The organism is Kaistia soli DSM 19436, assembly GCF_900129325.1.
GTDB lineage: Bacteria > Pseudomonadota > Alphaproteobacteria > Rhizobiales > Kaistiaceae > Kaistia > Kaistia soli.
The window spans coordinates 7,501-113,491 of the sequence record NZ_FQUP01000008.1; the positions used below are offsets into that span (position 1 = coordinate 7,501).

General features: G+C 64.6%; 95 protein-coding genes, 1 tRNA gene and 1 pseudogene (1 of these 97 cut by a window edge). 43 read left to right on the forward strand and 54 right to left on the reverse strand.

Features of this window, described 5'->3' with window-relative positions; all coding sequences use genetic code 11:
* Positions 1-1,481: the 3' portion of a M23 family metallopeptidase gene (locus BUB39_RS22710; RefSeq protein WP_139251595.1), read on the forward strand. The gene continues 643 nt to the left of window position 1, outside the view; the window shows 1,481 of its 2,124 coding nt (coding positions 644-2,124); the start codon falls outside the window, past its left edge; its stop codon occupies positions 1,479-1,481.
* Between the two features lie 13 nt (positions 1,482-1,494).
* On the opposite strand, the gene BUB39_RS22715 is transcribed toward BUB39_RS22710, so the two are convergent.
* The 8 genes from BUB39_RS22715 to BUB39_RS22750 all read right to left on the reverse strand — a co-directional run bounded on the left by BUB39_RS22715 (position 1,495) and on the right by BUB39_RS22750 (position 12,906).
* Complete coding sequence (locus BUB39_RS22715) at positions 1,495-1,944, reverse strand: hypothetical protein (protein WP_073058287.1); 450 nt, start codon at positions 1,942-1,944, stop codon at positions 1,495-1,497.
* A gap of 164 nt (positions 1,945-2,108) precedes the next feature.
* On the reverse strand, positions 2,109-4,709 hold the full coding sequence (gene clpB, locus BUB39_RS22720; RefSeq protein ID WP_073058289.1) for an ATP-dependent chaperone ClpB: 2,601 nt from the start codon (positions 4,707-4,709) through the stop codon (positions 2,109-2,111).
* Between the two features lie 275 nt (positions 4,710-4,984).
* Positions 4,985-6,088 carry a DUF4167 domain-containing protein gene (locus BUB39_RS22725; RefSeq protein WP_073058291.1) on the reverse strand — a complete coding sequence of 368 codons (1,104 nt, stop codon included), beginning with the start codon at positions 6,086-6,088 and terminating at the stop codon, positions 4,985-4,987.
* Between the two features lie 432 nt (positions 6,089-6,520).
* On the reverse strand, positions 6,521-7,414 hold the full coding sequence (gene prmC / locus BUB39_RS22730) for a peptide chain release factor N(5)-glutamine methyltransferase (protein ID WP_073058293.1): 894 nt from the start codon (positions 7,412-7,414) through the stop codon (positions 6,521-6,523).
* On the reverse strand, positions 7,411-8,481 hold the full coding sequence (gene prfA / locus BUB39_RS22735; RefSeq protein ID WP_073058295.1) for a peptide chain release factor 1: 1,071 nt from the start codon (positions 8,479-8,481) through the stop codon (positions 7,411-7,413). The genes prmC and prfA overlap by 4 nt, the downstream gene beginning before the upstream one ends.
* A gap of 5 nt (positions 8,482-8,486) precedes the next feature.
* Positions 8,487-10,754 (reverse strand): phosphoenolpyruvate--protein phosphotransferase, encoded by a 2,268-nt coding sequence (gene ptsP, locus BUB39_RS22740; protein WP_073058297.1) that lies wholly within the window; start codon positions 10,752-10,754, stop codon positions 8,487-8,489.
* 153 nt (positions 10,755-10,907) lie between these two features.
* Positions 10,908-12,161 carry an aspartate kinase gene (locus tag BUB39_RS22745; RefSeq protein WP_073058441.1) on the reverse strand — a complete coding sequence of 418 codons (1,254 nt, stop codon included), beginning with the start codon at positions 12,159-12,161 and terminating at the stop codon, positions 10,908-10,910.
* A gap of 133 nt (positions 12,162-12,294) precedes the next feature.
* Entirely contained in the window at positions 12,295-12,906 is a 612-nt protein-coding gene (locus BUB39_RS22750; protein WP_073058299.1) for a TetR/AcrR family transcriptional regulator, read from the reverse strand.
* A gap of 111 nt (positions 12,907-13,017) precedes the next feature.
* On the opposite strand from BUB39_RS22750, the gene BUB39_RS22755 reads away from it, so the two are divergent.
* Together BUB39_RS22755 and ubiG are read left to right on the forward strand one after the other, a co-directional pair.
* Positions 13,018-13,482 carry a cupin domain-containing protein gene (locus BUB39_RS22755; RefSeq protein ID WP_073058300.1) on the forward strand — a complete coding sequence of 155 codons (465 nt, stop codon included), beginning with the start codon at positions 13,018-13,020 and terminating at the stop codon, positions 13,480-13,482.
* Positions 13,483-13,549: 67 nt separating this feature from the next.
* Positions 13,550-14,302, forward strand: a complete 753-nt coding sequence (gene ubiG, locus BUB39_RS22760) for a bifunctional 2-polyprenyl-6-hydroxyphenol methylase/3-demethylubiquinol 3-O-methyltransferase UbiG (RefSeq protein WP_073058301.1) — start codon at positions 13,550-13,552, stop codon at positions 14,300-14,302.
* A gap of 9 nt (positions 14,303-14,311) precedes the next feature.
* Here ubiG and BUB39_RS22765 read toward each other — a convergent pair whose 3' ends face one another.
* The 4 genes from BUB39_RS22765 to BUB39_RS22780 are packed head-to-tail and all read right to left on the reverse strand — an operon-like array spanning position 14,312 to position 16,761.
* Entirely contained in the window at positions 14,312-14,761 is a 450-nt protein-coding gene (locus BUB39_RS22765) for a DUF1178 family protein (protein ID WP_073058303.1), read from the reverse strand.
* Positions 14,762-14,777: 16 nt separating this feature from the next.
* Positions 14,778-15,632 (reverse strand): carbon-nitrogen hydrolase family protein, encoded by an 855-nt coding sequence (locus tag BUB39_RS22770; protein ID WP_073058305.1) that lies wholly within the window; start codon positions 15,630-15,632, stop codon positions 14,778-14,780.
* Between the two features lie 40 nt (positions 15,633-15,672).
* Entirely contained in the window at positions 15,673-15,930 is a 258-nt protein-coding gene (grxC, locus tag BUB39_RS22775; RefSeq protein WP_073058307.1) for a glutaredoxin 3, read from the reverse strand.
* 42 nt (positions 15,931-15,972) lie between these two features.
* Complete coding sequence (locus BUB39_RS22780) at positions 15,973-16,761, reverse strand: ComF family protein (protein ID WP_073058308.1); 789 nt, start codon at positions 16,759-16,761, stop codon at positions 15,973-15,975.
* Positions 16,762-16,863: 102 nt separating this feature from the next.
* On the opposite strand from BUB39_RS22780, the gene BUB39_RS22785 reads away from it, so the two are divergent.
* Both BUB39_RS22785 and BUB39_RS22790 read left to right on the forward strand, forming a co-directional pair.
* Positions 16,864-17,751 carry a methyltransferase domain-containing protein gene (locus tag BUB39_RS22785; RefSeq protein WP_073058310.1) on the forward strand — a complete coding sequence of 296 codons (888 nt, stop codon included), beginning with the start codon at positions 16,864-16,866 and terminating at the stop codon, positions 17,749-17,751.
* 88 nt (positions 17,752-17,839) lie between these two features.
* Positions 17,840-18,547 (forward strand): DUF2161 domain-containing phosphodiesterase, encoded by a 708-nt coding sequence (locus BUB39_RS22790; protein ID WP_073058442.1) that lies wholly within the window; start codon positions 17,840-17,842, stop codon positions 18,545-18,547.
* Here the strand turns inward: BUB39_RS22790 and mutT are convergent.
* The 4 genes from mutT to BUB39_RS22810 form a co-directional block, all read right to left on the reverse strand.
* Complete coding sequence (mutT, locus tag BUB39_RS22795) at positions 18,544-18,945, reverse strand: 8-oxo-dGTP diphosphatase MutT (protein ID WP_073058311.1); 402 nt, start codon at positions 18,943-18,945, stop codon at positions 18,544-18,546. The two genes, BUB39_RS22790 and mutT, sit on opposite strands and share 4 nt — an antisense overlap.
* Positions 18,946-18,951: 6 nt before the next feature.
* Positions 18,952-19,722 (reverse strand): GNAT family N-acetyltransferase, encoded by a 771-nt coding sequence (locus BUB39_RS22800; RefSeq protein ID WP_073058313.1) that lies wholly within the window; start codon positions 19,720-19,722, stop codon positions 18,952-18,954.
* Between the two features lies 1 nt (position 19,723).
* Positions 19,724-20,956: a bifunctional glutamate N-acetyltransferase/amino-acid acetyltransferase ArgJ gene (gene argJ, locus BUB39_RS22805; protein WP_073058315.1), complete on the reverse strand. Its 1,233-nt coding sequence runs from the start codon at positions 20,954-20,956 to the stop codon at positions 19,724-19,726.
* Between the two features lie 198 nt (positions 20,957-21,154).
* Complete coding sequence (locus tag BUB39_RS22810) at positions 21,155-22,096, reverse strand: peptidylprolyl isomerase (protein ID WP_073058443.1); 942 nt, start codon at positions 22,094-22,096, stop codon at positions 21,155-21,157.
* Between the two features lie 296 nt (positions 22,097-22,392).
* On the opposite strand from BUB39_RS22810, the gene secA reads away from it, so the two are divergent.
* Positions 22,393-25,116 (forward strand): preprotein translocase subunit SecA, encoded by a 2,724-nt coding sequence (gene secA, locus BUB39_RS22815; RefSeq protein WP_073058321.1) that lies wholly within the window; start codon positions 22,393-22,395, stop codon positions 25,114-25,116.
* Between the two features lie 182 nt (positions 25,117-25,298).
* Here the strand turns inward: secA and BUB39_RS22820 are convergent, their stop codons facing one another.
* The gene (locus tag BUB39_RS22820; RefSeq protein ID WP_073058324.1) at positions 25,299-26,606 is read right to left on the reverse strand and encodes a L,D-transpeptidase family protein; all 1,308 of its coding nucleotides are present in this window, start codon (positions 26,604-26,606) and stop codon (positions 25,299-25,301) included.
* A gap of 126 nt (positions 26,607-26,732) precedes the next feature.
* Positions 26,733-27,686, reverse strand: coding sequence for an acetyl-CoA carboxylase carboxyltransferase subunit alpha (locus tag BUB39_RS22825; protein ID WP_073058325.1), 954 nt, complete (start codon positions 27,684-27,686; stop codon positions 26,733-26,735).
* A 427-nt stretch (positions 27,687-28,113) separates the two neighbouring features.
* On the opposite strand from BUB39_RS22825, the gene BUB39_RS22830 reads away from it, so the two are divergent.
* Positions 28,114-28,521 carry a DUF2794 domain-containing protein gene (locus tag BUB39_RS22830; RefSeq protein WP_073058327.1) on the forward strand — a complete coding sequence of 136 codons (408 nt, stop codon included), beginning with the start codon at positions 28,114-28,116 and terminating at the stop codon, positions 28,519-28,521.
* Positions 28,522-28,523: 2 nt separating this feature from the next.
* Here BUB39_RS22830 and BUB39_RS22835 read toward each other — a convergent pair whose 3' ends face one another.
* The 4 genes from BUB39_RS22835 to BUB39_RS22850 form a co-directional block, all read right to left on the reverse strand.
* Positions 28,524-29,051, reverse strand: a complete 528-nt coding sequence (locus BUB39_RS22835) for a GNAT family N-acetyltransferase (protein WP_425292931.1) — start codon at positions 29,049-29,051, stop codon at positions 28,524-28,526.
* Positions 29,052-29,137: 86 nt separating this feature from the next.
* Complete coding sequence (locus BUB39_RS22840; protein ID WP_073058356.1) at positions 29,138-29,890, reverse strand: Bax inhibitor-1/YccA family protein; 753 nt, start codon at positions 29,888-29,890, stop codon at positions 29,138-29,140.
* A gap of 182 nt (positions 29,891-30,072) precedes the next feature.
* Positions 30,073-32,583: an ABC transporter permease gene (locus BUB39_RS22845; protein WP_073058358.1), complete on the reverse strand. Its 2,511-nt coding sequence runs from the start codon at positions 32,581-32,583 to the stop codon at positions 30,073-30,075.
* Positions 32,580-33,296: an ABC transporter ATP-binding protein gene (locus BUB39_RS22850; RefSeq protein ID WP_425292932.1), complete on the reverse strand. Its 717-nt coding sequence runs from the start codon at positions 33,294-33,296 to the stop codon at positions 32,580-32,582. The genes BUB39_RS22845 and BUB39_RS22850 overlap by 4 nt, the downstream gene beginning before the upstream one ends.
* Before the next feature lie 77 nt (positions 33,297-33,373).
* Between BUB39_RS22850 and BUB39_RS22855 the strand changes: the two genes are divergently transcribed.
* From BUB39_RS22855 to BUB39_RS22870, 4 genes are all read left to right on the forward strand, one after another.
* Positions 33,374-34,009 (forward strand): arylesterase, encoded by a 636-nt coding sequence (locus BUB39_RS22855; RefSeq protein WP_073058360.1) that lies wholly within the window; start codon positions 33,374-33,376, stop codon positions 34,007-34,009.
* Positions 34,010-34,049: 40 nt separating this feature from the next.
* Positions 34,050-35,099: an aldo/keto reductase gene (locus tag BUB39_RS22860; RefSeq protein ID WP_073058362.1), complete on the forward strand. Its 1,050-nt coding sequence runs from the start codon at positions 34,050-34,052 to the stop codon at positions 35,097-35,099.
* Positions 35,100-35,205: 106 nt separating this feature from the next.
* Entirely contained in the window at positions 35,206-35,748 is a 543-nt protein-coding gene (gene thpR, locus BUB39_RS22865; RefSeq protein ID WP_073058364.1) for an RNA 2',3'-cyclic phosphodiesterase, read from the forward strand.
* A complete protein-coding gene (locus BUB39_RS22870) occupies positions 35,748-36,044 on the forward strand; it encodes a 4a-hydroxytetrahydrobiopterin dehydratase (RefSeq protein ID WP_139251596.1) in 297 nt (98 codons plus the stop codon). The genes thpR and BUB39_RS22870 overlap by 1 nt, the downstream gene beginning before the upstream one ends.
* Here the strand turns inward: BUB39_RS22870 and BUB39_RS22875 are convergent.
* The 4 genes from BUB39_RS22875 to BUB39_RS22890 all read right to left on the reverse strand — a co-directional run bounded on the left by BUB39_RS22875 (position 36,036) and on the right by BUB39_RS22890 (position 39,813).
* Complete coding sequence (locus BUB39_RS22875) at positions 36,036-37,709, reverse strand: GGDEF and EAL domain-containing protein (RefSeq protein WP_175561933.1); 1,674 nt, start codon at positions 37,707-37,709, stop codon at positions 36,036-36,038. The genes BUB39_RS22870 and BUB39_RS22875 overlap by 9 nt on opposite strands.
* 162 nt (positions 37,710-37,871) lie before the next feature.
* Positions 37,872-38,057 carry a 50S ribosomal protein L32 gene (gene rpmF, locus BUB39_RS22880; protein ID WP_073058369.1) on the reverse strand — a complete coding sequence of 62 codons (186 nt, stop codon included), beginning with the start codon at positions 38,055-38,057 and terminating at the stop codon, positions 37,872-37,874.
* A 172-nt stretch (positions 38,058-38,229) separates the two neighbouring features.
* Positions 38,230-39,342 (reverse strand): 3-isopropylmalate dehydrogenase, encoded by a 1,113-nt coding sequence (leuB, locus tag BUB39_RS22885; RefSeq protein WP_073058371.1) that lies wholly within the window; start codon positions 39,340-39,342, stop codon positions 38,230-38,232.
* Positions 39,343-39,432: 90 nt separating this feature from the next.
* Complete coding sequence (locus BUB39_RS22890; RefSeq protein WP_073058373.1) at positions 39,433-39,813, reverse strand: RidA family protein; 381 nt, start codon at positions 39,811-39,813, stop codon at positions 39,433-39,435.
* Between the two features lie 207 nt (positions 39,814-40,020).
* Here BUB39_RS22890 and sdhC point away from each other — a divergent pair, with 207 nt between their 5' ends.
* The 15 genes from sdhC (at position 40,021) to lpdA (ending at position 55,778) form a co-directional block, all read left to right on the forward strand.
* Positions 40,021-40,419: a succinate dehydrogenase, cytochrome b556 subunit gene (sdhC, locus tag BUB39_RS22895; RefSeq protein WP_073058375.1), complete on the forward strand. Its 399-nt coding sequence runs from the start codon at positions 40,021-40,023 to the stop codon at positions 40,417-40,419.
* A gap of 17 nt (positions 40,420-40,436) precedes the next feature.
* Positions 40,437-40,808, forward strand: coding sequence for a succinate dehydrogenase, hydrophobic membrane anchor protein (gene sdhD / locus BUB39_RS22900; RefSeq protein ID WP_084527893.1), 372 nt, complete (start codon positions 40,437-40,439; stop codon positions 40,806-40,808).
* Position 40,809: 1 nt separating this feature from the next.
* Positions 40,810-42,633 carry a succinate dehydrogenase flavoprotein subunit gene (gene sdhA / locus BUB39_RS22905; RefSeq protein WP_073058379.1) on the forward strand — a complete coding sequence of 608 codons (1,824 nt, stop codon included), beginning with the start codon at positions 40,810-40,812 and terminating at the stop codon, positions 42,631-42,633.
* A gap of 11 nt (positions 42,634-42,644) precedes the next feature.
* A complete protein-coding gene (locus BUB39_RS22910) occupies positions 42,645-43,088 on the forward strand; it encodes a DUF3052 domain-containing protein (protein ID WP_073058388.1) in 444 nt (147 codons plus the stop codon).
* Positions 43,089-43,113: 25 nt separating this feature from the next.
* The gene (locus BUB39_RS22915; RefSeq protein WP_073058389.1) at positions 43,114-43,893 is read left to right on the forward strand and encodes a succinate dehydrogenase iron-sulfur subunit; all 780 of its coding nucleotides are present in this window, start codon (positions 43,114-43,116) and stop codon (positions 43,891-43,893) included.
* 84 nt (positions 43,894-43,977) lie between these two features.
* Positions 43,978-44,178 carry a hypothetical protein gene (locus tag BUB39_RS22920; protein WP_139251597.1) on the forward strand — a complete coding sequence of 67 codons (201 nt, stop codon included), beginning with the start codon at positions 43,978-43,980 and terminating at the stop codon, positions 44,176-44,178.
* 36 nt (positions 44,179-44,214) lie between these two features.
* Positions 44,215-44,604, forward strand: a complete 390-nt coding sequence (locus BUB39_RS22925) for a VOC family protein (protein WP_073058392.1) — start codon at positions 44,215-44,217, stop codon at positions 44,602-44,604.
* 239 nt (positions 44,605-44,843) lie between these two features.
* Complete coding sequence (locus BUB39_RS22930; protein WP_210187126.1) at positions 44,844-45,428, forward strand: AprI/Inh family metalloprotease inhibitor; 585 nt, start codon at positions 44,844-44,846, stop codon at positions 45,426-45,428.
* Between the two features lie 28 nt (positions 45,429-45,456).
* On the forward strand, positions 45,457-46,623 hold the full coding sequence (gene zapE, locus BUB39_RS22935; protein ID WP_073058393.1) for a cell division protein ZapE: 1,167 nt from the start codon (positions 45,457-45,459) through the stop codon (positions 46,621-46,623).
* A 160-nt stretch (positions 46,624-46,783) separates the two neighbouring features.
* Positions 46,784-47,749: a malate dehydrogenase gene (gene mdh, locus BUB39_RS22940; protein WP_073058394.1), complete on the forward strand. Its 966-nt coding sequence runs from the start codon at positions 46,784-46,786 to the stop codon at positions 47,747-47,749.
* 46 nt (positions 47,750-47,795) lie between these two features.
* Entirely contained in the window at positions 47,796-48,995 is a 1,200-nt protein-coding gene (sucC, locus tag BUB39_RS22945) for an ADP-forming succinate--CoA ligase subunit beta (RefSeq protein WP_073058395.1), read from the forward strand.
* The gene (gene sucD, locus BUB39_RS22950) at positions 48,995-49,879 is read left to right on the forward strand and encodes a succinate--CoA ligase subunit alpha (protein WP_073058396.1); all 885 of its coding nucleotides are present in this window, start codon (positions 48,995-48,997) and stop codon (positions 49,877-49,879) included. The genes sucC and sucD overlap by 1 nt, the downstream gene beginning before the upstream one ends.
* Positions 49,880-49,987: 108 nt before the next feature.
* Positions 49,988-52,969: a 2-oxoglutarate dehydrogenase E1 component gene (locus tag BUB39_RS22955; protein WP_073058397.1), complete on the forward strand. Its 2,982-nt coding sequence runs from the start codon at positions 49,988-49,990 to the stop codon at positions 52,967-52,969.
* 78 nt (positions 52,970-53,047) lie between these two features.
* A complete protein-coding gene (odhB, locus tag BUB39_RS22960; protein ID WP_073058398.1) occupies positions 53,048-54,301 on the forward strand; it encodes a 2-oxoglutarate dehydrogenase complex dihydrolipoyllysine-residue succinyltransferase in 1,254 nt (417 codons plus the stop codon).
* Between the two features lie 34 nt (positions 54,302-54,335).
* Entirely contained in the window at positions 54,336-55,778 is a 1,443-nt protein-coding gene (lpdA, locus tag BUB39_RS22965; protein WP_342169656.1) for a dihydrolipoyl dehydrogenase, read from the forward strand.
* Between the two features lie 18 nt (positions 55,779-55,796).
* Here lpdA and BUB39_RS22970 read toward each other — a convergent pair whose 3' ends face one another.
* The gene (locus tag BUB39_RS22970) at positions 55,797-57,131 is read right to left on the reverse strand and encodes an MFS transporter (protein WP_073058400.1); all 1,335 of its coding nucleotides are present in this window, start codon (positions 57,129-57,131) and stop codon (positions 55,797-55,799) included.
* A gap of 167 nt (positions 57,132-57,298) precedes the next feature.
* On the opposite strand from BUB39_RS22970, the gene BUB39_RS22975 reads away from it, so the two are divergent.
* Positions 57,299-58,549, forward strand: a complete 1,251-nt coding sequence (locus tag BUB39_RS22975) for an Hsp70 family protein (RefSeq protein ID WP_073058401.1) — start codon at positions 57,299-57,301, stop codon at positions 58,547-58,549.
* Here BUB39_RS22975 and BUB39_RS22980 read toward each other — a convergent pair.
* Positions 58,534-59,337, reverse strand: a complete 804-nt coding sequence (locus BUB39_RS22980) for a helix-turn-helix transcriptional regulator (RefSeq protein ID WP_073058402.1) — start codon at positions 59,335-59,337, stop codon at positions 58,534-58,536. The genes BUB39_RS22975 and BUB39_RS22980 overlap by 16 nt on opposite strands.
* A gap of 108 nt (positions 59,338-59,445) precedes the next feature.
* Here BUB39_RS22980 and BUB39_RS22985 point away from each other — a divergent pair, with 108 nt between their 5' ends.
* Positions 59,446-60,234 (forward strand): class I SAM-dependent methyltransferase, encoded by a 789-nt coding sequence (locus tag BUB39_RS22985; RefSeq protein ID WP_342169659.1) that lies wholly within the window; start codon positions 59,446-59,448, stop codon positions 60,232-60,234.
* On the opposite strand, the gene BUB39_RS22990 is transcribed toward BUB39_RS22985, so the two are convergent.
* Positions 60,235-61,197 (reverse strand): tyrosine recombinase XerC, encoded by a 963-nt coding sequence (locus BUB39_RS22990; RefSeq protein ID WP_073058403.1) that lies wholly within the window; start codon positions 61,195-61,197, stop codon positions 60,235-60,237.
* 43 nt (positions 61,198-61,240) lie between these two features.
* Positions 61,241-61,897, reverse strand: coding sequence for a CPBP family glutamic-type intramembrane protease (locus BUB39_RS22995; protein ID WP_073058404.1), 657 nt, complete (start codon positions 61,895-61,897; stop codon positions 61,241-61,243).
* Positions 61,898-61,980: 83 nt separating this feature from the next.
* On the opposite strand from BUB39_RS22995, the gene polA reads away from it, so the two are divergent.
* Positions 61,981-64,983: a DNA polymerase I gene (gene polA / locus BUB39_RS23000; RefSeq protein WP_073058405.1), complete on the forward strand. Its 3,003-nt coding sequence runs from the start codon at positions 61,981-61,983 to the stop codon at positions 64,981-64,983.
* Here the strand turns inward: polA and clcA are convergent.
* Complete coding sequence (clcA, locus tag BUB39_RS23005) at positions 64,980-66,305, reverse strand: H(+)/Cl(-) exchange transporter ClcA (protein ID WP_073058447.1); 1,326 nt, start codon at positions 66,303-66,305, stop codon at positions 64,980-64,982. The genes polA and clcA overlap by 4 nt on opposite strands.
* A gap of 110 nt (positions 66,306-66,415) precedes the next feature.
* Here clcA and BUB39_RS23010 point away from each other — a divergent pair, with 110 nt between their 5' ends.
* A complete protein-coding gene (locus BUB39_RS23010; protein WP_139251598.1) occupies positions 66,416-66,883 on the forward strand; it encodes a hypothetical protein in 468 nt (155 codons plus the stop codon).
* Positions 66,884-66,932: 49 nt separating this feature from the next.
* On the opposite strand, the gene BUB39_RS23015 is transcribed toward BUB39_RS23010, so the two are convergent.
* The 3 genes from BUB39_RS23015 to dps form a co-directional block, all read right to left on the reverse strand.
* Entirely contained in the window at positions 66,933-67,433 is a 501-nt protein-coding gene (locus BUB39_RS23015; protein ID WP_073058407.1) for a DUF992 domain-containing protein, read from the reverse strand.
* A 95-nt stretch (positions 67,434-67,528) separates the two neighbouring features.
* Positions 67,529-67,990, reverse strand: coding sequence for a hypothetical protein (locus tag BUB39_RS23020; protein WP_084527885.1), 462 nt, complete (start codon positions 67,988-67,990; stop codon positions 67,529-67,531).
* The gene (gene dps, locus BUB39_RS23025; protein WP_073058408.1) at positions 67,983-68,471 is read right to left on the reverse strand and encodes a DNA starvation/stationary phase protection protein Dps; all 489 of its coding nucleotides are present in this window, start codon (positions 68,469-68,471) and stop codon (positions 67,983-67,985) included. The genes BUB39_RS23020 and dps overlap by 8 nt, the downstream gene beginning before the upstream one ends.
* A gap of 213 nt (positions 68,472-68,684) precedes the next feature.
* On the opposite strand from dps, the gene BUB39_RS23030 reads away from it, so the two are divergent.
* Positions 68,685-69,266 carry an AAA family ATPase gene (locus BUB39_RS23030; RefSeq protein ID WP_073058409.1) on the forward strand — a complete coding sequence of 194 codons (582 nt, stop codon included), beginning with the start codon at positions 68,685-68,687 and terminating at the stop codon, positions 69,264-69,266.
* Between the two features lie 128 nt (positions 69,267-69,394).
* Complete coding sequence (locus BUB39_RS23035) at positions 69,395-69,895, forward strand: disulfide bond formation protein B (RefSeq protein WP_073058410.1); 501 nt, start codon at positions 69,395-69,397, stop codon at positions 69,893-69,895.
* Between the two features lie 2 nt (positions 69,896-69,897).
* On the opposite strand, the gene BUB39_RS23040 is transcribed toward BUB39_RS23035, so the two are convergent.
* The 4 genes from BUB39_RS23040 to BUB39_RS23055 form a co-directional block, all read right to left on the reverse strand.
* On the reverse strand, positions 69,898-70,704 hold the full coding sequence (locus BUB39_RS23040) for a TrmH family RNA methyltransferase (RefSeq protein WP_073058411.1): 807 nt from the start codon (positions 70,702-70,704) through the stop codon (positions 69,898-69,900).
* A 32-nt stretch (positions 70,705-70,736) separates the two neighbouring features.
* Complete coding sequence (locus BUB39_RS23045) at positions 70,737-71,294, reverse strand: HNH endonuclease (RefSeq protein ID WP_073058412.1); 558 nt, start codon at positions 71,292-71,294, stop codon at positions 70,737-70,739.
* Between the two features lie 111 nt (positions 71,295-71,405).
* Positions 71,406-72,062, reverse strand: a complete 657-nt coding sequence (locus BUB39_RS23050) for an alpha/beta hydrolase (protein WP_073058413.1) — start codon at positions 72,060-72,062, stop codon at positions 71,406-71,408.
* Between the two features lie 96 nt (positions 72,063-72,158).
* Positions 72,159-72,887, reverse strand: a complete 729-nt coding sequence (locus BUB39_RS23055) for a class I SAM-dependent methyltransferase (RefSeq protein ID WP_073058414.1) — start codon at positions 72,885-72,887, stop codon at positions 72,159-72,161.
* Between the two features lie 40 nt (positions 72,888-72,927).
* Here BUB39_RS23055 and gluQRS point away from each other — a divergent pair, with 40 nt between their 5' ends.
* Entirely contained in the window at positions 72,928-73,830 is a 903-nt protein-coding gene (gluQRS, locus tag BUB39_RS23060; protein WP_244540355.1) for a tRNA glutamyl-Q(34) synthetase GluQRS, read from the forward strand.
* Here gluQRS and BUB39_RS23065 read toward each other — a convergent pair.
* The 3 genes from BUB39_RS23065 to BUB39_RS23080 all read right to left on the reverse strand — a co-directional run bounded on the left by BUB39_RS23065 (position 73,809) and on the right by BUB39_RS23080 (position 76,541).
* A complete protein-coding gene (locus BUB39_RS23065; protein ID WP_073058415.1) occupies positions 73,809-74,753 on the reverse strand; it encodes an AEC family transporter in 945 nt (314 codons plus the stop codon). The genes gluQRS and BUB39_RS23065 overlap by 22 nt on opposite strands.
* Positions 74,754-75,387: 634 nt before the next feature.
* Positions 75,388-75,783, reverse strand: coding sequence for a VOC family protein (locus tag BUB39_RS23075; protein WP_073058417.1), 396 nt, complete (start codon positions 75,781-75,783; stop codon positions 75,388-75,390).
* Between the two features lie 14 nt (positions 75,784-75,797).
* Positions 75,798-76,541: an SDR family NAD(P)-dependent oxidoreductase gene (locus BUB39_RS23080; protein WP_073058418.1), complete on the reverse strand. Its 744-nt coding sequence runs from the start codon at positions 76,539-76,541 to the stop codon at positions 75,798-75,800.
* A gap of 132 nt (positions 76,542-76,673) precedes the next feature.
* Here BUB39_RS23080 and BUB39_RS23085 point away from each other — a divergent pair, with 132 nt between their 5' ends.
* The gene (locus tag BUB39_RS23085; RefSeq protein ID WP_073058419.1) at positions 76,674-77,567 is read left to right on the forward strand and encodes an AraC family transcriptional regulator; all 894 of its coding nucleotides are present in this window, start codon (positions 76,674-76,676) and stop codon (positions 77,565-77,567) included.
* Between the two features lie 200 nt (positions 77,568-77,767).
* Here the strand turns inward: BUB39_RS23085 and BUB39_RS23090 are convergent, their stop codons facing one another.
* Entirely contained in the window at positions 77,768-78,670 is a 903-nt protein-coding gene (locus tag BUB39_RS23090) for a LysR family transcriptional regulator (protein WP_073058420.1), read from the reverse strand.
* 132 nt (positions 78,671-78,802) lie between these two features.
* Between BUB39_RS23090 and BUB39_RS23095 the strand changes: the two genes are divergently transcribed.
* The gene (locus tag BUB39_RS23095; protein WP_073058421.1) at positions 78,803-79,861 is read left to right on the forward strand and encodes an aldo/keto reductase; all 1,059 of its coding nucleotides are present in this window, start codon (positions 78,803-78,805) and stop codon (positions 79,859-79,861) included.
* A gap of 346 nt (positions 79,862-80,207) precedes the next feature.
* On the opposite strand, the gene BUB39_RS23100 is transcribed toward BUB39_RS23095, so the two are convergent.
* Together BUB39_RS23100 and BUB39_RS23105 are read right to left on the reverse strand one after the other, a co-directional pair.
* Positions 80,208-80,963, reverse strand: coding sequence for an alpha/beta fold hydrolase (locus BUB39_RS23100; protein ID WP_073058422.1), 756 nt, complete (start codon positions 80,961-80,963; stop codon positions 80,208-80,210).
* Positions 80,960-82,006 (reverse strand): isopenicillin N synthase family dioxygenase, encoded by a 1,047-nt coding sequence (locus tag BUB39_RS23105; RefSeq protein WP_073058423.1) that lies wholly within the window; start codon positions 82,004-82,006, stop codon positions 80,960-80,962. Before BUB39_RS23105 ends, BUB39_RS23100 begins: the two co-directional genes overlap by 4 nt.
* A gap of 518 nt (positions 82,007-82,524) precedes the next feature.
* Here BUB39_RS23105 and BUB39_RS23110 point away from each other — a divergent pair.
* Positions 82,525-82,609: transfer RNA gene (locus BUB39_RS23110), tRNA-Leu, on the forward strand.
* Positions 82,610-83,284: 675 nt separating this feature from the next.
* Positions 83,285-83,758: pseudogene (locus tag BUB39_RS25065) on the forward strand (transposase); the annotation flags it as partial.
* Positions 83,759-83,837: 79 nt separating this feature from the next.
* Here the strand turns inward: BUB39_RS25065 and BUB39_RS23120 are convergent.
* Both BUB39_RS23120 and BUB39_RS23125 read right to left on the reverse strand, forming a co-directional pair.
* Positions 83,838-84,968, reverse strand: a complete 1,131-nt coding sequence (locus BUB39_RS23120; RefSeq protein ID WP_073058425.1) for a type 2 periplasmic-binding domain-containing protein — start codon at positions 84,966-84,968, stop codon at positions 83,838-83,840.
* A 10-nt stretch (positions 84,969-84,978) separates the two neighbouring features.
* Entirely contained in the window at positions 84,979-86,868 is a 1,890-nt protein-coding gene (locus tag BUB39_RS23125; protein ID WP_073058426.1) for a hypothetical protein, read from the reverse strand.
* A gap of 699 nt (positions 86,869-87,567) precedes the next feature.
* Here BUB39_RS23125 and BUB39_RS23130 point away from each other — a divergent pair.
* From BUB39_RS23130 to BUB39_RS23155, 6 genes are read left to right on the forward strand one after another with little or no spacing between them, the layout of a single operon-like run.
* A complete protein-coding gene (locus BUB39_RS23130) occupies positions 87,568-88,992 on the forward strand; it encodes an NADH:flavin oxidoreductase (RefSeq protein ID WP_073058427.1) in 1,425 nt (474 codons plus the stop codon).
* Positions 88,993-89,002: 10 nt separating this feature from the next.
* A complete protein-coding gene (locus BUB39_RS23135) occupies positions 89,003-90,523 on the forward strand; it encodes a c-type cytochrome (protein ID WP_073058428.1) in 1,521 nt (506 codons plus the stop codon).
* A 50-nt stretch (positions 90,524-90,573) separates the two neighbouring features.
* Positions 90,574-90,951: a hypothetical protein gene (locus tag BUB39_RS23140; protein WP_244540356.1), complete on the forward strand. Its 378-nt coding sequence runs from the start codon at positions 90,574-90,576 to the stop codon at positions 90,949-90,951.
* The gene (locus tag BUB39_RS23145) at positions 90,951-92,423 is read left to right on the forward strand and encodes a c-type cytochrome (RefSeq protein ID WP_073058430.1); all 1,473 of its coding nucleotides are present in this window, start codon (positions 90,951-90,953) and stop codon (positions 92,421-92,423) included. Before BUB39_RS23140 ends, BUB39_RS23145 begins: the two co-directional genes overlap by 1 nt.
* 21 nt (positions 92,424-92,444) lie before the next feature.
* Positions 92,445-95,237 (forward strand): c-type cytochrome, encoded by a 2,793-nt coding sequence (locus BUB39_RS23150; RefSeq protein WP_073058431.1) that lies wholly within the window; start codon positions 92,445-92,447, stop codon positions 95,235-95,237.
* 2 nt (positions 95,238-95,239) lie between these two features.
* Positions 95,240-97,060 carry a GMC family oxidoreductase gene (locus BUB39_RS23155; RefSeq protein ID WP_073058432.1) on the forward strand — a complete coding sequence of 607 codons (1,821 nt, stop codon included), beginning with the start codon at positions 95,240-95,242 and terminating at the stop codon, positions 97,058-97,060.
* A gap of 107 nt (positions 97,061-97,167) precedes the next feature.
* Here the strand turns inward: BUB39_RS23155 and BUB39_RS23160 are convergent, their stop codons facing one another.
* The 8 genes from BUB39_RS23160 to BUB39_RS23200 all read right to left on the reverse strand — a co-directional run bounded on the left by BUB39_RS23160 (position 97,168) and on the right by BUB39_RS23200 (position 105,946).
* On the reverse strand, positions 97,168-99,078 hold the full coding sequence (locus BUB39_RS23160) for a gluzincin family metallopeptidase (protein WP_073058433.1): 1,911 nt from the start codon (positions 99,076-99,078) through the stop codon (positions 97,168-97,170).
* Entirely contained in the window at positions 99,075-101,798 is a 2,724-nt protein-coding gene (locus BUB39_RS23165; protein WP_073058434.1) for a caspase family protein, read from the reverse strand. Before BUB39_RS23165 ends, BUB39_RS23160 begins: the two co-directional genes overlap by 4 nt.
* Positions 101,799-101,838: 40 nt before the next feature.
* Positions 101,839-102,999 carry a hypothetical protein gene (locus BUB39_RS23170; protein WP_139251599.1) on the reverse strand — a complete coding sequence of 387 codons (1,161 nt, stop codon included), beginning with the start codon at positions 102,997-102,999 and terminating at the stop codon, positions 101,839-101,841.
* A gap of 46 nt (positions 103,000-103,045) precedes the next feature.
* Positions 103,046-103,357 (reverse strand): transposase, encoded by a 312-nt coding sequence (locus tag BUB39_RS26035; protein ID WP_073058436.1) that lies wholly within the window; start codon positions 103,355-103,357, stop codon positions 103,046-103,048.
* Positions 103,239-103,835, reverse strand: a complete 597-nt coding sequence (locus tag BUB39_RS25910; RefSeq protein WP_073058437.1) for a transposase — start codon at positions 103,833-103,835, stop codon at positions 103,239-103,241. Before BUB39_RS25910 ends, BUB39_RS26035 begins: the two co-directional genes overlap by 119 nt.
* Positions 103,836-104,010: 175 nt before the next feature.
* Positions 104,011-104,448 carry a tyrosine-type recombinase/integrase gene (locus tag BUB39_RS25070; RefSeq protein ID WP_425292933.1) on the reverse strand — a complete coding sequence of 146 codons (438 nt, stop codon included), beginning with the start codon at positions 104,446-104,448 and terminating at the stop codon, positions 104,011-104,013.
* A gap of 39 nt (positions 104,449-104,487) precedes the next feature.
* Positions 104,488-104,856 (reverse strand): response regulator, encoded by a 369-nt coding sequence (locus tag BUB39_RS23195; RefSeq protein WP_073058439.1) that lies wholly within the window; start codon positions 104,854-104,856, stop codon positions 104,488-104,490.
* Positions 104,857-104,893: 37 nt separating this feature from the next.
* Complete coding sequence (locus tag BUB39_RS23200) at positions 104,894-105,946, reverse strand: sensor histidine kinase (protein WP_073058440.1); 1,053 nt, start codon at positions 105,944-105,946, stop codon at positions 104,894-104,896.
* Positions 105,947-105,991: the final 45 nt, after the last annotated feature.

Sequence of the window (105,991 nt, forward strand, 5' to 3'; positions counted from 1 at the left end):
ATGCCGCGCCGCCGCCGGTCGCTGGCCAGGAGCAGATCTACGGCGCCGACGTCGAAGGCGAAGTCTCCGTGAAGGTCAGTCCGTTCCCGCTCGGAGAACCGGCAGCCAAGGACGAAGCCGTCATAACGGTCGCCGAAGCTGAAGAAGCCGCGCGGGCCATCGCGCCGGCAGCCGGCCCTGGTGCCATCGCGGCCATGCCCTATGTCGATCCGGAGCGCTTCAGCTTCGGCGACACCAGCGCCGATCCCTTCGCGGCGCTCGGCGTCAAGATCGTGCCGGAGAATGTCTCCTTCGTGGCGAAATCAGCCCCGGCCAGCGAGACCGAAGAGCAGATTGCCTCGGTCGATAAGAAGGAGCCGCTGCAGGCCGTGCTGGGCGAAAACGGCATCAACGACAGCGACGCGACCGCGATCGTCTCGGCCATGTCGGGCCTTGTCGATCTCAGCGATCTGAAGATCGGCCAGAAACTGCGCCTTCTCGTTGCGCGGGAAGGCGACGCGGTGCGCGCGCTGCGCGTCTCGCTCTATGATCAGGGTGTGCATCAGGCGACCGTCGCCCGCCGCGACGACGACAGCTTCGTACGTGCCGACGAGCCGGAAAGCTCCACCGATGCCGAATTCGATACGGCCGACGCGCCCTCGCCCGACGATGCCGGCCCGATGCCCAATCTCTACGATTCGCTGTATGAGACGGCGCGCGAGCAGCAGATCCCCGAGCCCTTGATCACGGAGCTGGTGCGGATCCTCTCCTATGACGTCGATTTTCAGTCGCGTGTTTCCCCCGGCGACAGCATCGAGGTGTTCCACTCGCTGCCCGAGGATGGCGCGAGCGATGCCGACGACGAAATCCTCTATGTTTCAATCACGCTCGACGGCGTGACCAAGCGCTATTACCGCTACCGCTCGCCCGATGACGGCGTCGTCGACTATTTCGACGAGGACGGACGCAGCGCCAAGAAGTTCCTCGTCCGCAAGCCGATGAATGTCGGCATCGTTCGCTCGCCCTTTGGCTATCGCCGCCATCCGATTCTCGGCTATGTGCGGCTGCATCCAGGCGTCGACTGGGCGGCGCCGCGCGGAACGCCGATCATGGCGGCGGGCAATGGCGTCGTGGAAAAGGCCGGCTGGTCGTCCGGCTATGGCAATTTCACGCTGATCCGGCATACCAACGGCTATGAGACGGCTTACGGCCACCAGTCGTCCATCGCGCGCAACATCCGCCCCGGCGTGAAGGTGCGTCAAGGCCAGATCATCGGCTATGTCGGTTCGACCGGCCTCTCGACCGGACCGCATCTCCACTACGAAGTCCGTATCAACGACAAGCCGGTCGATCCGCTGCGGGTGCGCCTGCCGCGCGGCCGCGTGCTGCAGGGTGAGATGCTGGCCGATTTCAAATCCGAGAAGACGCGTATCGATGCGCTGCTCGGCGCGCCAGCCGGCTCGAAACTCGCCGCCGCCAGTAGCGACGAAACCACCAACTAAGGCGACCGATGGCTCAGGGTGCCGCCGCGCCTTCGCGGATGAAAGCGAAGGCAAGGCGCTGCTTGCCATTGGCACAGCTGCCTTCGTAGCGGCCCGGACCGGCCGGCACGCCGGTACAGATCGTGGCTGGTCCGGGCACGAAGTTCGGCAGCGAGAACTGGTCGGCCTTGATCGACAGCGCGACGTGGTCGTGGCTGATCGTGCCGGAGAGGGTGGAGACGTAGCTCGCCTTTTCACCGCCGATCGTGACGCTCCGCGGTCCTTCTGCATGAAACCGGCCGTCTTCGTCGACCGCGACGCTCCATTGCGCGATGGCAGACTGGAAGCGCCAGTTTCCGGCCAGCGACAACCATGGCCCGCCCGCGCAAGGCTCGCTGCCGCAATCATTCTCCGCCGCGACAGCCGCGCTGCAGCTGGCCGCGAGGAAGACGCCGAAACAAATCGCCGCCGCTCTGCCGATCATCGCCTCTCGCCTTCCGCATTCCCGGAGCGACGATAGCAATCGCGTCGACAGACGGAAATCCCAACCAAAAAGAACTGCGCCGGCGCCCGGATTGTCCGGACGCCGGCGCGGCTTTGAACATACCGGCACGAGGACATGACAAGGCCTCGTCTCGCGGCGGAGGCCTATGCGGCGCGCGCCGTTTCCGCTGTGCGCGGCAGGAACAGCAGCTTGTCGGTCCCGGCGGTGATCTTCACCGTCGAGCTGTCCGGGATTTCGCCGGCCAATATCTTGTCGGCCAGTGGATCCTGGACATAGCGCTGGATGACGCGCTTCAGCGGGCGCGCGCCATAAGCCGGGTCGTAGCCCTTCTCGGCCAGCCAGGCCCGTGCCGTCTCGTCGAGATCGAGCGTCACCTTGCGGTCGGCGAGCAGAGCCTGAAGCCGCTTCAGCTGGATTTCGACGATCCGCCCCATCTCCGACCGCTTCAAGCGGTGGAAGAGGATGATGTCGTCGAGCCGGTTCAGGAATTCCGGCCGGAAGTGGCCACGCACCACCGCCATGACCTGCTCGCGCACCGCATCGACATCCTCGTCATCCCTGAGATTGGCGAGGTATTCGGCGCCGAGATTGGATGTCATGACGATCAGCGTGTTCTTGAAGTCGACCGTCCGCCCCTGCCCGTCCGTCAGCCGCCCGTCGTCGAGCACCTGCAGGAGGACGTTGAACACGTCCGGATGCGCCTTCTCGATCTCGTCGAACAGGACGATCTGATAGGGCCGCCGCCGCACCGCCTCGGTCAGAGCGCCGCCTTCCTCATAGCCGACATAGCCGGGCGGTGCGCCGATCAGCCGGGACACGGAGTGCTTCTCCATGAATTCCGACATGTCGATGCGCACCATCGCGCTCTCGTCGTCGAACAGGAACGAGGCGAGCGCCTTGGTCAGCTCTGTCTTGCCGACGCCGGTCGGTCCGAGGAACATGAACGAGCCGATCGGCCGGTTCGGATCCTGCAGCCCGGCGCGCGCACGGCGGACGGCGGTCGATACGGCATGAACAGCCTCGGCCTGGCCGACGACGCGCTTGGCGAGATCGTCCTCCATGCGGAGCAGCTTGTCGCGCTCACCCTCCAACATCTTGTCGACCGGAACACCGGTCCAGCGGGCGACGATCTGTGCGACATGCTCGGGCGTCACCGCCTCTTCCATCATCGCGCCGGTCTGGGCGTTCTCGGCCGTGACGAGCTGGCGCTCAAGGGCCGGGATGGTGCCATAGGCCAGCTCACCGGCTTTCGCGAGGTCGCCGGTCCGCTGCGCCTTTTCGAGGTCGCTGCGCGCTTGGTCGAGTTGCTCCTTCAGCTTCTGGGCCGAGTTGAGCTTGTCCTTCTCGGTCTGCCAGCGCTGCGTAAAGGCGGCCGATTCCTCTTCAAGGTCGGTAAGCTCCTTCTCGAGCCGCTCAAGCCGATCCTTGGATGCCTGGTCCGTCTCCTTCTTCAGCGCCTCGCGCTCGATCTTCAGCTGGATGATGCGGCGATCGAGCTCGTCAAGCGCCTCCGGCTTCGAATCGACCTGCATACGCAGCCGCGCCGAGGCCTCGTCGACAAGGTCGATCGCCTTATCCGGCAAGAAACGGTCGGTGATGTAGCGATTGGAGAGCGTCGCGGCCGCAACCAGCGCCGAATCGGTGATCCGAACGCCGTGATGCAGCTCATATTTCTCCTTGATGCCGCGCAGGATCGAGATCGTATCCTCGACCGTGGGCTCGCCGACGAAGATCGGCTGGAAGCGCCGGGCGAGCGCCGCATCCTTCTCGACATGCTTGCGATACTCGTCGAGCGTAGTGGCTCCGACGCAGTGCAGCTCGCCGCGGGCCAGCGCCGGCTTCAGGAGGTTCGAGGCGTCCATCGCCCCGTCCGCTTTGCCTGCTCCGACCAGCGTGTGCATCTCGTCGATGAACAGGATGATGCCGCCATTGGCCGCGGTCACCTCCGAAAGCACGGCCTTAAGGCGCTCTTCGAACTCACCCCGATATTTGGCGCCGGCGATCAACGAACCCATGTCGAGCGCCAGAAGGCGCTTGTCACGCAGGCTTTCCGGCACGTCGCCATTGACGATGCGCAGCGCGAGACCCTCTGCGATGGCCGTCTTTCCGACGCCCGGCTCACCGATCAGCACCGGATTGTTCTTCGTGCGGCGCGACAGGACCTGAATGGTGCGGCGAATCTCGTCGTCGCGTCCGATGACCGGGTCAAGCTTGCCGTCGCGCGCCACCTGCGTCAGGTCGCGGGCATATTTCTTCAGCGCGTCATACTGGCCTTCGGCACCCGCCGAATCGGCCGTGCGGCCCTGGCGCAACGCCTCGATCGCGCGATTGAGGCCAACGGGCGTAACGCCGGCATCCTTTAGCACCTGCGCGGTCTTGGCGTCCTTTTCGAGCGCGAGCGCCAGCAACAGCCGCTCAACCGTGACGAAGCTGTCGCCGGCCTTCTTGGCAAGCTGTTCCGCCTGCTCGAACACCTTGGCGAGCGGCGCGGCAAGATAAAGCTGGCCGGCGCCACCGCCGGAAACGCTCGGTATGGCGGCAAGCAGGCGTTCGGTGGCGGCAAGCGCATCGCGCGAGCGTCCACCGGCGCTGTCGATGAGACCGCCGGCAAGGCCCTCCTCGTCGTCGAGCAGAACCTTCAAAAGATGCTCGGGCGCAAACTGCTGGTGTCCACGCGTCAGCGCCAGCGTCTGGGCCGACTGGATGAAGCCTTTGGCGCGCTCGGAATAATTCTCAAAATTCAAAATCGTCCCTCCTGGCCCGTATCGACGCCTTCAAACACGAAGCGCAGCCGATCGTTCTGGAATGAGCCGGCCGATCATGTCGGCCCGGCCCACCGGCGATCATCTGACCCGCCGGCATCACGAATATGGTGTGACACTATAGCAACAGGAAGAGGGGGCCCAGGCTTTTTGTGAAGAGCCGGCGCGGCCATGGCTCGGCGGAGGTCGAAACGAAAATGGCCGGGAAATCCCGGCCATCACCTTCTCATAAAGACCAACCCAGGCCGCGTCTCCGATCAGTCCTCGGCGACGGGCGCGATGTCCAGCGTCGGTTCGGCGTCGTCGGCGCGGCGTGTCCGTGCGCGCGTTGTGCGGCGGCGGCGCGGGCGGAAGCCCTCTTCGTCGGCAGCAGGCGCGGACTCTTCGGCCGGCGTCGCGGCAATCTCAGCGGGCTCGGACGGAGCCGCAGCCGGAGCCGGAACTGGCGTCGGCGCTGGCGGCGCTGAGACAACCGGCTCGGCCGCGACATATTCGGCGACGGGCTGCGGCGCCGATGCCAGGTCGACAGGGCGCGGTGCCTCAGCAGCGACCGGGGCCGGAGCCGGAGCCGGTGCCGGCTGCGCTTCGACAGGCTCGCCCGTCACGAAGCGCGGCAGCATCGAACGGTCCTGCCGATCGCCCCGCTCGCGGCGCTCGCCGCGGCCTTCGCGATTCTGGCGGAACGGACGTTCGCCGCGATTGTCCTGGCGCTCGCCACCGCGATTGTCGGTGCGCTCGCCTTCGGGACGAGCATCCTGGCGCGGCTCCTGACGGTCGCGATTGTCTCCACGGTCGCGGTTGTTGTCACGATCGCGGTTGTCGGAGCGGAAATCCTGCCGCTCGCCACGCTCGCGCTGACCACCACCCTGATTGCCGCTCTGGTTATTCTGGCCGTTCTGGTAATGGCCGCTGCCATTTCCATTGCCATTTCCGTTGACGAAGGGCTGCGGATCATTCTGGCCGAAGGCCTGCTGGCCTTCACCCTCCTGTCCTCGATCATGTTGGCCGAAGCGGTCGCTGAAGCGATCATCCTCTTCGTCCAGACCATCATCGTCCTGGTCGGTCCGGAAGAAGGGCGCATTCTGGCCCGGGGTCTGCGTCTGCGCCTGCGCAGCGGCGATCAGGCGGAAATAGTGCTCGGCGTGCTGCAGATAGCTTTCGGCCATCACGCGGTCGCCCGACGACTGCGCATCACGCGCCAGCGTCACGTATTTTTCGGCAATATGGAGCGCAGTGCCGCGGATCTTTACATCCGGGCCGTTGCTCTCATAGGAACGGGTGAGCGGATTGGGTCCCTTGCGGTTCCTCCCGCGCATCCGTTTGTTATTGTTATTATTATTGTTCTGCTGTCCTGGTCGCATGAGTTTTCTCTTCCGTGACCCTCGAAGGTCAAATCGCGTCAACGAACGGCATCAAAGCCGGTCGGCAAACCCGTCGACTGGGCCGTCACGGTCTAAAGCCGCGACGCCGGAATCGGCGATAGGTGCATCGGCATCCTTCGATCGAGCCTCACAGAAGAACGCCTCGCCCGCATGGCTCGCGAAAAGCTGATGCGGGTGAACGTTCATGAGGCAGGATCAGTGCATCGTGCCGCGCCGAGCAGAGATGACATCCGTGACAACCAGATCTGGGTCGGACCCCGTTCAGACCCGCAGGCCATCTGGCGGCCTCCGCCGCGCAGCTCCCGTATATGGCTGACGCCATTTCGTCGGGAAGCGCATCAAATCCATCTGCGGCGGCTCGGAAGCTAGCTGTTTCGCTCCGGTTTTCCAAGCGGAGATTTCATCGCAGCCCTAGAGCGCCACTGTGCCGCCCTCCAGTAGACCCCGCGAGACTTCGACGACGCGATCATGCCCGGAGAGATCGCGATGCATGGCCGCGTCGAATCCGGCGTCTTCAGCGAGGCGTCGGACAACATCGCCCTGGTCGAAACCGATCTCCAGGAAAGCGGCCCCGCCTGGATCGAGAAGTCGCGTCAGGGTCGGGATGATCGCGCGATAGGCGTCGAGGCCGTCAACACCGCCGTCGAGGGCAAGGCGAGGGTCAAAATCCCGCACCTCGGCTGGCAGCGTCGCGATCACTGCACTCTCTATATAGGGAGGATTGCTCACGACAACATCAGCCTGTCGCGCCGATTCGGCGAAATAACCGCTGACGAAGAGGCTGCGCCGGCCAACCCCGAGCCGGGCGGCATTGGCCCGTGCCGCCCGGGCGGCCCCTACCGACAGATCGATGCCGAGACCGATCGCATTCGGCAATTCGGAAAGAAGCGCGATCAGCAGCGCGCCGCTGCCTGTGCCGATATCGATGAGCCGCAAGGGGCGGTCCCGCCCTCCGGTTCGGTCGACAAAGCCAAGCGCTGCCTCGATCACCGTCTCCGAATCGGGTCGCGGCACCAGCGTCTCGGCTTCAAGGCGGAACGAGAGACCCCAGAACTCGCGCGCACCGATGATCCGCGCAACGGGCTCGCCCGCCGCGCGGCGTTCCAGCAGCGCGTCGATCCGCGTGATCTCCTCCATCGAGACGGCACGGTAGTCGGCAAGCACCAGTTCGTTCGGCGCCATCCCGACGACGGATGCAATCAGGATGCGGGCATCGAGAGCGGGCGTATCGACCGTCTCCGCTTCGGCGAGGCGCTTGGCGGCCAGGCGTCGGAGGGCTCCGAGCGTGACCGCGTCGCCGCTCATCGATCGAGCGCCGCGAGCAGGCTCGCCTGGTGCTCGGTGATCAACGGTCCGATGACCTCGTCGAGCGCTTCGCCGGAGACCACCTGCTCGAGCTTGTAGAGCGTCAGGTTGATGCGATGGTCCGTGACGCGGCCTTGCGGAAAATTATACGTCCGGATGCGCTCGGAGCGATCGCCGGACCCGACCTGGCCGCGACGGTCGGCCGCACGTTCGCTGTCGAGTCGGGCACGCTCGTCCTCGAAAAGGCGGGCACGCAGGATCTGCATCGCCTGCGCCCGATTCTGATGCTGCGAACGGCCGGCGACGACGATCACCGTTCCGGTCGGCACATGGGTGATACGAACGGCGGTGTCGGTCGTGTTGGCGTGCTGGCCGCCAGCCGAGGAGGCGCGCGTCGTGTCGATCCGGATGTCCTCGGCCTTCAGCGCGATATCGACATCCTCCGCTTCCGGCAGAACGGCCACCGTCGCGGCGGAGGTATGGATGCGGCCGCTCGCCTCGGTCGCCGGCACGCGCTGGACGCGATGCACGCCCGACTCGTATTTCAGCCGCGCGAACACCCCGCGGCCGCTGACATTCGCGATGATTTCCTTGAAGCCACCGGCCTCGCCCTCACTCTCCGAGAGCACTTCGACCTTCCAGCCATGCAGCGCCGCATAGCGCTGATACATGCGGAAGAGATCGCCCGCGAACAGGGCGGCCTCGTCGCCGCCGGTGCCGGCGCGGATTTCGAGAATCGCACTCTTCTCGTCGGCCGCATCCTTCGGCAGCAGCAGCAGCCTTACAGTCTGGACCAGCCGCTCGATCTCGGCGTCGAGCTGCGGCCGCTCCTCGTCGGCAAGCGCCGCCATCTCCGGATCGCTGGCCAGTTCGTCGAGCGCCGCGCGCTCCGCGGCCACCGCCTTGAGGCGGCCGACGGTATCGACGATCTCGGAAAGCTCGGCACGCTCCTTCGAGAGGCGCACCAGCTCCTCCCCGTCACTGGTCGAGGCGAGTTTCTGATCGATGATCTCAGCGCGCGTGACGAGCTGGTCGATCTTGTCCCAAGGGAGACCGGTCGGAAGCATTTCGGTTATATCGGTACGCCTTGGTCAGCGGCAAAGCCGCGCAGCGCTTCCGCAATGCCGTCCTCGGCGCCGTTCTGGGCGAGAAGCGGATCGAGAAGCGCGTTGAGTTTGGTGATGTCGAGCGCCAGGAGCATCGCCTTGATCGGGCCGATCGAGGCGGCCGACATCGACAGCGAGCGGAAGCCGATGCCGACCAGCGCCAGGGCGGCGAGCGGACGTCCGGCGATCTCGCCACACAGCGTCACGGGCTTGCCCGCCGCATCGGCAGCGGTGACGATCGCCCGCAGTGCCCGCAGAAAATGACGCGAAATCGGGTCGAATCGGCTCGCAACCAGCGTGTTTCCACGATCGCTCGCCGTCATGTACTGCAACAGGTCATTAGAGCCGACCGACACGAAATCGACGGCCGCCATCAATGCCTCGAGCTGGAACAGCAGCGCCGGAACCTCGACCATCGAGCCGAGCAGGATGCGCGAGGGCAATTCATGCCCGTGCCGACGGGCATGCTCGACCTCGCGGTCGAGCAAAGCGCGCGCCTGCTCGATCTCGGCCACCTCCGTGACCATCGGCAGCATGATCCGCAATTCATGGCCGGCGCCGGCCCGGATGAGGGCGCGGAGCTGCATGCGTAGCAAGGCCGGCCGATCGAGGCCGAGGCGGATCGCGCGCCAGCCGAGCGCCGGATTTTCTTCCGGGTGGCTGCGCATATAAGGCAGCACCTTGTCGCCGCCGATATCCAGCGTGCGAAAGGTAACCGGCCGCTCGCCGCTCGCCGCGAGCACGGAGGCATAGAGCTGCGTCTGCGCGTTCATCCGCGGCATGGTCGAGGCCACCATGAACTGCAGTTCGGTACGGAAGAGGCCGATCCCTTCCGCGCCGGCCTCGGCCAGATGCGGCAGGTCGACCAGCAGGCCGGCATTCATGTTGAGGCCGATGCGCACGCCGTCACGCGTCACGGCCGGCTTGTGTCGCAGCAGCCGATACTGCGCCTGGCGCTTGGCGCGGAAGCGCACCTTCTCGCCATAGGAAGCCTCGACATCGGCCGGGGGTCGGATATGCGCCTCGCCGGTATCGGCGTCGAGGATCATGGCATCGCCGTTCTCGACCAGCGAGACGACATTCGTCGCCCGGCCGATCGTTGCGATGCCGAGCGCCCGCGCCACGATCGTCACATGGCTGGTCGGACCACCCTCTTCCAGCACGAGGCCACGCAGGCGGTTGCGGTCATAGTCGAGCAGCTCGGCTGCGCCCATGTTGCGCGCGACGACGATGCTGTCCTTCGGCATTTCCTTGCGATCGAATGCCGCGCCCTTGCCCATTAGCTCGCGCAGCAGGCGATTGGCGAGGTCGTCGAAATCGTGCAGCCGTTCGCGAAGGTACGGATCGGTCTGGCGCAGCAGCCGTGCCCGCGTATCGCTTTGCACCTTCTCCACGGCCGCCTCGGCGCTGAGGCCGTTCTGGATCGCCTCGTCCATGCGCCGCGCCCAGCCGCGGTCATAGGCGAACATCCTGTAGGCCTCGAGGATCTCGCGATGCTCGCCGGCCAGCGCAATATCATCGCGCGACAGCATATCGTCGACCGAGAGACGAAGATGGGCGATCGCTTCCTCGAGGCGCAGCCGCTCCTTCTCCGCGTCCTCGGCGATGAGCGCCGTAACGACGACGCGCGGCTCATGCAGGACGACATGGCCGAGCGCGATGCCCTCGGACAATGAGCTGCCGCGGATCGACATCGGCCGCTTGACGTCCAGCGAGGTGCCCGGTCGGGCCAAACCTTCCAGTTCGCCGACGGCGATCATCTCGGCGAGGACCATCGCCGTCGTCTGCAGCGCTTCGACTTCCTCGTCGAAATAGGTGCGATGGGCGCGGTTCTGGACCGTCAGCACGCCGAGCGTGCGGCCGGCGCGCAGGATCGGCACGCCGAGAAAGGCATTGTAAATCTCCTCACCCGTCTCGGGCAGATAGGCGAAGGACGGATGGCTCTGCGCGTTCGGCAGGTTGAGCGGACGCGCCTCGGCGGCGATGAGGCCGACAAGGCCCTGACCGACTCGCAGTCCGGCATGGTGCACGGCCTCGCGCTTCAGGCCCTCGGTCGCGTAAAGCTCGAGGACGTCGTCGGCGCGCAGCACATAGACCGAGCAGACCTCGGCGACCATGTTGGACGCGATCTGCGCCACGATCTTGTCGAGCCGGTCTTGCGCGCTGATCGGCTCCGCCATGATCTCGCGCAGGCGGCGGAGCAGGACGCGCGGCCCGGCGAGAGACCCCCGCATCGTCCGCCTTCCTTCAAGAACCAAAGGCCCAGCGCGTCATGAACGCGCCAGTACAGCGACTCACCCGTCGCCCCGGGACCGATTTCAGCCTACTCGTGCCATGACTTGCGGCTGAAATATACACTCTATCGAGAAGTTCGGCGGGCACCCGGCTCAGGCCGCGTCGAGGCCGTAGAGCGAATGCAGGGTCCGAACCGCCAGTTCGGTATAGGCCGAGTCGATCAGGATCGAAATCTTGATCTCAGAGGTCGTGATGGCGCGGATATTGATGCTCTTGCCGGCAAGCGCACGGAAAGCAGAGGCGGCGACGCCGGCATGGCTGCGCATGCCGATGCCGATCACCGACACCTTCACCAGATCGCCCGAACCCTGGAGGCTCGAATAGCCGATCGACGAACGCGCGCCTTCCAGCACCTTCATGGCCCGCTCAAGTTCCGAGGTCGGGACAGTGAAGGTCATGTCGGTGGTTGTGCCGTCCTCGGAGACGTTCTGCACGATCATGTCGACATTGATGTTCGCCTCGGCGAGCGGCACGAAGACGGCGGCGGCGACGCCCGGCTTGTCGGCGACCTCGCGCAGCGAGATCTGGGCCTCGTCCTTGGAATAGGCGATGCCGGTGACAACCTGCTTTTCCACGATCTCGTCCTCGTCGCAAATAAGGGTGCCAGGGGGATTTTCGGCGTCGGCGAGGCGGGGATCCGCCGGGTCGTCGAAGCTTGAACGCACGAATGTCCTGACGCCATGCACCATGGCAAGTTCAACGGAGCGAACCTGCAGCACCTTGGCGCCGAGCGAGGCCATCTCCAGCATCTCTTCATGCGAGACGCGATCGAGGCGGCGCGCCTTCGGCACGATGCGCGGGTCGGTCGTATAGACACCGTCGACGTCGGTATAGATGTCGCAGCGAACCGCGCCGATCGCCGCGGCGATGGCGACGGCGCTGGTATCAGACCCGCCACGGCCGAGCGTTGCGATCCGGTTGTCCGGTGCGAGGCCCTGGAAGCCTGCAATCACCGCGACCTGGCCCTGCGCCATACGTTCGATCAGCCGCGAGCCATCGATCTCCATGATGCGGGCCGCGCCATGGGCGCCATCGGTCAGGATCGGGATCTGCCAGCCCTGCCAGGAGCGCGCGTTAACGCCGATTTCCTGCAGCGCGATCGCGAGGAGGCCGGAGGTGACCTGTTCGCCAGAGGCGACGACGGTGTCATATTCGCGCGCGTCATGCATCGGCGCGGCGGCGCGCGTCCAGGCGACGAGCTCATTGGTCTTGCCGGACATCGCCGAGACGACCACGGCGACCGCGAAGCCGGCATCGACCTCGCGTTTGACGTGACGGGCCACATTGCGGATGCGATCGATATCGGCGACGGAGGTTCCGCCGAATTTCATCACCAGCCGGGCCATCATCAACCTTCGAAGGGCAGTTTCCGCGCGAGCGGCGGAAGGGAAAGGAACACACCCGGCAAAGCAACCGCCCCGGGCGGCGCCTTCATAGCGGGTCGGGCGCGGCTCGGCAACGCCGGCAATGACGCGACCGTCACGACCGCGGCTTCATCGCGCAAGCGAGCACCTGCGCGAGGAGGTCGACGCGCTCCTCCGGTCCCAATCCGACCCGCACCATCGAAAGCCAGACGCCGAAGCTGGTCAGCGCCAGCAAGCGGCGGATCGTCGTCGGTGGCGTTCCATGTGGCTGCTCCGGATCCTTGGCCGCATAGTCGACCCAAAACGCGACACCCGTTTCGACGGCCACCAGAAACTGATCGAGCTCCGGCACATGGTCGCGATCAGCGACCGCGCGTTCGAGGCGCAGGGCACCGCGGGCGTAGAATCGGTCGAGTTCCTCGACCAGTCGTCGCAAGCGCGCATCCCGCCCGGCGATTGCATCGAAAAGGCCTGGCGCCTGATCTGGAAGCGGCGGGCGCATCTCCGCCCAGACGTGCTCGCCGCAGGCTCTCACCAGAGCCCCCAGCGTTTCGAAGTGGCGATAGACGGTTGCCGCGCCGAGCCCGGCGCGCTTGGCGATATCGACAAAGGAGGTCGCGGCGACACCCTGCTCGTCATGCAACTGCATTGTTGCGGCGAGAATCCGCTCCCGCGTCTCGTCGCGCGCCTTCGCTCGTTCCGTCATCCGATATTCGCGGCGGGCCATCGACCATCCATATTGACGAGAACAAGTTTTCGTGGAAAGTTTATTCCGCTAAAATAGCAATGTCGCCACGTGTTGTCTATCGGGACCGGCGACGAACGGGGAGACCGCGTTATGAATGTTCACATCAATTCCGACCATGCCTCCAAAGTCGACGAAGTCAGGTTTCTCGGACTGCCAACCTGGATCAAGGCCGACCGCACCAACACCGGCGGCAGCCTCAGCCTGGTCGAGCAAATCATTCCGTCCGGCTTCGAATCGCCCTGGCATATGCATGATTCTGAAGACGAATCGTTCTATGTGATCGAGGGAACAGTCACTGTCATCGTCGGCGACAGCACCACCACGCTCCGAGCCGGCGACTTTGGCTTTGGCCCGCGCGGAACGCCGCATGGCTTCCGCGTCGAGGGACACGGCCCAGCGCGACTGCTGTTCTTGACGACCGGAGGCGATTTCGCAGACTTCATCGCCGAAACCAGCGTCGCGAAGGATGCAGCGCCCGTTCCGCCTGATATGGCCGGCTTCGTGGCGGCTGCCGAGCGCCACGCGATCATCATTCTTGGTCCCCTGCCCCGATGAGGACGGGCGGCGGGCGAACTTGACTTCGCGCGGCGCGCCACCGACCTTTGCCGCAAAGGAGCCCGCAATGCCCGCAAGCGCGAACGACACGAGAACGACCGTCGATGACGGTGAGATCGCGCATTTTTCGGCTATCGCGAGCGAGTGGTGGGCGCCGGGCGGCAAGTTTGCGCCGCTGCACCGGCTGAACCCGATCCGCATCCAATTCATCAAGGACGAGGCTGCGCGACGCTTTTCCCGCGACGCCAAGGATCCACGTGCGCTTTCGGGCCTCCGCCTCCTCGATATCGGCTGCGGAGGCGGCCTTCTGTCGGAGCCGATGGCAAGGCTCGGTGCGGAGGTCGTCGGCGCTGATGCATCGGCGACCAATGTCGGCGTCGCGGCGCTGCATGCCCGCGATGCCGGGCTCGACATCGACTATCGCGCGACGACGGCGGAAGCACTAGCCGAGGCCGGCGAAAGCTTCGACATCGTGCTGGCGATGGAGATCGTCGAGCATGTGGCCGATCTCGGCCTGTTCGTGCGCGAGACCGCCCGCATGGTGCGGCCCGGTGGGCTGATCGTCTTCTCGACCATCAACCGCACCCCAAAGGCCTTCATGCTCGCCATCATGGGCGCGGAGTATGTGCTGCGCTGGCTGCCGCGCGGCACGCATAGCTATGAGAAGCTCGTCAAGCCGCGGGAGCTGGAAGCGGCGCTCGGCGAAGCCGGACTCTCATTGTCGGCGGAAGCTGGAGTTGTTTACGACCCGCTTCGCGATGTCTGGAAAGTGTCGCGTGACATGGATGTCAACTACATGCTGGCCGCCACGCGCGACTGAGCCCCGCCTTCAGTTGCCCTCTTCAGGCAGGCGCGGCAGCGGGTGGACCTCGATGCCCTCCTCGGCGAGGGCATGGGCCTCGGCAGGCGACGCCTCGCCATAGATGCCATGCGCTTCGGTCTCGCCGTAGTGCATCTTGCGCGCCTCCTCCGCGAAGCGGTCGCCGACATAGTCCGCAGTCGCTTCGACATGGGCGCGGACCTGGCGCAACATCTCGGACAGGGCCACCTGGCGCGGATCGGGCGCGGCCACCTTGAGAGCCGCCAGCTTGTCCTGCGCCTGCTGGCGCTTGCGCGCCGTGGCGACGGCCGGAGCCATCAGCGCCTTCACGACTTTCTCCGAGCCGCAGGCCGTGCAACTCACGGCACCCGCGGCCAGCGCCTTGTCGAACGCTGCTGCGTCACGAAACCAGCCATCAAAATCGTGGCCGGCCTCGCAGATGAGATCATAGCGTATCATGCGTCTTGATATGGGGTCAGTTCACGAAGGACCCAACCTGCGGCATGGCCGGCAGCGCGAAATCGCGCTGGTTGGCAAGCGCGGGGATGGCCTGCCGCGCCGACTGCGCGAAGGCAGGATCGATATCGGCAACAATGAAGCCCGGCTGATCGCCACTGGCTTCGGCGAGAATCTTGCCCCAGGGATCGATGATCATGCTGTGGCCGAACGTATCGCGGCCATCTTCATGATGGCCGGCCTGCGCCGCCGCGATGATGTAGGACCCGGTCTCGATCGCCCGGGCGCGCAGCAGCACATGCCAATGCGCCTCGCCGGTCTTCCTGGTGAAGGCGGCGGGAACTGCCAGCACGGTGGCGCCGGCCTTGGCCAGCGTGCGGTGAAGCACAGGAAAGCGCACGTCGTAGCAGATCGTCAGCCCAAGCTTGGTCCAGGGAAGATCGGTGACAACCGCTGTCTCGCCGGCGCGATAGGTCGCCGATTCCCGGTAGCTCTCGCCGCCCGAGAGATCGACGTCGAACATGTGGATCTTGTCGTAGCGCCCGACGATGGCGCCGTTGGGCGCGATCACGAAGGACCGGTTGGCGATATGGTCGTCGGGCAGGCGGATCGCCATCGAGCCGATATGGAGATGGATGCCGAGTTCGCGAGCCAATTCGCGGAAGCGCTGCAGCGACAGGTCCACATCCTCTGGACCGATCGAGGCGAGCAGATTCTCGCGGTCGCGGTCGAGGATAGTGGTCATCTCCGGCGTCAGCACATAGCCCGCACCCGCAGCAGCGGCGCCGCGAATCAACGCCTCGGCAGTCTCCACATTGGCCTCAACCGATCGGCCGCTGTTCATCTGCACGCAGGCAGCCTTGAAGCTCGTCATCGGCTTCTCCTTCGAACGTCAAAAATCTGATTGGCGCGAATCAGGATGCGAGCAGCGCGTCCAGCCGGCCTTCTGCTTCGAGCGCATGCAGATCATCGCATCCGCCCACATGCGTCTCACCGATGAAGACCTGCGGGAAGGTCGAGCGGCCACGGGCGCGATCGATCATCTCCTGGCGCAGCGACGGATTGCCGGTCGCGTCATGCTCGTCATAGGCGACGCCCTTTCGGTCGAGCAGCCGCTTGGCGGCGACGCAGTAGCCGCAGCCCTGCCGGGTGTAGATGGTCACATCGGCCATTGCTGGATCCCTGATGGCTTTGGAAGCAGCGCAATATAGGACTCAGGATATCCCTTCGACAACCCGCGCAAAAACCGCCACATCCACCGACTTTGCGCCGCCGCGGAGCAGCGCCCGCGTCACCGCCTTGACGGTCGCGCCCGTCGTATAGACGTCGTCGACCAGCAACACGCGCCGTCCCTTGAGCGCGGGAGCGAGCGCCGAAGGCACGCGAAAGGCCCCCTCGACATTCTTCGCGCGCTCATTGGCCTTGAGCCCGACCTGTTGCCGGGTCGGCCGGATGCGGGCAATCAGCGCCGGCTCATAGGGGCGATGGATGACACTCGCGAGGGCCTCGGAGATCAGCGCCGATTGGTTGAACCTGCGCTGCCAGAGCCGGCGTCGATGCAGCGGTACCGGCAGCACGACGTCGACCTCATCGGCGATCGGGCCCAGCGCACGCGCCATCATGGCGCCGATAGGCTTCGCGAGTTCGGTTCGGTCACCATATTTCAGCGCCTGCACGATATGGCCGGCCTCGGCGCCATAAAGGCAGACCGCGCGGAGGCGGCCAAAGGGTGGCGGATGGGCGATCGCCTCCGCCGACAGCGCGCCGGGCCCGATGTCGTATCCGAACGGAATCGCCAATCGCTCGCAGAACGGACGCTCGATCCAGCGGATCACGCCCCAGCAGGGGCTGCAAAGCGCGCCGCTGGTTGCCACCGGCTTGCCGCAGGCCATGCAGGCGGGCGGCAGCACGAGGTCTAGCGCGCGCGTGAAAAGGCGAAGCCGCCGCGGCCCGGCCGCGCTCGTCCCTGTCTCGTCCCCCTCGATGAGGTCCGCGCTCTCCATGCGGCAAGCATATGCGCAGCAGCCGCGTCGCGGAAGCGGCTTTGACCGCGGCGCCGCGGCAGCCCATATAGCGGCCAACCCTCTGGCAGCGCGGATTCCAGCATGAGCGGCGCCCCGACCATCTTCGATTCGGACCTTCTCGCTCTGCGGCAGGAGCGGGCACGCCGCATGGCCGTGCCGGGCGCCGACTTCCTCCTCCGCCAGGCCGTCGACGAACTCGCCGACCGCCTGATGACGGTCAATCGCCGCTTTGACCGCGCCGTCGATATCGGGACGCCAACATCCGCGCTCGCCGAAGCGCTGCAAGCAAGCGGGCAGGTCGGTACGATCGAACGGACTTCATGGGCCCATGTGGGCGGCGCCGAAGTCCTGCCACTGGAGCCCGCGCGTTTCGATCTCGCCGTCAGCGCGCTGGCGCTGCAGTGGGTCAACGATCTGCCGGGCATGCTGACCCAGATTCGCCGCGCACTCGCCGGAGATGGACTGCTGCTCGCTATCTTCGCCGGCGGCGAGACGCTGATGGAACTGCGCAATGCGCTTGCCGGCGCCGAGGCCGAGCTCCGCGGCGGCGCCGGTCCTCGCGTCGCACCGTTCGCCGACCTTCGCGATGTCGGATCGCTGCTGCAGCGGGCCGGCTTCGCCCTGCCCGTCGTCGACACCGATCGCATCACGGTTCGCTACGACACGATGTTCCATCTCGTGCGCGACCTTCGCGCGATGGGCGCCGGCAATGTGCTTGCCGATCGCGATCCGCGGCCGCTGACCCGCGCCATCGCCGGCCGCGCCGCCGCGCTCTATGCCGAGCGATTCGCAGACGCCGACGGCCGCATCCGCGCGACCTTCGATTTCGTCTCCGTTTCCGCCTGGGCGCCGCATGAAAGCCAGCCGAAACCGCTCCGACCCGGCTCGGCGACCGCGCGGCTCGAAGACGCCGTGAATGCAGCGAAGCGGGCCGCCCTCCCCTCGATGAACGACGACAAGGCGGATTGAGCCAAGGCATCGGCCGCCTTGCCAAAGCGGCGATGCCATTCGAGAGATGGGCACGTCCGCCGAATCGACGCCACCGCGAGCCCCGCCCTTGGAAACCGACCTCTATCTTCCGGTGAAGCGCTATCTCGAAGGCCTCGGCCTTGAGGTGAAGGGCGAGGTGCGCGGCTGCGATCTTGTCGCGCTTTCGGGTGGGACGCCCGAATTCGTCGTCATCGGCGAATTGAAGCAGACCTTTACGCTCGAGCTCGTCCTGCAAGCCGTCGACCGAACGCCGGCCTGCGACGAGATCTGGCTGGCCGTCGCCGCCTCCAAGCGCGGACGTGGGCGCGAGGGCGATCCGCGCGTGAAAAAGCTCTGTCGTTTTCTCGGCTTCGGTCTTCTCGCCGTCGCGCCATCAGGCCGGATCGAGGTGATTGTCGAGCCGGAGCCCTGGAAGCCGCGCCGCGACGGCAAGCGACGCTCGCGCATCGTCGAGGAATTCCGCCGCCGCCGCGGCGACCCCGTCGCGGGCGGTTCAACGCGTCTGCCGCAGATGACCGCCTATCGCCAGCAGGCTCTTACGATCGCCGACGCACTCGCCGCGAACAGCGCGTCGCCACGTCAGCTGAAGCCGATCGCACCCGACGCGGCGAAGATCCTGCAGACCAATGTCTATGGCTGGTTCGAGCGCATCGAGCGCGGTCTGTATGGCCTGACCGGCGCCGGGCGCGCCGCGCTGGTCACCTGGGTGGACCATCTGGCGCCGATGCCCGCGACAGCCGGCGAACCCGCTCTGCCTCGCGAGACCGAAGCCTAGAGTAGGTCGATCAGAGGCGCGATCAGCGGCAGGTCGGCCGGCGGCATCGGATAGTCACGGAGCGCCTTGGCACGCACCCATTTCAGCGCCTGGCCCTCGCGGCTTTCTGGTGTGCCTGTCCAGCGCCGGCAAACATAAAGCGGCATCAGCAGGTGAAAGTCGTCATAGGCGTGGCTCGCAAAGGTCAGCGGCGCGAGGCAGGCTTCCTTGGTCTCGATGCCGAGCTCCTCGCGGAGTTCGCGGATCAGCGCCGCTTCCGGGGCCTCGCCGGCATCGACCTTGCCGCCCGGAAACTCCCAGAGGCCGGCGAGCGTCTTGCCCTCGGGACGCTGGGCGATCAGCACGCGGTTGTCGGGATCGACAAGGGCGCAGGCGACGACGAGCAGCAATCGCGACATGGAGGTTCAGGCTTTCGGAGGGCGGCGGTAGTGGTAGCGATACTGTTCGACAAAACCGAGCGACTCGTAGAGCGCAATCGCCGGTGCATTGTTGGAGACCACCTGGATCGCGGCGCTGGTCGCGCCCTTCTCGCGCGTCCAGCCGATCGCCGCGCGCATCACCGCCGTGCCGAAGCCCTGGCGGCGGCGGGCCTTGTCGGCAACCACATTGTTGAAGATACCGATGCCGCCGGAATTGACCGCCAGTGCCGCGGCCGCTGGGGTCCCGTCGCGGCCATGCACGACGATGCCCTTGGTTTCATGGGCGATCAGAGACAGCAGTGTCTTCAGCGTCTCGACCGTGCGGGCGTCCAAGCTGGAGAGGCTCGCCTCGGCGCGATACCAGCGCGGATCGCCGGGATTGAGCCAGCGGATATCACCAACCGGCGCGACAGGCTCCGAGGAGAGATTCATGGCCAGAACGCGGCTTTCCTCGAACGGCACCCAGCCGAGTCGGTCGAGCGCGGCGACGACGCCGGGACCGGCGAGAGGCGTGACGCGGAACACCGGTTCGATGCCATGCCGGCGTGACAGCGCAGAGAGCCTGGCGATGCGGGCCTCGGCATTGCCGTCATCATTCGGGTCGAGGCATTGGAACGAGTTCGAACGTTTGCTGTAGCCATGCGCAAACCGCCAGAGCCACGCCCCGTCATGGACGAGGGCAATCGCCGGCCAGGCCGAGAGGCAGGCCCCCTCGATCTCAAGCGTTGTCGGCAGCGCGCTCGTTAAGTCCGTCATCTCAGCTGCGATAGTCGCCATTGATGGCGACATATTCCTTGGTGAGGTCGCAGGTCCAGACCCGCGCCTTGCCGGCCGCAAGGCCGAGATCGGCGGTGATGACGATTTCGTCATTCTTCATGTAGGCGGAGGCGGCGGCCTCGGAATAATCCGGGTCGCGCTCGCCCTCGAAGGCAACGCGGATGTCGCCGAATGCGATCGAGAGGCGGTCGCGGTCGGCCGGCTCGCCCGCCTTGCCTACGGCCATGACGACGCGGCCCCAATTGGCGTCCTCGCCGGCCGCGGCGGTCTTGACCAGCGGCGAATTGGCGATCGACAGCGCGACGCGCTTCGCCGAAGCATCCGAAAGGGCTCCGAAAACCCGCACTTCGATCAGCTTGCGTGCGCCCTCGCCGTCGCGGGCGACCTGGATGGCAAGGTCTTTCAGCACCTCATCAAGCGCAAGGCGGAAGTCCTCCAGCCGCGGATCGGTCGGCTCGGTGATGAGCGTCGCGCCCGGCGCCTTGGCGGTGGCGAACAGCAGCAGCGTATCGGAGGTCGACGTGTCGCTGTCGACCGTCACCGAATTAAAGCTCGCCTCGACGCCGTCGGAAAGGATCGCCTGCAGCGCCGGCGCCGCGATCGCCGCGTCGGTCGCCACAAAAGACAGCATGGTCGCCATGTCGGGCGCGATCATGCCGGCGCCCTTGGCGATGCCGTTGATCATAACCTCGGTCTCGCCGATCTTCACCCGGCGCGTCGCGCCCTTGGGAAAGGTGTCGGTGGTCATAATGGCCCGCGCCGCATCGATCCACGGACCCTCGGCGACGCGTTGCGCCGCTTCCGGCAGCACGGCGGCGAACTTCGCCGCGTCGAGCGGCTCGCCGATGACGCCGGTGGAAGCGATGAACACCTCGTCGGGACGGCAGCCGGCCACCTCTGCCGCCAGCGCGCCCTGCGCCTCGGTTGTGGCGCGGCCCTTCTTGCCGGTGAAGGCATTGGCATTGCCGGAATTGACGACGAGCGCGCGCGCCGAACCACCGGCGAGCGCCGCCCGGCACCAGTCGACAGGCGCCGACGGACACTTCGAGCGCGTGAACACGCCGGCAACCGTGGTGCCCGCCTCGAAGAGAGCGAGGAAAACGTCGCGGCGATCGCGATACTTGATCCCAGCCGCCGCCGTGGCGAAGGCGACGCCGGCGATCGGCGGCATGTCGGGGAACGGAACGGCGAGCGGCGAGACGGCGGTGGACATGGACAATCCCGTGGAAGATGACGACGCCCCCTTATGGGCGCCGAACATGACGAAAAGGCCGTCGGCCCGGCCGGAGCCGACGCGACGTACGCGACCCTCGAGCGAACCGATGGCGAAGGCCGAGCGAGGGCGGAAACCGCGCCTCGCCGGCAGTCGGTGGCGGGAGGAGATCGCTCCTCCCGCGAGCCGGTCGGCGTGTTACTGCGCGACTGGGGCCGGGGCAGCCTTCAAGGTCGGATCGACGATTTCGACCTTGTTGTCCTTGCGCAGCTGGGCGACGGCGTTCACGAACATGTCGCGGAGCACCATCTGGCGCACCTGGTCCTTGACCTGGTCATAGGTCGGGACCGGCTGGTTGCGCTTGTCGGTCACTTCGATGATGTGATAGCCGAATTTTGTCTTGACCGGCGTCTCGGTATATTTGCCGACCGGCAGCTGGAAGGCGACCGCCTCGAATTCCGGCACCATCTGGCCCTTGGCGAAATAGCCGAGCTGGCCGCCCATCTTGGCCGAGCCCGGATCCTTCGACTTCTCCTTCGCAAGCGTCGCGAAATCGGCGCCGCCGTCGAGCTGCTTGATGATAGCCTTGGCCTCGTCCTCGGTCTGCACCAGGATATGCGCCGCCTGGACTTCTTCCTGCGGCGTGACCTTGGCGATCTCCTCGTCGTAGCGCTTCTTCACCGCATCGTCGGTCGCCTTGCCATCGATCTCCACGCGGAAGAATTCGTTGCGAAGCGCGCGCTCGCGCAGCAATTCGACGCGGCTCTTGAACGTGTCCGACTGGTCAAGTCCGGCGGCGGTCGCGGCCTTGGCCATCAGCTTCAGATCGATGAGCACATCGAGAACGGCGCGGCGGCGCTGGTCGGCCGGGACCTTGCCGAGCTCATCGCCGAGATCCTGCGAGGCAAGCGCGAGGTCGCCCTCGGTGATCGGCTGGCCGTCGACGGTGGCGACGACTGTCTTCGGATCAAGGACCGGAGCCGGAGCAGCAGCCGGGGCAGGCGCGGCAGCGGCGGGCGCCGCCGGGGCCGGTGCCGGTGCAGGCGCGTCCTGCGCCGCGGCGGCTGCCGTCATGAGGCCGAGAAGGGCCAGCGCCGAAACGCTGAGCTGGAACCGCCGCGGCGGAAGACGGAAGGTCATCAAATTGTCCTTGTCCATGGTGAAGTCACTCGCGCGAGCGCGGCGGCATCAGCCGGCCGCCGAACGCCTCGTGGATCGGTTGAGAATGCGGCATTCTGCGGGCATTCCGGGGCCTCTCGGCCACGTTGACATCCTGGGTGCCCCCTCTTATCTGTCTCGGGTCGCGGCGTCCAGAACGCTTTGACGTTCGTGGTTACGGCGCTTCCGATGGTCTTCGACCTCGGAGCCTGCAAGGAATGCCCGGCGCCGACCCTTCTTCCCGGATCAAGGCGCCGACCAACAATCAAGGATGACCCATGGCAGGTCTCGGCTCGCTGGCGCGCAAATTCTTCGGTTCGGCCAATGACAGGCGCGTGAAGGGCTATCGACCCCGCGTTGCCGAGGTCAATGCCCTTGAGCCGGAATATGCGTCGCTCACCGATGATCAACTTCGCGCGAAGACGGAAGAGCTGAAGCGGCGTGTTGCCGATGGTGCGTCCGTCGACGATATTCTCGTCGAGGCTTTCGCAGTTGTGCGGGAGGGTGCCAAGCGGGCGCTCGGCATGCGCCATTTCGACGTCCAGCTCATCGGCGGCATGGTCCTTAACGACGGCTCGATCGCCGAAATGAAGACCGGCGAAGGCAAGACGCTGGTCGCGACTTTGCCTGTTTACCTGAACGCGCTCGCCGGCAAGGGCGTGCATGTCGTGACGGTGAACGACTACCTCGCCAAGCGCGACTCCGAATGGATGGGCCGCCTCTATCGCTTCCTCGGCCTCTCGGTCGGCGTGATCGTGCACGGGCTCGACGATGATCAGCGCCGCGCCGCCTATGCCTGCGACATCACCTACGGCACCAACAACGAATACGGCTTCGATTATCTGCGCGACAATATGAAGTACGACCTCGCGCAGATGGTCCAGCGCGGTCACCATTACGGCATCGTCGACGAAGTCGATTCGATCCTGATCGACGAAGCGCGCACGCCGCTGATCATTTCCGGCCCGCTCGACGACCGCTCCGAACTCTACAACACCATCGACAAGTTCATTCCGAATCTGCTGGCGGAAGATTATGAGATCGACGAGAAGCAGCGCACCGCCAGCTTCACCGAGGCCGGCAACGAGAAGCTCGAGCAGCTCCTGACCGAGGCGGGCCTGCTCAAGGGTGAGTCGCTCTATGACGTCGAGAACGTCACGGTCGTCCACCACGTCAACCAGGCGCTCCGCGCCCATCGACTGTTCCAACGCGACAAGGATTACATCGTCAAGAGCGACGAGGTGATCATCATCGACGAGTTCACCGGCCGCATGATGCCGGGCCGCCGCTATTCGGAAGGCCTGCACCAGGCGCTGGAAGCCAAGGAACACGTCCAGATCCAGCCCGAGAACCAGACGCTCGCCTCGATCACCTTCCAGAACTATTTCCGCATGTACGACAAGCTGGCCGGCATGACGGGTACGGCACAGACCGAGGCATCGGAGTTCCTCGACATCTACGGCCTCGACGTGGTCGAGATCCCGACCAACGTGCCGGTGTCACGCATCGACGACGACGACGAGGTCTACCGGTCGGCGGCGGAGAAGTACAAGGCCATCATCCGCGTCATCCGCGACTGCAGCGAGCGCGGCCAGCCGGTGCTCGTTGGCACGACCTCGATCGAGAAATCCGAACTGCTTTCGGAGTTTCTCAAGAAGGAGAAGGTGCCGCACCAGGTCCTCAACGCCCGCTATCACGAGCAGGAGGCCTATATCGTCAGCCAGGCCGGCGTGCCAGGTGCCGTGACGATCGCAACCAACATGGCCGGCCGCGGAACCGACATTCAGCTTGGCGGCAATCTCGACATGCGCCTCGAGCACGAGCTTGCTGGCATCGAGGACGAGACCGCACGCGCCCGCCGCACCGAAGAGGTGAAGGCCGAGATCGCCGTTCTCAAGCAGAAGGCGCTCGCCGCAGGTGGCCTCTACGTGATTGGCACCGAGCGGCATGAAAGCCGTCGTATCGACAATCAGCTACGCGGCCGCTCCGGCCGTCAGGGCGACCCTGGCCACTCGCATTTCTTCCTGTCGCTGCAGGACGACCTGATGCGGATCTTCGGGTCCGAGCGCATGGACGGCATGCTGCAGAAGCTCGGCCTCAAGGAGGACGAGGCGATCGTCCATCCCTGGATCAACCGCGCGCTTGAAAAGGCGCAGCAGAAGGTCGAGGCACGCAATTTCGACATCCGCAAGAACCTATTGAAATATGACGACGTCATGAACGACCAGCGCAAGGTCATCTTCGACCAGCGCGTGGAGCTCATGGGCGAGGCCGATGTCAGCACGACCGTCGACGGCATGCGCCAGGAAGTGATCAGCGATCTGGTTGCCAAGCACATTCCTGAACGCGCCTATCCCGAGCAGTGGGATTCGAAGGGCCTCCGCGAGGCGCTGCAGCAGGCGATCAATCTCGATCTGCCGATCGAGGAATGGGCAGCCGAGGACGGGATCGCCGATGCCGAAGTGCGCGAACGCGTGCTCAAGGCCGGCGACGAGGCGGCTGCGCAGCGGACGTCGCGCTTCTCGCCGGAGGTCATGCGCCAGGTCGAGAAAGCCGTGCTCCTGCAGACGCTCGACCATCTCTGGCGCGAGCATCTCGTGACGCTCGATCACCTCCGCCAGGTGATCGGCTTCCGCGGCTATGCGCAGCGTGACCCATTGAACGAGTACAAGACCGAGGCTTTCGAGCTGTTCGAGGCGATGCTGCAGAGCCTCCGCGAGGCGGTGACGGCGCAGATGATGCGCGTCGAGATCATGCAGTCGCCGCCGCTGATGCCGACCGATGTCGAGGATGTCGAGCCTATCCATCTCGACCCCGTGACCGGCGGCAACGAACTCGACGAAGCCTTCTATTCGAGCTTCACCCCCTCGCAGCAGCAGGGCTTCGAGGCGGCCGGCGTTGATCCGAACGATCCGACCACCTGGGGCAAGATCCAGCGCAACGCGCTGTGCCCCTGCGGCTCGGGCAAGAAGTTCAAGCACTGCCACGGCCGTTTCGCCTGAGGGCGATCGTCTGGATTAAAATGCCGAACGGCCGGGCTTTGACCCGGCCGTTTCTTTTTCAGCGGTTCCGACTAGTGAAGGGCGAGGGACACGATCTTGCCCGCCCGCCGATTTGGCATTGAAGCGGCGGTGTCCATCTCGAACTGGAACTCAAGTGCCCTGCCTCGAACGCGCCGAAGCCATCAACCGAACGGGTTCGGCACCTTCGGGATCTTCGACTTGATCTTGCCCCAGAAGCCCGGCTTCGGTTCGGGGGCGGCGACGGGCGTCACGACAGGACGCAGCGGCGAGGCGACCGGGAGCGGGACGCCAGGGGCCGGCTCACCGCCCAGGGCGGCGGTTGCGACAGGGTCGATGACGTCTTCGGGGCTTGCAGCCGGAGCCGCCGTGCCAACCGCCTCCGAGGCGCCAGCCGCACCTGCCGGAGACGCGTCGGCCGCTGCCGGTGCAACCGCAAGCGGGACCGCAACATTCGCCGCGGCGACGGCCTGCTCGCTGGCGGCGATCGTCGGCACGGGCATGACGGCCGCCGGCGCGGTGCCGGATGCCTTCTGCGCCTCGTTGGCAGCCTTGACCGCGGCGATGCGCGCCTCCTGCTCGGCGGCCTTGGCAGCAGCGATCGCCTCTTCCTGCTCGTATTTCGGCGCGAGCTCGGCGATCAGCGCGTTGTCGGTCGTTTGCTTGGCCTTCACGGCGGCCAGCACCGTCGGCGAATAAGTGAGCGGCGGACAGGCGGCCGATGAATTCAGCGCCGTGCTGGACTTCGCATTGAAGACGTAGCGCTTGCCGCAGACGCCGACCTTCGGGACCTGCGCAGTGACAGCGAAATTGTCGCTGCCCTCCTTCAGCATCGCCCAGAAATCGTAGTTGGGATCCTTCCGATGATGCGCCATGTTCTCCGGCGTCATGCGGAACGGGAAGAGGTGGACCTCGAAAGATCGCTGGCCGCCGCGGAACGAGTCGCGCGCGAGGGCGTAGATCTCTCCCGCTGCGGCATCCGTCATCGAATAGCAGCCGGCCGACGAGCAGGCGCCGTGCACCATGATATTGGTGCCCGTGCGGCCAAGGGCGCGGTCATAGGCGTTGGGGAAGCCGATGTTGAACGACAGGTAGTAGTTCGACTTCGGGTTCATCTGACCCGGCGTGATCGTGTAGAAGCCTTCCGGCGCCTGCCGGTCGCCTTCCTTGATCTTCGGCCCGAGCTTGCCGGACCATTTGCAGATCGAATAGGTCGTCAGCAGCTTATAGCTGCCCGAGCGGGTCTGCTTCCAGACCTCAAGCTCGGAGCTTTCCTTGTAGCCACGGACATAGATCGGCGCAGTCGGCGCCATATCGAGCTCGGTCATTTTGGTGACGAGCTTCTCCGGAACCGGCATCAATTCCTTCGGGCCGTTGGGACCCGAATAGTCCTCGCAGGCCGCAAGCATGAGGCCGGCGGCGACGATGAGCGCGGCGCGGATGAGACGGCCTGTCAGCGCGATTCTCAGCATGAACACCTCAAGGATCCGTCAGGCGCCGCGATCACATCAGGCGCGCAGCTTCGGCCTGCCGGAACCAGCCGCGCCGTCCTGCAGCGCCCAGCCGGCCGGATGCCTCAAAAGACAGGCGGAATCGTGTCAGAGCGAACGGCCGATCGCAAGAAACTTCTCGCGTCGCTGCCGCTTGATCTCGGCCTCTGGCATGCCGTCGAATGCGGCGAGTGCGACGAAGATCGCATCGCCGACGGCTTCGATCGCCTGCTCCGGCCCGCGATGAGCGCCGCCGACAGGCTCCGGAATGATCTGGTCGATGACGCCGAAGCGCAGCAGGTCCTGCGCGGTGATCTTCATATTCGTGGCCGCATCCTGGGCGCGCGTTGAATCGCGCCAGAGGATCGAGGCCGCGCCTTCAGGCGAAATCACGCTGTAGATCGCATGTTCGAGCATCAGAACGCGGTTGGCCGTGGCGATCGCGATCGCGCCGCCCGAACCACCCTCGCCGATGATCACGGAGACATTGGGAACGCCAAGTCCGAGTGCCGCCTCGGTCGAGCGCGCGATGGCCTCGGCCTGGCCGCGCTCCTCGGCATCGATACCCGGGAACGCACCGGCTGTATCCACCAGCGACACGACCGGCAGGCCGAAACGCTCCGCCAGTTCCATGATGCGCACGGCCTTGCGATAGCCCTCGGGCCGGGCCATGCCGAAATTGTGCCGCAGGCGGGTCTCGGTATCGTGACCCTTTTCCTGGCCCATCACGGCCACGGGCCGGCCGCGGAAGCGGCCGAAGCCGGCCAGGATCGCCTGGTCGTCGCCGAACTTGCGATCGCCGGCGAGCGGCGTGAAATCCTCGAACAATCCCTTGGCATAGGAGACGAAATGCGGCCGGTCGGGATGGCGGGCGACCTGTGTCTTCTGCCACGGCGTCAGCTTGGCATAGATGTCGGCGAGCGCCTGGCTCGCCTTCGATTCCAGGCGCTGAATCTCCTCGCCGATGGCAACGGCATCACCGCTCTCGCCCATGGCGCGCAGTTCCTGCACCTTGCCTTGGAGATCGGCGACGGGCTTCTCAAATTCCAGAAAGGTTCGCATCCAGACCTACGCGCCGGACCAAAAAACAGCGGACCGGCCCTTGGCGAGGGCAGGGTCCGAAAGCGCGCGCACACTGGCGGCAAGGCCCATGGCTGTCAAGCTGGACAGTCGGCGTGCAGTGTAACGCAACATGAAATGACGAATGGGAGCGCTTCAGACATCAGCGCCCATGGCGCGAGAAAGGTGGTCCGGCTCGAACAAGGTTCCCCGGGGGGCTGGGGGGCTGAGAAATTCCGAAGTTCCCGCCGAGCCGGACCGTCTGAATACGGTGCTGAAATAGCCAGCCCAATGCGGCTGGTGCCGGGCCGAAAGAGGGCGAAAAAGTGGATTTTGGCGATGCGAATTCACGCCTTCGTGAGGGTCACTCCGCCACCGGAACGACCCTCGCCTTGCCAGCGCCGTCGTTCGGCGCGATCATGACGGAGCGATGACAAAGGCGAATGTGGCGGAGGCGCTTTTGAGCGACGGTGGCGAGGAAGCAAAGAGCGGCGAGGCCGCGACGCTGGTTGCCTTTGCGGGGCCAGCGCCCGGGCCTCGGCAAATCGCCTTCAATCGTCAGGAGCTCAACCAGATCCTCAGGGTCTATGGCCGCATGGTAGCCGCCGGCGAGTGGCGCGACTACGCGATTGACCATCTCGAGGAGAAGGCGGTGTTCTCGATCTTCCGGCGGACCTCCGAGATGCCGCTCTATCGCGTCGAGAAGGATCCGAGCCTCGCCCGCCGCCAGGGCGCCTACGCTGTGATCGCCGCCGGCGGCTATGTCATGAAGCGCGGACACGATCTCAAGCAGGTGCTGACCGTGCTGGACAAGCGGCTGAAGCTCGTCGAGGGCTGACCTCAGGGCGGCAGGGCCGCGCCGTTGCCGAGGGCGCATTGCATCAGCACGCTGTCGAGCCAGCGGTCGTGCTTCCAGCCGACAGCCTCGAAGGTTCCGACCATGTGGAAGCCGAGCGCGCGGTGTAGCGCGATCGAGGCAGCATTGCCGGAATCGCCGATGACCGCGATCATCTGCCGGTAGCCGGCGTCTGTCGCAGCGTCGAGGAGCGCTGCGAGCAAGGCACGCCCCACGCCAAGGCCGCGCGCGTCGGCTGCGAGATAGATCGAATCCTCGACGGTCCAGCGATAGGCGGGGCGAGGTCGGTAGGGTCCGGCATAGGCGTAGCCGAGCACGGCATCGGCGTCCGAGACCGCAACGAGATAAGGGTGGCCCGACGCCGCGAGCGCAACGCGTCGCCGCACCATTTCGTCCAGCGGGGGCGGCTCCAGCTCGAAGCTCGCCGTGCCCTCGCGCACCGCCGCGCCATAGATCGCAGTGATCGTGGCGAGATCTGTATCGGCAACGGGCCGGATCGAAAAGCGAGACAAAGACGGCATCGGCGGAGCAGCGGGCGGCCCACATGAAAAAGGGCGCGGCCTTGGCCGCGCCCTTGGATGACTTGCAGTCTGAAGCCTTAGCGGCGGTCGCCGAACAACCGCAGCAGCATCAGGAACAGGTTGATGAAGTCGAGGTAGAGGCTGAGCGCGCCCATGATCGCCTTACGGCCGGCCGTGGTGTGGTCGTCTCCCGCGAAATACATCTCCTTGATCTTCTGCGTGTCATAGGCGGTGAGGCCCGTGAAGATCAGCACGCCGAGGATCGAGATCGCGAAGCCGAGGGCCGACGATCCGAGGAAGATGTTGACGATCGATGCGATCACGATGCCGATGAGGCCCATGAACAGGAACGAGCCCATGCCCGTCAGATCACGCTTGGTGGTGTAGCCATAAAGGCTCATCGCGCCGAAGGTGGCGGCGGTGATGAAGAACACCTGCGTGATCGACTGCGAGGTATAGGCGACGAAGATCGTCGTCAGCGAGACGCCCATGAGGGCCGAATAGCCCCAGAACACCAGCTGTGCCATGCCGACCGACATTTTCTGGATGCCGAAGGACAGCAGGAAGACCAGCGCCACGGGCGCCAGCACGATCACCCACATCAGCGGGCTGCCGAACAGCGTCTGGCCGAGCGCGGTCGGCTGAAGGCCGGCGCCGGTGTCGACGAATGTCAGCTTGAACATGCCGATCGATGTCGCAGCCGTGATCAGCAGGCCGATCGCCATGTAGTTGTAGACCTGCAGCATGTAGCTGCGGAGGCCCTGATCGATAACACCGGTTTCGGCACGCGCTGCGCCAAACGGTGAGACGCGATTGTCGAAATCTGCCATCGAAGTCCCTTCTCCCGAACAGTGTACCGCGTTGTCACGCGACGCCCCGTCGATCCGACCCTCCGAAAAAATACGGAACCGGCCGCCCGGGATGTGCCTGCGATATGGCCCTTGCCATCCGGGCGTGCAAGAGCCCGAGATGACAGCGTCTTACAAATGGTAACTGAAGCGGAGCCTTGATCCTACAGGTTTCTGAGCACCGGCGCCGCCTTCTGGCCGAGCAGCCGCCATGTGCCGGCGAGCCCCAGCACCACGGTGACCAGGACGGCAGCGACCGCCGCGCCAAGCGCGCTCAGCGGCGCGAAATGGAAGGTCTGCTTCATGACGCCCGCGACCACCCCCCACGCGGCGAGCGAGCCCGCCAGCACGCCGAAGGTTGCGGTGGCAAGGCCGAGCAATCCGTATTCGAGGCTGAACGCCGTGATCAGCTGCCGCCGCGTCGCGCCGAGGGTCTTCAAGATCACCGCATCGTGAAGGCGGCGACGATGACCGGCCGCAAGCGCCCCGCCCAGCACGAGGACGGAGGCGGCCAGCGCGACGGATGAGGCGATGCGGATTGCCAGCATCAACTGGCCAAGAATGGTGGAGACACGGTCGAGCGCTTCGCGGACCCGCACCGCGGTGATGCCGGGGAAGGCCGCGCCGGCATCCTTCATCACCCGTGCCTCCAGCGCGGGATCGGCGGCGCCCGGATAAGCGAGCGTCGTCAGCACGGTATAGGGCGCGCCTGTGAAGGCGTTCGGCGAGAAGACCATGACGAAGTTGATCGCAAGGCTTTCCCAGTCGACCTCGCGCAGATTGGCGATCTTCGCCTCCACGGGACGGCCAAGCACGTTGACGACGAGGCTGTCGCCGACCTTGACGCCGAGACCCTCGGCAACGCGCGCCTCCAGCGAAACGAGCGGCGGCCCGGCATAATCGGCGGGCCACCAGGCGCCAGCAACGAGGCGCGAATTCTTCGGCACGCTCGCCGAGAATGTGACGCCCCGATCGCCCTGCAGCACCCAGGCCTGATCCGGCGCCGGCTTCAGGTCGGCCGCCGCAACGCCGCCCACGCTGACGATCCGTCCGCGCAGCATCGGAACGCTTTCGAGCGTCGCATTCGGAACCTCCTTGGCCAGGAAGGCCGAAAAGGGCTCGATCTGGCTGCTCGGCACGTCGAGGAAGAAGAAGCTCGGGCCGTTGTCCGGCATCGAGCGGGTCAATTGCCGCTGCAGGCTGCCATCGATCAGGGCGATCGCGACCAGCAAAGTGAGCCCGAGCCCCAGAGACAACACCACGGACGCGGTCAGCGCGCCCGGACGATGGATATTGCCGATCGCGAAGCGCCATTCGGTCGAGCGCTGCCTGGGCGCCCTTCGCGCCGCCAGCATGACAAGGAAGCCGACGAGGCGGAGCAGCACGAACGAGCCGCCCATGGCGACAACGAACATCATCGCGATGCGCCTGTCATAGGCCAGGAGGACCGAAAGCCCTGCGAGCAGTCCGGCCGAGGCGATGGCGGCGACGAGGAAGGCTGGGCGAATGCGGGCCGGCAGGCCGGACGCCACATCGCGGAACAGCGCCGTCGGCTTGACGTCGCGGATCCGCCCGAGCGGGGCGAGCGCGAAGGAGACTGCGGTCATGAGGCCGAACAGAGCGGCGATGGCGAGTTCGCCTGGATAGAAACCAGTCTCGGCGCCGACCGGCAGTACATCCGTCAGGAACCGAAGCGCGATCAGGGGCACCAGCGCGCCGATCACGAGGCCGATCATCACGCCGACAAGCGCGATGGCCATGATCTGGATGAAATAGAGTGCGACGACGAAGCGCGCCGAGGCGCCGAGCGAGCGCAAGGTGGCGATCACCGGCCGCTTCATGTCGAGGAAGGCCCCGACGGCATTGGCGACACCGACCCCGCCGACGATGAGCGCCGCGAGGCCGACCAGCGTCAGATACTGCGCGAATTGGTTGATGCTGCGCTTGAGGCCGGGGGATGCGTCGTCACGGGTGCGCACCTGCCAGCCGGCCTCTGGAAATTCCTTGGTCGCCTGATCCGAGACAGCAAGCGGATCGCCGCCTGCCGGAAGGCGCACACGATAGGCCCATTGCACGAGGCTTCCCGGCTGCAGCAGTTGGCTGGCGTCGAGCGCAGCCCGGGATATCAGAAGGCGCGGCCCGAAGCCGAGGCCGGTCGAGAGCTTGTCCGGTTCGGTCGCAATCGCCCCGGCAATGCGCAGCCGAGACGAGCCGAGATCGATGCTGTCGCCGACATTGAGGCCGAGGCGGATCAACAGCTCGGAATCCGCAACCGCGTCGAGGGGCTCCGCCGGATCAAGGCCGGAGCCGCCCGGCGCGATATCGAGCTTTCCTGTCAAGGGATAGGCGCCGTCGACCGCCTTGATCTCGACCAGCGTCTGGTCGGTGCCATCGACCTTGCGCGCCATGCCGCGCAGCGTGGCGATTTCGGAGACCGCGCCGGACTTGTCCAGGAAGCCGCGTTCGTCGGCATTCGCCTGGCGCTGGACCAGCGTAACCGAAAGATCGCCGCCGAGAATATTGGCGCCCTCGCGCGCAAGGCCGACGGTCATGGCGCGCGACACGGAGCCGACGGCCGCGATCGCGGCGACACCCAATGCGATCAGGGCAAGGAAGATGACGAAGCCGCCGAGCCCGGCGCGCAGTTCGCGGACGGCGAAGCGCAGTGCCGTCATTCGGCGGCGCTCCGTACGGCTTCCGAGCGATCAATGATGCCGGAATGGATGCGGACGACACGGGCACAGCGGGTGGCAAGCGCATTGTCATGCGTCACCAGCACCAGCGTCGTCCCGCGCCGCGCCGAGGTCTCGAACAGGAGATCGGCAATCTGCCGGCCCGTCGCCTCGTCGAGATTGCCGGTCGGCTCGTCGGCGAAAATGACGGCCGGCTCAGCGACGAGGGCACGCGCGATGGCGACGCGCTGCTGCTCGCCGCCGGAAAGCGCGGAGGGATAATGCGTCAGACGATGCCCGAGCCCGACAAGCCGAAGCTCTGCCTCGGCCCGAGCAAAGGCATCGCGCCGGCCCTGGAGTTCGAGCGGCACCGCGACATTTTCGAGTGCAGTCATGTTGGGAATGAGATGGAACGACTGGAAGATGATGCCGACATTGGCGCCGCGGAAACGCGCCAGGCCGTCCTCGTCTTCCTGCGACAGCTCGACCCCCGAGACGCTGAGCCGGCCGCTGTCGATGCGCTCGAGCCCGGCCATCGCCATCAGCAGCGTCGACTTGCCGGAACCGGAAGGTCCAACCAGAGCCACCGTCTCACCAGCGGCAACCGCAAGGCTGACCTTCTTGAGGATATGGACGCGCGCCGGTCCCGATCCCAGCGACAGGTCGACATCCGCGAGCGAGATGACGGCGGATGGGGAGATGTCACTGACGTTCAATGGCGGCCGCCCTATATGTTTCGCTGGTCGGCCGCCCGTCGCGGCACGCATCGACTGCATATGGGAGCCGGAGACGGATGAAAAAGACCCTGCTGGCGCTTCTGGCGCTCGCGCTGGCCGCGCTGCTTCCCCCTGTCGCAGCCGGGGCGGCGCCGATCCGCATCCTCGCGCTCGGCGACAGCCTGACCGCGGGCTATGGCCTCGGCCCCGAGGATGGCTTCACGGCACAGCTTGAGCGGGCGCTGAAGGCGAAGGGCCTCGACGTCACTATCGTCAATGCCGGGGTATCGGGCGACACGGCGGAAGGCGGTCTCGCGCGGCTCGATTGGGCGCTCGGAGACGGCGCCGATGCCGCGATCGTCGAGCTCGGCGCCAACGACATGCTGCGCGGCATGGACCCAGCCGGCACCCGCAAGGCGCTCGACGCGATCCTCGCGAAGCTCAGTGAGCGGAAGATCCCGATCCTCCTCGCAGGCATGCGCGCCGCACCCAATCTCGGGCCCGACTATGCCGCAAGGTTCGATACGATCTATCCCGAGCTCGCGACCAAGTATGGCGCCACCCTTTATCCGTTCTTCCTCGATGGCGCCGCAGCGCAGTCGGCCCTTCTGCAGGCTGATGGCCTGCATCCGAACGCCAAGGGGGTCGCGCTGATCGTCGAACGGATGCTACCTTCCGTCGAACGTCTCGTCGGCGAAACCAAGCCCCGCTGAACGAGACCGCCCACCGCCTACCCTCCTCCGGAGTTCATCAATGGAATATCGTTCGCTCGGCCGGACCGACCTGGCCGTGTCCGCCATCTGCCTCGGCACCATGACCTGGGGCCAGCAGAATACCGAAGCCGAAGGCCACCAGCAGCTGGACTACGCCTTCGACCACGGCATCAATTTCCTCGACACCGCCGAACTCTATTCGATCCCGCCGCGTGCCGAGACGCAAGGCGCGACCGAGCGGATCATCGGCTCCTGGATGAAGGCCCGCGGCAATCGCGAAAAGGTCATCATCGCCTCGAAGGTCGTCGGCCGTACGCCGATGGACTGGTTCCGCGGCGGTCGGCCGTCCAAGCTCGTCCGCGCCGATATCGAACACGCGATCGACGGCAGCCTGAAGCGGCTCGGCACCGATTATATCGATCTCTACCAGCTTCATTGGCCGGACCGCGCGGTCACCCAATGGGGCTCAAATCCCACCCGCTATCGCGTGCCGGAGCCTGCGGCCGACGAGGTGCCGATCGAGGAGACGCTCGGGGTGCTCGCCGACCTGGTCACCGCAGGCAAGATCCGCCATGTCGGCCTTTCGAACGAGAGCGCCTGGGGCACGATGCGGTTCGTGACGGAGAGCGAGAAGGGCCTCGGGCCGCGCGTCGTCTCGATCCAGAACGCCTATAACCTTCTCAACCGCACCTTCGAGGTGAACCTCGCCGAGATAGCACTGCGCGAACAGGTCGGCCTCCTCGCCTATTCGCCGCTGGCGCAGGGCTATCTCTCCGGCAAGTACCAGAATGGGGCACGGCCGACCGGTGCGCGTACGACCTTGTTCAAGCGCGGCGACCGCTATGAGACGCCGGGCGCTGCCGAAGCGATCGATGACTATCTAGCCGTCGCCCGCGACTTCGGGCTTGATCCGGCGCAGCTTGCGCTCGCTTTCGTGACCAGCCGGCCGTTCGTGACATCGAACATCATCGGCGCAACGACCATGGAGCAGCTTGCCGCGGACATCGCGAGCGAAGCCGTCGCCATCACGCCCGAGATCGAGGATCGGCTCGACGCGGTGCTGCAGCGGCGCGGCAATCCCTGCCCCTGATTCCTATGCTGCCGCGCCTTACAGAGGGCGCGGCAGCGAGGCTGCTTTACAGGCCGGCCTCAAACCGCAATGCTTCGCTATCCTCAACGCAAACCGGAGGATGCCGATGCCGCGTCTCTTCACAGCCCTCGAGGTTCCGGCCGAGGTGGGGGAACGACTCGCGCTCCTGCGCGGCGGGCTGCCCGGGGCGCGCTGGATCGACACCGACTTCTACCATGTGACGCTGCGCTTCATCGGGGACATCGATTTCCGCACGGCAGATGAGGTTGCCGACGCGCTCTCGCGGGTGAAGCGGCGCGACATCGCGCTCAATATCGATGGTCTCGCCGCATTCGGCTCGGCGAAGCCGCACTCCGTCGTCGCTCGCGTTTCGCCCTCGCGCGTGCTCGGCGAGTTGCAGGCCGAGCATGAGCGCATCGTGCAGAAGATCGGCCTGCCGCCGGAAGGCCGCCGCTTCACGCCGCATGTGACCCTTGCCCGCCTGCGCGGCACACCGCAGCGCGACGTCGCCAATTATCTGACGCTGCGCGGCGGCTTTTTCGCCGGTCCCTTCCCGGTCAGCCGTTTCGTGCTCTACTCCTCGAAGGATTCGACCGGCGGCGGACCCTATCTGCTTGAGCAAAGCTATCCGCTGGCGGAGGCTGCCTGATGAAGACCTTGAGCAAGACGGCGCTCGCGACAGAGCTGGCGAAGCTTTCGGATTGGAAGACCACCGCGAAGGGTGATGCGATCACGCGTGTCTTCACCTTCGCTGATTTCAGCGAGGCGTTCGGTTTTATGGCAAGGGCCGCGCTCGCGGCCGAAACGATGAACCATCATCCGGAATGGTCGAATGTCTACAATAAGGTCACGGTGACTCTGACGACGCATGATGCCGGCGGCCTAACCGACCGCGACATTGCGCTCGCTGCCGCAATGGACAGCATCGCAAGTCCATCAGCCTGAGACGGGAGCCAGCCAGGGTGGATCGAGACTGGCCTCGCCCGAGAGCTGACCCTGGATGCGCTGCACACCCCAGCCGGCGAGCAGGCCCGCTGCCGCCTCGTCCTGGACCCATTCGGCCACCGTCTCGATGCCAAGGTCGCGCGCAAGTTCTGTCAGACGGCGGACGAAGATCTGGTCGTCGGGGCTGGATGCCAATCGCTTGACGAAATCGCCATCGATCTTGACGAGGTCGACGGCCAGCATTCGCAGATTGCGGAACGAGGTGAAGCCTGCGCCGAAGTCATCGATCGCCACGCGTGCACCCAGCGCATGCACCGCCGCGACGAATTTCGTCGTCTCCTCGATGTTGCGGATGGCGCTGGTTTCCGTGATCTCGACGATCAGCCGCTTGCCGAGGTCATGCCGCCGGCGCACCGCCGCCGTGACCCGATCGAGCCAATCTGGAGAAGCGGCCGTTTCCGGCGCGACATTCACCGAAAGAACCGCCTCGGGATGGTCGACGAGCGCCTTCAGGACGAGATCGAGGATCGCCAGGTCAAACAGGCGGGCGAGGCCCAGCCGCTCCGCCAAGGGCACGATATGGCCGGCGCCGACGATGCTGCCATCTGCCTGCTCCAGCCGCAGCAGCGCCTCGTGGAAGAGAGGCACGCGAGTCGTGATGTCGACCACGGGCTGAAAGGCAAGACGGAGCCGACGCGCCGTCAATGCGCCGATCAGCTGACGAGACAGTTCGGCATTCTCGTGCCGCTCGGCCGTACGCTCGGTTGAGGGGACATAGGCGACGAAGCGTCCGCGGCCCTCGGCGCGGGCAAGATCGAGCGCCTCCTGTGCCCGCTCGACGCTATCTTCCCGGCTGCGACCATGGCGCGGTATCGACACGCCGCCGATCGAGACGGTGATGGCGAATGTGCCTTCGCTCGTGGCGATGACATCTTCGCGTATCACGCCCAGAAAGCGCTCGGCCGCGACGCCGATCTCATGTTCGTCGCAGTTCATGAGCAACATTGCGAGCTTGCCGCCCGAGTAGCGGCCGATGGCATCGCCCTCGCGCAGCCGTCCCCGGATCCGGTGCGCCACCGCGATCAAAGCACGGTCACCCGCCTTGAGGCCGTAGGCCTCGTTGATGAGCGAAAGGTCGTCGATCGCGATCAGCAGGAAGGCGGCCGAGTTGCGGAATTTCTGCGCGTCCTCGATCGTCGCGCGCAGCAGATCCATCATGTAGGCGCGGTTGAAGAGCCCGGTATCGGCATCGTAGCGCGTCAGGAAGGCGAGGCGCTGCTCGCGCGCGTGACGCTCGTTGATGATGCGGATGACACCCTCGGCCCGGACGGCGCGGCGGGCGCCATCGGCATACCAGCGCCCGGCATCCTCGACCCAGAGCACTGGCCCGGTCGGTCCACTCGGCCGGATCGCATACTCGATCTGATAGGCGACGCCCTCGCCGGCGTCATGGCCGACGCCCTTCAGGATCTGACGGCGCGAGGTCGGGTTGCCGGTATCGACCAGTGCCTCATAGGCGGCACCGGTTGCGATCGCCGCCTCATCGGCAACGCCGAGCAGCTTTGCGGCGTCGAGGCTCCAGGCGATGCGATCGTCGGGGATCGACCAGCGATAGGCAGCCTGACCGATATGAGCGAGAACCGCCTCGATCGGAGCGTCGTCCATCGGCATGCCTGATCCTCAATCAGCCAGCCCCTCCGCCAGCCGCAAAACGGGCGCGACAATCGCATGCAATGCCGGCGCGAACAATGCCGGGCCGCAACCGGCGCCAAAAAGAAAAGGCCGGCTAAAGCCGGCCTCGTCAGTACCAATCCCTGCCAGCAGGGATCAGGCTTCGGTCTTCGGCGTCAGGATCTGACGGCCGCGATACATGCCGGTCTTGAGGTCAATGTGATGCGGACGGCGAAGTTCGCCCGAATTCTTGTCCTCGACATAGACCGGCTGGGAGAGCGCATCGTGCGAGCGGCGCATGTTGCGCTTCGACGGCGACGTCTTTCGCTTCGGAACAGCCATTTCAATCTTCCTTCGTCACGTCGCCGCCAACCGGCGGCGTGCCGCCCGGCGGGGCATGGCAGTCAATTTGAATGCGGCCTTATACAGAGATCATCGGCCCTTGACCAGAAGGAAGCGGCAAAAACATTCGCCGCCTTCCAGTCCCGGGCCACGCTGCCAAAGGCCGCGCGGATCAGGTCGACAAGAGATCGAGTTCGGCGATGATGGCATCACCCATCTGGCTTGTGCTGCAGGGGCTCGTGCCAGCCGCGGCAATGTCGGCCGTGCGGAGGCCCTTGCCGAGCACGCCTGCAATGGCGCGGTCGAGCAAGTCCGCCTCGGCGACGAGACCGAAGGAATAGCGCAGCGCCATGCCGAACGAGGCGATCATCGCGATCGGATTGGCGATGCCCTTGCCGGCGATATCGGGCGCCGAACCATGCACCGGCTCATAGAGCGCCTTGCGGCGGCCGGTGGCGGCGTCAGGCGCGCCAAGCGAGGCCGAGGGGAGCATGCCGAGCGAACCGGTCAGCATCGCGGCAACGTCGGAGAGGATGTCGCCGAAGAGATTGTCGGTGACGATGACGTCATACTGCTTGGGACGGCGGACGAGCTGCATGGCGCAATTGTCGGCGAGCACGTGCTCAAGCGCGACATCGGCATATTCTTCCTTGCCGATTCGCGTCACGATCTGGTTCCAGAGCACGCCGGACTTCATGACATTGCGCTTCTCGGCCGAAGCGACGCGCTTGCCGCGTGTGCGGGCGAGTTCAAAGGCGACACGGGCGATGCGCTCGATTTCAGGCGAGGTGTAGAGCTGCGTGTCGACGGCGCGCTTCTGGCCGTTCTCCAGCGTCACGATTTCCTTCGGCTCACCGAAATAGACGCCGCCGGTCAGCTCGCGGACGATCAGGATATCGAGGCCCTCGACCAGCTCGCGCTTCAGCGACGAGGCTTCGGCGAGCGCCGGGTAGCAGATAGCCGGCCGCAGATTGGCGAACAGCGCGAGATCCTTGCGGAGACGCAGCAGCGCCGCCTCCGGCCGGACGTCATAGGGAACGCCATCCCACTTCGGACCGCCCACGGCGCCGAAGATCACGGCGTCGGCGGCAAGCGCCTTGGCCATGGTCGCCTCGGAAACCGCCTTGCCATGCGCGTCATAGGCCGAGCCGCCGACGAGATCGTGCTCATATTCGAAGGATGCGACGCCGCGCGCGCCGAACCAGTCGATGACCCGCTTCACCTCGGCCATGATCTCGGTGCCGATCCCGTCGCCGGGCAGAAGCAGAAGGTTGAAGCTGGTCATGGCAAGGCTCTCCGGAGGTTCGTGCCGGGCAAGATGTTGCGGGGCGGGCGGGCGAGCGATAGCGAGGCGAGGCCTGCGATGCAAGCGGACTCAGGCCTTGAGCGCCGTCGCTTCGATCTCGATCTTCATCTCCGGCCGGATCAACTGTGCGACGACCATCGTCGCGGCCGGTCGGATCGCGCCAAAGACGCGGCCCGTCTCGGTAAAGACGGCGTCGACGAATGCGACGTCGGCGACGTAGTAATGAACGCGGACGATATCGGCGAGCGCGAAGCCGCCCTCCTCCAGCGCCGTCTCGATCGTTGCCAGCGCATTGCGCGCCTGGGCACTTACGTCCTCAGGCATCGTCATGGTCGCGTAGTCATAGCCGGTGGTGCCCGAGACGAAACACCACGGACCCTGGACCACAGCACGCGAATAGCCGGCCGCCCGCTCGAACGGCGAGCCTGTCGAAATCAACCGTCGCGACATGACCGTGATCCTCCCGTTGCGACATGGCGCATCGCCCCCCTGTCAGACGTGTCGGCGCAGCCTAGTTCATCGTGAGACAGGCGCACCAGCGCCGTCGGCGTCCCTGCGACCGACAGGCTTTTGACCGCGTCGCACATTGGCGCTAGAACGACTCCAGCAAATGGCGGTGAAGCTTACGTGAACGTAAGCGGCAGGAGGATTGAACCCATGTCGAACGCCGAGGCGAAGACGAGCCGGCCGCTCTCTCCGCACCTGCAGATCTATCGCTGGCCGATCACGATGCTCGTTTCGATCCTGCATCGCGCCACGGGCATAGCCCTTTACGGCGGCACGCTGCTGCTGGCCTGGTGGGTCATCGCCGCAGCCGCCGGCCCTGCTTATTTCGATGTCGCCAGCGCTGTCTTCGGCTCGTGGATCGGTCGCCTCGTGCTTTTCGCATACACCTGGACGCTGGTTCATCACCTGCTCGGCGGCATCCGGCATTTCATCTGGGATGTCGGCGCCGGCTTCTCGAAACCTGCCCGCGACAACCTCGCCCGCGCCAACATCATCGGCTCCGTCGTCTTGACGATCCTGATCTGGATCGTCGGCCTCGCGATCAGCTGAGGAACCCGTTCATGTCGATGCGAACCCCGCTTTCCCGCGTCCGCGGCCTCGGCTCGGCCCGTGAGGGCACCGGCCACTTCTGGGTCCAGCGCCTGACCGGCCTCGCCCTCGCCGTCCTGACAACGGCCTTCATCGTGCTGATCGTGGCGCTTGCCGGCCGGCCTTATCCCGACGTGGCGCGCGTGCTCGGCAATCCCTTCGTTGCGCTGCTGATGATTCTCATGGTCGGCGCCGGCGCCTGGCACATGAAGATCGGAATGCAGGTGATCATCGAGGATTATCTCCATGGCCATGCCAAGCTGATCGCCCAGATCGCCAATAGCTTCTTCTCCGTGGCCGTCGCCGTCGCATCGGCGCTCGCCCTTCTCAAGCTCAGCTTCGGAGTCTGACATGGCTGAGGCCAAGCACAGCGCGCCGGCCAGCAACGGCCACGCCTATACATTTATCGACCATACGTTCGATGTCGTCGTCGTCGGTGCCGGCGGCGCTGGCCTCCGCGCAGCGCTCGGTGCCAGCGAGGGCGGCCTGAAGACCGCCTGCATCAGCAAGGTGTTCCCGACCCGCAGCCACACCGTGGCTGCGCAGGGCGGCATCTCGGCCGCGCTCGGCAATATGGGCGAGGACGACTGGCGCTTCCACATGTACGACACCGTCAAGGGGTCGGACTGGCTCGGCGACCAGGACGCGATCGAATACCTCGTCCGCAACGCGCCGGCCGCCGTCTACGAGCTCGAGCATTTCGGCGTGCCGTTCTCGCGCACCGAGGCGGGCAAGATCTACCAGCGCCCGTTCGGCGGCATGACGACGAATTTCGGCAAGGGCATCGCGCAGCGCACCTGCGCCGCCGCCGACCGCACCGGCCACGCCATCCTGCACACGCTCTATGGCCAGTCGCTGCGCCATTCCTGCGAGTTCTTCATCGAGTATTTCGCGCTCGACCTCATCATGGAAGATGGCGCCTGCCGCGGCGTGGTCGCGCTCTCGATGGAAGACGGCACACTGCATCGTTTCCGCGCGGCGAAGACCATTCTCGCCACCGGCGGTTATGGCCGCGCCTATTTCTCGGCGACCTCGGCCCATACCTGCACGGGCGACGGCGGCGGCATGGTGCTGCGCGCCGGCCTGCCGCTGCAGGACATGGAATTCGTGCAGTTCCATCCGACCGGCATCTACGGCGCCGGCTGCCTGATCACCGAAGGCGCCCGCGGCGAAGGCGGCTACCTGACCAATTCCGAGGGCGAGCGTTTCATGGAGCGCTATGCTCCCTCGGCCAAGGACCTTGCCTCGCGCGACGTCGTCTCGCGCGCCATGACCATGGAGATCCGCGAGGGCCGCGGCGTTGGCAAGGCCAACGACCACATCCACCTTCATCTCGACCATCTCGACCCGGCGCTGCTGCATGAGCGGCTGCCTGGCATTTCCGAGAGCGCCAAGATCTTTGCCGGCGTCGACCTGACCAAGGAGCCGATCCCGGTCCTGCCGACGGTCCACTACAATATGGGCGGCATCCCGACGAATTATCACGGCGAGGTGCTGACCAAGGTCGGCGGCGATCCCGACAGCGTCGTGCCGGGCCTGATGGCCGTCGGCGAGGCGGCCTGCGTCTCGGTGCATGGCGCCAACCGCCTCGGCTCAAATTCGCTGACCGATCTCGTGGTTTTCGGCCGCGCCGCAGCGCTCCGCGCCATCGAGACGGTGCAGCCGGGCGAGAAGCAGCCGGAATTCTCCAACGAGGCCGGGGCCGCGGCGATCGCCCGCTTCGACCGCCTGCGCTATGCCGATGGCGCGACGCCGACGGCGGCGCTGCGTCTTCGGATGCAGAAGGTGATGCAGTCGAACTGCGCCGTGTTCCGCACCGGCGAGGTGCTGGACGAAGGCCACGCTTTGATCCACGACGTCTGGCGCGATGCCGGAGACATCCGTGTCTCCGACCGCTCGCTGATCTGGAATTCCGACCTGATCGAGACGCTGGAATTTGAGAACCTGATCGTCCAGGCCGTCGCCACGATGGACTCGGCCCAGAACCGCCAGGAATCGCGCGGTGCCCACGCCCGCGAGGATTTCCCGAACCGCGACGACGTCAACTGGATGAAGCACTCGCTTGCCTTCGTCGACACCGAACAGAAGACGGTGACGCTCGAAGACCGGCCGGTGCACACCTATACGATGTCGAACGACATCGCCTATATCGAGCCGAAGGCCCGCGTATACTGAGGCCGCGCAGCATGACCGCATCCCTCTCCCAGGCCGGCTATTCGGGGCGTCCGCTCCCGGATAAGCTCGGCCTCAAGGCGGGCATGACAGTCGCGTTCCTGGCGTTGCCGGACAATCTCGGCGCGCTCCGATCCGCGGCGCCGTTCGCGCGGGTCGAGGAAGCGGCCGACTGGTCGGCCGATCTTGGCGCGCCCCGAGGTTTCGACGCCATCCATGCCTTCACGACGCGGCAGGCCGAGATCGACGCGCGTCTGCCGGCGCTGCAGGATGCGATCCGCCGCGACGGCATGATCTGGGTCTCGTGGCCCAAAAAAGCATCGAAGGTTCCAACCGACGTGACCGAGGACACGGTGCGCGACGCGGCGCTGGCGCTTGATCTCGTCGACGTCAAGGTCGCGGCCATCGATCCCGTATGGTCCGGCCTCAAATTGATGATCCGCAAGGATCGCCGCTGACATCAGCTTTCCGCAAGGGACACACATGGTCCAGCTCACGCTTCCGAAGAACTCGACGATCAACGAAGGCAAGGCCTGGCCGCGTCCGGCCGGGGCCAACAATGTGCGCGAGTTCCGCATTTACAGGTGGAACCCCGACGACGGGGCCAACCCGCATGTCGACAGCTATTTCATCGATCTCGACGATTGCGGGCCGATGGTTCTCGACGCGCTCATCAAGATCAAGAACGAGGTCGATCCCTCGCTGACTTTCCGTCGCTCCTGTCGCGAGGGCATCTGCGGCTCCTGTGCGATGAACATCGACGGCTCCAACACGCTCGCCTGCACGAAGGGCATCGAGGACGTGAAGGGCGCGGTGAAGATCTACCCGCTGCCACATATGGAAGTGATCAAGGACCTCGTCCCCGACCTCACCAACTTCTATGCTCAGCATCGCTCGATCGAGCCCTGGCTGAAGACGGCGACGCCGGAGCCCGAGAAGGAATGGCTGCAGAGCCATTCCGACCGCGAGAAGCTCGACGGCCTCTACGAGTGCATCCTCTGCGCCTGCTGCTCGACGTCCTGCCCCAGCTACTGGTGGAATGGCGACCGTTATCTCGGCCCGGCCGTGCTGCTGCAGGCCTATCGCTGGCTCATCGACAGCCGTGACGAGGCGACGGGTGAACGGCTCGACAATCTCGAGGATCCGTTCCGCCTCTATCGCTGCCACACGATCATGAACTGCGCGCAGACCTGCCCGAAGGGTCTCAATCCGGCGAAGGCCATCGCCGAGATCAAGAAGATGATGGTGGAGCGGCGCGTCTAGGCCGGGTGGAGCTCTGCGGCCGGCGGGAACTTTCGCCGGCCTTTGGTCATTCCCTTCGAGGGCTGGTTGCTTGAGGAGGAATCCATGACCAATCTCGGCAATACTTATGTGAGCGACGCCGCGCCGCGCTGGACGGTCGAGGCGATCGGTCGGTTGCGCGAACTGGCCGTTGAAGGCGTTCCGGCAGAGGTCATCGCGCAGGCGATGCATCGGCCAATCGGCGAAATCCTCGGCAAGGCAGCCGAACTGGGTCTCACGATCGAACCTGAACCGAAGACACATTGACCGGCGCATGCCGCGCCGACGAACGAGGGGCGCAGCATGGCAGGAACGATCGATCATTTCGGCTTTCAGGTCAGCGATGTTCCGAAGCTGCTGGCCTTCTATGAGCCTGTGCTGGCGACGCTCGGCATCGCCAAGGTGATGGAAATCCCTGAAGAGGCCGGGTTCAAGGGCGCCGGCTTCGGCGCGAATGGCAAGCCCGATTTCTGGATCTGGGAAGGCGGAAAGACGGCGCCGCATCTGCATGTGGCCTTCGCGGCGTCGAGCCGGGCAGCCGTGGATGCGTTCCATGCGGCGGCGATCGCGGCCGGCGCTAGCGACAATGGTCCGCCCGGCATCCGCGCTCATTATCACCCGAACTACTATGCCGCCTTCGTCCTTGATCCTGACGGCCACAACATAGAGGCCTGCTGCCACCGCGCCGAGTAACGGCCATCTGTCACGGTTTTTCCGTGACTGTGGCTTTCGGTGCCTTGTTCCTGTGGACAAGATGCCGTAATGCGCCATCGAAACCGCCAAGATCAGGCGCAATGGAAGCAGGTCCGCGTCGGTCATCCGCTGACGAGGACGGTTCTGCCTTCAAAGCGGCCTGATTTCGTGGCCAGCTTGCCGATAGCCAGCTCCGTCAAGGCCAGATGGAGCCCGCGACCGATTTGAAGGAGAATGCAATGCGTCTCAGCCGTCTTGCGCCGATCATGCTCACTGCGGCGCTCGCCGGCTGCGGCTCGTTCGGTGCCGTTGGGCTTGGCCCGATGGACCAGCAGAAACCCGTCGAGAGCGACACGCTGCCTCCCGTCGCATCCGCGCCTGTCGAGAAGAGCGCGCTGCCGCCTCCCCCCCTCGATCCGAACGCCCAGACCCTGCCGCCGAGCCCGCCGGCCAGCGCTACGCTGCCGCCCGCCGACGCGGCGACGCTTCCGCCTGCAGGCGGCGGCGCCCAGGCGTCCGCGAGCGCAGCCCCGGTGCGCGCCGAACTCGGCCGCACGGATCTCCTCGGCGGCTGGTCGCTAAAGTCCGGCGCCGAAAGCTGCCAGCTCTTCATGACGCTGACCTCTTGGACCGGCGGCTACCGCGCCTCGACGCGCGGCTGTCAGTCGCCGACGCTGAAGGGCATTTCGGCCTGGAGCCTCAATGGCTCGCAGGTCGTCCTCGCCGGTGCAGGCGGCGCTCCGGTCGCGCATCTGAGCGCGGCGGGCACCAACTCTTTCTCCGGTACCGCCGATTCGGGCCAGCCGATCGCCTTCTCGCGCTAGGCATCAAAGCAGGTTCGGGAGCGCGGGCGTGAGCGAGGGGCTGCCGGTTCGCGCCAGCGTCGCCGAGGCGTATGAACGTCTCGTCGCCGAGGGAGAAATCGAGGGCGATCCGGCGCAGCGCGCGCTGGTCGCCAAGCTCGACAGCCTCAACGAACATCTCGCGACGCGCCGCCTGGCTCACAAGGGCAGCTCGCTCGGCTGGCTGTTCGGCAAGCGCCAGCGCGAGCGTGAGACCGTTCGCGGCCTTTACGTCCACGGCGCGGTCGGCCGCGGCAAGACCATGCTGATGGATCTGTTCTTCGCCGAGGCAGCGCCCGAGCGCAAACGACGCGCGCACTTCAACGATTTCATGGCCGACGTGCATGCCCGCGTCTTCCGCGTCCGCGAGGCGATCAAGGCCGGGACGCTCAAGGCCGACGATCCGATCGTACCGGTCGCCGAGGAGATCGTCCGCGAGACCGAGTTGATCTGCTTCGATGAATTCAGCGTCACAGACATCGCCGATGCGATGATCCTCGGCCGTCTTTTCACGCGGCTGTTCGCGGCCGGCGTCGTGATGGTGGCGACCTCGAACGTGGCGCCCGACGACCTCTATCGCGGCGGGCTCAACCGCGACCACTTCCTGCCCTTCATCAAACTGCTCAAGGAACAGACCGAGGTTTTCGAGCTTGGGGCGCGGACCGATTACCGCCGCGAGAAGCTCGAACAGCTCCCCGTCTATCTGACGCCGCTCGGCCCGGACACCGATGCAGCGATCGACGCCGCCTTCGCGCGGCTGACGACAGGCGGCACGCCCGAGCCGACGACCCTTTCCGTGTTGGGAAGGGATCTTGCCGTGCCGCTGGCGTCGCAAGGCGTCGCCCGCTTCGATTTCGCAGATCTCTGCGCCCAGCCGCTCGGCCCGAGCGACTTTCTCACCATCGCGCACGCCTTCAACACCGTGGTCATCGATCACATCCCGGTGATGGACGAAAGCCGGCGCAACGAGGCCAAACGCTTCATCACGCTAGTCGACGCGCTTTATGACGGCCATGTCCGGATCATCGTCTCGGCGGAGGCCGAGCCAGATAGACTCTACCCCGCAAGCGAGGGAACCGAGGCCTTCGAATTCGCACGCACAGCCTCGCGCCTGACCGAGATGCGCTCGCTCGATTATCAGAAGGCGCCTCACAAAGGCTTCATCGTCGAGACATGACGCGTACGTAAGGTGTCGGGCTCGATGGCGGAATTGTGCGGCTCATGGCTTTTGTTCGACTTGCGCCGGCCGTCCAATCGCGCTATGCCGCCCCCGTTCCGGCAGCCATCTGACTGTGGACCTTACGTTTAGGTAAACCTCTCCTCGGGAGACCTTGCACATGGCTCGAGCCAAGATTGCCCTGATCGGTTCCGGTCAGATCGGCGGCACCCTCGCCCTTCTCGCCGGCCTTAAGGAGCTCGGCGACATCGTCCTGTTCGACATCGCCGACGGCGTGCCGCAGGGCAAGGCGCTCGACATCGCCGAGGCCTCGCCGGTCATCGGCTTCGACAGCGCCATCAGCGGCACGTCGAGCTATGCCGGCATCGAAGGCGCCGATGTCGTCATCGTCACCGCAGGCGTGCCCCGCAAGCCGGGCATGAGCCGTGACGATTTGCTCGGTATCAATCTCCAGGTGATGGAGCAGGTCGGCGCCGGCATCAAGAAATATGCCCCGAACGCCTTCGTCATCTGCATCACCAACCCGCTCGACGCGATGGTCTGGGCGCTGCAGAAGTTCTCCGGCCTGCCGGCGAACAAGGTGGTCGGCATGGCCGGCGTGCTCGACAGCGCCCGCTTCCGCTATTTCCTCGCCGAGGAATTCAAGGTCTCGGTCGAAGACATCACCGCCTTCGTTCTCGGCGGCCATGGCGACACAATGGTGCCGCTCGTCCGCTACTCGACCGTTGCCGGCATCCCGCTTCCCGATCTGGTCAAGCTCGGCTGGATCGAGAAGGAGCGCCTGGAACAGATCGTTCAGCGCACCCGCGACGGCGGCGCGGAGATCGTCAACCTCTTGAAGACCGGTTCGGCCTTCTATGCGCCGGCAGCTTCTGCCATCGCGATGGCGGAGAGCTATCTCAAGGACAAGAAGCGCGTCCTTCCGGCTGCTGCGATGCTCGATGGCCAGTACGGCATCAAGGGACGCTATATCGGCGTTCCCATCGTCATCGGCGAGGGCGGCGTCGAACGCATCATCGAGATCAGCCTCGACAAGTCCGAGCAGGCGATGCTCGACAAGTCGGTCGCTTCGGTCGAGAGCCTCGTCGAGGCCTGCGTCAAGATCGTCCCGGCGCTCGGCGCCTGATCCCCGGCCTTCCCGGCTCCGATCCCTTCAAGGCGGAACGCACTCCATGAACATCCACGAATACCAGGCCAAGGCCCTCTTGAAGGGCTTCGGCGCGCCGGTCTCGAACGGCGTCGCGATCTTCACGCCGGCCGAGGCTGAAAGCGCGGCCCGCGAGCTTGGCGGCCCGCTCTGGGTCGTCAAGTCTCAGATCCATGCCGGCGGTCGCGGCAAGGGCAAGTTCAAGGAAGAATCCGCTGGCGAAAAGGGCGGCGTCCGCCTCGCCAAGTCGATCGAAGAGGTCAAGGCCTTCGCCGGCCAGATGCTCGGCTCGACGCTTGTGACTGTGCAGACCGGCCCGGCAGGCAAGCAGGTCAACCGCCTCTATATCGAGGACGGCTCGGACATCGAGAAGGAGTTCTACCTCTCGATCCTCGTCGACCGCGCCACCTCGCGCATCGCCTTCGTCGTCTCGACGGAAGGCGGCATGGACATCGAGGAAGTCGCCCATTCGGCGCCTGAGAAGATCAAGACCTTCTCAGTCGACCCGGCCACCGGCATCATGCCGCATCATGGCCTCACGATCGCCAAGGCGCTCGGCCTCTCCGGAGCGCTCGCCAAGGAAGCCTACGACGTCGCCTCCAAGCTCTACGCGGCCTTCGTCGCCAAGGACATGGCGATGCTCGAGGTCAACCCGCTGATCGTCACCAAGGACGGTCATCTGAAGGTGCTCGACGCCAAGGTATCGTTCGATTCGAACTCGCTCTACCGCCACCCGGACGTCGTCGCGCTGCGTGACGAGACCGAGGAGGACCAGAAGGAGATCGAGGCCTCGAAGTTCGACCTCGCTTATATCGCGCTCGACGGCACGATCGGCTGCATGGTCAACGGCGCCGGCCTCGCCATGGCGACCCTCGACATCATCCAGCTCTATGGCGAGAGCCCCGCCAACTTCCTCGATGTCGGCGGCGGCGCGAGCGAGGAGAAGGTGACGGCGGCGTTCAAGATCATCACCTCCGATCCGAAGGTGAAGGGCATCCTCGTCAACATCTTCGGCGGAATCATGAAATGCGACGTCATCGCGCGCGGCGTCATCGCCGCGGTGAAGGCCGTCGGCCTGCAGGTGCCGCTGGTCGTGCGGCTCGAGGGCACGAATGTCGAGCTCGGCAAGCAGATCATCCGCGAGAGCGGGCTGAACGTCATCCCCGCCGACGATCTCGACGACGCCGCCCAGAAGATCGTCAAGGCCGTGAAGGAAGCCGTCTGATGTCCATCCTGATCGACGCGAATACCAAGCTCATCACCCAGGGCTTCACCGGCAAGAACGGCACGTTCCATTCCGAGCAGGCCCTTGCCTATGGCACCAAGCTGGTCGGCGGTACGTCGCCCGGCAAGGGCGGCCAGACGCATCTCGGCCTGCCGGTGTTCGACACCGTCGCTGAGGCGCGCGAGGCAACCGGCGCCGATGCATCGGTGATCTATGTTCCCCCGCCCGGCGCCGCCGATGCAATCTGCGAGGCGATCGACGCCGAGATCCCGCTGATCGTCTGCATCACCGAGGGCATCCCCGTTCTCGACATGGTGCGCGTCAAGCGTTCGCTTTCGGGTTCCAAGTCGCGCCTGATCGGGCCGAATTGCCCAGGCGTCGTGACAGCAGGCGCCTCGAAGATCGGCATCATGCCGGCCAACATCTTCAAGACCGGCAGCGTCGGCATCGTTTCGCGCTCGGGAACGTTGACCTACGAGGCAGTATTCCAAACGACGAACGAGGGCCTCGGCCAGACGACCGCCGTCGGTATTGGCGGCGATCCGGTCAAGGGGACCGAATTCATCGACATTTTGGAAATGTTCTTGGCCGATGATGCCACGACGTCGATCGTGATGATCGGCGAAATCGGTGGTTCGGCGGAGGAAGAAGCTGCCGAGTTCATCAGGGACGAGGCGAAGCGTGGTCGCAAGAAGCCGATGGTCGGCTTCATCGCGGGCCGCACCGCACCGCCCGGTCGGCGCATGGGTCACGCCGGCGCGATCATCTCGGGCGGCAAAGGCGGCGCCGAGGACAAGATCGCGGCGATGGAATCCGCCGGTATCAAGGTGTCGCCCTCCCCCGCGCGCCTTGGAAAGACCTTGGTTGAGGTCTTGAAGGGGTGAGGGCAAAGACCGACATTCCGGGGCAGGAATGACGGGGAAAATGTAACGGCGCGGCGTGCTTGCCGCGCGATCAGGGAGAGAGGAGCCAAGGGGCTCCTCGCTTGGACCATGTCACGCGAACAAGCCAACGCGGCCTTTCAATCGTCTTCGTTTCTCTATGGCGGCAATGCCGCCTATATCGAAGACCTCTACGGACGCTATGAGCAGGACCCCGCCTCGGTTGAAGCCGAATGGCGGGATTTCTTTTCCGCGCTGAAGGACGATCCGGCCACGGTAGTGGCCGAAGCGCGCGGCGCGACGTGGGAACGATCCGACTGGCCGGTGCATGCGAATGGCGAGCTGGTCTCGGCCATGGACGGCAACTGGGGCCAGATCGAGAAGATCGTCACCGACAAGCTGAAGGCGAAGGCGCAGGACGCCGCCGGCAAGGCGCCCGCAGGCGCTCCCGCTGCGCAGCCGGTCTCCGAAGCGGCGCTGCAGCAGGCGGCGCGCGACTCGGTGCGTGCGATCATGATGATCCGCGCCTATCGCATGCGCGGCCATCTGCACGCCGATCTCGATCCGCTCCATCTCGCGACCGCCGGCGACCACGAGGAGTTGCATCCCTCGAGCTACGGCTTCACCGAGGCCGATTACGACCGCAAGATCTTCATCGACCATGTCCTGGGGCTCGAATTCGCCACCATCCCCGAGATGCTGGCAATCCTGAAGCGCACCTATTGCTCGACGCTCGGCGTCGAGTTCATGCACATCTCCGATCCGGCCGAGAAGGCCTGGATCCAGGCCCGCATCGAGGGGCCGGACAAGGCGATCTCCTTCACCAATGAAGGCAAGAAGGCGATCCTCAACAAGCTGGTGGAGGCCGAGGGCTTCGAGAAGTTCCTCGACGTCAAGTTCACCGGCACCAAGCGCTTCGGCCTCGACGGCGGCGAGGCGCTGATCCCGGCGCTCGAGCAGATCATCAAGCGCGGCGGCAATCTCGGCGTGCACGAGATCGTCCTCGGCATGGCCCATCGCGGCCGCCTCAACGTGCTGACGCAGGTGCTGGCCAAGCCGCATCGCGCCCTCTTCCACGAGTTCAAGGGCGGCTCCTATGCCCCCGACGACGTCGAGGGTTCGGGCGACGTCAAGTATCACCTCGGCGCCTCGTCGGACCGCGAGTTCGACGGCAACAAGGTGCATCTGTCGTTGACGGCCAATCCCTCGCATCTCGAGATCGTCGATCCCGTCGTGCTCGGCAAGGCACGGGCCAAGCAGGATCTGCGCAAGGACTATGTCCGCTCGGAAGTCCTGCCGCTGATCATCCATGGCGACGCGGCCTTCGCCGGCCAGGGCGTTGTGGCGGAATGCTTCGGCCTCTCCGGCCTCAAGGGCCACCGCACGGGTGGCTCGCTGCATTTCATCGTCAACAACCAGATCGGCTTCACGACGAATCCGCGCTTCTCGCGCTCCTCGCCCTACCCCTCAGACGTCGCCAAGATGATCGAGGCGCCGATCTTCCATGTGAACGGCGACGACCCCGAAGCCGTGGTCTATGCGGCCAAGATCGCGATCGAATTCCGGCAGAAGTTCCACAAGCCGGTCGTGATCGACATGTTCTGCTACCGCCGCTTCGGCCATAATGAAGGCGACGAGCCCGCGTTCACGCAGCCGCTGATGTACCGCACGATCCGCAGCCATCCGGCGATCGTCGACATCTATGCTGGCAAGCTGGTGGCCGAAGGTCTCGTCTCCGCAGCCGAAGTCGAGGCGCTGAAGGCCGACTGGCGCGCGAAGCTCGAAACCGAGTTCGAGGCGGGTCAGTCCTACAAGCCGAACAAGGCCGACTGGCTCGACGGCGCCTGGGCCGGCCTCAAGGCCGCGCAGCAGGACGACGAACCGCGCCGCGGCAAGACCGGCGTCGAGATCGACGAATTGAAGCGGATCGGCGCGCGGCTGACCGCCATTCCGGCCGACTTCCACGTCCACAAGACGGTCCAACGCTTCATCGACAATCGCAAGAAGGCGATCGAAACGGGCGTCGGCATCGACTGGGCGACGGCCGAGGCGCTGGCTTTCGCGTCGGTTGCCGTCGAAGGCCACAATATCCGCCTTTCCGGCCAGGATGTAGAGCGCGGCACCTTCTCGCAGCGCCACTCGGTTCTCTACGACCAGGAGAGCGAGGAGCGCTTCATCCCGCTCAACAACATCCAGGAAGGCCAGGGGCATTTCGACGTCATCAACTCGATGCTGTCGGAAGAGGCCGTGCTCGGCTTCGAATATGGCTACTCGCTGTCGGATCCGAACACGCTGACGCTCTGGGAAGCGCAGTTCGGCGATTTCGCGAATGGCGCCCAGGTGGTGTTCGACCAGTTCCTGTCGTCGGGCGAGCGCAAGTGGCTGCGCATGTCCGGGCTCGTCTGCCTGCTGCCGCATGGCTATGAGGGCCAGGGGCCGGAGCACTCGTCGGCCCGCCTCGAGCGCTGGCTGCAGATGTGCGCCGAGGACAATATGCAGGTGGCGAATGTCACCACGCCGTCGAACTATTTCCACATCCTGCGCCGACAGCTCAATCGCGACATCCGCAAGCCGCTGATCCTGATGACGCCGAAGTCGCTGCTGCGTCACAAGCGTGCGGTGTCTCATATCGCGCAGTTCGGGCCGATCTCGTCGTTCCATCGCCTGCTTTGGGACGATGCCGAGTTCCTCAAGGACCAGGTGATCAAGCTCGCGCCTGACGAGAAGATCCGCCGCGTCGTCGTCTGCTCCGGCAAGGTCTATTACGACCTCTATGAGGAGCGCGAGAAGCGCGGCATCGATGATGTCTATCTGCTGCGCGTCGAGCAGCTCTACCCGTTCCCCCTCAAGGCCTTGGTGGGCGAATTCGGCCGCTTCAAGAACGCCGAAGTCGTCTGGTGCCAGGAAGAGCCGAAGAACATGGGCTCGTGGAGCTTCGTCGAGCCCAATCTCGAATGGGTGCTCGCCCAGGCCGGCGGCGCCTCCAAGCGAGCGCGCTATGTCGGTCGTCCAGCCTCAGCCGCCACGGCGACAGGCTTGATGTCGAAGCATCTCGCCCAGCTCGCCGCATTCCTCGACGAAGCCTTCGCCTGATCGGGCGGCGCTCCGGCGCCGTCCCTTCCGCCCATCACCCGATCCGCGTCCCTAGACCCGAACCGCAGAGACCCCGTCATGGCCACCGAAATCCGCGTACCCACCCTCGGCGAATCCGTGACAGAGGCCACGATCGGGCGCTGGTTCAAGAAGGTCGGCGAGACCGTTGCCGTCGACGAGCCACTGGTCGAGCTCGAAACCGACAAGGTGACGATCGAAGTGCCGGCACCCGCCGCCGGCGTGCTCGAAGAGCTCGCCGCCAATGACGGCGACACGGTCGGCGTCGGCGCCTTGCTCGGCATGATCGCAGAGGCTGGTGCGGCCGCCGCCAAGCCGGCCGCCAAGGCCGAACCGCAGAAGACTGAGGCGCCGAAGGCCGAGCCGGCCAAGCCCGAGGTCGCCAAGCCCGCCCCCGTAGCAGCCCCTGAAAAGCCGGTTGCTGCTGACGCGAACGGCCCGGCAGTCGCCAAGCTCGCCGCCGAAAACAGCGTGGATGTCGGCGGCGTCGCCGGATCTGGCAAGGACGGCCGCGTCACCAAGGGCGACCTGATCGCCGCGATCGAGCGCGGCCCTGCTCCGGCGGCGCCCGCCGCGCCGGTCCAGATGCGCGCGCCCTCGCCGGCGGACGACGCCGCGCGCGAAGAGCGCGTCCGCATGACCAAGCTGCGCCAGACCATCGCGCGTCGCCTCAAGGATGCGCAGAACACTGCCGCCATGCTGACGACCTTCAACGAGGTCGACATGGGTGCGGTGATGGCGCTCCGTGCGCAGTACAAGGACGTGTTCGAGAAGAAGCACGGCGCCAAGCTCGGCTTCATGGGCTTCTTCGTGAAGGCGGTCATCGCCGCGCTGAAGGACATCCCGGCGGTCAACGCCGAGATCGACGGCACCGACCTCGTCTACAAGAATTTCTACCACATCGGCATCGCGGTCGGCACCGACAAGGGCCTCGTGGTCCCCGTGGTGCGCGACGCCGACCAGCTCTCGCTCGCCGGCATCGAGAAGACAATTGCCGGCTATGGCAAGCGCGCCCGCGACGGCCAGCTCAAGATCGAGGAGATGCAGGGCGGCACCTTCACGATCACCAATGGCGGCATCTATGGTTCGCTGATGTCGACCCCGATCCTGAACGCGCCGCAGTCCGGCATCCTGGGAATGCACAAGATCCAGGAACGGCCGATGGTCGTCGGCGGCAAGATCGAGATCCGCCCGATGATGTATCTGGCGCTCTCCTATGATCACCGCGTCGTCGATGGCAAGGAGGCTGTCACCTTCCTCGTCCGCGTGAAGGAGAGCCTCGAAGACCCGCAGCGCCTGATCCTCGATCTGTAGTCATCGCCTTCAGCGCCGCCCAGGCGGCGTCCGGATGTCAGCCGGCCGCCGGCCTCAAGAGTTAGAAAAGCGAATGTCCTACGATCTCATCATCATCGGTTCCGGTCCGGGCGGTTATGTCTGCGCGGTCAAGGCGGCGCAGCTCGGACTGAAGGTCGCCGTGATCGAGAAGCGGGCCACCTATGGCGGCACCTGCCTGAATATCGGCTGCATCCCGTCCAAGGCGCTGCTCTATGCCTCGGAGCAATTCGATCACGTCGGGCATCTGGCGCCGCTCGGCGTCAAGGTCGGCGCCCCTGAGCTCGACCTCCCGGCGATGCTGGCGCACAAGGACGCGACGGTGAAGTCGAATGTCGACGGCGTCGCCTATCTCTTCAAGAAGAACAAGATCGACGGCATCATCGGCACAGGCGCGATCCTTGCGCCCGGCAAGGTGCAGGTCACGAAGGATGACGGCACGACCGAGACGCTGGAGACCAAGGCGATTGTCATCGCTACCGGCTCCGACTCGACACCGCTGCCGGGCGTTGCGATCGACGAAAAGCGCGTCGTCACTTCGACCGGTGCGCTCGAACTTGCCGGCGTGCCGAAGAAGCTCATCGTCGTCGGCGCGGGCGTCATCGGGCTAGAGCTCGGCTCGGTCTGGCGCCGCCTCGGCGCCGAGGTGACCGTGGTCGAGTTCCTCGACCGCATTCTCCCCGGCATGGATGGCGACGTCGCCAAGCAGTTCCAGCGCATGCTGCAGAAGCAGGGCTTTACCTTCAAGCTCGGCGCCAAGGTGACCGGTGTCGACACGTCGGGTGAGATGCTGAAGGTCAGCGTCGCGCCGGCCAAAGACGGCGCTGGTGACGCCGAGACGCTTGAGGCGGATGTCGTCCTCGTCGCGATCGGCCGCCGTCCCTACACCGAAGGCCTGGGACTGGAGGCCGTCGGTGTCGTGCTCGACGAGCGCCGCCGCGTCAAGGTCGATGCGCATTACCAGACGACCGTTCCCGGCATCTATGCGATCGGCGACGTCATCGCCGGTCCGATGCTAGCCCACAAGGCCGAGGACGAAGGCGTCGCGGTTGCCGAAATCCTCGCCGGACAGGCCGGTCATGTGAATTACGGCGCGATTCCCGCCGTCGTCTACACCAACCCGGAGATTGCCTCGGTCGGCCAGACGGAAGAGGAATTGAAGGCCGCTGGCATCGAATACAAGGTCGGCAAATTCCCGTTCTCGGCCAATGGCCGCGCCCGCGCGATGCTGGCGACAGAAGGCTTCGTCAAGATCCTCTCGGATGCCAAGACGGACCGTGTGCTCGGTGGCCACATCGTCGGCGTCGGCGCCGGCGAGATGATCCATGAGATCGTCGTACTGATGGAGTTCGCCGGCTCGGCCGAAGACCTTGGCCGCACCACGCATGCGCATCCGACCATGTCGGAAAGCGTCAAGGAAGCTGCGCTTGGCGCCTGGTTCAAGCCGATCCATCTTTGATCGGGGCGGCGCCGACGCTCATGCGAGCGGCGCCCCCTTCGTCTCGACATCGATGAGCGCCGTGCAGACTGCCCCGATGAGGAGCAGCGCGGCGAACATCGCCAGCGCCACATTGAAGCTGTAGCCGACCACGATCCCGACCAGCGTTGGCGCCAGCAGTCCGCCGAGCCGCGCCATTGCGCCGGCAATGCCCATGCCACTAGCCCGCAGCGTCGTTGGATAGAGTTCCGGCGTAAACGCATAGAGCGCGCCCCAGGTCCCGAGCAGCGCGAAGCTCATCAGCAGCATGGCGCCGGCAATCGGCCCGGGATCAGTCAGCACCGCGTAGAGAAAACAGCCGGCTGCCGACAGCAGCAGAAACGCGATCAGCGTCGGCTTGCGGCCGAAACGCTCGACGCCCCAGGCCGCCAGCGCATAGCCAGGCAGCTGCGCGATCGCCAGCAGGACCAGGAAGCCATAACCGCGCACAAAGCCGTGGCCTTCACTGACAAGCTTGCCCGGCAGCCAGGTGAACACCCCATAATAGGCGACCGACACCAGCAGCCATGCGGCAAGGACCAGCACGCTGCGGCGGCCGATCGGCGGCGCGAACAACGCCGAAAACGGCGGCTTGATCACCGGCGCGACGGTCAGCCGCCCCGGCAGCACGCGCCCGCCATTCGCCAGCGCCATCCGATCGAGCACGGCCTTCGCCTCGGCCTCGCGGCCGCTGCGGGCGAGATAGAAGGGTGATTCGGGGATCAGCAGCCGAAGGCCGACACCGACCAGCGCAGGCAGCGCCGTGATGATGAAGATGAACCGCCACGGCTCCTCGAAGCCGGCGCTGGCCGCATACCAGGCGGCGAGCGCCACCACCAGCGTTCCAAGCGCCCAGAACCCTTCGAGCGCCACAAGCCAGCGGCCGCGCCGCTGCGTCGGCAGGAACTCCGCCATCATCGCGTAATCGACCGGCAGCGTGCCACCGACGGCGAGGCCTGTCATGAACCGGAAGCCGGCTAGCACGATGAAATTCGGCGCGAAGGCTGAGGCGAGGCCGAATACGGCGTCGATCAGCACGGTGACGATCAGGAGATTGCGCCGCCCGATGCGGTCCGCGAGCCGGCCGAAGGCGGCAGCGCCGATCAGCATGCCGACAAAGAACACCGTGCCGGCCTGCAGCGCCTGCGGCACCGTCATGCCGAAGCTCTTGGCGATCGAAGGCGCCGTGAAGCCGATGGCGAGGACCTGCATCGCGTCGGCGGCCCAGACCAGCCCGAAGATCGCCAGCAGCCTTCGCTGAAAGGCGCCGGTGCCGGCCGCATCCAGCGCCGCTTCGATGGTGATCCCGCCGGTCGCTTTCGCCGCCACTGCCATCTGCCCCGCCCTTTGTCTGCCGCGTCGCGCGCACAACAGCATCAATACGGCCGGAGCGAAAGCGGTTCAGCCCGATGACGCGCATTCGGGCTTGATCTCGGGCTCCGATGCCACTAACCAGACCAGCCCTTTTCCCGAGAGATCGGTTCCCCGACAGGAGCGACGCCATGACAGCGTGCGGCCTCGATTTCGGCACGTCCAATTCGACGCTCGGCCTCGCTTCCGCGACGCCAGCTCTCGTCCCGCTCGAGGGCGACGATGTCACGCTGCCGAGCGCCATCTTCTACGCCCGCGACGCCGCCCCACTGGTCGGACGGGCCGCGATCGCAGCCTATGTCGATGGCCATGACGGCCGCCTCATGCGCAGCCTGAAGGCGGTGCTTGGCAACCCGCTCATCAACGAGACGACACAGGTCGGCCGCGCCCGCGTCGGCTTCCGTTCGGTGATCGCCCATTTCATCGCGGTGGCGAAGCGCCGGGCCGAGGCGCGGACTGGCCGCCCGCTCGAACAGGTGGTGCATGGCCGCCCCGTACATTTCGTCGACGGTGACGCGGAAGGAGACCGCAAGGCCGAGGGCGTGCTGGCCGAGATCGCCCGCGAGGTCGGCTTTTCCGAAATCTCGTTCCAGTACGAGCCGATCGCCGCCGCGCTCGATTACGAGCGGCAGGTGAATGGTGAGGAAATCGCGCTCATCGCCGATATCGGCGGCGGTACGTCGGATTTCTCGATCGTCCGGCTCGGCCCGGAGCGGCGTGGCCGGCCCGACCGCGCCGATGACATTCTCGCCAATGACGGTGTGCGGATCGGCGGAACGGATTTCGACCGCCAGCTCAATCTCGGCACGGTGATGCCGATGCTGGGCTACCGGAGCGCCATGAAACGGGCGGGGCTGCCGGTGCCCTCGGGCTATTTCCATGACCTCGCAACCTGGTCGACGATCAATCGCCTCTATGAGCGCGGTGTGGCGCAGCAGTTGAACGAAGTGCGGCGCGAGGCCCGCCATCCCGAGATGATCGAGCGGCTGATCCGCGTCGTTGAGGAGCGGGGCGGCCATCGACTCGCGATCGAGGTCGAGGCGTCGAAAATCGCGCTGTCCGACGCGCCGGCCGCCGACATTCCGCTGAACTGGATCGAACAGGGCCTCGAAGCTCGGGTGACCCGCGACACGCTGGTGATGGAGACGGCAGCGCTCGCCGCCGCGATCGCCGCTCGGATCGCAGGCTGCCTCACGGCCGCGGGCCTGAAGGCCGAGGCAATTGACGCCGTCTTCCTGACCGGTGGCTCCACCCGTCTGGCCCATGTCCGCAAGGCCATTCTCGCCGCGGTTCCCGAGGCGCGACCGGCCGAGGGCGACACCTTCGGCTCCGTCGGCATGGGCCTTACCATCGAGGCGGCGAACCGCTACGGCGCCGCCTGAGCCTCATCGACCGGCTCCAGCACCACAAGCTTCCAGTCTGGATGGCGGGCCGGCTGCAAGGTCGTCTGGCGAAAGGCGAGGAGGCCATCCTCGGGATGGTCGAAGAGCCGGAGCCCTCCTTCGCGCTCGACCACGGCATGCGCCTCCCAGGCCTCCGCGAACAGTGGGCTGCCCGCGGCGAGTTGCCCGACGAGAGTGCGCATTTCCGGCGCCGCGAGAGAGCGGCTGTAATCGGCACGGAACTCGGCCGCCACGCGCCGCGCGCGGATATCCCAATCCGCGATCAGGCGCCGCGAGGCCGGATCGAGAAAGATGAATCGCAGCAGATTGCGCTCTCCCGTGCCGTCGAGCCAGCCGGTGAAGAGCCGTGCGGCCGGGTCGTTCCAGGCCCGTGCCGTCCAGGCGCGATCGATGAGATAGGCTGGCATCGCGAGCGCCGCCACGATGGGCGCCAGGCCCTCGGGCATCGCATCATCCTTCGCTTCCGCATGTTCGGGATCGGCCCGCCCGGCAACCGCGAACAGATAGGCCCGCTCGGCCGGCGAGAGGCGCATCACGCGGGCAAGCCGCACGAGGGCTGAAGGTGAAACCTGGAGATCACGACCCTGCTCGATCCAGGCGAGCCAGGTGGCGCTGACGCCGGCCAGTCCGGCCAGCTCTTCACGCCTGAGGCCAGGCGTGCGACGGCGGCTGCCGGGGTCGAGCCCGAACATCGCCGGCCGCAGCCGTTCGCGATGCGCCCGCACGAAATCGCCAAGTTCCCGTCGCCTAGTGTCGTCATTCGCCATCGTGGTGACACTTATACCAGGATAAGATCGGAACTGGTAACAGGGTATCGCGCTCGACTAATCCAGGATGCAGGCGCTGTGTCGCGCCCTCACCACGGGATCACCACCATGATGGAAGCATCGAAAGAAACGACGCCCGGCGGCCAGGCAAGTTTGGCCGAGCGTCAGTTCGGCAGCCAGGCGAATGCCTATGTGACGAGCCGAGTTCACGCCGAGGGCGAGGATATCGCCGAACTGGCGGCGCTGGCCGCCGCGATACCCGGCGCGCGCGTTCTCGATCTCGGCTGCGGCGGCGGTCATGTCAGCTATGCGGCCGCGAAGGTGGCGCCGTCGGTGACCGCCTATGATCTCTCCGCCGACATGGTTGCCGCTGTCGCGCGTGAGGCGGCGGCGCGTGGCCTCTCCGGCATCGAAGCCGTGCAAGGGCCCGCCGAGCGCCTGCCCTTCGCCGATGCGAGCTTCGACGTCGTGCTCTGCCGCTTTACGGCGCATCACTGGCAGGATGTCCGCGCCGGCCTCCGCGAGGCTCGGCGGGTGCTGAAGCCATCGGGCGTCGCCGGCTTCGCCGATGTCGTGGCGCCGGAGCAGCCGGTAGTCGACACCTTCCTGCAGACCTTCGAGATGCTGCGCGACCCTTCGCATGTGCGCAACTACGCCGTAGCGGAATGGCTCACCATGGCTGGAGAGGCGGGCTTCAGGGCGACGGCGCTGACGCGCCGCCGGCTGCCGCTCGGCTTTGAGAGCTGGATCGAGCGGATGCGCACGCCCAAGGTGTTTGCCAATGCGATCCGGGCGCTTCAGAGCGCGGTCGCCGATGATGTGCGGCGCTATTTCGAGGTCGATGCGGAGGGCAATTTCGTCATCGACACGGCGGTTCTGACACTGCGGCCGCTCTGATCAGGCGGAAGGCCGTCGCCGCGCGCGCGGATGCGTCTCCTCAAACACCGCGAGGAGGCGCTCCGTGTCGACGCCGGTATAGATCTGCGTCGTCGAGAGACTGGCATGGCCGAGCAGTTCCTGGATGGCGCGGAGATCGCCGCCGCCCGCCAGAAGATGCGTCGCGAAGGAATGGCGCAGCGCATGCGGGGTTGCGCTATCCGGGAGGCCGAGCGCGCCGCGCATCTTCGCCATCGCAAGCTGGATGATGCGCGGCCGGAGCGGACCGCCGCGCACGCCGATAAAGAGCGGACCGTCCGCTTTCGGCGAAAAGGGCGCCAGACGCAAATAGTCTGCGATCGACTCTGCAACCACCGGAAGCACCGGGACGAGTCGCGTCTTGCCGCCTTTGCCGGTGACACGGAGTACACCCTCGCCCGAGAGCGGCGCGTCGGCGCGGCGGATGCCGAGCGCCTCGGAGATACGCAGGCCCGAGCCATAGCAGAGCGCCAGCACGGCAGCGTTGCGCGCCGCGACCCAAGGCTCGTCGTCGAGCTGCTCCTCCGCCTCGGTGACGCGGACGGCGAGCGTTGGCGTCAGCGGCTTCGGCAGCGTCTTCGGCTGGCGCGGCGTGCGCATGGCGCGGAAGGCGGCGCCATTGGCCAGCCCCTCGCGCTCCAGGAATGAAATGAAGGAGCGGATGCCGGCGAGGCCGCGCGCGAGGGTTCTGGCGCCGGCGCCGCCCTGTCGGCGGCTGGCCATGAACCCGCGGATGTCGCCCATGCGCAGGTCGGCGAGATCGGCGATCGTCGGCGGATTGCCGATATGCAGCGTGATGAAGGCGAGGAACTGCGTGAGATCGCGGCCGTAGGCCTCGAGCGTCTTCGATGACAGCCGCCGCTCGCCGCGCAGATGCTCCTCCCAGGCATCGATCATCGCGATCGTGTCAGGCGCGGCAAGGATCAGGGGCGGTGCGGTGGTCATGCTGGAGGATAGCGATCGACGCGGTTAATGAGGACTTAAACCTCTAGAGAAGCGTCCCCAGGGCATTGCCGGCCTGCAACGCGATGGCCGGCCAGAGGCTGCCTGAGACATGGCGGAGAATGCCAGCCAGCAGGCTGAGGAGCAGGATGCTGTAGAGCATCACCGGCTCCATCCCTGTTGTGCCCGCCACGAAGAAGCTCGGCAGGCGGAAGGCCAGCACGACAACGGCGGTCAGGGGGATCGATATCTTGGGACCGAACAGTTCGGTGAGCCGCGTCTGCAGGATGCCGTGGAAAAGCACCTCGTTGAGCAGGATCCCGCCGAGCATGAAGACATAGATCTCGGTCGGAAGCTGGGACAGCAGACCGCTCGGAGGACGTCCGAGGGCGACACGGAGGGCATGCCAGCCGAAGATCGCGATGAAAGTCGCCGCCGTGATCGCCAGCGCCCGCTGTCCGACCGGCAGGAGCCCGACCCATGCGAGGAGCTTCGGCTTCTGCCAGACCGCCCAGAGCGCGATCGCCCCGATCCACAATAGCATCGGATAGATCTGCCGCGCCCAGCCGTCGGACGGCGGCAGTTGCCGCAGCCAGAAGACCGAGCCGACCCAGACAAGGAATAGGCCCCCGAAAAGGCCCGCAAGCGGCAGGGCGGCGGCGAGCGGCTGGGGCGTTGGCAGGCTGCGGTTCGATTCGGTCATGTGCGAAGCTAATCCGGCCACGGGCGACCGGCAATCCGCTGTCGATATAGCCAAAGCCGCGTTCGGGAGGCATAGTCCGCCGCATGTCCGAACCGAGCACGACCACCCCCGCCGCCGCCCCTTCGCGCCCGATCGGGCCGGGAAGCCATGTCTTCCTGGTCGACGGCTCGTCCTACATTTTCCGCGCCTACCACGCGCTGCCGCCTTTGACGCGCAAATCGGACGGCCTGCCGGTCGGCGCTGTGGCCGGCTTCTCCAACATGCTGTGGAAGCTGCTGAAGGAAGCGAACGAGGTTGGCGTGCGGCCGACGCATCTCGCCGTGGTGCTCGATCATTCCGCGACGACGTTCCGCAACCAGATCTATGATCTCTACAAGGCGCAGCGCCCGGAGCCGCCAGAGGACCTGCGGCCGCAATTCGGCTTGATCCGCAAGGCGGTGCATGCGTTCAACGTCGCCTGCATCGAGCAGCAGGGCTTCGAGGCGGACGACCTGATCGCGACCTATACGGGGCAGGCGGTCGCCGCTGGCGCCGACGTCACGATCGTCGCCTCCGACAAGGACCTTATGCAGCTCATCCGGCCCGGTGTCCTCATGCTCGACACGATGAAGGGCAAGACGATCGGCCGCGACGAGGTGATCGAGAAGTTCGGCGTGCCTCCGGAGAAGGTCGTGGACGTGCAGTCGCTGGCCGGCGACAGCGTCGACAATGTTCCCGGCGTCCCGGGCATCGGCATCAAGACCGCCGCGCAGCTCATCGAGACCTATGGCAGCCTCGAGGCTCTTCTCGAGAACGCGGCAGATATCAAGCAGCCGAAGCGGCGCGAGGCGCTGATCAATTTCGCGGAGCAGGCGCGTATTTCGATGCGCCTCGTGACCCTCGACCAGAACGTTCCGCTCACGACCCCCATCGAAGAATTGGCCGTGCGCGCCATCGAAGGCGAGCGGCTGATCCGGTTCCTGAAGGCGATGGAGTTCACGACGCTGACTGGCCGCGTGGCCGCCGCGACCGGCGTCGAGCAGGCCTCGGTCGCGCCCGATGCGGAATTGTCCTCGCCGGCCGCTGCCGCCATGCTGTCGCAGTCGCTGTTCGGCGACCAGCAGAATCCCCCCCCAGTGGCGGAATCCGGAGCAGCCGACAACGTGGCAGTGTCCGTGGCGCGGCAGCCGAACGCAATCGACGGTCTTTCGCCGACCGGGCTGGTCGAGGCGCGGGCGCGCCAAGCCCGTGAGACACCCGTGGACCGGTCCGCCTATGAGACGGTTACGACCCTCGACCGCCTGATGGCCTGGGTGGGGGAGGCAATGGAGCGCGGCATCGTGGCCGTCGACACCGAGACGACCTCGCTCGACCCGATGCAGGCCGATCTGGTCGGCGTCTCGCTGGCGTTGGCGCCCGGCAAGGCCTGCTATATCCCCCTCGCCCATCGCGGCGACGGCGACGGCCTGTTCAATGAAGGCCTGCTCGACGGCCAGATTCCGATCCGCGACGCGCTTGCGGTCCTGAAGCCGATGCTGGAGGACCGATCGGTACTCAAGATCGCGCAGAACCTCAAATATGACTGGCTGATCCTCGCTCGCTACGGCATCGAGGTCGCGCCGTTTGACGACACGATGCTGATCTCCTACGTGCTCGATGCCGGGCGCGGCCCGCATGGCATGGACCCGCTTTCGGAGAAATGGCTCGGCCACACGCCGATCACGTTCGACGAGGTCACCGGCAAGGGCAAGGCCCGCATCACCTTCGACCGCGTGGCGATCGACCGGGCCACCCAATACGCCGCCGAGGATGCCGACGTCACGCTGCGGCTGTGGCTGGCGCTGAAGCCGCGCCTTGCCGCCGAGGGCATGGCGAATGTCTATGAGACGCTCGAACGGCCGATGGTGCCGGTTCTCTCGGCGATGGAGCGGCGTGGCATTTCAATCGACCGCAACATGCTCTCGCGCCTTTCTGGGGATTTTGCGCAAGCGGCCGCCGGGCTCGAAGCGGAAATCCATCAATTGGCCGGCCAACCGTTCAATATCGGCTCGCCCAAGCAGCTCGGCGACATCCTGTTTGGTGTCATGGGCCTACCCGGCGCGTCGAAGACGGCGACAGGCGCCTGGGCAACCGGCGCCAGCATCCTCGAAGACCTCGCCGAGCAGGGCTACGAGCTGCCGCAGCGGATTCTCGAATGGCGCCAGCTCACCAAGCTTCGCTCGACCTATACCGACGCGCTGCCCTCGTATCAGCATAAGGAAACCGAGCGCGTCCACACCTCCTATGCGCTCGCGGCGACGACGACCGGCCGTCTCTCCTCCTCCGAGCCCAACCTGCAAAACATCCCGGTGCGCACCGAGGCCGGCCGCAAGATCCGCAAGGCCTTCGTAGCCGCGCCGGGCACCAAGCTCGTCTCGGCCGACTATTCACAGATCGAGCTGCGCCTCTTGGCCGAGATCGCCGATATCCCGGCGCTGCGACAGGCCTTTCGCGACGGCCTCGACATTCATGCCCTGACCGCCTCGGAAATGTTCGGCGTGCCTGTCGAGGGCATGCCGTCAGAGGTGCGGAGGCGCGCCAAGGCCATCAATTTCGGCATCATCTACGGCATCTCGGCCTTCGGCCTTGCCAACCAGCTGGGGATCGGGCGCGAGGAAGCCGGCGCCTATATCAAGCGCTACTTCGAGCGCTTCCCCGGCATTCGCGCCTATATGGAAGAGACGAAGCGCATCTGCCGCGACAAGGGCTATGTCACCACTTTGTTCGGGCGGCGCTGTCACTATCCGGAAATCGCCTCGAAAAATGCGTCAGTTCGCGCCTTCAACGAGCGCGCCGCGATTAATGCGCGACTGCAGGGCAGCGCGGCCGACATCATCCGTCGCGCGATGATCCGTGTCGCACCGGCGCTTTCAGATGCGCGGCTCAATGCCCGTATGCTGCTCCAGGTGCATGACGAACTGATCTTCGAGGTGCCTGACGACGAGGTCGCACGGACGCTTCCCCTGGTCACCGCGATCATGGAGCGGGCACCGGAGCCGGCTGTTGCCCTTTCGGTCCCGCTGAAAGTCGACGCCCGCGCGGCCGACAATTGGGACGAGGCGCACTAGCGCTTGAGGGCCCCCGGCGGCGCCTTCTGCGCTCGTTCGCGCAGCGAATCATAGATCGGTGGCGATCCGGCCATGGCCGGCACCAGCATCGCGACAAAGGTCGCTATCAGCATCGGCACGAGTAGTGTCGTGCTGCCCGTCATCTCGACGGCAAGGATCAGCCCAGTCAGCGGCGAGCGCACAACGCCGGCAAAAAAAGCCGCCATGCCGACGAGAGCGAAGCCGCGCGGATCCAACCCCAGCGTCGGAAACAGCCCTGCAACCACCAGCCCCATCGCGAGGCCGAGTTCGGCGCCGATGACGAGCATGGGCGCGAACAGGCCGCCCGGCGTCCCCGCTGCATAGGAGATCGCGCCGAGCAGGAAACGCACCGCAAGCAAGAGAAGGACGATTCCGAGCGTGCCGCTGCCCGCAAGAGCCTGCGCGGTCAACGCGTCGCCGCCGCCGACAAGGCTGGGCGCCAAGAAGGCGAGTGCACCGACCGCCGCGCCGATCAGCGCAGCACGGGCCGGCACCGGCAGCGCCTTCATCGCGCCCACCGCGTCCATGGCGCCAAGGATGATGCGGTTGTAGGCGACGGCGACAAGGCCGGTCAGAATCCCGAAAACGACATAGAGCGGAAGACCTGCAAGCGGGACGGCGGCGACGGGCGCGATCGGAAAGTCTAGCTGGTCGCCGAGGATGACGCGCGCGACCCCGATCGCCGTTCCCGAGGCGGCGAGAGCGGCAATGGCGATTCGCGTCTCGAAGCGCCGAACCAGTTCTTCGAGTACGAAGATCGCGCCGGCCAGAGGCGCGTTGAAGGCTGTGGCGAGGCCGGCGCCGGCGCCGGCGGCCAGTAGCATGCGGCAGTCGTCCCAGTCGCAGCGGAACCATTTCCCGATCAGATGGGCCAGCGTCGCGCCCATCTGCACGCTTGGCCCCTCGCGCCCGAGCGCCAGACCGGAACCGATGGCGAGCCAGCCGCCAAAGAATTTTACTGGGATGAGGCGTAATGTTCCCTGCTCCGCCTGGCCGCGCAGGACCAGTTCGACATGCGGGATGCCGCTGCCTGATGCCTCGCGGGCAAAGCGCTGAACGAGAAACGCGGCCAGTGCCGCTGCCATGGCAACCATGAGCACAATGCCGAGGAAACCGAGGAGCGGAACGCCGTGAGCCGCAGCGATAACAGACCCGCGCAGCGTATCGGCCTTGTCCAGCCCGGCGCGGAACAGTGCTCCGAGCACTCCGGCCAACGCCCCGGCCAAAGGAGCAAGTAGCGCGATGGCGAAAAGACTGCCTTTCGGCTCGTCAGCACCGGCGCCGGTTTCAACCTCGTTCATGTTCGCCCCGACCGGGTTCAAGTGGTTCGCGATCATGCTTCGAAAAAGGATGGATCGAAACAGCGAGAGCGCGCTAAAGTGGAATGTGCAGCAACGGCACGCGGATCCGTATGTCGATCACCACAGAGCATAGCGGCTACCAGATTCTCTATGTCGAGGCGGACAATGCCTGGCGCTGTCCGCAGCTGGGACTTTCGGCCCCGTCGCTGTCCGCCCTTCGCCAGGAGATCGACGCTGCGGATGCGGTGACGCGACAGCTTAACATCCCCGCCTTCCTGCTCGATCACTCCGGCTTCTCGATCACGCCTGTGCTCGTCGTCAGGGCGGACCGTGACGGCGAGCATGTTTGGGTCATCAACAAGGTCGACGACCCGCGCAACGAGCGTCGCGAGAAAGTCAGCCTTCATCGGCTGGTCGAGGACACGATGGAGAATCGCCGGCTGCTGCTCGACTGGCGCGATGCTTCGCGGGCGGTCTATGAGGAAGGCCAGCGCGTGTCGCAGCGTCGTGACGCCATTCCGCGCATGGACGCGCTGATCCTTGGGCCGGCAATGGGAAGCCGCGACAAGGTCAGCTAGGCGCGAGGGAGGCCAGCGGGAGCCCCGCCAGCCTCATTCTCTCGAAGCTCTATTGGGCCGGAGCCGGAGCCGAGGCCAGCGTCACGGTGGTCACGCCGGCGGCGAGGTTGAAGCCCTGCTCGCCTTCAACGGCGAAGGGCTGCAGAGCAATCGACTTGTCGTTGCCGCCGACTAGCACATTGGCGCCGAGACCTTTGACGATCGCGACATCCGCACCCGCACCAGCAAAGTCGCCCGCGAGCGTGCCGGGGCCGGGGACCGTGTTGGTCGCGGTGATCACGCCCCAGATCAGGACGCCCTGCTTCACTTCACCAAGGGCGAGGCCATATTCGGCGATCTTGCCGGTGTAGTAATCCTTGGCGGAACCGTCCTGCGGAGTGAAGACGCACTTCATCGTCTGCTTCTCGACGACGAAGAAGCCGACGCCGGATGAAACATCGCATTCAAGCTTGCCGACAGCGGCCTGCTGGGCCAACGCCGGCGTTGCAGCCGCGAGGACGAGCGGCGCGACGACCAAGGCCGCAGCCAGGGCGAAACGGGATGCAGACATTCTGGGTCTCCTTCTGCGAGGGAATTTGCGAATCACGGCATCGCCGACACGCGCAAGCTAGCAAAGTTCAGCAACACCCGCGAAGGGAGCGCTGCTCAGCGCTCGTTGGCAGGCCCGACCCGCTGCATCATGGAGAACAGGAAGGCAACCGTCAGGCCAAACAGCATGACGCCGACCAGCGCCTCCAGCGCGCCAAGCATCTGCCAATGCGGCGCCAGGAACAGGGCGTCGTGGCCAAAGCTGGTCTGCGCCTCCATGGAGAACAGCATTGCGGTGCGCGGATCCGGAAGCGCGCCGAGCCCGACATAGGCGATCGCCCAAAACATAGCCTCGGCCGCGTGCAGCAGCACGGCCAGCAGCACGGCCGTGCTCATCACCAGGATGAAGCCGAGCTGAGGCCGTGCGGCGAACCAGGGTCGCCGCGCGGCGCGGACCAGACGGCGATCGAAGATGCCGAGCCAGATGACATGGGCAACGAGGGTCGTCACGGTTAGCGGCACGCCCCAGACCCAATCGACGCTCCAGGCGCTGATATCGGCGATGGCGCCGTTATTCACGATGCGATTCGAGGAACCACAGCGCCTTGTCGAGCGAGCGCGAGGCAGCGGTGAAGATATCGGCGGTGTCGGCGTCACCGGCCTCGTCCGACGTATCGATCGCGCTGCGTACCGCATTGGCAGTGGCGGCATAGCGTTCGATCAGCGCATCGAGATGATCCGGGATCTTGCTGATATTGGTCGGATAGGGCTTCAGCGTCGTAGCTTCGGCGACGACCTGCGAGGTTCCGAGCGCGATGCCACCGAGCTGGGCGACGCGTTCGGCGATCGTGTCCGTGTGGACGTCGAGATCGGCGCGGAACGTATCCAGCATCTCGTGGATGGCGATGAACTGGATGCCCTTGAGGTTCCAGTGCGCCTGCTTGGTGAGGAGGGAGAGATCGATCGCGTCCGCAAGACGGGCGTTGAGAAGTTCGATCATCGCCGACTTGGTGTTGGAAGCGAGGTCGATGCGCGAAGAGAGTTTGGCCACGGCGATCATCCTTCTGTTGACTTGGGGGAAGCGGCGCGAAGGGCGCGCGAATGTCATAGGCGAACGGACGCCCTCGGTCCATGTTCGACCGCAACGCCCAAGCTCGTGTAACGGCCACGCGCAGCATCCGTTCCGCGCGGCGGCTCGCCGCAGTCCATCTGCGGATGGCTGGACAGCGGCGCCTCCGGAGCCGAAAGTCACGCCGTAGACAAGGAGCATCCGATGACGAAAGTAGAGCTGCCGCCCGATCCCTGGCAGCGCACGACGACCGAACACGGCTTTGCCGCCGACGAGGTGATCTCTGCCCTGCAGAAGTCGCTGCGTCGCGGCCTGCTCGACAACGCGCTGTTGCTCGGATGGGAGATGTTCCTGACGAGCCCCGAAATGGAGGAAAAGCTCTGGTCGCGGCTTTGCGTCATCTCGGTCGAGGACGTTGGCTTCGGCAACCGCGATGCACCCGTCATCGTCGAGACGCTCTATCAGATGCATCATCGGTACCCGCGGCCGGTCGGTGATCGCTTCCTCTTCGCGGCCCATGCCATCCGCCTGATCGCGACCAGCCCGAAGGAGCGTTCTTCGGACGATATGGTCAACTGGGCGATGCGCGGCACGGCGCTCGGCGAGCTGAAGCCCGAGATCATCGATCCGGCGCTTGATATGCATACACTCCGGGGACAGGAGATGGGCCGCGACTACCTCTATTTCATGCAAGAAGCATCTAAGGTTTCGCCGGAGAGCCCTGAGAAGGAGCCGAAATATCGCGCGTGGATCCTCGCTGCGTTGGCCGACGGCAGACTGACCTGAGCGACACGCTGTTGTGACCGCCGGCGCGTCGACAGCGTCACCGCCGGCGGCTAGAAGCGGCGGGCACTGCCCGAGGCGGATGATCCGCCTTGGACGCGCCCGAATACAAAACCGACCTGGACCCCAGAATGGCCGACGGCAAACGTCTCTTCTACGCAGGAATAGCCTTTCTCGTCGGCCTTGCCGCCATCGCGGGCGCCTGGGCATTCCAGCTGATCGGCGGCTATGTGCCCTGCAAGCTCTGCCTCGAGCAGCGCGTTCCCTATTATGTCGGCCTGCCGCTGATCGCGATCGCAATCCTCCTGATGATCCGCGATACGCAGATGGCGCTGGCACGAACGCTGATGCTTCTCGCCGGACTCGCCTTCCTGATCGGCCTTGGTCTCGGCGTCTACCATGCAGGCGTCGAATGGCATTATTGGCTCGGGCCGGCAGATTGCGGCGGCGGCGTTGCCACGACCGGCAATGCCGGCGATCTCCTCGCCCAGATCGGCCACACCAAGGTGGTGAGCTGCACCGATGCGGCCTGGCGGCTGTTCGGGCTGTCCTTCGCCGGCTGGAACGCCGTCGTATCGGCGCTCGTCGCCCTCCTCGCCTTCACCGCAGCGCTCGGCTCGGCCCGCCGCTGAGGTCAGCCGCGGCCCGCCGTCAGGTGATGCAGCACGATGCCGCTCGTCGTCGCGACATTGAGCGAATCGACGCCCGCGGCCATGCGGATACGCACGTTTTCGGCCCGTTCCATCAGGGACTGCGCGAGCCCGGGGCCCTCCGCGCCCAGCACCAGCGCGACGCGTCCGCCGCGCGGCACTTCATGCAGATCCGTAACGCCTGAAGGAGACAGCGCCAGCACGCGGAAACCGGCAGCCACCAGCAGCGCCGGCATGTCATCGCCCCGGGCCAGCCGCGCGAAAGGCAGCGTCAGGCTCGTGCCGACTGAGACGCGGATCGCCTTGCGATAAAGCGGATCGCAGCAATCCGCATCCAACACGACGCCTGTCGCGCCAAAGGCCGCCGCATTGCGGAAGATGCCGCCCATATTGTCGTGATTGGCAATCGCCGAGAGGGCCACGATGACGGCGTCGGCGGGCGCGTCTTCCAGCAAGCGTTCAACCTCGAGCGCGGGCGCGGCGATGCCATGCGCAAGGATGCCGCGATGGAGAGGAAAGCCCGCTACGGCGCTGATCACCGCCTGCGTCGCGGCATAGACAGGCACGTCGGGCGGAAGCTGCTCCAAGAGCGGCGCGAGGCTCTCGATGCGCTTGGCGTCGATCAGCAGAGACGCCGCCCGGTGGCGGGTCGAGCGGACCAGCATCGCCAGCACCACCTCGCCTTCAGCAATGAACTGGCCCTGCCTGCCGACGAGATCGCGCTCGCGAATATCGCAATAGGCCGCGATGCGCGGATCGGCAGGATCGTCGATGAGGATGGCAGCGACCATGGACGCGGGCTCGGCCCACTGTCAGGCAGGCGCTACGGATCGAGTTCGGTATCCCAATAGAGATAGTCGAGCCAGCTGTCGTGCAGATAGTTCGGCGGGAAGGCGCGGCCGTTATTGTGCAGGTCCGACACCGAGGGCTGGAATGGCATTTGGTGCGGCCACATATGGGCGTCGGCCGGATGCAGGCTGCCCTTCCTCAAATTGCAGGGCGAGCAGGCCGCAACGACATTTTCCCACGTCGTCTGGCCGCCGCGGGAGCGGGGAATGACATGGTCGAAGGTCAGATCCTCGCGGGCGCCGCAGTATTGGCACTGGAAACGATCGCGCAGGAACACGTTGAACCGCGTGAACGCCGGATTGCGAGCCGGCTTCACATAGTTCTTCAGGCAGACGACGCTTGGCAGCCGCATATGGAAGGACGGGCTGCGCACCGCGACATCATATTCGGAGACGATGGTGACCCGATCGAGGAACACCGCCTTGATCGTGTCCTGCCAGGACCAGAGCGAGAGCGGGTAATAGCTCAGCGGCCGATAATCGGCATTGAGCACGAGGGCGGGATTTGCACCAGCAGGCAACGCTATCGTCAAGACTGGCTTCTCCGGTGAGCAGCGCCGAACCTCGAGATAAGTCCGATTAATCTATAGGCTGTGTGTCACCCTTGTGAAGCCATTGCAGCGTCGCGCCCGGTCACCTGCCGATCAAACTGAGACGCTCGCGAAAGCCTGTCGCAGAAATGCCGCGCCGGCCTTGAGACCGGCCGCGTCGATGCCATGGCCCAGCCCCGGCCGCTCGATGGTTTCGACGACGAAACCCGCGCCGCGCAGGGCGGCGGCGGTCTCCGCCATCGCCGCGACGGGAATCACTTCGTCGAGCGCGCCATGCACGAGCAGGACGGGCGCCCTGCTGACCGTCTCGGCAGCCAGCCGCTCGACGCCGGCGATGCGTCCGGAATAGCCGATGATCGCGGCCGGCGGCTGTGCCCGGCGCGGCCCAACCTGCAGGGCCATCATCGTGCCCTGGCTGAAGCCGACGATCGCGAGATCCGAATCGACCAGACCATGACGCGCCAGTTCGGCGTCGATGAAGGCATCGAGCTTTGGCGCGCCGGCCGCGGCGCCCTGCCAATATTCATGCGGATCGCGCACCGTCAGGCGGAACCACTGATAGCGGGTGGCATCCCAATCGCAGGGATCAGGCGCATTCGGCGCCGCAAACGCCACGTCGGGAAAGAGCGGCGCCCAATGACGGCCGATATCGATGAGATCCGCCCCATCCGCACCGACGCCATGCAACAAAACGACAAGCTTCGTGGCCGGACGGCCGGAGAGGGGTTCGATACGGGGACCGTCGAGCATGTCATGGGTTCCGGAACGGGAGGCGAATCGTTCGCCATGCTAGCAATGCTGCCGCAGCATCCGCCATGACCGCGTCATCAGCCCGTCGAAGAGCCGTCATCGCGAGGCAGCGATGAGCAGGAACATCGGCCGGTCGCGTTCCTCCTCAAGTTCGGGATACGCCGCGATCTGCACCTCTGTCGGGCAAAACTCCTCGACATGATCGATACGGAAGCCGGTGGCGATCAGGAGGTTCAGCGTCGTGCCGAGCGTACGATGATGTTTGACGACCCCGTCTGCCAGCCAGTTCGTCGTCCTGGGTCCCTCGATCAGATAGCGGTCCACCGGCCAGATCCGCCGTCCCTCGCCGTCAATCGTAAAGGCGGGTTGCGAGGGCGCCATGTAGATCGGGTGCTCGGTCGAGAAGACGAAGCGACCACCGGGCTTGAGGCCCTGGTGAACAGCGCCGAGCAGTCGAGCGGCATCCTCAACATAATGCAGCGCCAGCGAGGAATAGACGAGATCGAAAGACGACGCCGGCAGTTCGAGCGTATCAAGATCGCCCCGTTGATATCGGATGCGCGGATCGCCTCCCATGGCTCGTGCCCGATCCAGCATCCGCTCGGACAGATCGATCCCCAGCACGGAGCGCGGAGCCTCGCTGGCGGCAAAGCGGCAGAACCAGCCATAGCCACAGCCAAGATCAACGATATCAAGGCCGGCGAGCGGCGGCAGCATCGCCCGCATCGCCGGCCACTCGGTCGCGCCATCCAGCCCCTCGACGGAACGGGACAGCTTGCTGTAGCCCTCGAAGAAGGCGGATTGATCGTAGATATTCTGTGCCATAGCGCTGGAAGCTCCTCTTCCTGCCGAGATAGAACCGGCCATGGACGGTGACAACGGCCCGCGCATGAGAACTTTCCGCTTCGCCCCAAGCCCAAACGGGCCGCTGCATCTCGGACATGCCTATTCGGCGCTGCTCAATGCCGATCTCGCCGCGTCCTGCGGCGGCCGCCTGCTCGTGCGCATGGAGGACATCGACCAGGAGCGCTGCCAACCGGCCTATGAGGCAGCGATTCTCGCCGATCTCGACCGGCTCGGCCTCGCTTATGAGCGCCCCGTGCGCCGGCAATCGGAACATTTCGATGACTATCGCGCTGCGCTGGCAAGGCTCGAGAGCATGGGTCTCGTCTATCCCGCTTTCCTGACCCGCGCGGAGATTCGCGCCCGCACGACCAAACTGGATTGGCCGCGCGACCCGGACGGCGCACCGCTCTATCCGAGTGATGATCGCGCGCTGCCGCGCGCCGAGGCCGTGGCTCGGATGGCGTCCGGCGTCCCCTATGCGCTTCGTCTCAGGATGGATGAAGCCATCTCCCGAACCGGCACGCTCCATTTCGAGGAGACAGGCGCCGGTCCAGATGGCGAAAGCGGCCATCTCACCGCCGAACCGGAACGCTGGGGCGATGTCATCCTGGCGCGGAAGGATACGCCGACCAGCTATCACCTGTCCGTCGTGGTCGACGACGCCCTGCAGGGCGTCACCGACGTGGTGCGCGGCTCCGATCTCTTCGAGGCCACCAGCGTCCATCGCCTGTTGCAAGCGCTGCTCGGCCTGGATGCCCCGCGCTATCATCACCATCGGCTTATCCGCGATGCTGAGGGTCGGAAGCTCTCGAAATCGGATGGCGATACCGGCCTCTCCGCCCTGATGGCCGCGGGCGCGGGCCCGGACGAGATCCGCCACCGCGTCGGCCTGCCGACGGTTCAGCCAACGCCGAGCACGTAGAGCCAGACCGTGATCGTGAACAGGCTAATCAGGGTCGAGAGCGACACAGCGCTCGCTGCGCTCGCAACACCGGCGCGATAGTGGCTCGCCATGAGATAGGCGTTGACGCCGCACGGCATCGCGGCAAAGACCACCGCCACGCCCGCCCAGACCGGGGGCATCGGCAGCATGCGCGTCAGTCCGAACACCAGCAACGGATGCACCACGAGCTTGAGCGTGCTGATGGTGAGCGAGGCGGCAAGATCGCCGGCAAAACCGTAGCGCCTGAGCGCCAGCCCCATCGACACCAGCGCGCACGGCACCGAGGAAGCGGCGACCATGCCGACGACCTGGCCCGACACGCCCGTCGCCTGAAAACCCGTCAACTTGGCGATGGCCCCGGCATAGATGCCGATCAGAATCGGGTTGCGCGCTAAGGCCTTGCCGAGTCGGATGAGAGTGGCGCGGGAGACCCCTGACTCGGCGCCTTCGGCCAGGATCGTCGCCGCCGTCGTCATGATCGGCAGATGAATGGCGATCAGAAGGAACAGCGGCACCGCACCTTCTTCGCCGAACGCCTTCAGGATGATCGGCACGCCGACGAAGACGGTGTTGGCCTGCGCGCCGGTGAACCCCTGCATCACGGCTTCGAGATGGCTGCGACGGAAGATCTTCACCGCCAGCAGGAAGCCGAGGCCAAACACGAGGAAGGCGCCGGTAAAATAGGCGATCCAATAGCCCCAGGGCTGCCCACCCTCGGGCAACTTGGCCTCAGACAGCGTCTTGAAGATGAGTACGGGAACGGCAAGACCGAAGACATACTCCGAGAGGCCGTCGGCGGCACGTTCGCCGAGATGCTTGGTCCAGCCGGCGACATAGCCGACGCCGATCAGCGCAAAGATCGGCAGCACGATGAAAGCGATGTCGGCAAGCCGCGCGATCATGGCGAGCGATCAGGGCGAGGCGGCTGGAAGGACAGGAGAGAGCGAGAGGGCATGTGCGATTCCGCGGGTACCAGCGACCATAGACCTGAGTTCGGCTGGTCGTGAACCGCCCCGCGCAGCGCCATCGACGTTTTCCGCAGCGGCGCGTCTCCATGGCATGAGAAGCGCGGCCGCCCGACGAGCCCGGGCGGTCACATCGGCGATGTGTGGTGGAAGTGGCAGACGCCCCGGACTCAAAAAAGGTTTGTCTACCAAGCGGCCGAATGTCCCGATCCCTGTTTTTGCATTTAGATACAGCATCTTAGCACTTTGTGGTCGCTGGCGACGACAAACGTCCTCATCGGCCAGGTGCAGCATAGGCGCAGGGAGAGGGAGTGCCATTGGCGGCAGATGGCCCCATATTCACGCTTCGCTGCTGTATTTATCCAAGTTGATCTCAACGCTGCGGCTCGAGTTGGACACTAGATCCGCTCTGTTGCCTCTTGAATGCAGACATCTCTGGCGAGGGTGCCGGCCGCCGCTTTGCGCCATGGGCCTGCCAGCTACGATCAGGTCCAGCCCGTGCGCCTGGGCGTTGGCGGAGGCCATGCGACCGGTGTAGCCGGCTGCGCCATAGATCATCAGCTTCGTCATGTCAGTGCTGCCAACTCTTGTAGGTAAACTCGAGGCTGTATCCGTCGGGATCGAGCACGTTTGCGGCGTAGTAGCGGGGGTCGTAGTAGAGCCGGGCCCCGGGCCGGCCGTTATTGGTCGCTCCGGCCGCCATGGCTGCGGCGTAAGCGGCATCGACTTCGGCCTGCGAGGTGGCAACAAATCCGACATGGGCGGCTGCGCCCTCGACGGTGCCGGGACGAAGCCAGAAGAAGATGCGGTTATTCGCTCCGAAGCCCTTGAGATCGGGATGGCCAGGCGGCCCATCCTTCCCGTCATAGTCGACCCGTTGTGTGATCCCGAGCGGGGCGAGGGCCGCCGTGTAGAAGGCGACCGAGCGACCGAGATCGCTGACCGAGAGAAAGACATGATCGAGCACAGGCGCTCTCCTGTTCAGATGATGTAACCGCCTGCGATCTCGATCGACTGCGCGTTGACCCAGCGGCTATCGTCTCCGAGCAATCCCGCGACGGCGGCTCCGACGTCGTCCGGTTCGCCTACGCGGCCGAGCGCGGTCTGCCCGGCGAGCAGAGCCTCGAATTCGTCGTTGAGACCGCCACCGAGATCGGTGCGGATCGCACCCGGCGCGATCGAATTGGCCCGAATGCGGCGATCGCCGAACTCCTTCGCCATGTACCGGGTCAGCACCTGCAAGCCGCCTTTGAAGCTGGCGTAGGGCGCGACGCCAGCAGTCGCCACGCGCGCCGTCGCGCTGGCGACGTTCAGGATATGTCCGCCATCGGCCATGATCGGCAACAGGGCCTGGGTGAGGAAGAACGGCCCTTTGAGATGGACCGCATACAGACTGTCGAACTCCGCCTCCGTGACGCTGACGATCGGGTTGAAGACCCCGTAGCCGGCATTGTTAACGAGGCCGTCAAAGTCGGTGCGGCCCCATGTGGCCAATAGCGCTTCGCTTACCGCGTCACGGAACGCAGGAAACGACGCGGTGTCGGCGACATCAAGCTTGAGCGCGACGGCGCGTCCGCGATCTGCCTCGATGTGGGCCACCACGGCGTCCGCCGATGCAAGATTGTTGTTGTAGGTGAGGATGACGCCCATCCCGGCCTTGGCGCAAAGCCGGGCGGCGCTGGCGCCGATGCCCCGGCTTCCGCCGGTGATGATGATAATCTTCATGAGAACCTCTGGGTTGCTGTCGGCCTTTGATTAAACAGTCGCACAGGCAGCCGCTCACGCGATCCTCTTCGATCCATGCCTATTTCTGCTTTTGACTAGGCGCACCGTGCCTTCCGTGAGAGGATGGCTCCTATGGATGCAAACCTTCAGGAGCTGCGGCGTCTGGCCGCCCACGCCGAAAACCGGCGCACCGACACTGGTATTCCCCGCGTTGCGATGGTGCAGGGCTCCATTCCCGAGCACGCGCTCGCGGCGGTCTATGACCCGATGATCAACCTGATTCTCACGGGCTCAAAGACGATGACCGTCGGCGATCGGACGCTTCGATATGATCCCGCGACCTATTTCGTCATGTCCATCGATCTGCCGGCCGTGGGCGCGGTGCATCCGGCTGAGACCGGCGAGCCGTATCTCGCCGTGAGCCTGACGCTTGAGCCGACAATCGTTGCCGGCTTGCTGGCCGACCTGCCCAAACCTGCCGGAGGCGAACTGTACAGCCCAGGCTTCTCGATTGCGCCGGTGACTGACGAATTGCTGGATGCCTGGGTTCGCATGCTACGCCTGATGGAGCGGCCCGGTGACATTCGGGCACTCGCACCAGCCTATGAGCGTGAGATCCTCTATCGTGTCTTCCAGGGACCGCATGGCTGGATGCTGCGCGACATCGCCGCGCCCGGGACGGCACTGTCCCGCATCGGTGTCACGATCCAGTGGATCCGCGAGAACTTCACCAAGCCATTGCGGGTCGAGGCGCTGGCGGCGATGGCATCGCTCAGCGTGTCCGCCTTCCATCGTCACTTCAAGGCGGTGACGGCGCTGAGCCCGCTGCAGTATCAAAAGCGTATACGCCTGCTGCACGCACGGTCCCTGCTGATCGCAGGTGAGGGCAATGCGACCTCTGTTGCCTTCGGCGTCGGCTATGAGAGTGCGACCCAGTTCAGCCGCGAGTATTCCCGCTTCTTCGGTCTGCCGCCATCCAGAGATTCGCTAGAGATCGTTGGCCGAGCTCGTGCCGTGGCCGCCTAGGCGAATTCCGCGTCGAGCGCGCGACCTGCCGTCTTGGAACAGATGACCAACTTCTTCGACGTATAGCCAAGGCGCGCATAGGACGAGAGCCCGCGCAGAAAGACCGACGAAAATGGCGAGCTGCTGGCGCACGCCAAGTTCAACGTCGGCGGTACGATCGTGGAAGGAAGCGCTACGTCCTGGCGTCAGCGCAACCGGCTTCAATCGCCGCTTTCACGCAGTTCCGCGATCACCTGCGCCAGCGCGCTGGCGAACCCGACGATCGGCCGGCGCTCGGGATAATAGAGGCAGAAGCCCGGGCTGGGCGGCATCCAGTCGCCCAGAACAGCGATGAGCCGCCCCGAAGCGACATGATCGGCAATTTCAGCCTCGGCAACATAGGCGAGGCCGAGGCCCGCTAGGGCCGCCCGTGCAATCAGGCCGTGATTGTCGAGACTGAGCGACCAGGGCACATCGACCTGCATCGCCTCGCCGTCCTTCTCGAATTCCCATTCATACGGCGCACCGCTCGGCCATCGGATGCGAATGCACTGATGCACGCTGAGCTCATAGGGATGAACCGGGCGCGGATGGGTCTTGAAGTAGTCCGGCGACGCAACGACCCGGTGGCGCAGACCCTGGTGCAGGGGAACGATGGTCATGCCGGGCGGAACGGCGCTCGCCGCGCGCACCCCGGCGTCGAAGCCTGCCTGCACGATATCAACGAGGCGCCCCTCGGTCACGACATCGACCTTCACGCCAGGATAGCGGCGGAGGAATTCGGTGACGAAGGGAACGAGAATCTGATGCCCCCCGGCGATGGAACAATTGATCCGCAACGTCCCGGTCGGACTGCCGCGCTGGCTGCGGGCGGCCTCGGTCGCGGCGTGGATATCGGACAAGGCTGGCGCGATGGCACGCACGAAGTCATGACCGGCCGCCGTCAGGCTCACCCGCCGGGTCGTCCTGTCGAAAAGCCTCACGCCTAATTCATCCTCGAGCCCGGCCACGGCATTGCCGATAGCCGTTGGAGAAAGGCCCAGATCCCGCGCTGCGGACCGAAAACTGCCACGGCGGGAGATCGCCAAGACGGCTTCGAGTTCGAGGAGTTTCGCTGGTCGCATTATCGCGGTTTCCGTTACTCTGAGATCCGTTTTATCTCAATTGTCGCGACGATCAATTCCTCCTAGTTGAGAGGGCAAGACCCAACGATGGGTCTGCAACGGCCCTGGCCTGTTCTGCGAGGAAATCCTGAAATGACCTTCACGCCCGATGATATTGCCGGCTCGGCCCGCGTGCTGCTGGGCCATTCCGATCTTCTTGTCCGCCCCGTCGGGCTGGGCTGCATGGGCATGTCGCAGTTCTACGGGGCGGCTGATGACGCCCAGTCGACAAGCACGGTCCGCGAGGCCTTGGACGTCGGCATCGACTTCATCGACACCGCCGACATCTATGGCGCGGCCAATATGTTGGTCGGTGACGAGAACCGCGGCTTTGGACACAATGAGCAGCTGATCGGTGGAGCGATCGCCGGGCGCCGAGACGAGGTCGTGCTGGCGACCAAATTCGCCGTCAGGCTCACCGATGACGGCAAGGGCGTGCGCATCGACGGGCATCCCGACTATGTCGCCTCTGCCTGCGAGGCGAGCCTCAGCCGTCTCGGCGTCGAAGTCATCGACCTCTATTATGCCCACCGCCTCGATCCGAACGTGCCCGTCGAGGATACGGTCGGAGCCATGGCCCGACTGGTCGAGCAGGGCAAGGTGCGCGCCATCGGTCTCAGCGAAGTAACAGCCCCCGAGCTTCGCAGGGCCCATTCCGTTCACCCCATAACGGCGCTGCAGTCCGAATACTCGCTGTGGGAGCGCGGCGTCGAGGCGGAGATCCTCCCGGCCTGCCGTGAACTCGGCGTCACCTTCGTGCCGTTCAGTCCGCTTGGTCGATCGATGCTGACCGGTGCGGTTGGCCCCGAGACCCGCTTCTCAAAAGGGGATTTCCGGATCACCGATCCGCGCTTTTCGGCCGAGAACCTCGCCACCAACCTCGGCCCGGTCCAGGCACTCACGGCACTGGCCGTGAACAAGCACTGCCGTCCGGGCCAGCTTGCCCTTGCCTGGCTCCTGGCACAGCCCTTCGACATCGTGCCGATCCCCGGCACCAAGCGCATCGACTATGTGCGCGAGAACCTGGGCGCGACCAATGTGCCCTTGAGCCGCGACGAGATCGCCTATCTCGGTGCCGCCTTCGCTCCGGATCGGATCGCAGGAGCGCGCTACGCTCCGAACGATCCCGGACGGCGCGGCGATGAAGGCTGAAACTGCCGGGAGGTTGAGGTCGATGCTCGAGAATGATGACCCGTTACCGTGCGAGATACAGAGCTCGTTGCGGCGCCTGTAGCTTGGTCGGCATGAGCGTCTGCCCTGGGGAGTCGGCCCAACCAAGCTGAATGGCCGAGATGAGGACGCAAAGCCGCCTGCCGTTTCCGCATTTGCGATGTGCGATTTCAGGCGATGGAAACTCCGATCTCAGCGGCTCAGATGAGGGCGCACGGCCGACTGGCTGTGACCACCCAACCCTGTCGCCACCCCATCGCGTCAGAAACTCCCGTGAGGCCCGGACTCCGATTTCGCTCGTTCGTTCGCCGGTCGCGAAACGGTTGCCTCACGACAAATGGCTGCCGTCAAAATCCAGCAATATGGAGGCCACGCGATCAGGGCAGGACAGTTGCGGCGCATGGTCGGTGTCGATGGTGGCGATTCTCGCGCCCGGCACGAGGCGTCGCATGGTGCGCTGGACGGCGATGGGCACGGAGCGATCCTGCAGGGCCTCGATATAGAGGCGAGGTACCGTCCCCGCGCCCTCGGCGGTCCAGTGCGGCGCGATCATCCAGCTTGTGTTCAGCTGCGCGTTAAGCCGGGCGGCCGCCGCCCGCGCGTCGGCCGGATCGGCGCATTGGAAGAAGATGTCCTCAGCTGCCTTAGGCGGTACCCACGTCCCCAGGCCGTCGGCAGTCGGCCGCAGGAACGGCTCGATGCCCTGCGGAGGCGGCGCGCCGGCGATCCTGCACGCCTCGGGGAACCCCATGCCGCTCGGCAGCATCATGCCGGCAAGATAGACCAGCCCGGCCGCGCTGCCGGGCTGCCGGACGACCAGCCGTTCCGTAACCATGGTGGCGACGATGCCGCCCCCCGAATGGCCGACGACGATAAAGGGTCCATACGTGCCGGCTATCGCCGCCAGCGCATGGTCCACCATGTCACTCACCGTGACGCCGTTGCCATCAGCCCAGGGGGCCCGTCCGGGCAGATCCGGCGTCACGACGGCGTGGCCCGCCGCGACGAGCAGCGGTGCCACGGCATCCCACACCCATCGGCCGGCCCAGGCGCCATGCAGCAGCAGAAAGGCCGGGCGGCTCACGCCTGCCGCCTTCCCGCGGCGAGGACGCGCCCCGCTTCCCGCACGGCGGCCAGGTTCTTGCGGCCCTGGCGCGAGCCGGCCAGCTTGGCGGCGACGTGGTCGCGCACGGTGATGGGCTCGTAGGCGAGACCGTCGCCGAGATCGAGCAGGCTGTCGAGCGTACTGACCACCGCATCGGCATTACCGTCGTGGAAGAAGGCGACAGAGCGACGGCGCCGGATGGTGCCATCGACAACAGGCGGCTTGACCCGATGCAGCGTCGACATCCAGCGGTCATTGGTGATGCGGGCCGTGAGGTCGCCCAAGTTGACGAGCAGTGCGCCTTCGGCCGGCATCACATCGTGCCACAGGCCATCCCGGTCCAGAACCTGTAGTCCCGCAACGCGGTCGGCCCAGAGCACGGTGACGATACCGAAATCGGTGTGCTCCCCCATGCCGGTCAGGTCACCGTCCAGGCTGATGTCGGTTCCCGGCGGCAGGGCATAATTGTTCATGCGCAGCACATCGATGGAATGGTCGGTGATGGCGTCGAAAAAATGCGGCCCCGCCCCCAGCGCATCGGCGAAGATCGTGGTCAGGGTGCGCGCGACCCTTTGGGCCTCGCGGAAATAGCGGCTGACTCGGTCCTCGAAATCCGGCAGGGACGGCCACAGGTTGATGCCATAGTCGCGCTCGTCGAGGGCGAGATGGGGAAAGGACCGGGCTTCTGCCCCGATGTTGAACGCCTCGAAGAAGTCGTTCATCCGACTTGCCGATTCGACGCCCAGGCTCAGCGACAGGGATTCGCTCTTGGGCGGGCTATATCCGCGGTTCGAATCCGGCACCCTGTACTGGTTCTTCTCCTCGAGCGGCAGGCCGAAGAAGTCGTCGAGAGTCGAAGCGAGGCCTGCCTGTATCTCGGGCGCGACGCCATGGCCGACGACCTGCATGAACCCGACCTGCGCGCAGGCGACGTCAAGCGCTGCAGCGACGGCAGCCCGCTCGTCTTCGGAGCGATGCTCGACATAGGCACTGATGTCGATGGTGGGAACGTTGAACGACATGGCACGACTCCTCCTGTGATCCCGGAGGTGTCTGGCCCCAATGGCCGTCGTTGAACTCGGTAGACCCAAACGCTAGCAGATCGACGATGCCCGTCAATCCAGGGCGATCCATTTTTTGCCGAGACCAGAAGCTCGACACTTCAAAAGCCGATGTCCGCTTTCAGAGAAGATTGCGCTTGGTCGGAGCGACCGAAAGGAGGGCGCAAAGCGGCCGTTTGCAATGGCCTGCCGGAAAGACCGCTTCGGGTCATTCTGAGACGCTGGTCTATGCGCTGAGCACCGAAAACGTATTTGGAAAGCTTCGGCCGTCACTCCGCTTTCGGCCAGAATGTTCCGGTTTGTGCGAGGTGCAGTATGGGATGCCACCACAAGCAAGCGTCGGGACGGAGGCGGTCGGCTAAGGGACTGAAAATCGAACAGTGATTGGACACGGCTCCCGCCTAGATATCGTCGCGCTGGTGCTGTATAGGAGCCTCCGGTTATGCTCAGGCGCTTTGCACGCAGGGGCCTGGCACCTTGCGGGTGTGGTGGAACTGGTAGACGCGCCGGACTCAAAATCCGGTTCCGAGAGGAGTGTCGGTTCGATTCCGACCACCCGCACCATCATCTATGAATTGAAGCTGTTGGTGGCCCAAACGACCGGTCTATGCCTCCGTAGACCAGTAATCGATGATTGCAACCTGCGGTTCTGGTGAGTCCACCCTGAAGCCCAGGTGTTCAATACGACAAGCCAGACTTCTAGCTGCCGTCGGTAGACTGTCGGGTCAATGTCCGATGTTCAAGGCTGAAAATCTGCTTCGATATTCGCTGGAGCAGTTCGCAATCATGGCTGATCGCCAGTATCCCCAAGCCCCACCGACTACGCTCTATGAGAAAGCGCCATATCTCGACTTGCGTGATGGGATCCAGCATCGCGGTGATCTCATCCGCGACGATACGGCGGACTGCGGGGGCAAGCGCCGGAGAAGGGTGACTCTCTGCAACTCGCCACCCGACATTTCATGCGGGTATCGATCGTGCCAGTGGCGGGATATTCCGAGCCGCTCGCGGGTCTCGTCATCGGGAGACCAAGCTTCCTCGACGATCCGACCGATGCGCCAGCGCGGATCGACCGCGAGGACAGGCGACTGATGCAAGTATTGAACGGGGTGAAACCCGCGATGAAAGCTCGCTCCATCGACGGAAACCGAGCCGTCCATGGACGCCATGAGCCCGCCAGCAGCCGGCGGGGCCGAGTGCGGTGCGTCATTGGGGAGAACAGCGGTGCTTCGCGGGCCGATGACGGACGACGAATGGGCGTTCTTCGCGCCTTTTCCGCTTGAGAGTGGCGTGCATGGCGGCCGCCCTCCCGCCGATCATCGCAGAGTTCTCGACGCGGTCCTTTGGGTAACCCGCACAGGATCTCCCTGGCGCGATCTGCCCGGCGAACCGGGCAAGTTGAACTCGGTCCACCGACAATATCGCCGTTCGACCGAGGCGGGCGTCTGGGACGTGATATTGAGCGCCCTGGCCGACCGCGAGGCCGCTGACAACACGATGGAAATGATCGATTCCACCATCGTCCGGGCGCACCAGCCAAATCGAGCCGCAAAATCCAGCGCCCCCGTCTGCCGGCAGACCTATGCCAACCGCAACCGCATCGAGTGCTTCCTTAACAAGATCAAGCACCAATACCGTGCCGCGACCCGCTACGATAAGCTCGCGTCCAGCCTCCTCGGCTTCGTTCAACTTGCCACAATCCGTATCTGGATCAGTTCGTCCACACGACCTAGTTCATCACCAGACGGCCGGCGACTTCAGAGGATGAGCCCAACCGCGGGGCGAAAGTCTGTCAGTGGCGTTCGCCGCGCACGCTCCAGAAGAAGATCTCCAGCTTGCGGCTCGGGGAAACGCCGAGAAACGTGTCGCCGAACGCCTTATCGAGGATCGACGGATTAAACACGACCTTCTGCGACATGATCTGGAAGAAGCGGGCGACCAGCAACCGGCGCGCCATGGTGTCGACGGGGCTTTCTCCGGCCATGGCCGGTCGCGTCCGCCCGAACACCGCATAGCGGTCATTGGTGTAGGTACTGGTCCCATTCTCATAGTCGCAGCCGGGGACCATTCTGACATTCGCAGTGATAATCTCGAGGTCGCCGACGAGATAATAGAACTCACCGTCGCAGAACGCCTTGGCCGCGGCCGTATGCGTCTTATAGGTCTGGATACGCGGCTTGAACCCCGGGTCTGCGGGATTGAAGCCGCACGAGTCGAGCTTCACGTCGCCCGGCTTGGGGCTCGGCGTCAGAAAATCGATCATCGGACGGTGGAGTTCCGGCAGTTCGTGCGCGTCAAGCAGCGCCCGGATGCCTTCGGTGGCCGCCGTCGTCCCGCCGACGAGACCAATCAGCGATCTCTTGCGATCGGCGCATATCCTGCCGAGCTGCGGCGCGCCCTTGCGCGTGATGTAGCTGATACCGGTCAGGAAGAGCGGTGGCGAAACACTGAAATCGTCGCGTCGGTCATTGGTGATCGTCGCGGGATCGCAGAGGATATCGAACCGCTTGCCGAGGTCCGCGAAACGCCCGCTTGGCGACGCGCCATCGTTTGCGGCAGCATCGGTTGCCTGTGCCGCCTTGTCGATATCGTAGAAACCAATATCGCCAAACTTCAGATCAACCAGCGGGTCGCCATCCAGCACCATTTCTACGAGAACCGCGTCGCAGATGCGAACCATATAGCCGGTGTAGCCGGCCCGCCGCAGCGGGCCGCGCACCGCATCTGACGAGGCTTCGCCGGGCGGGCTGGATTTGTAGGAAAAGGGTCGGGCGTCACTCCTGACACCGACGCAGAGCCGGGTGCTGGCCCCGCATTCGCCTATCTCCAACGCGCCATCGGTCGCCGCCTGCCCAAAGACCGGGGCGGTCCAGATTAAGGCGGAGAGGCCGAAGAGGATCCGGCTAAGCCACACGGCGCCCATCGACTGTTCCTCAGCGAGCAGCTTCCGGCTCCACGAGACGATCGCCCGCTTCGGTCGTCTCCAGCAAAATGGCAAAGAGAATCATGAACAGCAGCGGCACGGTTGAAAGCATGATCGTGTCGCGAAACTCCAGCGAGAATGGCACGCCCGGGGGCGTACTGGCGGCACCCTCGTAGGAAATGAAGATCACGATGCGCGTATAGACAACATAGATCGCGCCAAAGAGCAGGCTGATGGCGATGGTTGCCATCAAGCGCAGTTGCCGGTGCTTGTCCATGATGACCAGCGCTGCGAAGGCCAGGATCAATCCGGATCCGAACTGAAAAGCAAAGAACACACCGGACTGCTCAAACAAGTCGATGATCTGCGTCTGCGTGAGCCTGAAGCCGACGTCCCAGCCGAGCTGAAGGAATCTGACGGCCGCCGAAGCGAATACGGCGATCAATCCCGACATGAACGACATGCTGAGCAAGGCCAGAAATGGAAAGTGATAAAATCGCCATTCCGTGCGCCAGGACTGCTGTTCGATCCTGACTTCGCGCCCGATCAGCACGAAGAAGACGCCGAGCAGAACGATCAGGCCCGAATGAACCGTGTCCCAAACCGCGAATTTGACGAGATTGTCGCGCTGGGATGCGCGGTAGCGGCTGATGGCCTCGGCTTTTTCACAGTCCGCCCGAGGGCGTGTGCACGTCTTCTTCGCGGAATCAAAGTCCCGTTTCGCCGAAGCGAGCTCTTCGCTGTAGAGGCTCTCATTGCCTGCGGCCTTCCAGCCGGTCCACTGATCATAGAGGGTGAATGTCAGGATCGCACCGACGATCACCGCCACGAACAAGCTGATCCCGAATGCATTCTGCTCGGAGTTGTAGCGCTCCTGAATGCGCCTGACGGTTTTTTCCATCGGCGTTCGCGCGGGACCACTCCCCGTCACCTTGCGGGTCAGCAGATTGCCCTGGCTGAACACCGATCTGTTGTTGCGGACGAAGAACACAGCGAAGACCGCCATGGTGTTCGAACGTGTATTGGCGGACAGGCCGCCGAGATTTGAGAACAGCCCCCACAGTTTCTGCGTGTCGATGTCCGGCGTTCCGTCGCTCAGGGGCGCCGACGCCTTGATCTCGGTTGCGAGTTCGCCGATGGCTGTCCGCAAAGCCGCCAGTTCCGTCTCCAGCTTGGATGATAGCGATGTCAGCTCGCTGATCTGATAGAGCGGAAAATACAGCATGCGGTTGGTGTCGTTTGTCGCCACCGCGAGATAGTCGATCGTCGCCAGGGAATCTTCGATCGAACTGTATTCGCTTCTGATCAGCCTGAAGCGCGGATCGAGCTGGCCATCCTTGAAAAGCGATGCCGTCGCCTCGTGAAACGCCATCACCAGCGGCCCCGGCTGGCGTTCTATAAATTCGGTGTAGGAAACGTCCCTCAGACTTTCAATGACCTTGTAGACGCCGCGCGGAATACCCGCGAGACGATGCGCAAGGCCGCGCATGGTCGCTTCAATGGGTTTGACGGCGCCGATTGAAAGAAACGATATCAGTAGCGCGGAGACGAAGATGGGCTTGCCGTAATTGGTTGCTGACAGAAGGGAAGGATCGGTCACCGCCAGAACATTATCCGTCGCGCCGATCTCATTGCGCGCATTGCTGGCACTGACCAGAAGTTGATAGATCTCAGCGGAGCCAAGAACTACGGTATAGACGATAAGATACATGGCGGAATAAAATGCAAAACCGGCGATCACCTCGCCGGTCGTGCATAAGTTGCGCACTTCAACATCCCTGAGAATCGGGTGCAAGGAGAACGGGTGATTTCCCGTCTGCGAATTGAAATTACGAAAGGCCTCTATCAGCAGTGTCGTTGCACCGACAAGTACAGATCCGATGTAAATCAGATCGTTCATCGTGATGCGCCTGACGGCGCGTGATCACGGGCAGTTCTGAGCGGAGGAATTACAGGGGCCTGCAGATCTTGCTGATTGCGAACTGACCGTGAAGCCGATCGCGACCAAGGCAACGACACCGAGCATCAACACGATTTTGGACATGGACGTCAACTCCCACACCACGATTAATAACCATGCCATAATGGGCGCGTCTCGTCAATGAAGTAATCCATATCCATTTGAGTGGATTACATGGCATCGTGTCGACTACACATAGTTCCCTTAGCGAATCGACATAATCTATTGACGAAACACGTCTTTTGGCGCCGAATCCAAGGTGTTCTTTCCGACATTTCTTAATGGGACGGACAGGCATTCTGGGGCTGCAACAATCATCAGGGGGCAGATTCACCCAGCCGCTCGGCCCCGACGACGAGATCGATCACAAGAGTGCTGCTGATGTTCCAGTGACAAGGCACCGCCGGATCGGTGGCGGACAAATGCCGGCCTACAAAGATCTATCCGACGGATAGATCGCGTGACGTCTTGGTACCATGCGTTGAATCATATGAAAGACTGTCATAATTTTAAACTGTTGCAGCCAGATGTGTTGGTGATATCATAGCCCGTCATTGATACGATAAATACTATCTGCTTTGTCGGAGACTCTGATTTCAAATTATAATCTTGACCACTTTGGCAAGAGGTTTGAATGACATGCCCGCCGACGCCGATTTCTATCATCAAGATAACGCCGATATCATTTTCAACGAATTGCGGTTCAGGTCGCTTTCTGTCAAGAACAGGTTGTTTCGATCTAATATTTCGGGAATGTTCGATGACTACAATGGGCATGGTGGTAATGCACGACTGAACTGGGAAGAGAAGTTCGCGCGCGGCGGCGTTGGCTGCATTATTTCTTCCTTTACGCCGGTATCCGTGCGCGGCCGCATCTTGGTCCGCTATGCGATGATAAACGCGGACGACAAAATTCCGTTCTGGCGGGCGGTCGGCGAGCGCGTGCACCGGCATGACTGCCGCTTCATCATGCAACTCAGCCATTCAGGCCGGCAGCAGGATCTCGGCGGCGTCGAGAATCTCTTCCATCGCGGGCTGAGTTCGACGAACAAGAGCGACTATTTCCATGGATTGCTCGCCCAGCGAATGACCAAGGCGGATATCGCGCTGGTTGTTGAGCAGTTCGCCCAAGGCGCGCGCCGGGCCCGCGCAGCCGGTCTGGACGGCGTGGAGCTGCATGGCGCCAATGGCTACCTCATTACCCAGTTCCTGAGCTCCGGAATTAATGACCGCGACGATGAATATGGGGGCAACTGGGAAGGTCGAGCCCGGTTCGTCCTGGAGATCATTCGCGCCATCCGACGTGAGGTGGGCTCGGACTTCCACTTGCAGATGAAGATCAATGGGGTTGATCATAATGACTGGCTCTATCCCTGGATTCACAAGGGGAATTCGCTCGACGAGACAGTCAAGATCTGTGAGCTGCTTCTGGATGGCGGCGAGGGCGTCGACGCCTTTCATGTCTCCAGCGGCTCCACCTTTCCGCATCCGCGCAATCCGGCCGGAGAGATATCGACGCGGGAGCTCGCGCGCTGGTATGACGGCATGATCTCGCAAGGGACTCGCTCGGGCTTCAACTATGCGATTTTCACCAATCCTCTGACGGCACGACTGTTCGAAGCCTTCTGGCGATGGCGCCGCGGCAAGGTCATCGAGGGCATCAATCTCGGTTACGCGCGGGCGATATCGTCGGCCGTATCGGCCATCGACCCGAGCATCAAGGTGCTCTGCACCGGCGGCTTCCAGCACGCCGACAAGATTGCGGAAGCCATCCGGTCGGGCGCCTGCGACGCGGTCTCGATGGCCCGTCCACTGATCGCCAATAACGATCTGCCCGAAATCCTGCGCGCGGCCAACGGCCCCGAGCCGGGCAAGGAATGCACGTATTGCAACAAGTGTCTGGTGAACGATCTCGAGAACCCGCTTGGTTGCTATGAACTCAGCCGCTTCGACGGTGACAGCTTCGAAGAGCGGTATGAAAAGATGATCGCCGAAGTGATGACAGTATTCGAACCGCCCGCCTTCACTGAGGCGCCGCCCAAAGGCGTCCAAGGGTTGGATTAGGAAAACCACAATGGCCGGAGAGCGCCTTACACCTGTCGAAACAGTTCTTGTGAAGCGGCGGCGTGTGAAATGGCTGATCCTGTTAGTGTTGATCGTTACGTTCTTCTATTATTTGATTTTCGCTAATCAATATGTCGTCGCCTTCGCCGATGGCGAGCAGCATTTCATTCATGGATCGATCGGCAGCGAGGTGACTGGGCCCCCTTATTGGGTGTTCAAGGCTTTGCCGATCATCTATGCGGACAAGCTAGGCTCAGAAGGCTATCGCCGCTTTGGCTTCCTTTACGAGACGGCGGATGACGATCTTCCCATCGGGATTTCCCGCCGAACGATAGCCGGGGTCGAACGCGTCTGGTTCAACTGCGCCACATGCCATGTCGGTACCTATCGCCTGCCAGGATCGAGCGAGCAGCACCGCATTCCCGGGGCGCCGTCAAACAATCTCCGGCTGCAGGAACTGATCAGCTTCCTGATCGAGGCCGGACAAGATCCGGGCTTCAATGCCGATACGCTGATTGCGGCTATCAACAGCGATGCGGTCGGTGGCAATCTCAACGTCTTCCAGCGACTGCTTTACCGGTATGTGATCTTTCCGCGCGTGAAGATCGCGTTCCTCGATCTCGGCACGCGCCTAGACTTTGTCGCCCGGCAGGAGCCATGGGGGCCAGGGCGGGTCGACACGTTCAATCCCTATAAGGCGATCCAGTTCAACTTTCCGATGGCCAAGGCCAATCTCGACGGTCCGGCGCTCAACGGATCGTCGGACTATCCGGCGATATGGAACCAACGCCCGCGCGAGGGCATGAACCTCCACTGGGACGGCAACAATGATTCCGTTGCCGAACGCGATCTCAGCGCGGCGCTCGGCGCCGGCGTTACGCCTCGCTCGGTCGACAGGCACTCCATCGGCAGGATAGAGGCCTGGATGAGGGATCTGCCGCCGCCGCCATTTCCAATGCCTAAGGCCATTGACCCTGTGAAGGTGGCCGAAGGGCGGGTGCTTTTCAGCCACTACTGTTCCGACTGCCATGGCCAGGCGGGCCAGGCCGGCTACGACTATGATCGCGGCCATTTTCCACGGCTCGGCCACGTCGAACGTCTCGCCGATATCGGTACAGATCCCGGACGCTGGATGTCCTACACGGAGAATTTCTCGGCGGCGCAGAACCTGCTCTATGCCGGTTACCCCTGGCGATTCCAGCGCTTTCACAAGACCGAAGGCTATGCCAATCAGCCGCTCGACGGCATCTGGGCGCGTTCGCCCTATCTGCATAACGGCTCGGTGCCGACTTTGCGCGATCTCCTGGAGCCCGTCGCCCACCGTCCAGGTGTCTGGTATCGCGGCAGCGACGAGCTCGATCTCGTCAGGGTCGGCTATCGCTCGGACGCCACTGCTCCAGGCGGGTCACTGTTCCGCTACGACACCGCGCGACCAGGCAACGCCAATACGGGTCACGAAGGTCCCCGCTACGGGACCGACTTGCCCGACACGGCCAAGGACGCCCTCGTGGAATATATGAAGACGCTATGAGCGATCCTCGATCGATCAGCAAATGGAAAGCGCGCCACGCGATCCTTGTCGTGATCGGGATCCTGCTGAATTTCGCTTTTGTCATACCACTGCTGTTCTGGCCTGAGTGGATACTCGGATTGTTCCAGATCCCCGTTACCCAGCTCATATGGCCGCGCTTCTCGGGGCTCCTGCTCGGCATCCTGTCGATCTTCTATATCCCGGCGACGATCGACATCGATCGATACCGAATCTTCGCCTGGCTTGCCGTGTTCCCCTCCCGCAGCCTCGGCGCCGTATTCTTCTTCATTGCAGTCTTTGTATTCGGGCAGCCGAACGGATTTCTCATCGGAGTACTGCTTGACGGATCGATCGGGTTTTTGACGCTCGTTTGCCTGATCCGCATCGTGCGCCTGGAACAAGACGTCGCCAATGGGAGAGGCACTTGATGCATCGCCTGCGCATTGTCCTCGCGTCGATCCTTGCAGTCATGGTGATGGTGGCGGTGGCCGCCTTCCTGCTCCTGTTGCGTCCGGTCGCACAGCCCCAAACCAACGATCTCGCGGAACTTTTCGCCCATGGCTCGATCGGCAATGAGGAAAGCCAGGGGCTGCCCTATTGGATCTGGCGCGTCCTGCCACAGATCTTCCCGGACTACCTGCCTGGCAACAAGGATGGTTACGGGACATTCGGTGTCTTCTGGCAGCGCGGCGCGGCCGTGCCGGTCGGGTTTTCAGTCAAGACGCTCGGTGTCATTCCCCGCGTCGCACCCAATTGTGCGTTCTGCCATCAGGGCAGCTATCGGCTGCATGCCGGCGACGTCAACCAAATGGTGAGTGCCGGCGCCGGCACGCGGGTCAACCCGCAAGCCTATATCCGTTTCCTCATGAATGCCGGCTCCGATCCGCGATTCAATGCCGATACGATCATGGCCGCGATCACCGGCATCTACGACATGCCGTGGTGGGAACGCACGCTCTACCGTTTCCTGCTCATTCCAGCGACCCGTTCAGCATTGGCGGACCAGAAGACACGCTTCGCCTGGATGATGGAACGACCGGATTGGGGTCCTGGCAGGATCGACCCGTTCAATCCCGTCAAATTCCAGAATCTCGGCCTGCCCGACGACAAGACGATCGGCAATTCGGACATGATGCCGCTCTGGTCGATGGGGGGCCTTTCTGAGACCAATACGCGCCGGTTCTCGCTGCATTGGGACGGGCTGCAGACCGATCTGCATGAGACGGTCATATCCGGCGCGATCGGCGACGGGATGTCATACAAGTCCTATCCGCGCACGGAGGCATCGCTCGGCCGCGTGATGGAATTCATCCGGCTGGAAAACCCGCCGCCATCGCCGTTCTCCACGCTACGGCCGCCGACTGATCCCTATCATGTCGAAGCGGCGGCGGTGGAGGCGGGACGGGGTCTCTACACGTCGCTTTGCGCGGACTGCCATGAGCCGTCCGGCGCCCGCTATCGCACTCCAATCCCGATCGTCGACCTCGGCACGGACCGGCATCGTCTGGACATGTGGACGCCGGCAGCGCTCGAGCGCTACACCGCTTACGAACCTGGATATCATTGGGGCTTCGCCAGTTTCCACAAGACCGAAGGCTATGTGGCGGTCGGCCTGCAAGGCCTCTGGCTCAGGGGACCCTATCTGCACAATGGCAGCGTGCCGACACTGCGCGCACTGCTCGATCCTCCGCCCAACCGCCCCCTCTCCTTCTATCGCGGCTACGACCTCATCGATGCCGAGAATGGCGGTTTCATCAGCGCGCCGGGCACCGACGGCGCGAAATATGGCGTGCTGTTCGACACAGCGGAGCCGGGAAACAGTAACGAAGGCCATCTCTGGGGCACCGACCTGCCACAGGGCGCGAAGGAGAACCTGCTGGCCTATCTCAAGACGCTTTGATCCCCAGGTGGGAGAACGCCGATGTCAACGATCATGCGCCGTATTGTCCGTTTCCTTGCCTGGGGAGTGGCGATCCTTGCCGGTGTCTTCGTTCTTGTCGCGATCGGCGGCATCATCCTGGTGCGATCGCTCGTCGAACCCGATTCCGGCAAGTTCGGACACGTCGAGGACGAGGCCAGGCATGTTGGGCTCGACCGCAGCTATTTTCACGCAGCCGACGATCCCTATTTCGTCGATCTCGACAAGGGGCTGCTGAAGAAGCCCGCGCCGGGCGCCGCTTATCCCCCCGAGATCATGGAAGTGGCGACGACGACCGGGCTCGCACCGGAAGCCGTTCGCCAGTCGGCCATCAAGGGACAGAATGCATGGATCGTCTGGACCGGCGGCAATGACCGCTTCTGGGATTTCGCCGCAAACACAGCCATCGGCTCCTTTGACCTCCTGAAGACGATTTCTTCGCATCCGAGCCAGGCATATGGACGGCCCAATCGCTGGCGGTACCTCGGCCTCTCCAACGAACCTTGCTTCAGCAAGGCGACGGGTCCCGACCCCAAGCATTTCGGGCTCTGGATCGATCAGCGCGACCCGAATTGCCCCGCCGATCCGTTCGGCGGCAATCCCGAAGCCGATGCTCGCTATCCCGGCGTCAGAACCGGGGCGCGCGGAACAACCTTCAAGGTCGGTACCCAAGAGGTGAGCATTCCGGTCGGATCCTACTATGGCGAACCCACTGGCGTGCTCGGTCTGCGCCTGTTCCCCAATCCGGATTTCGATGCCGAGGCGGCAAAGCATTGGGACTCCGACAAGTATTATACGGACGAAAAATACTACAACGACAAGACCCTCGTGCGCCCCTATCGCGTCGGCATGTCATGCGCCTTCTGTCATCTCGGACCCAATCCGATCAATGCACCGAAGAGCCCGGAGCACCCGCGATTTTCCGAGCTCACGTCCAATCCAGGCGCTCAGTATTTCTGGGTCGATCGCATCTTCTTCTGGAACACCCGCCCACGCGACACGCCAGACCGGCCGGCACCGAACGAGGGCAACTTCCTGTTCCAACTGTTCCACACCAACCCGCCCGGCTCGCTCGACACGTCCCTGGTCTCGACGGATTATATCAACAACCCCCGCACCATGAATGCGGTCTATGACGTCATGGCTCGGATGCGTCAGGCGCCGCTGACGGGAGCCGAGCAGCTCAAGGGCGACGAGCGCGACAACAAGCAATTCCAGGACTATCCGCAGACGGCCGCGCTCGGATCCTTCTACGACAATGGGACCGGCAAGGGCGCGTCGATGCGCGTGCTGAAGGACGGCTCCGATTCCGTTGGTGCGCTCGGCGCGCTCAATCGCGTCTATCTCAATATCGGCCTCTTCAGTGAGGAATGGCTGCTGCATTTCCGCGCCTTCCTCGGCGGCCAGAAGATTTCCCCGATCCGGATCGCCGACGCTCAGAAGAATTCCGCCTATTGGGGTGCGACAGAAGACATGACGGCGGATATGGCGATCTTCTTCCTGGTGACTGCGCGCGCCGATCGCTTGGCCGATATTCCGGAAGGAACAGCCGTCCTTGCGAAGCGCGATGCGGCGGCCGTCGATCGCGGCAAGGTGGTGTTCGCGGAAACCTGCGCGGCCTGTCATTCGAGCTCATGGAAGCAGCCCGCGCCGCCGGCTTCCTATGGCGTCGACAGTGGCATTTGCGCGGGCGGCGGCTCAGGGCCGCATTACCGCGAATGCTGGGATCGATACTGGGCCTGGACCCAGACCGAGACGTTCAAACGCGGTATGGTTGCCGAGGTCAACAAGCGCGACGCCGACGGCAAGGAAACATTCCTCGACGGTAATTTCCTGTCCACCGAGCGCCGCGTCCCGCTGGACGTGATCGGAACCAATGCGTGCAGCGCGCTCGCGACCAACGGGCTCTCAGGCGACATCTGGGACAATTTCACGTCAGACACCTACAAATCACTGCCCCCGCCGCATGAAATTGCCGTCAATCATCCGGTATCCGGCGCCGCCATGCCGCTGCGATCACTCGGAAATGGGCGTGGCTATATTCGTCCGGCATCACTCATCAGCCTCTGGTCATCGGCGCCGTACCTACTCAATAATTCCATCGGTTATGACGAAGCCTATTACGGACCAGGCTATCGTCAGAACCATCGAAGCGGACCGAGCTATGACTACGGCGCATCCTGCCCGGGTTCGGATCCGAGCAACCCAGACCTCCCCTGCATCGAGAACCGCCTGGCTCTCTACGACCGGTCGATCCGCGAGATGCTGTGGCCACAGACGCGCCGCATGGACACCATGACTGACGCACCGGTCCCCGGTTATATCTATCGGACCACTGCGCCCTCCTGTCTGAAGGTTCCAAGCGGGTTCTCGCCGAGCATCGTCAAGAATTTCGCTGGTCCGCTCAACTGGCTGTTCGGCTGGGCCGTCGCGCCGGACGGCGCGCTGCATCTCGGACCTTTCCCCAAGGGCTTCCCGATCAACGCGCTGGTGAACACAAAGCTTCTGCCGGACAATGACGAACCCAGCCTCGCGCATTACTGGCGGCTCCTCAGCGCGGCCCCGACGCTCTACAGCGCGTTCTCACAGCTCGGTGGACAATGCACCGACGCGGAACTGGCCGATCCCGGCGTGCAGGTGCATGCCGAAACCGTGATGCGCGAAACGAAGCTCGTCGATACGCTGGTTGGCCTCAGCAAATGTCCCGACTATGTCGTCAACAGGGGCCACCTGTTCGGCACCGATCTGCCGGATCCGGACAAGCAGGCCCTGATCGCCTATCTCAAGCAGTTCTGACGATGCTGGTCGAAAGGGCGTTCGACTTCATCGTGATCGGCAGCGGAGCTGGCGGGGCCGTCGTCGCCGCCCGTCTGGCCGAGCACGGAATGCGCGTGCTGGTGATCGAGGCCGGCGGCGATCCGCTGATGGAGGTCAGTGGTTCGACGGGAGCCATGTCGGTTGCGGATACCTACAAGGTTCCGGCTTTTCACGCCTTCGCGTCCGAGGCACCCGGAATATCGGAGGACTACTGGGTCCGCCACTATGCCGATCTTGAACAGCAGCGGAAGGACTGGCGCTATAGCGCCGATCATGACGGGGTGCTCTATCCGCGCGCCCGCTGCCTGGGTGGCTGCACATCGCACCATGCGATGATCGTCGTGCGTCCCATTGACAGCGATTGGAACCATATCCAGCGCTTGACCGGCGACGATAGCTGGAAGGCGTCGCGCATGCAGGCCTATTTCGAGCGGATCGAGCGCTGCCGCTATCGCTTCTTCTTCTGGCGCTGGCTTGCAGCGCTGACCGGTCTCAACCCGACGGGGCATGGCTGGCGAGGATGGATGACCACCGAACGAGCGATGCCACTGCGCTCCGTCTTCGATTGGCCGCTGATCCGCGCGCTGCTGCGCTCGGCAGGGGCAGCGGCGGATACCTATCGCGGGGTCGGGATCGATTGGCAGACGACCGCAGTCGATCCTAATGATCGGCGCTGGTGGAATCCGGGCGCAGGCGGCATCCGAGTGGCGCCGCTTTCGACGCGGCGTCACGCGCGCCATGGGCCGCGCGAGCGCCTGCTGGATGTGCGCAGGCGATTTCCGGATCGTCTGGAGATCCGCCTCGACACCAGCGTCACTCGGATCGAGATCGAGCATGGGCGCGCGACAGGCGTCCGGTGCCGGGCGAGCAACGGCGAGGACTACGCGATCCGGGCCGGACGCGAAGTAATCCTTGCGGCCGGGACTTTCGCTTCGCCGCAGCTTCTGATGCTGTCCGGCATTGGCGATCCGCAGCATCTCGCCGAGCACGGCATCGCAGAGGCGGCTGCACTGCCAGGCGTCGGCAGGAACCTGCAGGATCGTTACGAAATCGGCGTCGTCAGCCGGATGACGCGACCCTGGAAGGCACTCGCGGGATCGGCCTACACAAACCGGGATCGGAGCTACCGATGGTGGCGATGGCTGCGGATCGGAAACTACACCAGCAACGGTGTCCTGTTCTCGCTCGCGCTGAAGTCCCGCGCCAGCCTGCCGTCGCCGGACGTTCACTGCTTTTCGCTGCTCGCGGATTTCCGCGGCTACTACAAAGGCTACTCGCAGCGGATTCTCGCACGGAACTATCTGAGCTGGGTCATACTCAAGGCCTATTCGCACAACCGGGGTGGCCATGTGAGGCTGCGCAGCGCGGACCCAGCAATTCAGCCCGCCGTGCAGTTTCACTCGTTCCACGAAGGCACTGGCGACGCTGACGCGGACATCGACGCCGTGGTCGCCGGCATACGTTTCGTGCGCAAGGTCGCCGACAGCATGGACGATCTCATCGCCACCGAAGAGACGCCGGGCCGCCATATCGACAGTGACGCGGCGCTGCGTGCTCATGTGCAGGACAATGCGTGGGGCCACCATGCCTGCGGCACCTGCGCCATCGGCCCCCGCGAAAGCGGCGGGGTGATCGACAGCCGCTTCCGCGTACACGGGATCGATGGCCTGCGGGTTGTCGACGCCTCGGTGTTTCCGGTCATTCCCGGGTACTTCCTCGCCACTGCCGTCTATATGATCGGCGAAAAGGCAGCCGACGTCATTCTGGAAGACGCGCAGGCCGAAGCCGCCACCGGGCGTTGATCAACCACCAGGTCCACTCCGCGGCTCCGGAGATTGCCAGCATTCCAGCCATAGCGAGCCGATCGAGGCGTCCGCGGCCGCTTCAGCGGATGGTGATCATGCGCCTCTTAGCGATGGCGCTCATGCAAGGCGGCCCATGTTCGTCCCTCGTCGTAAGCCTCGCTCTGCTTGGCACCGAGCGCCGACTGCCTGAATTGATCGACGGCCGCGACGCGGTTAGCTCTGTCAGCCGCCTTGCGGATCACGAAGCGGATGGTTCCGGCGCTGTCCATGATCACGGTCGAGCCCCCGGTCATCTCAATTTCCCGATCGCCGCTTGCGACGCGAACCTGTTGCAGTACTTCGCAAACGAGTCCGAACCTGACCTGGCGATCGGGTCCAACGCGGCGGAGGATGCGGATCGACTCGATCGTCGGCAGGCCCGCCCTCTTGTCGCTGGACAGGCCGAACGAGGCGAGCAGATCCGGATCGGTCACGACGTCGGCGAGGGCCCCAGCCTCTCGCTCGATTTCCTCGCTTGAGGGGGATTCGCCCGGATCGGGCCGCAGTTGCAAGGCGTCAAAACTGAGGCCCGGCATCCTTGGAGGCACACGATCAGGGCCGCGCCAGAGCAGCGACTCCTCAGAAATGTCCGGCACGTCGTCGGGAAATATCTTGCGGCGGGCAAAAGCAGTGATCAGTTCGTGGCGGAAGCCATCACGGTCGTCCTCGACAAGGTCATGGTCAGCCGTGATCAAGGCCCGCAGATATTCGCCAAATCGGATGTCGATCGGCGGGCAATAGTCGATGGCCCGGATACAAAGCGCGAGGAACTGGTTGGAGGTTCGCATCGCGATCGCGGCCAGTAGTTCGACCGACGTCGGGTGAAGCGGGGCCTCCGGCCGCTTGTAGGCGGCGATAAGCGCCTTGATAGAACTCGCGCGACGTTCGAACACTTGTGAGAGTGCTTCAAGAATTGCGCTCACGAGAACGGAGCCGAGTTCGTGCGGCTCGTCGCTGAAGCCATAGACGCGGCTATCCGCAGCATCCGTGCCGAGCGCGGTCCGCAGCGGTCCGTTCGCCCCGGTGGCGCCGCCGAACTGCGCAGCGAGCGAGAAAATCGTTGGATCAGCTCCGATCTTGCCGACGCTGCGGACGATCGCATCCTTCACGTCGCCGGCATGGCCAAAATGCAGGAGAATGGCAACGATGTCGGCGAAGCCCTCGTGGAATGCGAGGACGTCGGTATTCGTAGGCTCCTGGAAGCGCGACCGCATTCCGTCCAGCACGGCGTGCGTCATTTCATGCGCGATAATATCATGCGACAGGCAGGTGAAGACCGTGCCATGCGGCAGCAAGCCAGGGCCGGGCTCGGGAACCGCCTTGAAGTAACCGAACCTCAACTCGTTGCTCTCCGGGTCATAATAGGCGTTGCGATCCTCGCCATAGTGAGGCCGGAGCTTCAAAATGCCGGTGTCCGACCCCCAAGACAGGTCGCGTCCGAGTGCACCGGTAAAAACGGCCGCGACTTCGGAACAGACGGCATAGACCATTTGCTGATGGAAGGCCGGATCGGTGGTCGACGGCCGATGCCCCTGATCGAGCAGGGCGCTCAGGCAGTCGAGATCGGCAAGATCGACCCGCTTTCCCCAAATTTCGTCGCCATCCACGACGGCAAGGAATTTGCCTGACGGGCCACTCTTCAGCGGCTCATACGGCACGGATATCACGGTGACCCCGCCAACGGCCGTCGAGGCGACCGGATCACTCAGATAAACGCGCAGCGGCCGGTAGAGGGGTTCCTCGGAGCTGCGCCTATGGCGCCCGAATTTCGCCGCGTTGAAGAGTTTGCGCCCATGCGCATAGTCCCGGCCGAGTTGCGCGACATGGCGAGCTGGAGGCGCCGCCGCCGTCGGTGCGTTGATCCGGTCCTCTTCCGATGCAAGAACCGTCGCAGCGCTTGCCGTCGTGTCGCTTTGCGTTCGCAGAGCGTCGATCGATGCGGGCAGAACGTTGTTGGCAGCGTCCCCGGGATTCATCGCAGCAACCGGGCAATCGCCATCAGGAGATCGGCGACCTGCGCGGATCGGCTGCCAGCTTGCCCATCCGCGAGGGCTTCGTCGATCTTCTGTATCGAATTGGCTTCAGCATTGTCCGGCCCGGCGGCTGGAACGCGGTCAGCCCGAGCGAACAGGAAGGGTGCTTCCCTGTCCTCGTCCCGGCAATCAAGCCTCGGATTTTGCCGCGGGCTAACGCCAAATGCCTTGAGCACGCCGTCCTGAAAGCTGCCGTTTGTGAGATCCGCGTGCTGCGCGAGAAATGGGACCGCAAACCGCGTGAAGTCGCCATGCCCCTCCGACTCCCAGGCGCTCTGGCCGTCCTGGCAGGCCGCAAAACTCACCCAGCGCATCTTCTCCCGGGTGCCGGGCGCCATATGGCCGCCGGCCAGCGCGCGACGCCGGTTGACGGCGCTGCGCGTGGCGATGAAGCGCTGTTCTATGTCGGGCGTCAGCTTCAGATAACGCTTCTTGCCATTCGGCTTCCCCGGTTCGCGCCCGACCAGAAGGCGGGTGGCCGTTCCAGAATGGCAGCTGTCCAGGAAACAGGTCAGATGCACGCCCACGGGCAAGCGCTCGAGAACGGCCCGAAGATCGTCGTCGATGATCAGTTGACCGGTCTCGAAGTCGACCGGACAGAACGCCTGATCGGGGTTCGCTTCGCCGTTGGGGCCGATCTCATCTCCATCCAGATCCGGAGCGTCCGTTCCATGGCCGGCATACTGAAAGACAAGCGTGTCTCCGGCGCGGCTGCTGTCCACCATCGTCCGCAGTCTGCCCAAGATGTTGGCGTGGGTCGCTGCGGCGTCCTGCAACTTGTCGACGGCGAAACCGAGGCTCGCCAAGGCCGACGCCCAGTCTTCGGAATCGGCCACGCAACCGTCGAGTGCGTTCTGACCCGGATAGGCATTGATGCCGATGCAGAGCGCGCGCCGAACGGGCAGGCCATCAATGCGTGGCGGCGTCGCTGCGATGGGTTGCGACAACAGTTCATCCGAGGCGAGTGGCGTCTGCGACGGCGGGGTGACCGCGGCCCGCTGCTGGTTGTCGATCGGAAATGACTGCGCCAGATCGACACTGTCGGCGATGCCGAGAACGCGGCGGGCGACGCTGTTCATGGTCGGAGCGTCGTTATCGAAGCCGCCATGCGAGGTCGAGGTGCTTGCCTCCGAACCCGTACTCACCGGGGTGACGGACCAGACGATCGAGCCCGTCGAAGAGGCTTGCCCGTCAAGCCCGAAGCGCCTGACGAGCGGCGGGCTGGCACGCAGGCTCTCCTCCAATCCGAGCACCGGCTCGCCGACTTCCGGTTCGAGCGCATTTCTGATCAGGTAGAGAAGCGACTTGCGGTAGAGGGGGGTGACCGAATCGCGAAGTTCGTAGTCTCTGCTCATCGTGAAAAGGCGCAGCGACTTGGCACGCTTCGGAATGAGCGGGTCAGCCAGGCGCAGATAGGCATCGACGGTGATCGCTGGTGCCAGGAAGGAAAGGGTTTCGAGCGCGGGCGCGTCAAGCGCATCAAGGCGGCGAAGAAGATGTGAGAGGAAGACCGACCCGGCGCTGTGCCCGACGCCGTGGAGGCGCACCCGCTCGGGGTTGGCCCGCGCGAACGCCACCAGGCGCTCGGCGATCTTCGTGCCAGCCGCATCGGGCTCGAACGCGGCCGCAGCCGAGTTCTTCATGTTGCCCCAGATTTGCGGACCGGCCAGCCGATGCGCTGCGAATTCGATCGTCGCGTCGCGGAAGCCGCTCAGTTCACTCGCAACGTCGCGGCGAATGCCAATGATCTTCGCAATGCTCTCGAAGAGGCCCGATTCCCAGACAAATTGCAGTGGATAGCAGCCATTTGCGTTCCACCACGGGATCTGGTTGGCCGCAATCCGCAGCCCGCCGGCCTCGTTGACGAGCCCGCCATGCGCATAAAGCACGATATGAAGCGGCGCTCCGTCCTCCAGCGAGGCGAGCCGGCGCGGAAGCTCCTCGCCGAAGACCCGCTCCACATCGCTCTCATCGGAATGAAAGAGACCGTCGCGCGAGAATTTGCCGCCCCAGAGATTGAACAGATGCGGGCGCAGCGCTGCCAGGGTAGCCGGGTCGATGCGCGTATCACGCGCGGCCGGCTCAAGCGCATCGATTGAACTCATGATGGTCTCCTGCGGGTTCGAAGGATTCCCGTGCGTTGACAGAGCACCAGCTTCGCCCGTCGGCGGCCGATTGGCGCCACGGCAGACGCGAACGGCAGCGGCGATGCGCGGGATCGAGCCTGCCGGCCAGGAGCCTTCCAGGCGGAGATCCGAAACCCCGAGACCAAAGCGATCCTGCACGATCGCCGTCATCCGGACCGCGGCCTCATATTGGGCGCCGGCGAGTGCGAAGGCTGAGCTCGATGTCGCAAGGCCAATCATGAAGGCGCCTGGCGGCGATGACAGTTCGTCCCCCTGCTCGAGCGTCGGCCGTATGACGCCATCCGGATCGACGGACACATGGTGATGTCGCGAACCGCCATTCCTGTGGGTCCCAATGACATCGATACACACGGTCTCGACGTGTCCGATCGGCGTCCAGTTCGCAATCAGGCGTTCGAAATCGACGACGTCGGGCTCAGAACGATGCGTCGCCAGCGTCGTCACGGCAGGGTCAAGACTGGTATCGACGTCAGGGGGCGCGGTGGCTCCCGCGGCCGGATCCGTATCACTGGCCATGGCTCTGTCCTTGCACCAGCCGACCGGTGGAGGTGCCCGGTCAATAGGTCTGTGCGTAACCCAACACGAACTTCAGCGCGCGCGTCTTGGTGGCGACCGCGCCTCCATCGCCCTGGTTAGGACCGGAAGCGACGGTGGTATTGAACTCGACGGTGCGCAGATCGCCGCTGTCGGCTCTCTGGACCAGGCCGATATGCTGGGCATGTCCGCCGCCTTCCCAGTTGTAAAAGACGAGATAGCCGGGCAAGGGCCTTTTCGACGCCGGCAGGAAGCTGCCTCGCGCCTTGGCGTCGTTCATGATGACCTGACAACCGGCGCTTGGCTTGAAGTAATGACGGCCGATATCACCGAGGACGCTGCGGAAGATCGCAAGCTCATTGTCGGGGGTGAAGGCGATATTGTTCATCTGGCAATAGGCCTTGCAGGCCGCCCAGGTCAGGCCGGCCGCGCAATAGCGTGTCGGAACGCCGTGCGCGTCAAGGAACTCGAAGCCCAGCAGCTTGAGATATTCGGTGACGCGGGCCTTGTTGCTCGAGCGGCTGACACCCGCCGCCGCTTCAGCCTCGGCCACGCCAAGCACGCCCTTGGCGAACAACGCTTCAGCCGGTGCAGGATTTGCAATGTTGACGACGCCGCGCGTGAAGCTGTCCAACCCGCGCTCGGTGGGGAGCACCGTGCGGGTATGGATGTCGTCAGGATCGCCCGCCAGATCCTCGACGTCTTCCTCCGGCTCGCCCCTCGCAACAGCGTCGGCGGGCAAGGCTCTCAGGGCGCGCTGCTGCGAGACGAGTTCGCGCATGGCGGTGTGCGAGGCGTCGATCGCTCTGGCTGCGGTTTCAGTCGCCAGCTGGGCGGAATCGGTAGCCGTCTTCGCGGCATCGGCCACCTTGCTGGCCGCCTCGCTCATCTGCGTGGTGGCTTCCGTTGCGTTGGCACGAGCGGAATTGCCGGCATTCACACCGAAGAGTATTCCTACAGCAAGACCAAGAAATGTCGTGACCGTACCCATCAGAGCAACCATATCGGTTGCAGTTATTTCTCTCGTAAGATGGGACGTTACGATGAGTAATGCGGCTATGGCCGCAACGATGCTCGCCCCAACTATAATAGCTCCCCACCTCATCCGTGAGAGCTCGACATTATTCATATCTACGGACATCGGCGTTACCCTCTTGGCATATTCAACGCTGAACACAGCCATTCTCAGAGCAGATCAACCGAAAATTCTGAGCACAATCTTCGAAAAATTAGAGAAGTAAAGTGCACCAAGCGAAAGTGTCCGATAAATTCTCACAAAATGGGTCTGAATACAAGAATAGTCCACTAGGCCGTGTGGACGAACTGATCCAGATACGGATTGTGGCGAGTTGAACGGAGCCGAGGAAGTTGGACGCGAGCTTATCGTAGCGGGTCGCGACATGGTGTTGGTGCTTGATCTTGTTAAAGAAGCACTCGATGCGGTTGCGGTTGGCATAGGTCTGCCGGCAGACGGGGGCGCTGGATTTTGCGGCTCGATTTGGTCGGGATGACAGGCTCGATGCCCCGGCCCTTGAGGTCATCGCGGATGGCGTCGCTGTCATAGCCCTTGTCGGCGAGCATCGCCACGGGATCGGGTACGTCCTCGTCCATGAGGTCGCCATAGGCTGTCATGTCCGAGGCCCGCCCGGGCGTCACGCTGAAGCCGACCGCAAGACCCTCCCCGCATTCGCTCTTGTATGAACTTTGGTCGTGAGCCCACCGCGCGAACGGCCAGTACCGTTTCTCTGAGTCCCCCCTCCTCCGGCGGCGTGCTGGTGCGCCCCGGATGATGGTGAAATCGATCATTTCCATCGTGTTGTCAGCGGCCTCGCGGTCGGCCAGGGCGCTCAATATCACGTCCCAGACGCCCGCCTCGGTCGAACGGCGATATTGTCGGTGGACCGGGTTCAACTTGCCCGGTTCGCCGGGCAGATCGCGCCAGGGAGATCCTGTGCGGGTCACCGCCGGCCCGGTGTCACGGCCGGGATCGTCCTCGGTGTGCACGTAATTCATGAACATGGTCACCGTCTTGTGGCTGTGAGCGCCATGCCGACCTTCACCGGGACACCGGAGTTTGCGATATCGGTCGCCGAGCGGTGTCGAGGATCGCGAAGAGGATGAAGGGATGCTCAAGCCCCTCCGCCTTGGCGCACGCGAAAGTAAGCGAAGAGCTTCTTCATTTTGCTGTCGGAGATCAGCCGGGTCTTTTCGCGTTCCGGGTACTTCGGGACGTGGCGGCACGGGTTCGAACCCGTCGGGGCGCATGCCCCACACCTCGGACATGTTGAACATCTTCCGCACGGCGGCGAGGACGCGGTTCGCGTTCGTCGGCGTCTTCGACATCGTCTGCATCAGGTTCGAGATGTCGGCGGGTGACGTCGGGCACCTTCAACTGGCCAAGCACCGGGATGATGTAGCGCCTGCCGTAACCGCGGTTCGACTCCACCATGGATGGCTTGTTGCGGCTCTCCGAGTAGTCGGTAATGAACCGGTCGAAGAGTTCCTTGACCGTAGGCGCCTGCCGGGCGGTGGCTCGCTCGGCGCTGGGATCGACGCCGCGGCGGACTTCGGCCAGCCAATCCTGGGCGATGCCCCGAGCTTGCCCGACGGTGATCTCACCGTAGCGGCCGATAGCGGGCTTTCGGCGGCGTGGCCAAGTCGGTCAGCACTCCTATCCAGAGAGCAGCCCGACAATTGCCTCTCTGATGGAATGCTCGAGATAGGGCTTGGGGAAAAACCGGGCGCCTTCCGGCAGATGGCTCTGGTCAAGGAGTGCCTTCCCTGACGCGACAATCAGCTTCACCGGCGGCCATCGGTCGCGAATATAGCGGGACAGCTTGAGTCCATCCATCGTCCCGGGCATGTCGACATCTGTGAATACAAGACGGATATCCGTCCGCATCTCAAGAAGCCGGATCGCTTCGTCGGCATTCCTTGCCTCGAGGGCTTCGAAGCCGGCCGATTTAACCAGCTCCACTGCACCCATACGTATGAGGGCCTCGTCTTCGACGATAAGAACGACGCCATCTCGCTTTGTCATGGGTGTCTCGGTTTGGCGAAGTTGCTCGGCAACTCCCCTAGGCAGCTCGTGGTGCAGGATGACCCACTTCAGCTAAGCCTTCGTATCCAACGCAGATCGAGGTCCCCGGTTGCGTGTCGATGATCCGGATCTTCGCGTAAAACTGACCGGAGAGAGCGTCGACAATGCCGGTTCCAAGTCCCGGCTGCGGGGCCTCGGCGCCATCCGGAATGCCGATGCCGTCATCGCTGACCGACAGCATCCAGTCCGAACTCTCAGATCGATAGTCGACGACAATCCTTCCCTTTCTGCGCCCCGGGAAAGCATGCTTGAGTGCATTGATGACCAGTTCGGTGACGATTAACCCGAGGCTCACAGACACGCGCGCATCGACGGCGCTCTCGTCGGCATGAACAGAAATCGACAGCCGCCTGGGATCACGGATCATCGAGGCGCCCAGGCTTTCGCAGAGCTGGGTTAGGTAGGGCCTCAACGCCACTTCGCCCAACGCCGATGCCGCGAGCTGTCGCTGGACGGCGGCGATCGACATGACGCGGTGGTGCGCGCTCTGGAGGTGCTCGCGCGCCTCCCCTGATTGGACCTTGCGGGCGCTTTGCATCAGCACGCTCGCGATGATCTGCAGGCTATTGGCGACGCGGTGCTGGACTTCCTGCAGCAGGATCGCCTTCTCACGGACGAGATCGTCCTTCTGCCGAGCCTCGGCGCGAGCGAGCGTGACGTCGGAAATCGCTAGCAAGAGGCGGACATGATCGGGATCCCCGTCATCGAGCTTGCGCGCATTCAGGATGAGGTGCCGCGTTTCCTGCCCCGCCCGGTTCAAGTCGAACTCGTAATTCTCCACTTCAGCGGCGCCCGATGCGGTGGCCCCGAGCAGGGAGGCGAGCTGCGGCGACGCCCATTCGCCCTCGCCAAGATCAGAGAGGCGTTTTCCCGGCAGACTGGCAAGGTCCATCTGGAAGGCTTGGCAGAAGGACGTGCTCGATGCGATCACCCGCAAAGCGGCGTCAAGGAACAGAAGCGGTTCGTTCGAAGACGCGATGACTGCGAGCGTGCTGGCCGCTTCAATATGGTCTGGAATGGAGTGTGACATGCTTAGGCCCTCAGGGGCCGGAGGCTCGCGAAGCGAAGCCATAGC

Coding starts and splice junctions, on each gene's coding strand:
- BUB39_RS22715 (WP_073058287.1), bottom strand. CDS start 1,944: ATGATCGGCAGAGCGGCGGCGATTTGTTTCGGCGTCTTCCTCGCGGCC.
- BUB39_RS22725 (WP_073058291.1), bottom strand. CDS start 6,088: ATGCGACCAGGACAGCAGAACAATAATAATAACAATAACAAACGGATG.
- prmC (WP_073058293.1), bottom strand. CDS start 7,414: ATGAGCGGCGACGCGGTCACGCTCGGAGCCCTCCGACGCCTGGCCGCC.
- prfA (WP_073058295.1), bottom strand. CDS start 8,481: ATGCTTCCGACCGGTCTCCCTTGGGACAAGATCGACCAGCTCGTCACG.
- ptsP (WP_073058297.1), bottom strand. CDS start 10,754: ATGCGGGGGTCTCTCGCCGGGCCGCGCGTCCTGCTCCGCCGCCTGCGC.
- BUB39_RS22745 (WP_073058441.1), bottom strand. CDS start 12,161: ATGGCCCGGCTGGTGATGAAATTCGGCGGAACCTCCGTCGCCGATATC.
- BUB39_RS22750 (WP_073058299.1), bottom strand. CDS start 12,906: ATGGCCCGCCGCGAATATCGGATGACGGAACGAGCGAAGGCGCGCGAC.
- BUB39_RS22755 (WP_073058300.1), top strand. CDS start 13,018: ATGAATGTTCACATCAATTCCGACCATGCCTCCAAAGTCGACGAAGTC.
- ubiG (WP_073058301.1), top strand. CDS start 13,550: ATGCCCGCAAGCGCGAACGACACGAGAACGACCGTCGATGACGGTGAG.
- BUB39_RS22765 (WP_073058303.1), bottom strand. CDS start 14,761: ATGATACGCTATGATCTCATCTGCGAGGCCGGCCACGATTTTGATGGC.
- BUB39_RS22770 (WP_073058305.1), bottom strand. CDS start 15,632: ATGACGAGCTTCAAGGCTGCCTGCGTGCAGATGAACAGCGGCCGATCG.
- grxC (WP_073058307.1), bottom strand. CDS start 15,930: ATGGCCGATGTGACCATCTACACCCGGCAGGGCTGCGGCTACTGCGTC.
- BUB39_RS22780 (WP_073058308.1), bottom strand. CDS start 16,761: ATGGAGAGCGCGGACCTCATCGAGGGGGACGAGACAGGGACGAGCGCG.
- BUB39_RS22785 (WP_073058310.1), top strand. CDS start 16,864: ATGAGCGGCGCCCCGACCATCTTCGATTCGGACCTTCTCGCTCTGCGG.
- mutT (WP_073058311.1), bottom strand. CDS start 18,945: ATGTCGCGATTGCTGCTCGTCGTCGCCTGCGCCCTTGTCGATCCCGAC.
- BUB39_RS22800 (WP_073058313.1), bottom strand. CDS start 19,722: ATGACGGACTTAACGAGCGCGCTGCCGACAACGCTTGAGATCGAGGGG.
- argJ (WP_073058315.1), bottom strand. CDS start 20,956: ATGTCCACCGCCGTCTCGCCGCTCGCCGTTCCGTTCCCCGACATGCCG.
- BUB39_RS22810 (WP_073058443.1), bottom strand. CDS start 22,096: ATGACCTTCCGTCTTCCGCCGCGGCGGTTCCAGCTCAGCGTTTCGGCG.
- secA (WP_073058321.1), top strand. CDS start 22,393: ATGGCAGGTCTCGGCTCGCTGGCGCGCAAATTCTTCGGTTCGGCCAAT.
- BUB39_RS22820 (WP_073058324.1), bottom strand. CDS start 26,606: ATGCTGAGAATCGCGCTGACAGGCCGTCTCATCCGCGCCGCGCTCATC.
- BUB39_RS22825 (WP_073058325.1), bottom strand. CDS start 27,686: ATGCGAACCTTTCTGGAATTTGAGAAGCCCGTCGCCGATCTCCAAGGC.
- BUB39_RS22830 (WP_073058327.1), top strand. CDS start 28,114: ATGACAAAGGCGAATGTGGCGGAGGCGCTTTTGAGCGACGGTGGCGAG.
- BUB39_RS22840 (WP_073058356.1), bottom strand. CDS start 29,890: ATGGCAGATTTCGACAATCGCGTCTCACCGTTTGGCGCAGCGCGTGCC.
- BUB39_RS22845 (WP_073058358.1), bottom strand. CDS start 32,583: ATGACGGCACTGCGCTTCGCCGTCCGCGAACTGCGCGCCGGGCTCGGC.
- BUB39_RS22855 (WP_073058360.1), top strand. CDS start 33,374: ATGAAAAAGACCCTGCTGGCGCTTCTGGCGCTCGCGCTGGCCGCGCTG.
- BUB39_RS22860 (WP_073058362.1), top strand. CDS start 34,050: ATGGAATATCGTTCGCTCGGCCGGACCGACCTGGCCGTGTCCGCCATC.
- thpR (WP_073058364.1), top strand. CDS start 35,206: ATGCCGCGTCTCTTCACAGCCCTCGAGGTTCCGGCCGAGGTGGGGGAA.
- BUB39_RS22870 (WP_139251596.1), top strand. CDS start 35,748: ATGAAGACCTTGAGCAAGACGGCGCTCGCGACAGAGCTGGCGAAGCTT.
- BUB39_RS22875 (WP_175561933.1), bottom strand. CDS start 37,709: ATGGACGACGCTCCGATCGAGGCGGTTCTCGCTCATATCGGTCAGGCT.
- rpmF (WP_073058369.1), bottom strand. CDS start 38,057: ATGGCTGTTCCGAAGCGAAAGACGTCGCCGTCGAAGCGCAACATGCGC.
- leuB (WP_073058371.1), bottom strand. CDS start 39,342: ATGACCAGCTTCAACCTTCTGCTTCTGCCCGGCGACGGGATCGGCACC.
- BUB39_RS22890 (WP_073058373.1), bottom strand. CDS start 39,813: ATGTCGCGACGGTTGATTTCGACAGGCTCGCCGTTCGAGCGGGCGGCC.
- sdhC (WP_073058375.1), top strand. CDS start 40,021: ATGTCGAACGCCGAGGCGAAGACGAGCCGGCCGCTCTCTCCGCACCTG.
- sdhD (WP_084527893.1), top strand. CDS start 40,437: ATGCGAACCCCGCTTTCCCGCGTCCGCGGCCTCGGCTCGGCCCGTGAG.
- sdhA (WP_073058379.1), top strand. CDS start 40,810: ATGGCTGAGGCCAAGCACAGCGCGCCGGCCAGCAACGGCCACGCCTAT.
- BUB39_RS22910 (WP_073058388.1), top strand. CDS start 42,645: ATGACCGCATCCCTCTCCCAGGCCGGCTATTCGGGGCGTCCGCTCCCG.
- BUB39_RS22915 (WP_073058389.1), top strand. CDS start 43,114: ATGGTCCAGCTCACGCTTCCGAAGAACTCGACGATCAACGAAGGCAAG.
- BUB39_RS22920 (WP_139251597.1), top strand. CDS start 43,978: ATGACCAATCTCGGCAATACTTATGTGAGCGACGCCGCGCCGCGCTGG.
- BUB39_RS22925 (WP_073058392.1), top strand. CDS start 44,215: ATGGCAGGAACGATCGATCATTTCGGCTTTCAGGTCAGCGATGTTCCG.
- BUB39_RS22930 (WP_210187126.1), top strand. CDS start 44,844: ATGCGTCTCAGCCGTCTTGCGCCGATCATGCTCACTGCGGCGCTCGCC.
- mdh (WP_073058394.1), top strand. CDS start 46,784: ATGGCTCGAGCCAAGATTGCCCTGATCGGTTCCGGTCAGATCGGCGGC.
- sucC (WP_073058395.1), top strand. CDS start 47,796: ATGAACATCCACGAATACCAGGCCAAGGCCCTCTTGAAGGGCTTCGGC.
- sucD (WP_073058396.1), top strand. CDS start 48,995: ATGTCCATCCTGATCGACGCGAATACCAAGCTCATCACCCAGGGCTTC.
- BUB39_RS22955 (WP_073058397.1), top strand. CDS start 49,988: ATGTCACGCGAACAAGCCAACGCGGCCTTTCAATCGTCTTCGTTTCTC.
- odhB (WP_073058398.1), top strand. CDS start 53,048: ATGGCCACCGAAATCCGCGTACCCACCCTCGGCGAATCCGTGACAGAG.
- lpdA (WP_342169656.1), top strand. CDS start 54,336: ATGTCAGCCGGCCGCCGGCCTCAAGAGTTAGAAAAGCGAATGTCCTAC.
- BUB39_RS22970 (WP_073058400.1), bottom strand. CDS start 57,131: ATGGCAGTGGCGGCGAAAGCGACCGGCGGGATCACCATCGAAGCGGCG.
- BUB39_RS22975 (WP_073058401.1), top strand. CDS start 57,299: ATGACAGCGTGCGGCCTCGATTTCGGCACGTCCAATTCGACGCTCGGC.
- BUB39_RS22980 (WP_073058402.1), bottom strand. CDS start 59,337: ATGGCGAATGACGACACTAGGCGACGGGAACTTGGCGATTTCGTGCGG.
- BUB39_RS22985 (WP_342169659.1), top strand. CDS start 59,446: ATGATGGAAGCATCGAAAGAAACGACGCCCGGCGGCCAGGCAAGTTTG.
- BUB39_RS22990 (WP_073058403.1), bottom strand. CDS start 61,197: ATGACCACCGCACCGCCCCTGATCCTTGCCGCGCCTGACACGATCGCG.
- BUB39_RS22995 (WP_073058404.1), bottom strand. CDS start 61,897: ATGACCGAATCGAACCGCAGCCTGCCAACGCCCCAGCCGCTCGCCGCC.
- polA (WP_073058405.1), top strand. CDS start 61,981: ATGTCCGAACCGAGCACGACCACCCCCGCCGCCGCCCCTTCGCGCCCG.
- clcA (WP_073058447.1), bottom strand. CDS start 66,305: ATGAACGAGGTTGAAACCGGCGCCGGTGCTGACGAGCCGAAAGGCAGT.
- BUB39_RS23010 (WP_139251598.1), top strand. CDS start 66,416: ATGTCGATCACCACAGAGCATAGCGGCTACCAGATTCTCTATGTCGAG.
- BUB39_RS23015 (WP_073058407.1), bottom strand. CDS start 67,433: ATGTCTGCATCCCGTTTCGCCCTGGCTGCGGCCTTGGTCGTCGCGCCG.
- dps (WP_073058408.1), bottom strand. CDS start 68,471: ATGATCGCCGTGGCCAAACTCTCTTCGCGCATCGACCTCGCTTCCAAC.
- BUB39_RS23030 (WP_073058409.1), top strand. CDS start 68,685: ATGACGAAAGTAGAGCTGCCGCCCGATCCCTGGCAGCGCACGACGACC.
- BUB39_RS23035 (WP_073058410.1), top strand. CDS start 69,395: ATGGCCGACGGCAAACGTCTCTTCTACGCAGGAATAGCCTTTCTCGTC.
- BUB39_RS23040 (WP_073058411.1), bottom strand. CDS start 70,704: ATGGTCGCTGCCATCCTCATCGACGATCCTGCCGATCCGCGCATCGCG.
- BUB39_RS23050 (WP_073058413.1), bottom strand. CDS start 72,062: ATGCTCGACGGTCCCCGTATCGAACCCCTCTCCGGCCGTCCGGCCACG.
- BUB39_RS23055 (WP_073058414.1), bottom strand. CDS start 72,887: ATGGCACAGAATATCTACGATCAATCCGCCTTCTTCGAGGGCTACAGC.
- gluQRS (WP_244540355.1), top strand. CDS start 72,928: ATGGACGGTGACAACGGCCCGCGCATGAGAACTTTCCGCTTCGCCCCA.
- BUB39_RS23065 (WP_073058415.1), bottom strand. CDS start 74,753: ATGATCGCGCGGCTTGCCGACATCGCTTTCATCGTGCTGCCGATCTTT.
- BUB39_RS23080 (WP_073058418.1), bottom strand. CDS start 76,541: ATGAAGATTATCATCATCACCGGCGGAAGCCGGGGCATCGGCGCCAGC.
- BUB39_RS23085 (WP_073058419.1), top strand. CDS start 76,674: ATGGATGCAAACCTTCAGGAGCTGCGGCGTCTGGCCGCCCACGCCGAA.
- BUB39_RS23090 (WP_073058420.1), bottom strand. CDS start 78,670: ATGCGACCAGCGAAACTCCTCGAACTCGAAGCCGTCTTGGCGATCTCC.
- BUB39_RS23095 (WP_073058421.1), top strand. CDS start 78,803: ATGACCTTCACGCCCGATGATATTGCCGGCTCGGCCCGCGTGCTGCTG.
- BUB39_RS23105 (WP_073058423.1), bottom strand. CDS start 82,006: ATGTCGTTCAACGTTCCCACCATCGACATCAGTGCCTATGTCGAGCAT.
- BUB39_RS23120 (WP_073058425.1), bottom strand. CDS start 84,968: ATGGGCGCCGTGTGGCTTAGCCGGATCCTCTTCGGCCTCTCCGCCTTA.
- BUB39_RS23125 (WP_073058426.1), bottom strand. CDS start 86,868: ATGAACGATCTGATTTACATCGGATCTGTACTTGTCGGTGCAACGACA.
- BUB39_RS23130 (WP_073058427.1), top strand. CDS start 87,568: ATGCCCGCCGACGCCGATTTCTATCATCAAGATAACGCCGATATCATT.
- BUB39_RS23135 (WP_073058428.1), top strand. CDS start 89,003: ATGGCCGGAGAGCGCCTTACACCTGTCGAAACAGTTCTTGTGAAGCGG.
- BUB39_RS23145 (WP_073058430.1), top strand. CDS start 90,951: ATGCATCGCCTGCGCATTGTCCTCGCGTCGATCCTTGCAGTCATGGTG.
- BUB39_RS23150 (WP_073058431.1), top strand. CDS start 92,445: ATGTCAACGATCATGCGCCGTATTGTCCGTTTCCTTGCCTGGGGAGTG.
- BUB39_RS23155 (WP_073058432.1), top strand. CDS start 95,240: ATGCTGGTCGAAAGGGCGTTCGACTTCATCGTGATCGGCAGCGGAGCT.
- BUB39_RS23160 (WP_073058433.1), bottom strand. CDS start 99,078: ATGAATCCCGGGGACGCTGCCAACAACGTTCTGCCCGCATCGATCGAC.
- BUB39_RS23165 (WP_073058434.1), bottom strand. CDS start 101,798: ATGGCCAGTGATACGGATCCGGCCGCGGGAGCCACCGCGCCCCCTGAC.
- BUB39_RS23170 (WP_139251599.1), bottom strand. CDS start 102,999: ATGGCTGTGTTCAGCGTTGAATATGCCAAGAGGGTAACGCCGATGTCC.
- BUB39_RS26035 (WP_073058436.1), bottom strand. CDS start 103,357: ATGACCTCAAGGGCCGGGGCATCGAGCCTGTCATCCCGACCAAATCGA.
- BUB39_RS25910 (WP_073058437.1), bottom strand. CDS start 103,835: ATGTTCATGAATTACGTGCACACCGAGGACGATCCCGGCCGTGACACC.
- BUB39_RS23195 (WP_073058439.1), bottom strand. CDS start 104,856: ATGACAAAGCGAGATGGCGTCGTTCTTATCGTCGAAGACGAGGCCCTC.
- BUB39_RS23200 (WP_073058440.1), bottom strand. CDS start 105,946: ATGTCACACTCCATTCCAGACCATATTGAAGCGGCCAGCACGCTCGCA.